Below are 112,277 nucleotides of genomic sequence, written 5' to 3'. Positions count from 1 at the left end.
CGGTACGTGCCTTCGCAGACAACACGGCCGGGGCGGAGGATAACATCTACATGCTCCGTGGCGCAGCCGCCTGTGCCGCTTTGGTCCGGGGGGAAGGGTCGTATAAGAGCGCTGCCGAGCGCGCGGGCGGTGGAGTGACGGTGTCGTTCATCCGAAAGTGGGCCCGGGTACATGATCTTCCACGACCGGTACGAAAGTACGTCGCTACGGGGCGGATCGCGCCTACGGCAGCCAAACACATCGCTCGTGTTCACGGAGAAACCCGATACCAACTCGCGTGGACCGTACTTGACCACGATCTGACCGTCCGGGAGGTCCGGGCGATCGCAAGCGACGTGAACGATGGCCAATCGCTCGACAGCGCGCTCGAAAAACGAGGGATCGAACTCGGTCGGCTCACACTATCGCTTCCACCGGAGACGTATCTCGAACTCCGGCGGGTTGCTGCCATCAACGATACGGATCCAGAAACGATCGTCACTGACGCGCTCGAACGGATTACCGACCAGAGACGGTAGCTACGTTCAGTCCTGTCTTCGCCCGCCGATACGGCCTCGGTTGGAGGAGCATTCCGTAACCGTTTAGCCGGGGGACGGTAAACGTGCAGGTGAGGGCTGGTAGCTCAGTCTGGCAGAGCGTCTGGCTTTTAACCAGATGGCCGGGGGTTCAAGTCCCTCCCAGCCCGTTTTCAGTGCTCCTATCCACGGACGGGAAGATACGACAGTCCGATCACGAGGATCCCAGCGAGCAGGCTCATTACCGCTACAGCCCCGAGTCCCCCAGCCCGGCCCGAAGGAACGTTGGCCATCGTTCTGATCGCGTACGCGCCGATTCCGATCACCAGAAAGAACAGAAAATACGCCGCGGCTGCTCGTCGTTGCATATCTGATCCTTGGAATACGTCCATAAAACGGTTGCTTTTCAGCTCACACCCCACTTACGCCCTGTCGATACTCTCGGAGCCGTTCGTAGGCGCGCTCGATATCGGGATCATTCGTCTCGTCGTGGAGTTCTCTGAGAACGTTCATGTGGCGATCCAACCGGCCGTGATCGGGATCGTGTTCCCGTTCGGCCAGCTGCTCAAGTTGCTCGGCTTGTTCTTCGATTCGCTCGCGGTGGCGTTCGTCCGCGCCCGTCGTAGCCTGATCGAGTGCCTTGCTCGCCGTCACGAGTTTCTCTCTCGTCATACGTCATCCATCGAGAAGCACCCGCAAAAACGTACGCATCGATCACCGACCGGGATGGGCGACACCGTTGTCCGTGAGTCTGGTAGTGAGCTGTTGCCCATCGAGTAGTTCGATGGCACCGTTGTCGGTGGCAGCTCTCCGAATCTCGTCTCTGAACGGCTTCGGTCGCACGAGTATACCCACCTTGGCCCCGTTTATTCCTCGACCGCGCTCTAACTGCTTGACTGTCGGTAATGACACCGTCCCACCGGGGGGGATAATGGAGATGACGACCGTCTTCGACCGTATGAATCCTGATTTCTTCGCAATGAGATCGATTCCTCCTTCGACAGTGGGACCTGCCCGCTCGACTTCATACCCCTCAGCAATGTACAGAGCGCCCACCACCCGCTCGAACGCTGATGGTGATAGGTCGTACAGTGCCCTGACACCCCACTCATACCTGCCCCCAGATGTATCACCTCCAAGTAACGAGCTGAAACGATTCCCATCATCTCCCATATGTATTTATATGTGGCAGTAGAACAAACAGCTTTCGCAAGAGGGAAATGGTCTTTTATTTTCCCTATCGCGCGCCTTCTACACCAGACAACTTTGTCAATAATTGTAGTATTTATCTTCTGAAGAATCGTGCAAAATAATATGACTAATGTATTATATGACCTGGAACGTTCTGGGAGATCGGGACGTTCAAGTCTGTTTGGACTAATTCCACGGGAGTGGTAGTATCGTTCGATTGCTTTGGCACGCTTCTCGAAGTTCAGCCCCCCACTGATCCCGCCAGCGCCGTGGCCACGGCGCTGGCGGATCGAGGGGTGTCGGTACCACCGGATTGGTCGGTTGCGTACGGTGAATCCCATACGACCGTTCCGAGCGGTGTGGAGATTTCACTCACTGAGCACGTGGTTCACGCGCTGGAAAGCCGCGGTATCGATCCGGACCGTGATCAGTGTGCCCGCGCCGTTACAACGGCGTTTGCTCCTGATGTACGGATCCGGCCGGGTGCACGGACAGCCCTTGCGGCGGCGGCCCACCGAGGGCAGATCGGTGTCTGTTCGAACTGTAGCGTGACCGGACTCGTACACCGGGCGCTCGCCCGCTCGGCGGTGGATCGGTCATTCGACGCTGTCGTCACGAGCGTCGGCTGTGGCTGGCGAAAGCCACACCCACGCGCGTTCGAAGCCGTTGCCGAACAGCTTGAGGCGAGCGGTGACACGCTCGTTCACGTCGGTGACGATCCCGACGCAGACGGTGGCGTCGAAGCGGTCGGTGGAACGTTCATCGAGGTGGGTGACGGTTCACTTGAAACGGTTCCGGAACGATTGCGGGAGTTGGATCGATGACTGCCACCGGGACGCTGGCACCGCTGGCGTCGATCGCGCTCGCACTGGTGCTCGACACCGCCGTCGGGGAGCCTCCCGAGCGTGTTCATCCGGTGTCGTGGTTGGGCCAGGTGATCGCTCCGTTCGACCGGGACTGGGATCGACCGTTGGTAGTCGGTGGGATCGTCGGAGGCATCGTTTCACTCCTTGCAGCCGGTAGCGGTGGTGTAGTGGTCGTTCTCGCCGACTCGATCCATCCGGGAGGCGGCGTTCTCGCTACCGGTCTCGTGTTGTTCGTGACGACGAGCCGCCGGTTGTTGCTCGACACTGCTCGGACGGTCATCACGCACACGACCACGGACTTGCCGGATGCACGCACACGGCTTCGGGCATTGGCTGGCCGTGACGCTACCGCCTTGTCGGCAGGGCAGGTCCGCAGTGGGGCCGTCGAGAGCGCCGCAGAGAACCTTTCCGACGGACTGGTTGCGCCGCTGTGCGCGTTCGTCGTACTCGCTCCCGTGTCGCTGGCACTGGGCGCGGCGGGTGCCACGGCGGTGAAGGCGGTGAACACGTTGGATTCGATGCTGGGATACGAGCACAAGCCAGTCGGAACGATCAGCGCTCGCCTTGACGATCTCGTGATGTGGGTTCCTGCCCGGGTGAGCGCCCTGCTGTTGGCCACTGGGTCGGTGTCTGCGCTCGCGACACAACGGGCGTGGTTGGCCACTGTGCCCTCGCCCAACGCTGGCTGGCCGATGGGAACGCTCGCCGCCGTCGTGGGCTGTCGGCTGGAGAAACCAGGTGTGTACACGCTCAATCCCGATTGTCCGCTCCCATCGGTTACAGTCGCACACGAAGCCATCCAGCATGTCAGTCGTGTGAGTCTGCTCGTGTTCGTGCTCGGGGCGATTCTTGTAACCGGATTTCGGATCGCCATGACGGGAGGGGTACAACCATGGTTCTGAAGGCCATCCGTGGCGCGCTTGGTTTTCTGACGCGACTACCGATCGGTACGGACGAGGCGGCGTGGACAGCATTCTGTCGGACTCCATCCGCGTTCGTGCTCGCCGCCTATCCGATCGGTGCGCTCATCGCGCTCCCTGTCGGCGTCGGCTTGTGGCTCGTCCCCGATGTCGAGGCGTCAGTGGCGGCGCTACTGGTTGGTGGCGTGATCGGTCTTACCGGCGTCAATCACGCCGACGGCATCGCGGACCTCGGCGATGCGGTGGTCGTCCACGGCGACCGTGAGCGTCGACGGTCGGTGATGAAAGACACGACTGTCGGTGTCGGAGCTGTACTCGCGCTCACAAGCACGCTAGTTGGACTGGCGCTTGCGGGAATGGCACTCACAAACTGTCCCCCTCTCGTTGCCGTCGGGCTTGTGATCGCTGCGGAGGTCGGCACGAAACTCGGACTGGCTGCGATCGCCTGTCTCGGCACCGCGACTCACGAGGGGCTGGGATCGGCGTTTACGACAGCCACGACACCGCGAGCGTTGTTCGGTCCGACAGTCGTAGCGCTGTTCGCCTGCGGACTGACTGGTCGATCACTGGGTGGGACAACCGCTGTGGTGGTCGGGCTGTGTACCGGACTCGCCGTATCGGTGTGGGCCTACCGAACGCTCGGGGGCGTGAGCGGGGACGTATTCGGTGGTGCAAACGAGCTTGGGCGCGTTTTCGCGCTGCACGCGGGGGTGATCGCATGGACGCTCTCGTGATGTGCGGTGGCACCGGGACCCGACTCGACCGTGGCGAAAAACCCCTCTTGCCGATCGATGGTCGACCGATGATCGACCGCGTGATCGATGCGCTCGCCGCTGCTCGAATCGACACTGTGTACGCCGGCGTCTCTCCGAACGCACCACGGACGACCGCCCGGATCGAGGGAATGCTCGATGTATCGACGATCGAGACGCCGGGTTCGGGGTATGTTCCCGATCTCGAACGGGCACTTGATCGCGTCGTTCCACCGGTGATGACCGTCGCGGCCGATCTCCCGTTGCTCGACGGACAGACGATCGACGCCGTGCTCGATCGATACAGTACCGGTTCGCTCACTGTCTGTGTCCCGGTCGAACGAAAACGCGCGCTGGGAATGAGCGTCGACACCACTGTCGTGGGAACTGAATCGCTCGCTCCCACCGGCGTGAACGTGGTTGGAGACACTGACACCGAAGAATACATGATCAGGGATGACGACCGACTCGCGGTGAACGTGAACCGACCGAGAGACGCATGGATCGCTCAAACGCTGCTGGAGGAGGCGAACGATGGAGCCTGACGCCGTCGATTCGGTCGATCGCGTCGAACACGGCAGCGATCCAGCCGTCGAGTACGACTTTAGCGCGAACTGCAACCCACGCATTCCCGATGGGACGCGCGAGGTGTATCGAGCGGCCTTGGAGCGGGCGCGCTCTTATCCCGACGGATACGACGCGTTTCGGCGGGCGGCAGCTGCGTTCGTCGGCTGTGCTCCACAGCAGGTGATACCCACCGCTGGCGGTATGGCTGCCATTCGACTCACGATCGAAACGGTCGTGACCGCTTCGTCGTCGGTGCTCGTTCCGACGCCGTCGTTCGGTGAGTACGCCCGCGAGGTGCGTCTTCAGGGCGCAACTCCCGCGTTCGTTCCGTTCGAAGAGCTACTCGCTGTCGATCCCGAAGACCACGCGCTCGTCGTCCTCCCCACGCCGAACAATCCTACTGGGGAACTGCCGGATCGTGACGATCTGCTCGCGTTCGTGGATCGTTGTCGATCCGTCGACACTGTGGTGCTCGTCGACGAGGCGTTTCTCGGATTCACCGATCAGCCCTCGCTCGCTGGCACTCCCGGCGTCGTCGTCGCGCGCTCTTTGACGAAGCTGTTCGGGCTGCCCGGTCTCCGGATGGGATACGCCGTGGCGACCGACGAGGTGGGCGAACGGCTTCACAACGCCGTCAAACCGTGGGCAATGGGTGTTCCGAGCGCTGCTGTCGGCTCCCACTGTTTGGCGGCCTCCGAGTTCGTGGCTCGGACGCGCGAGCGCGTCCGACGCGAGCGAGACCGGCTGACTGAGGCCCTTTCCGATCGTTTTGAGGTGGCTTCCTCTCGTGCTCCGTTTGTGCTGGTCGACGTCGGGACCGATCCCGGACCGATCCGTCGCTCACTCCGTGCGGCGGGCATCGCTGTCCGAGATGCGACGACGTTTCGTAGGCTCGATACGCACATCCGGATCGCGGTGCGAACGCCCGAAGAAAACGAGCTGCTCATCGATGCGCTCCTCGATGTCTGATATCACTATCGAAGACGGCGTGCTCCAGTACCGCCGGTCGGGCACGCGCTGGCTTTCGAGTGGGTGGCGAGGCGGCTACCGCACCGATCCGGTCGTGTACAACGTCTCCGTTCCCGAGGAGTGGGACCACGTCGATCTGGATGCGTACGGGAAACGCCGGTGTAAGCGGGCAGGATTCGATGCGGCCGGTCCGACACTGTTCACCGGAGTCGATCTCCAACACACACGGGGAGCGCGCTGTGGTTCCGTCGAAGCCGTCACGACCGCTGGAATCTCGAATCCAGCAACGCTTCCGATAGTCCCGACACGATCGACGGCCACGTCCGAGTCCTCGAGGGGATTTCGTCCCGGCACCGTCAATATCATCCTCTCTACCTCCGAACCGCTCACCGACGGCGCACTTGCGACACTACTCGGAACCGCCGTTGAGGCCAAAACCGCAACGCTACTCGCCGAGTCCGACATTACTGGCACCACGTCGGACGCGATCGTCGTCGGCTGTGAGAGACTCCGTTCCTCGGACAACCGGACGCAGCCCGATGACAGCGATCGAGACCGCGAAAAGCAGCCCTTCGCTGGCAGCGCGACCGCAGTCGGTACTGCGGCTCGGGCCTGTGTCAGAGAAAGTGTCCGTGCGAGTCTTTCCTCCCGATACGCAGAGACGCCGTCACCCGAGGAAACTGAACACGGCGTCACGACGACCCGACGAGCGACCGTCTTCGAACTCTAGGAAAGATCCGGAACAAGCGGATCGATGGTGTAACGCTCCTCTGCCGGCAATACGTCCGGGCCCCGACGATCGTTCCTAAGCACTCCACCGTCCGGCCGGACACGGGACTGTGGCATCACCGGCACCAGCGGTTCGATCTCGTCTGTGGGTCGGTCGTCGATCATGGTACATCCCTGTATTCATCATGGAAGATCATAAAGGTACATGGTTTATCATTTCTTGCCTGGGTCAGTTTCCTACCAATCGCGTCCCGTAGAGACACCTGAAGTATCAGACATATAACCATCTTAATCAACTAACATTAGGTGTTCAAACACCGATAGCTATATTTCCTGTCGTAAAGAGATCCCTCTATGCATATACAGACCGTATTCGACGTGCTTCGTCAACCGGAGTACACTGGTGATAACCGATGTATCCCGTGTACGATAAACAATCTCGCGATCGCTGCCGTCGTGTGTATCTGGCTGTGGGTCATGTGGTGGCCAGGTGCGATGGCCTTCGGATCTTTGGCGCTCCTGAGCATCGTTTTTCGGGGATATCTCGTGCCTGGTACACCGACGTTGACGAAGCGGTACCTTCCCGATCGTGTGCTCTCGGTGTTCGATACCGTGGGGACCGATCCGATGACGACCGAGGAGACGGTTGCGGCCAACACCGAACGGTTGCTCGTCGAATCGGGACCGCTCAAACCGTGTGAAGAGTTCGACGATCTCTGTCTCACCTCCCAGTTCCGGGAGTCGTGGTATGGACGGATGGATCGGATCACCACTTCCGAGACCGAACGCCAAGCGCTGGCGGAGACGCTTGATACGGACGGTGAGATCGCCTTCGTCGATCACGGGGAAGCGTTTACTGCCCACATCAACGGCCAATCGATCGGTCAGTGGGAATCACACGCCGCGTTCGTTGCGGATCTCGCAGCCGCTCGGGAGCTACCCCAGTGGATCGATCAGTGGGACCGTCTTGATGTGGCCGAGCAAGGGACGCTCATCCGGGGACTCCGCGTGTTCATCGATCTGTGTCCGAGCTGTGATGGACCTGTTACTCCGGTATCGGAAACCGTCGAATCGTGCTGTCGAGAACACACCGTGCTCGCCATCTCGTGTGATGGCTGTGACGCGCGGCTGTTCGAATCCGTCGCTGATTCGATCGAACGAGATCCAGAGACGGTGTGAATGCGTCGTTGGTCGCGCTGTGGGTCGATTGGGTACGTTCTGTGTCGTCGATCAGTGCCGGAGTAGAATGTTCGTGAGCTAGTTCGGTATGTACGTGTGATGAGTGATTTTTGAGACTGACGTTTTCCACGTAGTATTTGACGTCGTCTTTCGGGAGCCCTTGGTCAGCTCGTTTTTGGGCTTGAGTAAGGATCCCCTTGTTATTGACATAGGATTTTTTGCTTTGTTTCACGAGATGACTGACCTCGGCAGGTGAGTAGTCTCGACGCTTAAGATCACTGGCTGCTTTGATATTGACACCGCTCCCGGATGGCGCGTCCTCGCCTTCGAGTGCGCCGTTCAACTGGAGTTGGAGTTCCCCGTTCTGGTTGGTGTACTCCCCGTTCTCACCGGGCGTGAGTACGAGATAGCCCGCATTATCACCAACCACGTCCACGCTCGCCTCACGTGATGTCGTCAAATTCGAAAACGCGCCCGTCGCGTAGATGGCGCTCCTCACGAGACCGATGACAACACGATCGCAAGACGACGTATCCGACGCATTGATGACTGACTCTACACCACCCCATGGCCCTCGGGTACTTTGTATTGGTGTGCTTGAAGATTTTCAAGCTCAGCTTGAAGCCATCATTCACACTGCTCACCACCGTTTAACAATCAGTTAATACCATACACGCTGTAATACTCAAACAGAACTACCTGAACATTCTAGTTATTCCTAATATTTCGTAATTTACCACTGAGTTCGATACGACGTCCCAATTGGAACCGGATTCATCGCCCGGACCACACGAACTCGATCGACCGAACGCGACTACTCGCCAGCGTTGTACTTTATCTCTGTACTCCCACTTTCGATAAAGCACTGACCGCCCCCATATCGACTGCCGAGAATACTTACCCCGTTTCAGCGGAATTCGGACGGAAAGCGACCGAAATCCGTCGGTAGATTTATAATGGTCGACTCAATTGTTTACCAGTAGATCAGAATCATGGATAAACAAATCGAATGGGAGTCGTTCACTCCCACAGAGGGGACGAGATGACTGAAACGTACGTCGGTGCGATCGATCAGGGGACGACCGGCACCCGGTTCATGGTGTTCGATCAGGGTGGTCGGGTGGTCGCCAGCGCATACGAAAAACACGAACAGCTCTATCCCGAGCCGGGCTGGGTTGAGCACGATCCGACCGAGATCTGGGAGAACACGAAAGCGGTTATCACGCAGGCGTTGGCTGACGCAGGAGTAGACGCGGAGCAGTTGGCGGCGCTCGGGGTGACAAACCAACGCGAAACCACAGTGCTGTGGGACCGGGATACGGGAGCACCGATCCACAACGCCATCGTGTGGCAGGATCGTCGGACGACTGGTCGTATCGAGGCACTAGAGGAAGCAGGAAAGACCGACGAGATCCGTGCCAAGACGGGACTACAGGCGGACGCGTACTTTTCGGCCACGAAAGCGGAATGGATGTTGGACAACGCCGAACCAATCAAAACCCAGCGTGCCCGGCCGGCTGATCTTCGCGAGCGCGCAGCGGATGGCGAGATCCGGTTTGGAACGATCGATTCGTGGCTCATCCACAACCTCACTGGCAACCACATCACGGAGGTGACCAACGCCTCCCGAACGATGTTGTACAACATCCACGATCTCGCGTGGGACGAGGATCTCCTCGAGGAGTTCGGAATTCCACGGGCGATGTTGCCGGAGGTTCGGCCATCGAGCGACGACGACTACTACGGCTACACTGATCCATCGGGCTTTCTGGGCGCAGAGATACCGGTCGCAGGAGCGTTTGGCGATCAGCAGGCGGCACTGTTCGGACAAACCTGCTTCGATCCGGGGGAGGCGAAAAACACCTACGGTACGGGGTCGTTCTTCCTCGCCAACACCGGTGAGGAGGCCGTCGAGAGCGATCACGGGCTGCTGACGACGATCGGTTTCCAGCGCTCCGGCGAGCCGGTTCAGTACGCGCTCGAAGGCTCGATCTTCATCACGGGTGCGGCGATCGAGTGGCTCGAAGACGTTGATCTGATCGACAATGCGCTTGACACCGAGGAGATCGCTCGCAGCGTCGAGTCGACTGGCGGCGTGTATCTGGTGCCCGCGTTCACAGGTCTCGGTGCTCCCCACTGGGACGGCCGCGCACGCGGGACGATCGTCGGGATGACCCGCGGAACCAACCGCGCTCATATCGTTCGGGCGGCGCTCGAATCGATCGCCTTCCAAACGCGGGACGTTGCAGAAGCGATGGAAGCCGACGCCGACATCGAGATTACCGACTTGAAAGTCGACGGTGGGGCGGTGAAAAACAACTTCCTCTGTCAACAGCAGGCCGACATCATCGAGGCGACTATCGTCCGTCCGGAAGTCGACGAGACGACCGCCTTGGGGTCTGCGTACGCGGCCGGGCTTGCCGTGGATTACTGGGACGATCTCGACGAACTCCGGAACAACTGGCAGGCCGACCGGGAGTTCACTCCGAAGATGGATAACGAGAAGGCCGACGCGATGTACAGCCGCTGGAACGACGCCGTTGAGCGCTCGCTCGATTGGGCTCGGGAGGGGGACGTCTGATCATGGGCATCGGAGCAGTCATCAACGCGCTCAGCGATCCGGGATTGTGGCTCGCTGCCTTTGCGGGCGGCGCGTTCGGAGCAGCGCTCGGCGCGCTGCCAGCGTTCGCGTTCATGGGTATCATCGTTGTCGCTGGCGAGACGGCGAACATTATTACGGAAGCGATCGGGATAGAGGCTCAGATCGCCATTACTGACAGCATCGCGTTCGGTCCCGTGTTCGGTCCGCACATCTCGTTCGCTGGTGGCGCTGCTGCGGCCGCGTATGCGGCACGGAAGGGCTATATGGACACGGGCTTCGATTATCACGAGGCGAAAAACATCTCCCACGCACTCGGGACGAAATACGACGTACTCGCCGTCGGCGGCGCGTTCGGCGTGTTCGGGATGATCGCTCGACAGACGTCGGAAGGATTAGGAATGCCGTGGGATCCGATCGCGATGGGTGTCGTCGTCTCCGCGGTCGCCCACCGGCTGGTCTTTGGCTACTCGCTGATCGGTTCTGTCCACGGTGACAGCCTCTGGGATATGACGCCGTTCGAGCACGAGGAAATGCACACGACCGCCGAAGGTGGAGAGATCGTTGCCGACGGAGGGAACGAGGAGACCACCACTGACACCGATACTGACGTGAGTTCACAGCGGTTTCTCGTCGAGCCGTGGCTCCCTCATCAGTACCGGTGGGCTAACGTGGCGATGCTCGGAGTTGTCGTCGGTCTATTGGGGGGGTATCTCATCGTCGTTACCGGGAGTGTGTTCCTTGGGTTCGGCATCAGCGCGGCCACACTCCTCTTTTTGGCCTGTGGCATAGAACAGATCCCCGTGACCCACCACATCACGTTGCCGGCGTCGACTGCAGCAATGGCGTTGGCCGGTGGAACCACGGACATGGCTATGCTGCCAGCATTGGCGATCGCAGCGGTGTTCGGCGTCAGCGGTGCGCTGTCCGGAGAGGTCATCCAACGCATCTTCTACGCCCACGGTGACACCCACTTCGATCCACCTGCAGCCGCGATCGCACTCAACACGTTCTTCGTCGCCGTGTTGTACTACGTCGGTCTCTTCCCAGGCTTTGCGTGGTTGCCGCTGTGATCGAATGCTAACGACCGTCTTCGCGCTCAGAGACGAAGCGGTTTTCCCGTCCCCTTGCCGTAGTTACAACTACCACTCACGTATCGATAGAATGAGATACATATCGCCGCCGCACGTTTTCCGACGATGGATCTAACAGCTCGCATCCGCCGTCGCCAGCGCTCTGGGACCACCACACAGCTCATTCTCGATTACGACGCCATCAGTCCGGCAGTTCATACCGAGGAGCCGATCGGTCGAGGACCCACATTAGAGCGGCTGCTGGACTATATGGATCCGGCATTCGATGGTGAGCTACCGCCGAATGCTTACGTTTGGGGTGCACCTGGATCGGGTAAATCGGCGATCGTTACCGCCCTGTTCGCCCATCTCGAACGGCTTCTTCACCGCTCGCGGGAGGCGATTCACACGGCCACGCGTACACATCCGGACGGTACGCCGTCGTTCGTCTACGTGGACGCACGCCGGTCTACGAGCGAGTTCGGGCTACACCAGACGGTTCTCGACAGCGTTGTCGTGGAGTCGGTGCCCGAACACGGTATCGGAATCGATTCGATCCGGTCGTGGCTCGATGAGTATCTCAGTGATAACCAGATCCTCGTCGCCGTCGATCACGTCGATGAAGCCGATACGTACTCCGTCTCGCAGCTTGCTTCGGTGTTGGATCCGTTCGACGATCTCTCGTGGATTGCTGTCGGTCGTCAACCACCGACTGAACTGGCGCACGTTCCACCGGAGCACATCGAAATTCCAGCGTACGACGATCACGTCCTCGTGGACGTTCTCACCGAACGGGCGTCGAACGGACTCGCCCAACGCGCCGTTTCCCACGAGCAGCTACGCCGCCTCGTCGGGTGGGCCGACGGAAACGCTCACGACGCGATCGCGGCGCTGTTCGGTGGAGCGATCGACGCGATCGAACAGGATCGATCGCAGATCAGCGAACAGAACCTCCAGACGGGAATGGCAGTCGTTCCGCGTCCGTCGGTGTCGCTCGCTCGCGTGCTGTCACTGGCCGAGAGCCGTCAATCCGTGCTCCGCGAACTTGTCGATCTCGGGGAGTCACAACGGGCGTCTGTCGATGCGACTACGGAGGCGATCGCAGCATCGTCCGATATCGAACTGTCCGCGGCGACGGTCAAACGGTTCCTGTACGAGCTCGCCGAAACCGGCGTCATCGAGCGAGTTACCAACGACACCGGCGAACGCTCCATCGGACGACCGCCGAGTCGGATCGAACCGCGGTTTCCCACGCGGGTGTTTAGCCACTCGTACGATCTCACGAACGAGTGAACGGGGGTTCACGCCGCGAACACGACGTACGGAAGGACGAACAACGCGACGAACAGCACAAACAGGATGATACCATACCCCGCAAGGGTTCCGAACGCGGTCAGCCACGATGGATGTTTGAATTCGGAGTCACCCAGCGACACAAACTGACTCATTATCCATGGATCGATCGCTCGACCAATAGACCTGTCGGTGTCGACGCCTCTATCGTGTCCTCGATCAGCTATCTCATCGAATGATGTCCTGGATCCGGCGAGGCTCACCCTCTAGCGCTGGGTTTTCCTCGATGATCTTCAACACCTCGTGATCGGTGACGTTCGGATACGACTTTTCGGTCGCGTCCTCGATGAGTTGGCGTTCGAGCCGAAACTCGGTTCCCTGATAGACGACATCGACGCCGTGCTCGTCGAACGAAAGAACGGTCATACGATGGATTATTCGTGGCGAAATAAAAATCTCGCCGCTCGCGTCACTCTCGTCTGCCACGCGTCAGACGGTCCCAAGAGATTATAGCCCCGTCGTGGTAACGGTACGACGTGTCGATTCGCGGCGAAGCGCTTGACCGGCTCGTCATTCCCGATGGAACGACGGTCGAGGAACGCGACCTCGTGGCCGATGGCGACGTGATCATCGGTGGACAGAGCACGGTCGAGTTCGGGGTGCGAGGACGAACTGTTATCGCCGGTGAGCGCACCGTCTTTGGTGGATCGATCGAGTCCAGAGCGGACTGTCGACTCGACATGTGGTGTGAGATTCAGGGCAACGTCCTGGTCGGAGCCGACGCCTACATCGGCGAACGGGCCTACGTCGGCGGCCAGTTGATGGTGTCCGGCGATCTCGACATCGGTGATGAAGTGACTATCGAAGAGGGATTCGAAGCCAGCGGATGGATCGTCATCCGGAATCCGATGCCCTCGATCGTCTTTCTGTTCATCTATCTCTCTCATTTGCTCCGGATCGGAGAGGAGGATGCCGCCCAAACGGTTGCCTCCGAGCTACTGAGCGAAGACGAGGACGCACCGGATCCGCTCGTCATTCCGAAGGGATCGCGCGTGAACGATGATACGTGGCGCGTTTCGACCCGCGGCGAGATCGGGGACGACTGTCGATTACACGGCAACATCCGTGCGACGGCGCTCGATATCGGTGCAAACAACGAGGTGTTCGGAAGCCTCCGAACGAAACGGTGTATCACGATCGGGAAAGGCACCTGCATCCACGGCGACGTGACCACCCGCCATGGGACGGTCACCGTCGCCGAAGGGGCGGAGATACGGGGCGATGTGAGCTGTGGCGATCTCGACCTCCACGAAAACGCCCACATCGACGGCTCGATCCGCGCCAGCGGTGAAATGTCGATCACGAACGAGCCGCTGGTCGACGTTGATGTTCCCGAGCTTGATCCCGCGTAGGGATAGAGGCCTGTTCAGCCACGGGACGGTAGCCGAACCGAAAGGCACACTCCGCTCGGTCACCCTGTAGGCGTATGACCGCCGGCTCTCTTTCGCTCGCGCTTGCCGGAAAGCCCAATGCGGGAAAATCGACCTTTTTCCGTGCGGCGACGCTGGCCGACGTCGAGATCGGGAACTATCCGTTCACGACGATCGATGCCAACCGCGGCGTCACTCATGTCCGCACCGATTGCCCGTGTCTCGACCGCGAACAACGGTGTGATAGCGAGAACTGCCACAACGGGATCCGTTTCGTGCCAGTGGAACTGCTCGATGTGGCCGGGTTGGTCCCCGGCGCACACGAAGGACGTGGTCTCGGCAACCAGTTTCTAGACGCGCTCTCGAACGCCGATGCCGTCCTCAACGTCGTTGACGCCAGTGGCGGAACGAACGCCGAAGGCGAACCCGTCGAAGTCGGCGCGTACGATCCCGTTCGAGACGTGGATTTCGTTCGGGAGGAGATGGATCTCTGGCTGGCAGGGATCGTCGATCGGAACTGGGAAACCGTCGAACGACAGTCTCGGTCCCCTGATTTCAACCTCGAGGACGCGCTCACGGAGCTGTTGACCGGCTTCGGTGCGAGCGAGCCATCGGTTGCGGCCACCCTCCGAAACGTGACGTATCCTGATGATCCTCGGTCATGGACCGACGAGGACCGCGAACGACTCGCTCGCGAGCTTCGAGCGCGCACGAAACCGATCCTCGTCGTCGGAAACAAAGCCGACATCGCGGACACTGAGGCTATCGACCGACTCCGGGACGTAGCGAGCGATGTCGTTCCCACGACGGCAGAGGGCGAGCTAGCCCTCCGACAAGCCAGCGACGCAGGTGCTATCGAGTACGAACCCGGTAATCCCGACTTTGCTGTCGTCGGGGATCTCACTGCCGAACAACAGGAGGGGCTCGAACGCATTCGATCAGTCATGAACGATTGGGACGGGACGGGCGTCCAACGCGCGCTAAACACGGCCGTGTACGACCATCTCGACTACATCACCGTCTATCCCGTCCAAAACGAGACCAACTGGACCGACGGACAGGATACGGTCCTTCCAGACGCTGTGCTCCTCCCACAGGGCGCTACGCCGGTAGATCTCGCGTACGCCGTCCACTCCGACATCGGTGATGGCTATCTTCACGCGGTTGACGCACGGGACGGCCGCCGCGTGAGCGACGACCACGAGCTTTCTGAGGGTGACGTGATCAAGGTCGTCAGCACGAACTAGGTTATCGAGCCGTTGTATGTTAACGATTGTAGGTGTTGTGCCAACTGCGCCCTATTTTCCGACAGTGCCACAACGTCCCGTTCCTGATCGTAATGCACAACGCTCGCATCTTTTAGCTTCGGGATGTGGTCGTGATAGAGGGACATGTAAATTCGCTTCACCTCCTCGGCAGAAATCTCAGTAATAGGCGTATCGTGCTCTCGGACGGCAACTTCCTCGGCCAAGTCGGCTAGTGCCAGCGGGACATCGAATTGGTGCAGACAATGAAGCGCACAGTGCCGACGCCGATCAGCCTGTATCTTGCAGTGAGGATCGAATGAGTCGAAGTCGTTTTCATAACGCTTTTTCATGGTACTCTGTACTTGCTCTACCAGCAATCTATCCGCTGCGTGAATATTCACCCATTTAAGTCAGCTCCGCTCACAATGCTGTATCAATCAATGTGGCTGTTCCTCTGCGGAGCCGTTCTGAGAGCGCCTGTGAAGAGATTCCACAATGGTCCGCAACAGTTGCCAAGGGGACCCGTCGTGGAACTTGGAAGTAGCCAAGCTCACGCGCAGCGATCAACGCTTCTCGTTGGCTGCTCGTGAGCTGAGTGTCGGCCTCGGTGGCGTTTTCCCTCGCCTTATACACCGTCTTGAGGCAAAATTCGAGGTCGTTCTCCGCACATATCTCCCGGAACCGTTGAAGCGTCTCTCGGCTGGACATCTGCATCCGGAGGATCCATCCCTCGTGCGTTGTCGCTGTTGTTGCATCGAGCACAGTAATATTCAATTCAGGCCAAGTCGGGTAGGTAGCAACGTTCTCTCCGTATTCAGTAAACGTCACTCGATACAACCGTCGCGTCTGGGTTTCAGCCAGCTGCGTCGGATTCGCCACGGTTGGGTCAGCATCGAGACCGTCTTCAAACGCCGTCAAATCGCCTTCTGTTGCCCAAAACAGGAACAGAATCCCTTCGTCAGTTTGGTACATCTCTTCATAACTGATAGTCATCTCAGGGGCGTGAGTGAGGCTCTCCTGAAGGATCGGTGAATTCATTCGGAATTCAACAACTATCATACGACGACTATGGTCTGGCGCGATAAATCAGTGTTACCTATTCACACGACATACACATGGCGTGATGATAGACTGGTGTCGACGTATCAGAGTTAGTTCATTTCTTTCCCTGCATTTCAACTGGAACCTCGGGATCACGATACCGTGTACTGCTCCCCGATCCAGTAGAGTTGGCAACACAGCAACGTAACGCCTCACGTTTCCCATGTACACGCCTTTTCAATCCTTCTTTTCTCTTCTAACCGTCCAGTTCCGATGGAGATGACTGCCGACATCCACAACAGACCGTAGCTGTGATGGTAGTGATCCTATAATCGCGATCTCAGTTATTTCGAGCAACCTTACATTGAATTCTATCTCCTAACACGTGAATACAATTGTGGTGGATATAAAATATGTCTAATTCTGCATATGAACTTATGGGGCACAAGACTCATACCTGTGTGGCACTGAATATCATGTGGACGTCGGATATACCACAACGTGACGTGAAGGTTTCATCCAATCGAAGCAATCCCCCGGCGTCCCATCTGGCATAGTCCGACCAGCGTTGTCACATACCCGTGGTCACCGATTCAACCACGGGTTTCGTACAGACCAGCGGCGTCCCAGCCGTTATCGTCAGACCGTACACCAGTGTCGTCTCATTTGTCCCTCTGGGTCACCGATTGGTCTGGCTGGTTGGCTCGTTTTTTCTTAACCGTCTAACGGACACAGCACAGAGCCGTTCGTGGTTCGGCACGAACCCTTTCATCTTCGATCTGTCTTTCCGTGCCTGAAATGGCCAGAAAACATTTGTAATGTACTATCTTTTTTGTATTTGAAATGAAAGAGCGAGTACCGATGTCCGGTCGTCGTTCGTTTCTCAAGAGTGTTGTCGTCGGCTCGGTTGGGTTCGGTGTCGTCGGGTACGGATCGGATCGGGTGACAGCGGCTTCGAGTCAGCATTCGGAGGGCGTGTGGTCGCAGTTCAAGGCCGATGCGGGCCAATCGGCTCGTCTCCCGGCTGGCGCGGGTCCTACCGGTGATATCCAAGAGGCGTGGACGGTGTCTCACGATCGCATTCACGACGGTGTGGCGGTCGTCGACCAAACGGTGTACGTCGGTGGAAAGACTCTCGTTGCACTGAACACACAGGACGGTACTGTTCAGTGGTCGTTCGAGCCGGACCTTCCGGATATCGACGATCCCGGCGAGCCGCTGATACCCGATGTCGGTTCCCCGGCCGTGGTCGACGGCACCGTCTACGCAAACGTTTGGTTCGGTCCCTACGATGGCGGAACGTACGACACGGCGTTCATCGCGGTCGATGCGGACACGGGTGAGCGCCGTTGGCGAATTGATACCGGCGGGGCTTCCTCTCGAGCGTTTGCTTCGCCGACGGTCACTGACGACACCGTTCTGACGACGATGCCCCAAGGTGAGGGGTACGGCAGTAGTCGGATGGTCACCGCTCTCGGTCTCGATGGCACCCTGCGCTGGCAGACGTGGATCGAGGAGATGTACTCGGGATCGCTCCCGGTCTCTGAGAACCGTGTGTACGTGCCGACAGCGAGCGGTGTCCGAACGCTCGATCTAGAGACCGGGAGTACCGTCTGGACGGCACTCCCACAGGTACAGTTCCAGCCTGCTGCCGCGCCACTCGTTTCGGACGGAACGTTGTTCGTTGCCGAGACGGCCGATCCGGGGGTGACGTTCATCGCACTCGACGCAGCGACCGGTAACGAACACTGGCGTACCGCATACGCACCGGATGCTCGCTACTCGACGGGAATCGGGACGGTCGACGACGAACGGGTGTATCTCCAGCTGGGGGCGATCGACGACGACGTCATCGCGCTTGATCGAGCGGACGGCAGCGAGCGCTGGCGGGCAGCGATCGACCAGCCCGACACAAAGCGCGTCCCAACCGATGGCGTGGCACGGGTTGGTGATCTCCTGTACGTCGGCGGAGCAGCGATCGATCCGACCGACGGATCCACCGTGTGGAAACACCCCCTCCCGGTCGCTGGCTACGGTCGGGAACTGAGTGCCGTCGCTGGCGGACGTGTGTACGTCGGCGGACAGGGACTCACCGCGCTTACGGGAACCACCGAGTAATCATCCGGATCTAACGGCCCTGACTCATAACATATCGAGACCGAGCAGTTCCTGTTGGACACCGTCACCGGCTTCGATGTGACAGTCTGAACGAGGGTATGAACTACACAGTAGGGCATACCCGTCTTCTTTCTGGTCGGCTTCGAGCGCCAGTCCGTCACTCTGGTCGACATCGCCATCGAGCAGCTTTCCGACACAGCTCGTACAGTTCCCGTTACGACAGGAAAAGGGAAGATCGAGACCCGCCTCGTGACCCGCGTCGAGGATGTACTCGTCGTCTGGAACCGTCACTGTGGTCGTGTCCCCCTCGAACTCGAAGGTGACCTCGTAGTCGGTGCTCACGTTTCGTTAGATCCGCTGTCGGAGCTTGTACATTTCGAGCGCTTCGAGGCGCGGGTCGCCGGTGCTCGAAACATCATCCTCGAGGCTCGTACCGCTCACCATCTCGTTGAACGAGGTGCTCACGCCTTCCTCTTCGAACGTCGAATCCATGATGTATGCGACGTTCTCACGGACTTGCTCGGGAGGTTCGCCCAACTCCTCGGCAGCGTCCTCGATCGCCTGATCGACCTCCTCGTCGGTCGCAGTGAACTCCGCGCCGCGAGCGAGCTCCCTGAGCTCCCTGTCGAGTGCCATCTCAGATCCCCCCGTCGGCGGCGACGCCGCGCTTTCGTTGGTAATGCTGTTCCTGTTCGTGGACCCGCTGTTTGATATCCCACTCGTTGATCTCCAGATATCGGTCGCGGACCACGTTGAGAACCTCCATGTAGTCGACGTCGAGTCCGAGCGTCTCGTTGTACATGCCGTCGATGAGGTTTCCTCCGCGCATCAACACCTCGTTGAAATCGAGTTCGAGCGGATCGTCTAGTGCGTCGGTGAACATGTAGCCGAAATCGGCCATGTACGGCACGTCTTGGTACAGCGTTTCGATGATACCTTGTTTTACCCCTTGGAACTGTGGGTCGCCAGCCTCCTCTTTCTCGATGAGTTCTTTTAGCAGTTCGATCCCGTGGGTGATGTGGCGTCCCTCATCCGTGCTGACAAACTTGAACGCGTAGTTCAACAGCGGGAAATCGGCCCGTTCGGGGAACCGACTGATCGCGCTTGCCCCCACACGGGCGAGGATCCCCTCTACGTTCAGGTGGTAGTTCGTCGCGGCCTTGGCGATGTCCACGGGATCTAGAGTGTTCGCGGCTTTTGCCGTCAACAGACCTTGATGTTCGAACACCTCTCCGAGTCCCGTCGCCTGCACGACCGGAATCCGCGCGCCACGACGGGGATCGAGATCGTTGTAATTGTCTCGGTCGTCCATCACCTCCTGCATGTACACGTCGAGAAACTGGGTGTGTTTGTGCTCGGTCAGCGTGAGCATCGTCATGTACATCTCCTTTTCCGTGTTTCCATCCAAACACGGCGCGCCCATGATGCGCTGGAGGTTCGTCGCTGCGTCGCCCGCGACCTCGCGCTCACCGTCTAAAAATCCCGAAATCAAATACCGAATCTGATCTCGCTCGTTTTGAGACAACCGTTGCCAGGATTCTCGATCTTGTTCGAACCCGATCTCCTCGAACAGCTTTTCGACGTTCCACGTCCCAAGTTCGACCCCCTTCTGAAACAGTGTGTACCACTTGCTCCCGGTGTCCACCCGTTGGCCCGAGTATTGTGATTGGAGCACCTGTGACATACACTCCACTATTCGTCGTCAAATCCGTATCAGGGTTCGGCCGCGCATACGGGGTAATTTAAACTGTTATGGATGCACTTCTATTATTAATTTAGAAAAACATTAGATACCATATCGAGGGAATCGGTTTCTCAAATAACAATTCATTTTCCAAATATTTTCAAAACAGGAACGTCGTTTCCATTCTGCCGGCGGTGTCGCCCATCTCCTGTGCGGCTTCGGGATAAATAATGACGCTGGTGATATCCCCGTCGAGATTCATATCCTGTGACATGACCGCCTCGATCACATCTGCTCCTTCGATGAGTTCGGTCCACTTGCTGTATGGAGCGGTGAGGACGAACCCGGTACCCCCCTCGGGAGGCGTTTCGAGCACTTCTGCTGTGCGGCACTCGCCATCGTGGAGGTCGAGCGAGGCATACACAGTATCCTCATGGACGTACCGTTCCAGCTGATCGAGGAGATTTTCGAGATCGTCGGGCATCTCCGTATTGAGGTCGGGCCACGTTACGGTCGGTGCATTCTCGATTTCGGTCTCGAACAACGCGGTCACGAATCGCTCTCGTTGGCTATCGGTCGTCACGTCGCTCATCCGTTCGGTGAGTTCGTGAGGTGCCGCCTCGATGAGTTCCTCGATCCGGGATTCGGAGACGGATTCGAGCCGCTCACGGAACGCATCCGACAGCTCCGGTGGCAACTCACCGATGGTGGTCTCCGCGACCGGGAGTTCAGTGATCTCGAAGACGAAGCCGCCGTCGAAATCGACACCCCATCCTTCGCTTTGTTCCTCGTACGTTTCGTTTTCGTTCAGTCGATCCCGGTAGGCTGCTAGCCATTCGCGCGATGGAAACCAGTTCGTCATGGGCGTGCTCTGTGAGCGACTCGCATGAGGATACGGGCTTGGATGGCTGGTGATTTATTTGGGTTCCGTTCTTCGGTGCATGCGATCGGCGGTGAGACGAACACGGTTTAGTTTCAGTGGTTCGAACACTGTTGGTATGACCAAGAAAGAAAACCGCGTCGTGCAAGGACGGATGGTGACACCGGAATCGCTCGCCGAACGCATCGAGGACGACTCAGTGATGGATGCCGAATCCATTTCGGATACTGACCGGGAGTGCCCGGACTGTGGCGGTCCCGTCGTTTCGGTTGGATACATGCCGTCTGTGATGGAGTTCGTGACTGGCTACAAATGCCAGGACTGCGATTGGAAAGCGACCGACCGGGAGTGACGACGTTCGAGCCGAGATCGAACGCTCACCTACTGAACCGAAACCGCTTTAGGGAAGATGGCCTTTCTTGGGGGTACGGGGACGTGGCCAAGCCAGGCATGGCGACTGACTCCAGAGGTCACACGCCCGGTGACAGAGAGGCACTCCGTGCCTCAAGCAATCGGACGTAGTCCGGTGATAGAGCGGAACAACGTTCCGCAAGCAACCGGCCGAAGGCCGGTGACGACACTCCAGAACTGATATACCGAGCGGGGGGCTGATCACCGCCCGCGATGACGACCCTCTGGAGTACCGAGGCGAAACCGGAGATATCAGTCGATCGGGGGTTCAAATCCCTCCGTCCCCATTTTGTTGTACTCGAACGTGAGTGGGTGTACTGAGATCTGAGGAGGGTTTGAACCCTACCAGTCGCAGCCCGCACAGCGCAGCGAGCAGGACCGTCTGGTTCCAGTTCAAATCCCTCCGTCCCCATTTTGTTGTACTCGAACGTGAGTGGGTGTACTGAGATCTCGACTATCCCATAAACCGAGCTGTGCTTATCCACGCTTCGATACCGTTTTCCCACCGCTCAGTCAACGCCCACCAATGAGCGCGACGTATTCCCGAATCACCGAGCAGCTCGACGATCACGAAGCGGCCGTCGAGTCCGGACGCCAGAAGATCGACTGGGCGAGTCAGCACATGCCCATCTGTTCGACGCTTCGAGAGGAGTTCGAAGCCTCCCAGCCCTTCGAGGACCAGCGCATCGGGATGGCGATGCACGTCGAGGCAAAAACGGCCGTACTCGTCGAAACGCTCGCTGCGGGCGGTGCGGAGATCGCCATCACGGGGTGTAACCCGCTGTCGACCCACGACGACGTGAGTGCCGCGCTTGATGCCCAACAAAACATTACTTCCTACGCGAAACGCGATCTCCCCGAGGAGGACTATTATGCAGCCATCGAGGCCGTCATCGACATCGAACCAACGATCACCGTCGACGACGGCGGCGATCTGGTGTTCCGCATCCATGAGGAGCATCCGGAACTGATCGATGGAATCATCGGTGGTTGTGAGGAGACGACGACGGGTGTCAATCGGCTGCGCGCGATGGATGAGGATGGCGCGCTCGACTATCCAGTGTTCGCGGTGAACGACACGCCGATGAAACGGCTGTTCGACAACGTTCACGGCACAGGAGAGTCCTCGCTGGCGAACATCGCCATGACTACTAACCTCTCGTTTGCCGGGAAAACCGTCGTCGTCGCGGGATACGGCGACTGTGGCCGAGGAGTTGCCAAAAAAGCTTCGGGACAGAACGCACACGTCATCGTCTGTGAGGTCGATCCTCGCCGCGCACTCGAAGCGCACATGGAAGGATACGACGTCATGTCGATGCGTGACGCTGCACCCAAAGGCGACGTGTTCCTCACTGCAACAGGCAACACGGACGTCATCACGCGCGAGCACTTCGAACGGATGAGTGACGGCGTCGTGCTCGCCAATGCGGGCCATTTCGACGTGGAAGTGAACCTCGAGGATCTTTCCGAGCTGTCCACCTCGGTAACCGAAGTCCGAGATGGGGTTCAGGAGTACGAGCTACCGGACGGCCGCCGGTTGAACGTGCTCGCGGAGGGTCGGCTCGTCAATCTCGCTGGTCCCCGCGCGCTCGGTCATCCGGCCGAGGTGATGGATCAGAGTTTCGGTGTGCAAGCGGTTTGTGTCCGAGAACTCGTCGGTGCACACGAAACCGGGCTTCCAGACCGGCTGTTGACGGCGATCCGGGATCGGTTCGGACGCGCTAACGGCTCGCGGGCCGTCGCCAACCACGGCTACGAAGACGGCGTTCACGAGGTGCCCGACGTGCTCGACCGAGAGGTCGCCAGCATCAAACTCGACGCCGAAAACATCACCATCGACGAGCTCACCGAGGAGCAACAGGAGTACGTGAGTAGCTGGCAACACGGGACGTGACTTCGGATCGCTTGTCAAATATTCGCTGTCGTTACTATTGGTATCCGCAAGAGCCGTTGAAGCGTGGTGGGTGGCGGAACGTTTAGTAATGATAGCGTCTTTAGATACAACTATGGATGGCCTGTAATACAAACGATCCAACTGTTGTACGAGTATCCCAAAAAGGGCAGGCGACGATTCCAAAGCCATTGCGGGAAAAGTTCGGAATCGAGACGCCGGGCGAGGTGTTCGTCTACGAGGAGGGCAATCGCATCATCCTTGAGCCAGTTCCAACGCCCAACGATCTTCACGGTATTCACGCCAGTGATCATTCCTCCGGTGATGTCCTCGATCGGGTGCGTGAGATAACCGACGAAGAACAACGCCACGAAGAGGAGCGGGCCGAGCGATTGCATCCTTCTGGGGACGAATGAGTACGAGCTACGTCTTCGACACCGAAGCGATCATCGCATACTTGTACAAGGAACCTGGTCACGAAACGATCTCCTCCCTTCTCGATACCGTCTTTACTGGGAACGGGGAGGGTGTACTTAGTGAGACGAATGCGAGCGAGGTCTTTTATCTCGTTGCTCGCTTTGAGGGCACGGCCGAGGAGACACCGACAACGGACTCGCTCCGGCTGGCCGACCGGGATATTCGTGCTCTCAACCGGCGTGGACTCGCTATCGAGTCGGCTGATTGGCGGCTCACAGGTGAAATCAAAGCCGATGGAAGCCTTTCGATCGCTGATGCCACCGCTGTCGCGCTTGCTCATGAACAGAACGCGACGCTCGTCATCGGCGCGGACGACGATTTCGATGCACTCCCGGTTGATGTGGCGTGCAAGCGATTTCGGACTGAGGGTGTTTGATACTGTTCGGTTGTCGGCCCCGGCTCAGAGCCACCTGTGAGTATGCCGGCCACGGGCTTATCCGACACCCAAGAGACGTATCGTGTATGACGACAACCGCGGAACTCGCTGATTTTGCGTTGTCAGTCAGCTACGAGGAGCTGTCTGAAGACGTGTGCGAGGAGCTGAAAAAGCGCGTGCTCGATTCGATCGGGATCGCGGTTGGTGCGTTGGGGGCCGACGCAACCGACAGCGTGCGGGCGACCTGCACCGAACTGGAATCGGATGGGCCGTGCCGGCTGTGGGGAAGTGACCGTACTGCCTCCCCGGTCGGGGCCGCGATGTACAACACCGCGCTCACTCGGTATCTCGATTACATGGATTCGTTTCTCGCGCCGGGAGAAACACCCCATCCCAGCGACAACATCGGGAGCGTGATCGCGTGCGCCGAAGCTGGCGATCGAACCGGCCGTGAACTGCTCGCGGGCATCGGTGTTGCCTACGAGGTGCAGGGCGAACTGGCGTGGAACGCCCCTGTCCGGGACCGTGGCTACGACCATGTGACCCACACGGTGGTGTCGGCGGCCACGGGTGCGGGCGTGGTTCGCGGTCTCGACCGGGAACAGCTGCGCAACGCCATCGGAATCGCTGGTACTGCACACAACGCGCTTCGGGTCACCAGAACCGGCGGCATCAACGAATGGAAAGGGATCGCCAGCGCGAACGCCGCTCGGAACGCGGTGTATTCGGTGATGCTCGCGGATCACGGGATGGAGGGTCCGACGAACCTGTTCGAGGGCCAAAAGGGGTGGAAGCAGATCATTAGCGGCGAATTCGACGTATCTCTCGACTCGAACTGCGAACGCGTCTTCGACACCATGACCAAACGCTACGTGGCGGAAACGTACGCTCAATCCGCCGTCGAAGCGATCATCGAACTCGCTGAGATCCACGACATCGACCCGGAAACGGTCGAGTCAATCCACCTCGACACGTTCGCTGGCGCGAAGCTCATCATTGGCGGCGGTGAAGGTTCGCGCTATGAGGTCGAATCGAAAGCCCAAGCCGACCACTCGCTGCCGTACATGCTCGCCGCAGCGCTCATCGATCGGCAGCTGACCAACGACGCCTACGATCCCGAGCGAATCAACCGTGACGACGTCCAAACGCTGTTGCGAACCGTGACGGTCGAGGAAGACGAGGAGTTCACAGAGCGCTTCGAGCGCGGGGAGATGCCTGCCCGAGTCACCGTAGAATTCGATGATGGCACCACGCACCGGGCCGAAACGGATGATTTCAGCGGCCATCCGAACAACCCCATGTCGTGGAACCAGATCGAAGACAAATTCACCACCATGACCGACGATCGGTACGACCGATCTCGCCAGCAGGAGATCATCGACACCGTGCGTACGCTCGACGAACACGACGTGGACGATCTCACCCGGTTGTTGGACGTATCGTGATGGCCCTTGTGGGCGACGTATCGACCATCCACATACTGACTCACGGCTGGTGGGCGTCCTGAAACCGCTGTAGCTCCGGCGGCAGTGATTCGAGTTCTGTTGTCAGCTCTTCGATTTTATTCTCTGCGAACTCGGGGCCATATTCCGGCGCGATCGCCATCGCGTACAACCGGCTGACCAGCCCTCGGAAGAGGAGATCGATCTCCTCTTCACCGCAGTTTGCTTGGTATCCGAGTTGATTGATGATATGATGAAGACACAGCTCCCAGCCGATCGATCGTCCCTCGGTGTCGAGTTCATGAACGGATTCAGGGAGCGGATCGAACGTCCCGAAAAATTCGAGACTCATTCGGCTTGCTGCGGTTCGTAGACGGTACCGGAACCGTTCCTGTTCGTCGAGCGTATCGGTCTCGACACCTGTCGTTTCTAATTGCCAGTCGAGTAGTACACCATCGTCGACGAGATCGATCCATCGGGGGCGTTCGTCACCGACGATCGATTCGACAGCTCCGAAAACGATCAGTACTACTTCGCCCGTCTCGACGGAGGGATCTTGGGCGTACCGATTAAACATCGGCCAGTGGGCATCATCGCGCTGTTCCAGCCGGGAGAACGCGGGAGAGATGTACTCCCGTATCAGCCGTTCTTCACCAGCGGCGGAAGCGACTTCGAAGATGATTTTTAGTTGTTCAGTCATGTTTCTATTCGAGTAGTAGCACACACGGGAGCGCCTCGGGATCACGGAGCCGAAGTATGGTGTAGGCAGCCCCGCTACTCCCGTGGAAAAAGGTCGGATTGTGAACTGGTTCGCCGTTTCCTAACATCGACAATGCTCCTGTCTGTTGTTCGCGTGCAAGACACTGACCAGCGATGACGCGTGCATCGGTCTCGGCTCGGTCGGTGTGACGTGCCGCCTCCAGTAGTGTTACCGTCCGTCCGAGATTGCCACAGCAGAGCTGATCGTACTGGCTGAACTCGGCCTCGACGGTCGCCGATAACAGTTCGTTTGCCTCTGTAACCAGCTCGTCGTCTCCGAGTTGCACGCCGATACCGAGTCGAGCAAGCGCACAGCCAGTCCGCCCGTGACACCACTGGTCTTGAAATCGGTCCGGTTCGGAGGAGATCGCGTAGTTCGATCGCTTGGGAACATACAGCGTTGATTCGTACGCGAGTGCCTCGCGTGCTGCACTCCCATAGCGGTCGTCGCCGACCACTGCAGCCAGCCGTGCAAGGGCGTATGCGATCCCGCTGACGCCATGGGCAAACCCGGCCATCGCATCACCGTCGTTTGTCGTCCACACGCGATGGCCGTCGACCGAAACGCGCCCATCGAGGAGTCGTTGTCCACAGTCGATCGCTCGATCACGGATCGCAGTCCCCCCGTACCGTTCGTAGTGGGCAAGCAGCGCGAGTAACATTCCCGCAGTTCCATCGACCAGATCGAACGGTCGACCTTCCAGTTGTGTGCTCGTCATGGCACGAGCGTACTCCGCAGCACGATCCCGGTATTCCGGCCGATCGAGGAGACTGGCAGCGACCGAAAGCGTGTACACGATTGAGCCGGTTCCCTTGATCCCGCCGAACTCCGTCGGCGATTCACCGTGATCTGCGGCAACTAAATCCAACGCCTCGATCGCCACATCGCGGAATCGATCGTGACCGGTGCGATCGTATATCGCCGCTGCAGCGAGTCCAATTCCGCCCCGTCCATCGTACAGCGTGTTGTCTGCTGGTGAGACACAGAGCTGTGGCAGTTCCCCGCCGATAAATGATACCCATCTGTGACCGACCGTCGTTTCCATCGCCGCATCGATCACCTGATCGCCGTATCTGATCGCTTCTTCTTGAAGCCGTTCGTCGGTCAACTCGAGGGGAGATGACGGGGTCTCTCGTGCCGGGAACGAATCGTCGATACACCGTCGGATGAGCCACGTTTGTGTTTGTAGGTCGGCGCTACCCATGGCATCGAGCCGCTGTTGACACCGCTCATACCCCGACAGATCGGCATCGAGACCCGTGGGTGTTCCGTCGTGATACAACGCCGTCCCACCGGGCCGGCCGGTGAACCGGGGCACATCCCGCTGGCGAAGCGACCGACGTTCGGCGTCGTACAGCCCCCAATACCGATCGGATTCGATCCGGTCGTTGAAAAACCATGCCGCAAGTCGCTCGAACTCGACTGAGAGACGTCCTCCATCCCGGAGCGGATCTCGTGCAACGCTCAAGCGGAGGATCGAATAGTAGATGTCTGTCGATCGAAAGACAAGTCGGTTTTCGACCCCAGCGATCAGCTCCGGATCGACGATCTCCGAACGGAATCGTCCGTTCTCGTGGAGTTCCCGGATCACGTCGTACGTCCGCTGAAATCCATCGACGATCGTGTCGATGTGCTCTTCTGGAGGGTGGTCCGTGCCGTCTTTGCTCAGCGTGTTCGTGGTCCGATCGACGGTTGGCGCTTCGCCCGTTATCGTCATTACGTCCGTATTGACTGCCGTAACGGTCGGTTTCGATATCTCCGATACTTCTATCGTCTCGCTGCTACTCCCAACGCCTGCGGCCAAAAGTGGTTTTTTGAGATCGTTGTCCTCATCGCCGATATCACCGATTGCCCACGGTAGTAGCCCTGTACGGAGGATCGAGTCCGAGATGGCTGCGTCAACCTCTGTCGTGTAAGCGGCCGCAACGGGATCGATGTAGGGGTGGAAAATCGTCTCCGCGTCGACGATCGTCGGCTGATCGCCACTCACCATCAGATTTTCGAACTGACAATCTGGGAGATCGAGAACGTATGCCACACAGAGTAACATCCCGACACGTTTGTAATAGCTGTCAACAGCGGCTGTGTCCGACGGTTCACGGTAGTCGATCGTTTCCATCCACCCATATCCATCGCGTGATAGATATGTGGGTGCGGTCATTTCGAGGGTTGAGAGGTGTGAACCGAGTCGGTCGAGAACAGTGTACAGGAGACGTCCAGCGTCGACCGATCGTGGCTTGTAAATGACCGACCCGGATTCGAACGAGACGCGAACGGGGACTTGACCCCCTGCGTGTGCATCATCGGCCAACGGATCGATGGCCGTTATCTCACCATCGATCGCAAAGCGGTCGTCGAGCATCCCACGATCGGCTCGAAGCCGTCGACAGATCGCCGTAACGGTCGTCACCCACTGCTCGATCTGCCGAACGATAAACCGGGCAAGAACCGGATATTCGAGACAGAGTTTCCGAAACCCGTCGTCAAACATCGCCTCGATGAACCGATCGTAGTACGCTGTCCCCGGCTCGGCAACGTCCTCGGGATCGGTTGCCGCGAGTTCCGGATCGTGATACTCGATGAAGGCTTTGAACTCGACGTACAGGGCTCGAACGCAGAGCCGCCCGAGACGGGCGAGCAGCCATTCTTCCAGCTTCGGTACCCCGTTTGGTGGTCGAATCTCATCGGCGAGTTGTGCCCAGCCGTAGTCAGCAACTGCGATCAACAGATCCACGAACGGGATCTCACTGGAAATAGCGCGTCGACCGTCGGGATCGAACTGTTTGATGTGATCGATGAGCGATTCGAGTTCGTCGATCCACTCCGGAGTCGGTGTCTCTTCTGGCCACCGAGTCGCCGACAGCTGCTCGTATACAGCCGCTTCGGTGAGTCCCTCGTGTTCGAGGCGCTCGGTAAACGACTCCTCGTCTGGAAACAGTTCGGTCCACTCCGCCACGATCTCGTCGGGGTCGATCGGTGGCTCTCCTCCCGGCTCGTTCGAGGGTCCGTTCAATCGTTCGTGTATCGTGCGGGCCCGTCCAGCGATCGTCCGCCGGTCCTCGGATGAAAGATGTTCCACCATGCTTATCGGTCTCTTCCATCGAAATCGGTACCGTGCTGCCTGTGCTCTTGCTGCCTGTGCTCTTGCTGACTCGTGCGATGTCCTCTTACTATGTCAATATATACTAACATATCCTCCAATCCTATCCCTTATTATTAAATGTTCTGGTAAAATTTACAGAGAAAAAGGAAAGCTGCCCTGCCACTGGGGTAAAATTTGGTCGTAGTGGTCGAGTCCAATCTATTTCTCGTCCTCTGATTTTACCCTATCATAGCCGAAAATCAATATATTTATTATTTTTGCATCATGCAAATATAGCAGAAGGTTTAATACATTATCCCATAATGTATCATGTATGTCGGTCGCAATCGACACTGAGGTTGACGTTGACAAGGACGCGTACGACGAACAGTTCGATGACAACCACACTGTTCACGATCAGAAAGTGAGTACCTGTACCTACCTCCCTAACGGGGTCGGTATGTGTCACACATGTGGATAATTCAGTGATTCTATGAGAGTGATCGGGTTCTCGTCGATGGGATCCAGGATCACGTTGTCGGACGTTCGCCGGGGATCACTGTGGTTCTCGCTGAGTGCCACATCGAACACGTCTCCGTTCTCGTCGTCCAACAACGTCGAGCGGCTTCGGATCGTTTGTGGCTTGTGTTTGCCAAGACGATTTCGTTCGAGTTATGCAGAGGAGGTTTCTTGCTTGCGTACTCCCGGTTAACCGATAAGTGGATGGGAACTGTGTCTACTGCTGGCATGCCAGTAGACAACCGAGCGTTCGAATTTCTCCGGGTGAACGACCGTCCTGACAAGCCCCGGGAGAAAGGCATCACGGAGATCCGTGGTCCCTACTACGATCCGATGGGACCGCGCGAACTACGCGACATTCTCGAAACGATGGGGCACTACGTGGACATCTACAAGTTCTCTGGTGGGTCGTTCGCGTTGATGCCCGAAGAGGCGGTGGTCGAGCTGATCGAAACGTGCCACGAGTTCGACGTCGAAGTCTCGACAGGTGGGTTTATCGAGCACGTACTCGTCGCGGACAACGCCCATGTCGAAGACTATGTTGCGAAAGCAGGGGAGCTAGGCTTTGACATCGTGGAAATCTCCTCGGGTTTCCTCGCCATCGACGTCGACGACGTGGTCGCACTCACCGAACTGGTCGTCGATCACGGACTGAAGGCCAAACCTGAGATCAACGTTCAGTTCGGTGCTGGCGGTGCGTCTAGCGAGGAAGAGCTGTTAGAAGAGACCCAGCAGGATCCCGCGCTGGCGATCGAAGAAGGGCGTCGTCACCTCGATGCAGGCGCGTACAAGCTGATGGTCGAAGCCGAAGGCATCACTGAGAACGTGACCGATTGGCGGACCGATGTCGCCTATCAGATCGCCACCGAACTAGGACTCGAAAACTGCGTGTTCGAAGCGCCCGGTCCCGAGATGTTCGAATGGTACATCAAAAACTTCGGCCCGAACGTGAACATGTTCATCGACAACTCCCAGATCGTCGAGTGTGAGTGTCTTCGATCCGGACTGTGGGGCAAAAAATCGACGTGGGGACGCGTCACGTCCTACGACAGAGAGGAGTAACCATCGAGAGCCAGACCGAGTTCACGTTTTATTCCCGTTACCACCCAACATTCACTATGAACGTCCGCAACGCAACCGAGGCAGACGCCACGAGGATTTACGATATCGCGCGCCAGTCGATACAGGCGTCGTACGCGGTCAGTCCCACCGCAATCGACGTCATCATTGAGGAATGGTTCGGTGTAGAAACCATAGAGGATCGACTCGATGAGAGCGTGATCGGCGTTGCCGAGACCGATGACTCCGTCGTCGGGTTTGCGGAGGGGACCCTCGCGGACGATACGGGGGAACTGCGGTGGCTCCACGTTCATCCCGAAGAGCGCGGGCAGAAAGCGGGGACGGAGCTGTTCGAATGGATGCGCGAAACGCTCCACGATCGAGGAGCGACCGCTGTACACGTTCGAATTCTCGCCAGCAACTCCGAGGGCGACAGCTTTGCCGAACGATTCGGCTACGAACGAATCGACCAGCAAGACACCGAATTCGGTGGCGATGACTGGCGAGAGCACATCTACGCACCGACCGCCAAAGAGGCGGAGGAGACGGATCCAGCCGAACCTCAGAATGTGCCTTCGACGATCGACGCAGAGGGCGACGAACGATTCGTCGCAGACGACACGATCCCGGGCGATGCTGCACCCTTCCATCCGGTGTACAACGACGATACCTACGACGAACAGTACGGCTTCTACTGTTCGAACTGTGGTTCGGCAGTCGAAGCGGCCGATGAGCTGGATCGGATCAAATGTACGGAATGTGGAAACGTCCACCGACCGGACGACTGGGACGGTGCGTATCTGTAGTCGTTAACACACTGCCGTTCCACCCTCAGGTAGGAAGGCCGAGCGGTTCGAGATCGACGTGCTCGCGGATGAGATCTGCTGCCCGGTCGTAAGCCGCCTCCAGATCTACTCTTCTCGCCGATTCATCGGCTTCGGGCCGAACGAGTCCGGCGTGGGCGAACACGCTGTCGAGAAACGCCTCCCGTACCGGCCGGTTCTCGAACAGTCCGTGCACGTACGTTCCAAGCACCCGATCGGTCGCTGCTCCTGTTCCGTCGAACGGCTGATCGACGGGGGAAAGCAGCTTCGTCTCTCCCATGTGGATCTCGTACCCGGTGACAGTCCCGGTGGCTCCGTCGAGCGGGCCACAGCCGTGGATCGTCCGACTCACTGGCTCGACGTGTTTCTCGGTCGAAAAGCGTGTTTCGGTGGGAAGCACCCCGACACCTTCGACCACGTCGACGGAACCGGTCGCTTCGACCGCGGCGTTCGTGAGCCGCTCGCCGAGTAGCTGATATCCGCCACAAATCCCGACGATCGGCCCATCGAACGCGCGCAGCGACGCGTCGAACCCGTTCGACCGGAGCGCGAGACAGTCATCGACTGTATTTTTGGTCCCCGGAACGACGACCGCGTCGGCATCTGTGAGCTGTTTGCCCGCCGAGAGCGGAAGGTACATCACCCGAACGCCCGGTGTGCGCTCTAACGGTGTAAGGTCGGTGAAGTTCGAGATCCGTGGGAGGCGGGGAACGGCGATCGTGACCGATTCCGTCTCCGGGACGCCGTCGTCACCCCCGATCGTAGCGCGCTCGGTTTCTGGGGGTAAGGCCACGCTGTCCTCCTCGGGAAGCCCCGGATCGTCGTAGGGAAGCACGCCGAGAACGGGAACTCCCGTTCGTCGTTCGAACGCTTCGATACCGGGGGTGAGCAGCGAGCGATCCCCACGGAACTTCGTGATAAGACAGCCAACGACACGTGCTCGAAGATCGTCGGGCAACAGCGACAGCGTTCCGAGGAGACTTCCGAAGACGCCACCGCGTTCGATATCCCCGACGAGCAGGATGTCGGCGTCCGCGAACCGAGCGGTTTCGACGTTCGCGAGATCACGGTGATGGAGGTTGATCTCCGCGATCGATCCCGCTCCTTCCGCGATAACGTACTCGTACTCTTCAGCCAACCGTTCCCACGACGCTCGTGCCATCGAACGAGCACGGTCCCAGTGCTCGGCGTAATACTCGCGCGCCTCATAATGACCGACTGCCTGTCCGTTGATCACTACCTGCGAATCACCGTCTCCGCGTGGCTTTAACAACACGGGATTCACGTCAGTCGTCGGGTGTACGTCGCCTGCGCGCGCTTGAATATACTGAGAAACGCCGATCTCTCCCGTCTCTCCCGACGGTGTCGGGACTACACGGGCATTGTTCGACATGTTTTGGGCTTTGTACGGAGCGACAGGGGTGTCGAGGGATGCGAACAGGCGACAAAGCCCTGCCACGACAGTCGTTTTTCCGACGTGGCTCGCTGTTCCCGCGACGAGGAGCGTGTGAGTCATGGGGTTGAGCGTGTGTCGCTCCGTACCCTAGCCGGGCGCGAGAGGAACAAAGGGAGCGTGCGCCGCCTTGTCCTCCACCGCAATTCGTTAACGCTGCCACAATTAATGTTTCGTTTTCTATCCAATCGTTATGTGTAGTATATAAATTTGGGACTGTATTATACAAATTTATTTATTAGTATTCAGTTCCTTGTCTGGATCTTTGTCCTGAATCAAATGGGTGGATGTCTTTATCGACGTGGGTGATCAGGTCCGCGTGGGCTTCGAGGAACTCGGGTCGCTCGTGGCCACCGGTGAGCACGAGCTCGAGATCGTCGGGTTTGGTTTCGATGAGATCTACTACGTCTGTTGGCGGGATGAGCCCTCGTTCTGTGGCGTACAGCAGTTCGTCGAGCACGAGCATGTGGACGCCCTGTTCCGGTGGAGCGTCGAGTTCGAGCGGTTCGGTGAGGTTGGCTTCGTGGATCGCCTCGATCAGCTGCGTTGCGCGTTCGTAGCCAGCGATGGCCTTTTTCTCGTGATCGTGGTCATCGGTACCGTCGTTCAGCGCGTGCCAGCCGTAATGGCCGAGGTTTTCGTAGCTAAACCCCGGCAGTGTTGCGATAGCGTTGTACTCGCCACGAACGGACTCGACGCTGGACGCGCCGCCTTTCATGAACTGGAGAAGGTGAACTCGGTAGCCGTGGCCGACGGCGCGCAGTCCCATCCCGAGCGCGGCAGTCGTTTTGCCTTTTCCATCTCCCCACCACGCTTGAACGAACCCGAACGCCTCGGGACTCCCGGCTTCGATCGGCTGTGCCGTCGGTGTTTTTCCTTTCCCAGGGGTGTGTGACGCTGGATCGTCGGCCATGGTCGTAGTCAGTAGTGATCAAAGAAATGTGTACCGCACACCAGTACATCCATTGGATGGGCGGTAATACGGAGAACATGGACACAGCCCTCATCATCGGTGGGACGCGATTCATCGGTCGGCACACTGTCCGTGAGTTTCGGAACCACGGATACGATGTTGCGATCTTCAACCGGGGACGCCACGACAGTTCGTTTGCTCGGGATGACGTCGTTCACGTCACCGGCGATCGGATGGACGACGACGCGCTCGACCGCGCACGCAGACAGATCGATCCCGATGTCGTTGCCGACTGTGTGGCCTATCATCCCGCAAACGTTCAGTCCGCGACGGAGATCTTCGCCGACACCGACGCGTACGTGTACGTTTCCAGCGGCGCGGCCTACGGAACGGAAGTGATCCCAAAACGGGAAGAAGAAACCCCTTTGTGTGCGTGCAGCCCCGAACAGGCGACTGACGACTCCTGGGAAACGTACGGTCCGCGGAAGGCAGACGGGGATCGGGCCGTCTTTGCCGCTGGCGACCGGGGCGTCCGTGCGATGAGCGTCCGGCCGCCGATCGTGTACGGTCCACACGACTACACCGACCGCTTTGCGTACTGGATCGATCGGGTCCATGCGTACGACCGCATCATCGTTCCCCACAGCGCACTGCGTCATCTCGTGTACGTAGGCGATGTGGCCAGCGCCATCAGAACGATCGCCGAACGCGGCGATGCTGGTACCGCGTACAACGTTGGAACCCACACGCTCCCTGTGCTCACGGAGTGGATCGAACTGATCGCTGACGCGCTCGGGACGAGCGCAGAACCGATCGAAATGAGCGAGCGCGAACTCGCCACTACCCCCCTCGATCCCTCTGATTTCCCGCTGTATCGCGACTACCCTCACGTTCTCGACACTCACAAACTCGAATCGATCGGCTGGGAGGCGACACCGATTCCAGAGACGGTCACAACCACTGTCGATCACGTTGTCTCCACTGTACAGACGGTCGAACGAGGTCCCGACCGAGCCGAGGAGCGCAGTGTACTCGAAACGATCTCTTCCTAACGTGGACTGGTCTGGGTAGCCCCCGGGTGAGGTGGATCGTTGACTGTCGGGACGTCGGTCAGCCACCCTGAATTGGATGAATGAATCGTTTTTTAACCCGTCGAGGAGAATCGCCATCCATGTTCACGGCTATCGTGAGTTCGGGGACGCTGTTGGCAGCACTCGACTCGGTGAGCGTGTTGGTTGATGAGTGTAAGATCCGACTCGACGAGGAGGGCGCTACCATTCGGGCGGTCGATCCCGCCAACGCTGGGATGGTAAACCTCCGGCTCGATACGAGTGCGTTCGAATCCTACGAGACGGATGGAGAGACGATCGGGGTCAACCTCACCCGACTCGAGGACATCGCTGGCATGGCCAACGCGGATGATCTGATCCACTTGGAACTCGATGAGACGACGCGAAAGCTTCACATCCAGATCGATGGACTGGAGTACACGCTGGCGCTCATCGATCCCGACTCCATCCGACAGGAGCCAGATCTTCCAGACCTCGATCTGTCTGCTACGATCGGCATCGAAGGACGGGACATCGACCGGGCGGTAACAGCCGCCGATATGGTGTCCGACCACATCGCGCTCGGCGTTGACGCCGATGAGGAGTACTTCTATGTCGATGCGGAAGGCGACACTGACGACGTGCATTTCGAACTCGACCGTGATGAACTCATCATGCTCTCTGCCGGGGACGCCCACTCGTTGTTCAGCCTCGATTACCTCAAAGAGATGAACAAGGCGATCCCGAACGACGCCGAAGTGAGCGTCGAGCTCGGCGAGGAGTTCCCTGTCAATCTCCATTTCGATATCGCTGCCGGAGACGGGTCTGTCACCTTCGTGCTCGCGCCCCGCATCCAAGGCAATTGAAGACGCTGTCGTAGGATTACGGCAGCAAACGGCGATTGAACTCACGGTCTCACGGTGTTTGGGGCCTGCGAGAACGAGTATAACAGCTGTGCCTACGGATCGATAACGCTCTTCCGGCGATCACCAGCGCCCGAGAATGTTGGTGCTACCACATTCGGGGCAGCGCATGAGATCACCGAGTGGGGGTACCTGGGCGGAGTTCCATTCTCCACCATCGTGTGGGGCTTCAAAGCCGCAGTTGAGACATCGCGGCATCCCTTTCAGCATGGGTTCCTCCACCATGTTTTCCTATACCACAGCAATCGTCATAATCGTTTCCACCGCTCATGGCCGAATCCGATACCCGACCGGACGATAGGATCGAACCGGCGGGAAGCGATCATTTATTTTGAATATGCTCCGACCAATCGACGCGTTCGATCGCGTAGCCCCCACACTCGGGACAAACCTGGTATTGAAGTGAAAACCGACGATCGCAGCTCTGACAGGCGTAGGGACCCTGATCGTGCTCTTTGTCAAAAAAAGCATCACTGATCCGGTTGATAACGCTCATAGTGGATCCCCTTGATCCGATCACGTGATAGTTCGTTTACTGTAAATACTATCCCGATGACCGTACCTAACGATAGGAATGGTGGTGGTATAAGCCTTCTGCCGAGCGACTCGCAGCCAATCCGGAGGAATCTGGTGGTATTCGTTGTCAACACCCGCCATGTGATGCGTTCAAGGCCCTCGATGAACTCTCCAAGCCGCATCGGGAAATCGACGGGATACTGTTGAATCCAACGACAATGACCGCGACGGCTCTGTTGGACCCGGAGCTGTTACCGCTCGTAAACCGATTCATTGATACGATGAATGGTCAACAGGACGTGTACGGGACTCAGACCGATGACAGTGCCATCGTCGGAATCGGACTCGCTGCTCACGGATCGTGGACGAGCACTGTGCGATCGCCTCACCGAGGAGCTGTACACCACGGACGACAGTCCGTACGCGGAGTGGAAGCAGCTCACGGCGCTCCACGGGTTCGGATGGAGCGTCGGCTCGGGCAACCGGGTTGCTGGGCGGCTGCCGGCTCGGTTGGACGGTGAGCCGATCGTTCGTGGACCTCACGACTACGTCCTCAAGATCGAATTCGACGTGAACCCCGACACTCCTCGCACGGAGATGGGAAACTGGGTCGAAGCGATGATCTGGGAACAGGCCGAAGAACGGGGTGTATCGGGGCTGTTCGCGCCCGTTATCGATCACGCCGAAGACTATCGGTGGCTCGTGATGGAGGAGGTCGAAACGATCGGTTATGATTACCCGGAGAGAGCAGTGGATCACTCCCAGACGCGCCAACAGGAGGAGTACGAACGCCGCGTTTCGACGTTCGAGAAACGACTCGACGACGCTGGATTAGGACTCGGACTCGATGGAGCGGGACAGATCGGCGTTTCGCGGTCGGGATCCATCGTAGCACTCGATTATGAACACGTCACCGACGAGAGCGACGTCGATCAGCCCGCGTGGATCGGCAGCTACAACCGCTACCGAGGGGAGCGTCTCACCGCCGAGGACGTCGCCCAACTCGGGAGCCGACGAGAGCGGTTGCGACGGATCACGACCGGGGCCAACGGATCGGTCACGGGATACGAAATCCGAGCGCGACTCAACGAGTGGCGGTGAACCTGTCGTTCGATTCGACGTCACAACCTCTTACTTCGAGTCCGTCGTTGTTCAGGGTATGGCTGATACCACTCCAACGACGTTCGACATCGGTGGGGAACTGACTGTCAACCGGCTCGGTTTCGGTGCGATGCGACTCACCGGGGAGGCGATCATCGGGCCGCCAACGGACGAAAACGCCGCCAAGGCGGTGCTTCGGCGCGCGATCGATCTCGGCATCGACCTCATCGATACGGCTGATTCGTATGGGCCGGGCGTGAGTGAGCGGCTCATCCGCGAGACGCTCCATCCCTTCCCCGAGGAGCTTGTGATCGCCACGAAGGGCGGTCTCCTCCGGAACCGAGACGGCGACTGGCGTCCCTGTGGTGATCCGGACTACCTCCGAAACGCGGTGTTGTGTAGCCGTGACCGTCTCGGCGTCGAGACGATCGACCTGTATCAGTACCACCGACCGGATCCGGAGGTACCTTTTGAGGATTCGATCACGGCACTCGCTGAACTACGCGATGACGGCGTGATCGACCATCTCGGATTGAGCAACGTCACTGTCGAACAGATCGACCGAGCGAGAGACATCACGGAGATCGCAACCGTCCAAAACAAGTACAACGTTACGACGCGCGACGACGAAGACGTACTCGAAGCCTGTGAGGAGGCGGACATCGGATTCATTCCGTGGGCACCCATGGACGCTGGATCGATCGGCGAGAACGCCGACGCGCTCCGAACGGTGGCCGATGAACACGACGCGACACCACAACAGATCGCGCTCGCGTGGTTACTCCATCATTCGCCGGTGATCCTTCCGATCCCCGGCACTGCGAGCGTCGATCATCTCGAAGAGAACGTTGCCGCTGCGGAGATCGATCTGACGGACGCACAACTGCGACAGTTGCGTGAGTGACACCCGCGCGCCACATACATACCGTTCGGTGCCGTACGTGAAGTATGACCGACGATGCAACGTTCGGTGGCGGCTGTTTTTGGTGTACTGAGGCCGCGATGAAAGTCCTTGACGGCGTCGAGTCGGTCACGTCGGGTTACGCCGGCGGACACGTGGACGATCCCACCTACGAGGCAGTCTGTTCCGGCGAGACTGGCCACGCCGAGGTCGTACAGGTCGAATACGATCCGAGCGTACGGTCGTATGACGAGCTGCTTGAGGCGTTCTTTCGGACGCACGATCCGACCCAGCGCAACCGGCAGGGACCGGATGTCGGCACCCAGTATCGATCGATCGTACTGTATCACGACGAACAACAGCGGACGACGGCGTCGGCGTACATCGATGCGCTCGACGCCGAGTACGACGACGACGTAGTGACCGAACTGGAACCACTCGAACAGTTCTGGCCGGCTGAAGAGTACCATCAGGACTATTTCGAGAAGAATCCCACCGACGCCTACTGTCAGGCGCACGCACAGCCGAAAGTGGAGAAAGTCAGACGACAGTTCGAGACGAACGTACAACACTGATCGTTCCGTTTTCGATCCGTCCCCCGTTGTCTGCGGACGAGCGTGGTGTTTCGAGAGATAAATACCCTGCACAGGTCCGGAGATCGGCTCGGGCGCGCCCACGGTGTGACTGATCCGGTGTGCATTGACCATGCAGACGGGCCAGCCGTTCGGGACCAAGGGGATCGTCCGGGGCGTACAGGGCGTTTGTACGTGGGAGTGACAGCCTGATAACTATCATGGCCAACCTCTCGAAACCGCGATGGTCGATCACCGCTCACGCCATACGTTCGACCGGATAGCCTCGGTCTTCGATGGCCTCGATGATGTTTTGCGCGTGTCCAGTGCCGTTGGTGGTGATCTGGAACACGAGATACGCCTCTCCCACGTGGAGATCGTCGACCGCCCGGTCGTGGCGCACGGATCTGATGTTCGCACCGAGGTTTCCGATGACCGAGGACAGCTCCCCCATCTTCCCCGGCTGGTCGTCGATCCGCACGCGAAACCGGAGGAGCTGTGACCGGTCGGTCAGCGCGTGGGTGAGCACCGTCTGGAGCAGGGAGATGTCGATGTTGCCCCCGCCCAGCACCGGAACGACGGTCTCATCGGCCACGTCGAGATCGTCCGAGAGCAGCGCTGCTACCGAGGCCGCTGCGGCCCCTTCGACGAGCTGCTTGGTCCGTTCGAGGAGGATGAGCGTGGCGTTTGCGATCTGTTCGTCATCGACGAGCACGATCTCATCGACGTGGGCCTTGATGAGCGACAGCGTCAGTTCTGATACCCCACCGGTTGCGATCCCGTCGGCGATCGTTTGAGGATGGTCGATGTCGACCGGTATTCCCTTATCGAGACTCTCAGGAACGGTGGCCGCTTCCTCGGCTTGGACACCGACGACACGGATGTCCGGATCGAGCGTCTTCAGTGCCGTTGCGACCCCTCCGATCAGTCCACCCCCACCGATCGGCACGATGACAGTGTCGACCGTTGCAAGCGCCTCGTGGATCTCCAGCCCGAGCGTTCCTTGGCCAGCGACGATAGCCGGATCGTCGTAGGCGTGGATGAACGCCGCATCGGCTTCCTCGGTGAGGGTCTGAGCGTGTTCCAGTGCTGCCTGGAAATCCCGACCTTCGAGCGCCACTTCTGCCCCGTATCCTCGTGTGGCGTTGATCTTCGTCTGGGGCGCGTTTTCGGGCATCACGATCGTGGAATCCAGTCCGACCGTCGTCGCTGCCAGTGCGACACCTTGGGCGTGATTGCCGGCGCTCGCCGCGACCACTCCGTCGTAACTGTCGGCGATCTGTACGAGCTTGTTGTACGCGCCGCGCGTTTTGAACGATCCCGTCCGTTGGAGATGTTCCATCTTCAGATGGACATCCGCCCCGGACTGCTCGCTCAACGAACGGCTCCGGTCGAGGGGCGTCTCACGAACGACCGACTCATCACGACACCGTTTGCGGGCTGCACGAACGTCAGAGAGCGTCACTGTCGGCATGGGAGTAGCACACGAAACACACTGCCGTCCACTAACAAATATTGCTCGAAACGAAACGCATTGCCTGTATCTCAAACGATGAATCGAACTCGGTGCGGACAGAATACCGATGATTGATACGTCTGCTCGTCACGTTTCAATCTGTGGTCGATACAGACGTATGCTACAGTCGCTCCGTGAGCTGTTGATCCGCGCGAAACGTCGGGTTGTCGATGATATTCAGTCGGATCCGTATCTCCCATACATTTTGGGGGTGGCAGTGGTTTTAGCCGGATTCTGGTTTTGGCACCGCGTTCCGAACTTCGCTACTCGGGACGAACGCGATCGGATCTTTGACGTGTTGGTGGCGTACGGCACGTTTCTCAGCGATCCCGGTATCGAGTCGCTTCAGGATGGTATCAGGTGGGGTCGGGCTCCGTTCGGGGCGACGTTTTATCTGTACGCTGTCGTTCTCCTACCGGTCGTGGTGGTGGCGATACTCGTCGGTGGTCCCGACACGATCACGGCGTTCGAATACCCCGATCCGACGTTCGGTTTCTGGCGGGTCTGGAACGGGACCCCCGAATGGTTTTGGACGTTAGTGTTGGCCGTCGTTCGGCTGACATCGGTCGCTTTAGCGGTCGGATCGGTGTATCTCACCTACCGGATCGGAACGGTGCTCTCCGATCGACGGGCTGGTCACCTGTCGGCGACAGTGTTGACGATCACGTACGGCTTTCTCGTCGTCGCTCACGAGGGCGGCGAAGACATGCCTGCGCTGTTTTTCGTGTTGCTCGCGCTCTATCTCGCGCTCCGATACGTGGAACGCGGTGACGCTGTGTCGTTTCTGGCCGGCTGTGTGTCCGGTGGAGTCGCTCTCGCGTTCAAGTTCACGGCTGCACCGGTCGTTCCCATTCTCGGTATCGCGTACGTTCTTCGGGCGCGTCACGTGAACGACTGGAGCGTGCTCGCACGGCTGGGGCTGCTTGTGAGCGGCGCGGCGTTGGGAGCGGTGACGGTGATCGCTGGCTTCCCGACTGTACTCGTTTCGGGCGTCGATCCGCTCATCAACCGGCTGCTTCACGGGGCGTCAGTGGGGCCACAGCGCTACTACGGACCGGACGCGCCGATCTGGTGGTGGTATCTTCGGAACTATCTCAACGGTCTCGGCGTGCCGTTGTTCCTTGCCGGTGTCGGCAGTGTCGCGGCTGGCGTCTTCCGTCTGCGCGGGCGATCGATACAATCTAACGCCACCATCCTCGTACTGTTCGGACTCGGTGCGTATCTCCTGTTGTTCTCCTCGTGGCACGATCTCCGCGTTCATCACCTGCTCCCGACGTTTCCGCTGCTGGCGGTCCTGATCGGAGCGATGCTCTCTTGTCTGTCCGATCGGTCTCCGAGGCTCGCTCGCCCCGTAATCGCCGTTCTCCTCGTGACTGGCGGTGCGTACGGTGTCGTCGGTGATCTCGGGTACGCTACCCAGCCCAGAGACGAGGCGACAGCGTGGGTAGAACAGAACGCACCGGAGAACGCGACGATGGAAACGTACCGCCTCGATATGCAGGACGTGGCCGTCCCGCACGGCATGACGATCCACCATCCTATCGCTGCAAATCACCCCCTTAACGCCAGAGAAAGCCGGTGTCCGACGTACATCCAACTGGGCTATCGGGACTTATTTTATCTCAACTCTGAAACGTTTCTACGGAACGATCCAGCGCGAAAACAGTACGTTCGCGCGTTGCTCTCGAACGACCCGAACTACGAGATCGTCGCTGAATTCGGTCCACGGCCGGATAACTACGTGGCACAACCCTCCGATCCGGGATCGGTGATGGACGCACTCTACAGCGGCGTGGTACCTCAAAATCCTCAGTACGGTGACGAGCAGGAGGTCGGTCCCGACCAGTACACCGTCATTTTGCGACGGACTGAGCCGTGTCTCATTCGGGATGGATATCAGTCGTCGGATTCGTCGGATGAATCGGGCGTCTGATCGGTGTCCGTGGATTCCTCCTCGGATTCGGGCTGGTCGTCTGTCGTCGGGTCCGGTTGTTCTGGGTTGGGAATGGGATCTCTTCCGACGGCAGACGGAGAGAGCGGTTCCCCGTGGATGAGTTCTGGTAGCACGATTCGGGCGAGATGAACGATCAACACGAGAATGAGCGGACCGAAAAACAGCCCGTACCAGCCGAACATGAGTGGGCCGAGGATGTAGGCGAACAACACCAGTCCGACGTGGAGGTTTCGCCCGGAGATGTACGGTCGGAGTATCAGCTCCGTGAGTCCATCGAGGAGAAGCACCGAGACAAGCAAGAACACGACCGGAAACCACAGGAGTCGGAGTTCGGTCGCCCCCGCAACGACGCCGAGGTATACTGCGACGGGGACGTAGACGATTTTCATGCCGATCACGGGGATCAAACTCGCCGCACCGGTTAACAGGCCGAGTAGCGTCGGGGAGGGGATCGCTCCACCGGATGGGGCGATGAGGTTGAGCGCGTTGTACGCGAACAGCGCCGTCACGGCGACTACGAACGCGTTCAGGATGTTACCGAAAAAGACGATCTTCAGATCCTGATCGACGGCCCGACCGTATGCGATCAACGTATCGTCGTTTCGTCCGAGTGCGGATTGAACCCATCCGGCGAGCTTGTGGTCGTCCCGAAGGAGATAAAACGCGACGGCAAGCGCGATGAACGCCTTGAACAGTCCGGAAGCGATCATTTCGAGATACATCCCGACCGATCCGAGAAGCTGATCGATCGTTCCGATCGAAACGATCTCCTTGAGCCGTTGGGGGTTGTTAGCGATGAGAGTGATCACGTCTTGTGGTGAGTGTACCGGTGGGAAATTGAGATACGGTGACAACAGGTCACGGTACGGTCCGATATCCGGCGCAACCCCGACGAACTGACTGATCGCAACTGCGATGGTGTAGCCGACCAACACGAGCACCGGTAGCGAGATCGTCAGCAGTGCGATCGTTACCCCGATGTTTGGGTATGGGATCCGATCGGCGAACTGCTCGTAGATCGGTCGAGTTGCGTAGTAGATGAACACCCCGAGTACGAACGCACCGAGATAGGTGAGGATGATGTGGGCGAGAATCGCGCCTAGTAAGAGTGTGAAACCCCACCACGCCAACCGAGATCGTCGCTCGATGCACAGTGGTCGATAATCCATACGTCTACTTACTTCGAATAATACAAATTCCTTCCGGCCTGATACGGCTGCCGTCTCCGATTGAGAAACGATGTGATTCGATAAGTGTCTGAGTAGTGTCTGTATGACTCGAAGTTATTCCTCGTCGAACATCGTTTCGCCTTCGACGAGATGGTCCTCAACAACGTCGAGATCGAGCGTCACGCCGAGACCGGGCCGTTCGTTGAGTTCGATCTCACCGTTCTCGATCACAGTTTCCTCGACCATCTCCGACCACCACGGGAGTTCATACGAGTGGTACTCGATGGCGAGTGCGTTCGGGATGGCCGTGCCGACGTGTGCAGCGGCCATCGTCGCAACCGGTGAGGCGACGTTGTGCAGGGCGATCGGGACGTAGTACGTGTCGGCCAGATCCGCGATCTTCCGCGTTTCCCGCATTCCACCGACCTTAGGGAGGTCCGGCGCGAGGATGTCGACTGCCTGCTCTTCAATGAGCCGGCGTTGTCCGTGCTTTCGGTAGACGTTTTCTCCAGCAGTGATCGGAACTGTCGTGTCCTGTGTCACGGTTCGTTGGACGTCGTGGTTCTCGGGTGGGACCGGATCTTCGAGCCACCACACGTCACAGTCCTCGATGGCGCGCGCAAGCCGCTTGGCGCTTCCTGCCGAAAACGACCAGTGACAATCGAAGGCAACGTCCGCTCGGTCACCCACACGTTCGGTGACCGTCCGAACGATCTCGGCTTTATGCTCGATTTCTGGATCGCTGAGATGCCGATTGGCGCGGTCTTTTTCGTTGCCACTCGGAACGTCGAGATCGAACTTCAATGCGTCGTACCCTAGCTCTTCGACTACGCGTTCTGCTTCTTGGGCACAGGACTCCGGCTCGGATTCATCTCCTGCGTGACAGTCACAGTACACTCGAACCGCGTCTCGGTATTTCCCGCCCAATAGCTGGTAAGCGGGCAGGTCTACCACTTTACCGGCGAGATCATGGAGCGCAATCTCGATACCGGAGATCGCCGTCACTGTCACGCCGGCGATCGATCCTTCGCCGGACATCTTCTGAACCAGATGCTCGTACAGTCGGTCGATGTCCAACGGATTCTCACCGATCAGAAACGGTTTCATTCGCTCGATCAGCTCGGGGACGCCCGCTCCCCAGTACGCTTCGCCCGTCCCAACGATCCCCGCATCGGTGTAAACACGCACGAGCGTCCACGGGAAATTGCCGTCGACCATCGCTGTCTGCACGTCGGTTATCTCCACGTCGCGCGATCCACCGCGCGAACGCGTTACGCCCATCGTTTCCGCCGACAGATCCCGCATCGTATACTCCGCATTTGGATCTCGGAGCGCGTCGTACTTACGACCCATATTCCCCGTTCACTCGTACCGTAGTAAATGATTAGCGGTTCAGGAGTTCTAGCCGCTCTAGCTCCTCGGCCAGTGCCGTCTCCTCGTCGTCGCTCATCCGGTGGAGCGGGCTACGCAGCGGGCCGCTGTCGAAACCGCGAAGCGAGAGCGCGCTTTTGACGCCAGCGAGATACGGTCCGCGTTTGAACGCCCGCCGAACTTCGTACACGGTTTTTTGGATCGCCTGCGCTCGCTCCTCATCACCGTCGTCGTAGGCGTCGTACAACTCGACGACGAGTTCCGGGAAGGCGTTCGCCACGGCGCTGACGAGACCGCAACAGCCCAGATCAAGCCCCGGAACGAGCAGGGAATCCGATCCGGCGAAGAAGCTCGCATTCGGCGCGTCGGCGACGACTTGACCGAGCAACGGTACGTCTTTGCTTGAATCTTTCAAGCCTGCGATCCCATCGAGTTTGGCGATCTCGACGAGTGTCTCCCGCGATAGGGCGTTTCCAGTTTTGCTCGGAATGTGGTAGACGTACACCGGCAGTGACGTCGACTGTGCCACCCGTCGGTAATGTTCGACGGCTCCGTCGTCGTCGATCGGATAGTAGTAAGGCGTGACGACGACCAGCCCGTCTGCACCCGCGTTTGCAGCTCGTTTTACGTGATCGATAGTCTCGTACGTGCTCGGTGCACCAACCCCCGCGATCACTGGGACCTCTCCATCGATCTCGGTGGCGACTGCTTCGATCACCCGCGTGCGTTCTTCGGGCGTCAACAGGGTGAACTCCCCGTTGGTACCGAGCGGAAAGACGCCGTGTACGCCACGATCGACGACGAATCGAGCGTGCGCAGCTGTCGTTTCAAGGTCGACCGATTCGTCCGCGGAAAACGCCGTTATCGTCGGTGGAATGACACCCTGAAGCGAGAGTGGGTCGTTCGCTCCGGGCGTCGGTGCGTGTGCTGACATCGTGTGTTCCCTCTCTGGGAAGGCATGTAAGCCCTCCCGTCTTCACACAAAGCTTTAACTCGAAATAGAATAAGTATTTTCAAGGTGGACGGACAGATGGATGCCATTGCAGTGTACGACGACGGGGATGATCCCGAGTTGATCGACGTTCCGCGGCCGACGCCGGCGTCGGGTGAGGTGCTCGTACGCGTGTCACGCGTCGGGATCGACGGAACGGATCACGAGGTCATTGCCGGTGAGCACGGTGTCTCACCCGACGACGATGACTATCTCGTGTTGGGACACGAAGCGGTTGGCGTGATCGAGGATGCGAACGGGACTGCGTTCACAGAGGGTGAGGTGGTCGTACCGATGGTTCGACGCCCACCGGGGACCGAAAACGAATATTTCCAGCGCGACGAGCCGGACATGGCACCGGCAGGGCAGTATCACGAACGGGGTATCGTCGGCGCACACGGGTATCTGTGTGAGTATTTCACGAGTCAGCCGGAGTATCTCGTCTCGGTTCCGGAATCGGTGGCGCAGTACGGGTTTTTGATCGAGCCGGTGAGCATCGCGGAGAAGGCCCTCGAACACGCGATCGCCTCGCGGGCTGCGTTCGAGTGGACTCCCGAGAGCGCGCTCGTGTTGGGTAACGGCTCGCTCGGACTGTTGACGCTTGCTATGTTAGACCGGAGGGGGTTCGATCGCACGTACTGCCTCGGTCGACGGGACCGGCCCGACCCGACGATCGACATTATCGAGTCGCTCGGCGCGACGTACGTCGACTCCCGCGACACGCCCCTCAGCCGCGTTTCAGCCGCGTATGAGCCGATGGATCTGGTGTTTGAGGCAACGGGCCACGCGCCCCACGCCTTCGAGACCGTCGAGGCCCTCGCACCCAACGGTGTGGGCGCGCTCGTTGGCGTTCCCGGTTCCCATCAGTTCGAGATCGACGGTGGAACCCTCCACGAGGAACTCGTGTTACACAACAAGGCGCTCGTCGGAACCGTCAACTCCGGTCGGCCACACTTCGAGCGCGCCGTCGAAACGCTTGATTCGCTTCCGGAGTGGCTCCTCGACGACCTCGTGACCGACGTGGTCGGCGTCGATACCTTCGAACGGGCCTTCTCCGACGACGATCACACCATCAAAACGGCTGTTGAGTTCTAGCCACTTTTTTTGCGTTCGGGTGGCCTCCGGCCACCGCTCACGCAAAAAACCTGGACTAAAAAAGGCCGCGAGCGAAGCTCGCGGTGACTACACCTGCATCTCCCGCCTCCGCGACCGTCCCCGCTCCGCCTCCGCGACCGCTCCGCGATCGTGAACGATGTGCTCGTGGAAGTGACCCCTCGGTGTTGCACAAGCTCAACTGGCGGACTGATAAATAATATGAGTTAATGACGTACTGGTAACACCTACTGTCGGTGCCTCAGTGTCATCCTAAGAGCACCTACTGACGAACGAGTTGTCCGTGTGACACGACATTATTCATTACATCAGTACCTTTATGTGTGATAGAGCAGGGAACGATAGATGAGAACGCTTGCGTGCGCCGCGGGGCGTGTGCGTTCGTATATGAACGCGCCGGGTGAGGAAGGCACCCGACGCAGGGTTCTCACGACAGAGAAACCCATGACTGGGAACGAAGCAGAGACATGTAACGGTGTCGAATCGTATCAGAAACGTGACCAGCCACCTTTTTTCCGCTCGGGTGGCTGCGCCACCCTCACGCAAAAAACGTGGGCGAAAAAAGGCCGCTCACTTCGTTCGCGGGGGGAAGAAGATGACGCTACCGGTGTTTCAGTTCTGGAATCGGCTGGGCGAGTCGGTAAACCTCTCAACGGTCGATGATCGATCGACGATCTCGAAAGCGGAGCTGTACTACGTCGTGGATGTAGGGCAAGGCGTCTGGTGCAGGCCCTGTCGGAGTACGGGCTGTCCCCATGCGACGCAGATCGAGGAGATACTAGCGACGGCCGGGCTTGGTCGGTCACAAATGGACTACGACGATCTGCCCGGCATTACGAACGTCACGCGCTACAACGCGGCAGAGGAGCTGGTCGTCGCTGGCTGGTTCGAGAACGGTGGTCGGGTGCGCTACCACGAGCAGCGCGATGGGACCGTCGCCCAGTCGGTGTTCACACCCGAAAACGATCGAGAGCCTGCCGAGGTAACCGAACAGTCCGAGGCGAAGAGTGCGCCTGCCGCGTTGGTCGCAACGCTGGCGGGGTACTATCACTATCGACAGCGTGGGGATCTCGATGGACTACGGGCCTGTTACCCCGACGTAGCTCGTATTGTGGACAAAGCTCCAGTCGTCCACGCTGACGGTTGAGAATAACAGAGTCGACGGTCGCGGAAGCGGTCGCTGAGCGGTGCGGACAGGTCACTCACCTTTTTACTCCCCGTCGGGGGTGTCGCCGTTCTGTACCGTATGTGATCCTGTCCGGTCCTCCATGAACCCGCCACGGAACGCGAGCCACCCGAGCACCGACATGAACAAGATGGGAGGGAGGATCATGATCGCCCACAGTAGGTTCAGTCCCCACTGTAACAGAAAGACGACGCACATGAGCCCTAACGCCAAAAACGGAACGATGGCGAGCAACGCTCGTTTCCCCGAGATCCCTCGCTCGTTGTCATCCATACTGTTGATCTGACGAGGACGGACAAAAACACCCCGCTCACAGCATATTATTAATCTATGCCCTACACATTAATAGGGATTATTTCTAAAACCGGGGTTCATAACAGGTGAATTAATAACTCTACGTCGATTTTCAGTAGATAATGACTGATGGAGCGATGGATGACAGCGCCTCCTCCAGCGAGATGGAAAACGAGGCGGATGGCGTAGGGCAGTTTCACGTGCCGGACATGGACTGTCCATCGTGTGCCCAAACGGTCGGGTCCGCACTCGACGACGTGCCGTCGGTAGCGGAGTACGAACTCCGTCCGACAACCGGGCAGGTCTCTGTTACTTTCGACGGATCACCGTCGCCGGAGTCGGCCGTTAGCGCGATCGAGCGCGCAGGGTACACTGTCAACGATACTAGCCAAGATCTTCGGAGTGAGCCTGTTTGGCGCAGCTCTCGAGCAATCAAAACCGGCATCAGTGCCGTGCTCGCTGCGATCGCGCTCATCGGGTTCGTCGTTCCAGCGTTCGACACGACGTTGGTAGCCGTTGCTGGACAGTCGTTTTCCGTCTCTGACGTGCTGTTTCTCGGGTCGGTCGCGGTCGGTGGTGAGGTCATCCTGTCTGGCGGCTACCGATCGCTTCGGACGGTGTCGTTGGATATGGATCTCCTGATGAGCACTGCTATCCTCGGTGCACTGCTCATCACGGTGCTTACACCTCGTGAGCTGTACATCGAGGCGGCGTCGTTGGCAGTGCTCTTCAACGTCGCGGAGCTGCTCGAACGCCACTCCGTCGACCGAGCGCGCAACTCGTTGGCCGAGCTGCTCGAACTGTCGCCGGAAACCGCAGTCGTCGATCGTACTGATCGAGCTGCCGGTCCAGACGAGCCGACCGAGGTTCCTGTCGAAGCGGTCGATGTGGGCGAGACGGTGATCGTCGAGCCGGGCGAGAAGATTCCACTAGACGGTGTGGTCGTGGCGGGAGAAAGCGCTGTCGATCAATCGCCCGTCACGGGCGAAAGCGTTCCCGTCGACAAAACCGACGGCGACACCGTGTACGCGGGGACGGTGAACACCAACGGCTATCTCGAATTCGAAACGACGGCGACGAGCGAGGACTCGACGATCACGCGCGTCATCGATCTGGTCGAGAGCGCACAGGAGCGCCAAACTGACCACGAGCAGTTCATCGAACGGTTTGCGGGCTATTACACCCCAGTCGTGGTTATCGCGGCGCTGCTGGTCAGTGCGGTGCCCCCGCTGGTGTTCGGACACGCAACGGTGCCATGGCTCGTTCGGGGGATCGAACTGCTGGTGATCGCCTGTCCGTGTGCATTCGTGATCAGCACGCCCGTGACGGTCGTCTCGGGGTTGACGAGCGCGGCGAACAACGGTGTGCTCGTGAAAGGTGGCGATCATCTCGAAGCGATGGGTGACGTCGATGTGGTCGCGTTCGACAAGACGGGGACGCTCACGGAAGGCGAACTGGAGGTGACGGACGTGGTGCCCTTCAACGGACACACGGAGTCGGACGTGCTTCGCTGTGCACGAGGGGTCGAACGGCGCAGCGAACACCCGATCGCCACCGCTATCACGGCGCACGCTGCGACCGAACCCGCCGGCACCGATCATGGTGAGGGAATCGCAGCGTTCGAAACGCTCACGGGGCGGGGTGTCCGCGCCGATATCGGCGGCCATACCCATTATGCGGGCGCACCGACGCTGTTCGAGGATCTCGGCTTCGATCTCGAACGCATTCGAGCCATCGATGCCGACGCGCTCCCCGAGCAACTTCAGGACGAACGGGCTGGAGGGGTCGCCATCGAGGATATCGTTGCACATCTCCAATCGGACGGAAAAACAGTCGTTCTCGTCGGTACAGCCGAGCAATCTACGGTAGACGGACAGACCAGTGATGGCGAACTGGAGGGACTCCTCGCTGTCGCGGACACCGTCCGTCCCGGTGCTGCCGAAACCGTCCAGACGCTTTCCGAACGCGGACTCCGAACCATCATGCTCACCGGCGACAACGAGGGCACCGCGCGCGCCGTGGCCGAAACGATCGGCGTCGACGACTACCGCGCGGGGCTGCTCCCCGAGGAGAAAGTCGACGCGGTCGAAGCGCTCGGCGCTACCGACAGTGTCGCAATGATCGGCGATGGGATCAACGACGCGCCCGCGCTTGCGACGGCCGATGTAGGTATCGCAATGGGGGCAGCCGGCTCCGACACCGCCATCGAAACCGCCGACATCGCGTTGCTCGGTGACGACATCGAACGGCTGCCGTATCTCGCGGCGCTCGCCGACCGCGGCAGTAGCGTCATCAAACAGAACGTTTACGCGAGCCTCGCCGTGAAAGCGGTGCTCGCGGTGCTCATCCCCGTGCTGTTCATCCCCGTCTACCTCGTCATTCTCCTCGGAGACGTCGGAATGACGCTGCTCGTCACCGGTAACGCGATGCGGCTGTCGCGGCTCACCGCCTAAATGTCCTCAACGAGCTGCCCGAACTCGTCGGTCGGGACGATCTCCATCGTCTGCATATCTAGTCCCCGGCGCTCGATGATGAGCGAAATCCGAAACGCGTGATTGCGATCTTCTGCCTCGAACAACACCAGAAAATCGTACTCGCCGAGGATCGCGTACGATTCGAGCAGATGACCACCGTGGTCGTTGATCTCGTTACGGAGGTCACCCCAGACCGTCGCCAGCGACTGAACGTTCTGGATGCGGGCTTCGTTCACCGTGACCAACGACATGTACACGCCCATACTGTGATTATTGTTAACAAATATTAAAACAGTTCCGGCGATCGGTGGTCACTCATCCAAACCGTCTTACCGGGCGGATATCGGGTTAGCTTTTCATAGTTCCTTGCTGAATGTATGGTATGGTACAGACCGCCACCGTTCATGGGGTCGGTGTGAGCATGTCCGACGAGGGTCAGGAGGTCCCCGTGGTGTTACTCGATGCAAACGAGCAGATCGTTCCGATCTACATCAGCCCGGATCAGGCGCGATCGATACAGCTCGCTCTCAACGGTGAGTCGTTCGACCGACCGCTGACCCAGGATCTTCTCGTCGAGATGGTGACGGAGTTCGGTGCCGCCATCGACAACATCTGTATCGACGATCTCGCTGGACAGACGTTCTACGCGAAAATACACACCGAACAGTACCGTGATGGTGAACGACGAACGCGAACGTTCGATGCCCGGCCAAGCGACGGTATCGCCATCGCGCTGCGCGTGGACTGTCCGATCGAACTCGAAGACAGCGTGATCGAAGAAGCCGGACAACCGCCCTCTTCCTACGAATCCTCGATGTGAACCGTGCAGAATCTCTCGTTCGTTTTCGAGGTCGTTATGAAGACGACACGGTGATCTCACGCCGATCGTCGATGGCGCGTTCGAGTTCTTCTGCGATGGCGCTGCCGCGTGAGACCTGCACTTCACCGCCACGGCTCACCGTCGCAGTGAACAGATATTCCCCGTCGGCGTTGACTTCGACTGTCTCCCCGGCGTACTCTTCGAGCGGGATGACGATGTGGCGGGCGGTGATCTCGGGGATGACGATGTCGCCGGTCCGTTGTGTCCCACCACTCCCTGCGTCTTGGCTGGGTCGCTCCTCGAACGACCGCACGTCGATGTCGATTCCGAGGCGGTTTTCGATCTGTGAGATGCGCCCTCCGCCTTTACCGATGACAGCAGAGATGTCGTCGTCCTCGACGTAGACGATGGCGCGGTTTTCCCCTTGGAGTTCGACTTGGACGTGACCCCGGGCAACGGACCGAATCTCGCGCTCGATCTCCTGTTTGGCGAGCTGGCCGACTCCTGATTCCCGGCTTTCGCCCTCCTCGATCGGTACCGTGACGACCTGTCGATTGAACGTGTACATCTCGTAAACGGGGCGTCCGGTTTCGTGATCGCGGACGACAATAACGGGACGGGCGAGATCCTCTTCCATCAGCCCTTCGGGCACTTTGACCTGCGTGGAGACGTCGTACATCGTCGCTATGTCGCCGGACTCGACGTACGCGACCGTATCGACGACTTGAGGAATCAATCCGAGTTCGACCCGACCGACGAGCCGTTGGAGCGCATCGATCGCTCGGGTCGCGTGAACGACACCGACCATTCCGACGCCCGCCAGCCGCATATCGGCGAACGTTTCGAAGTCACTGGTCTTTCTGACCTCGTCGTAGATGGTGTAGTCGGGACGGACCATCAACAGCGAATCCGCCGTCGCATCCATTCGGCCCCCGAGTTCGGTGTACTGGGTGATCTCGGGACCGACCTGTAGATCCCGTGGCTTTTCCATCGTTTTCACCGAGTAATCGCTTCCGGAAAGGAACTCGGCAACTGCTTGGGCCAAGGTCGATTTGCCCGCGCCGGGCGAGCCGGCGATCAACACGCCGCGCTGGCTGTCGAGCAGTCGCTCTTTCATCTCCTCGTCGTAGCTGTAGTCGTCGATCTCCGTTTTGACGAGCGGACGAACCGCCGTGATCTCCAGCCCATCGGAAAAGGGTGGTTGGGCCATCGCGATCCGGTAGTTTCGAAACTGCACGATGGTCATTCCCGGTTCCGAAAGCTCGATGAAACCGTCTTCGGAGCTTTGGGCGGCGTTTCGGATCTCGTTGGCGTGCTCGCGCAGCGCCTCGTCGTCGAGTTCCGTCTCGTCGACCGGTCCGTAGGACACTTCCGTCACGTCGCCACGCTTTGCCATCGGTCGGACGCCGGATTTCAGATGGACGCTGAGCGTCTCCGAATCGAAATACGATTCGATGGCGAGCGTTCCGATCGTCGTCTCGTACGGCTCGAGATAGAGCGTATCGATGTCTTTGGCTTTCGCCACCTCGCTTTGGACGAGATCACTCGTGACCAGCGTCGCGTCGTGTTCGGTGGCCATGTCACGGATGACCGCGTCGATCTCTCCTTGCTCGGCACGTTCGATCTCTTCGGGCGTCGCTCGTCGGCCGACGTAGGTGATCTCGAGATAGCCCTCATTTTCCAGTTCTACGAGCCGCTGTAGTTCCTCGATACCACGCCAGCCGACCGATCGACCGGCGTTTGCTTGCGATTCTAATTCACCGACGACCGCCTCTGGAACGTAGATGTGGACGCCAGTTAAGTCGACGTCGTCCTCGGTTTCGTCGGGGGACTCCGGGCTAACACGCTCGGACAGGCGGCCATCGATGACCACGCTCGTGTCCGGAACGACATTCATAGTTTCGCTACGGCCCCGCGGCGCTATAAGGGTGTCCACACGTTTTCTCACGAGCCGTATATTCTATACTTTCTAAGCCGAGGGAGACACTATTGTGCTGTCGACTGTTGGTGTCGACATGAACTGTTCGTTCCTGTTGACTGCACGCACGTCTGGGGTGAGTGTTCGATGACCGTTCGTGGGTTGGCTCGACAGCTCGTTTCCATTCCGAGCCACGACGATCCGACGGCGGCGGAGAGTGCCATCACGGAATGGCTCCAGTCGGAGACGGATGCCGTCGTCGAACGGACCGAGGCCGGTGTGATCGCCCGGCGCGACGGTGGCGGTCGGTGTGCACTTGTCGGTCACCACGACGTGGTCCCGCCCGCCGACGAACAGACCGACGACGGTGCGTATGTGGTTTCCGAACGCGGCGATCGGTTGTACGGTCGCGGCAGCGCTGACATGAAAGGGTCGCTTGCGGCCGCGTTGTGTGCGTTCCGAGACGCGGACAGTCCATGCACCATCGCCAGTTTCCGGGGGGAAGAACGGGGTGGAGTGGGTGCTCGACGCGCCATCGATGCGGGCTTTGCTCCCGACTACGCCGTCGTCGTCGAAGGATCGACCGGCTACTCCGCCACCGGCGTGACCGACGTGGCAATCGCCCACAAGGGGCGTCGAGCGAGCACGATTCACGCCCACGGAGCGGCGGCCCACGCGAGCGAACCCGAGAGCGGGACGAACGCGGTGTACCGGGCGGCAGACGCCATCGATGTGCTACAGGAGCTGTCACCGCCCGAGAGCGGAGTGCTCGGGCACGATCTGCGTGGCCGCCTCTGTGTGGCGGAGATCGAGGGCGGCAGCGCGTGGAACGTCGTTCCCGACTCCTGTACGATCACCGTCGACGAGCGGACTGTGCCCGGCGAGCGCGCCGATATCGGACGCGTGACGGAGATCGACGGCGTCGAGTGGGATGTCGAGCAGGATCTCCCGCCGATGGCGTGTGACGACGACGCGTTCGCTCAGGCCGTGCTCGATGCCGCCACCGAAGCTCAAACGGGTACCCCGGCGCTGGTAACGAAGCCCCACGCGACTGACGCCGGGTGGCTCGCCCAAGCCGGGACGACGTGCGTCGTCTGTGGCGCAGCCGAACCCGGCGAGGCCCACACCGACGACGAAAGCGTTTCCCTGCCGGTACTCGAACGCTGCTATCGGCTCTATCGGGATCTCCTCTCGCAGATTGAGGGTGGGGATTGATAGCCCCGGATGTCCTGTCATCGGTATGGCAGCCCAGTCCTACGACGAGTTCATCGACCATGTCAAACGCTTCTCGAACGTCGAACACGCGGTTCATATCCTCAACTGGGATCAGCAGGTGATGATGCCTGAGGGAGGAACGCCCGCCCGCTCCCAGCAGGTTTCGACGCTTTCGACGCTCCACCACGAGTTGCTCACCAGCGAGGAGACCGAAACGTATCTCTCGGCGTTGGAATCGTCGTCGCTGACCGACGAGCAATCGGCAGTCGTCAGGGAGATCAGACGCCAGTACGAACGCGCCGACCGGGTTCCGAGCGAACTGGTCGAGGAGATCGCCCACACCACGAGTTCGGCGCTTCCGGTGTGGAAAGAAGCCAAAGAGAACGACGATTTCGAGGCGTTCGCACCGACGCTCTCGAAGCTCGTCGATCTTAAGCGGGAGTACGCCGAACAGATCGATCCGGACGCGGATCCCTACGCCGTGCTGTTCGCGGAGTACGAGCCGTATCTCGGGTTGGACACCGCAGAGCGCGTTCTCGAACGGCTGCGAAATCGCCTTGTCGATCTCATCGAGTCGATCGAACAGAGCGATGTTGCACTCGAAACGGACGCCTTCTCGGGGACGTACCCCGCCGACGAACAGGAGGCGCTCTGTCGGTCGGCGCTGGATCGCCTCGGCTATCCATGGGAGCACGGACGGCTCGACACCGCACCCCATCCGTTCTCTACTGGATCACAGTTCGACGCGCGAGTGACGACGCGATTCACCGAGGACGACCCGATCGACGCACTCACCTCGACCATCCACGAGTTCGGCCACGCGATGTACACGCTCGGACTCCCCCGCGAACAGTACGGCACGCCGCTCGGACAGAACCGTAACCTTTCGGTTCACGAGTCCCAATCGCGGCTGTGGGAGAATCACGTCGGGCGCTCGCGTTCCTTCTGGGAGCAGTTCCTCCCAGCCGTCACGGAACGGTTCCCCGAAACGAGCGGTGTTTCTCCGCGTGCAGCCTATGAAGCCGCGAACCAAGTGTATCCTGACAATCTGATCCGCGTCGAGGCGGACGAGTTGACGTACCATCTCCACATCGTGCTCCGGTTTGAGATCGAACAGCAACTCATCCACGGAGAGATCGACGTCGAGGAGGTGCCGCACGTGTGGAACGAGAAGATGGAGGAGTATCTAGGCGTTCGACCCGACACTGACAGCGCTGGCTGTCTTCAGGACATTCATTGGACGCACGGCAGCTTCGGTTATTTCCCGACGTATTCGCTGGGAAGCGTGCTTGCAGCGCAGCTGTACGCCACAGCCACTCAGGAGATCGAAGCCCTAGACGAGCAGATCCAAAACGGCGAGTTCAGCGCGCTCCAGGAGTGGCTCACTGACAACGTGCATCAACACGGCCAGCGCTACACCACGCCCGATCTCATCGAACACGCGACCGGTGAACCGCTCACCGCTGACTACTTCCTCGACTACGCCGAGCGGAAATACGGTGCGCTGTACGAGTTGTAGGCCTGCCTCCCGAACGACGGCTGATCACACAGTAGCGCCTTGACAATACATGCCGTATGCTCAACGGGGCTTGTCCCGTTGTGGTGACTATGGATCGATTCGGAGACGATTCGGCGTGTCCTGTCTGTAAGCGATCGACCCCCACGAAGCGAACGTGGCACCCGACGTACCACCACGTGTGTGGGAGCTGTGGCGTGTTGTTCAACACGTTCGACAGCGGTGTCGAGCTTGCGACCAACACCACCCATTCACAGCAGCGCTTGAAGCACGATGTAGACACCATAGCTCCCAGCGATAGCGATCACTAACGACCCTATCCACGCTACCACGGTGTTGCGCATCTTCGCTTGGCTGACGCTGCTCGCTCCTCCAGCAGCGAATCCGCTTCCGATGATCGCACTGAGGATGATCTCGTTGAACGACACGGGGATTCCGTACAACACCGCGGTCTGTGCGAGCGCGAACGACGGCACGAGTGCGGCGATCGAACGCCGGGGACCGAGCGAGGAGTAATCCTGCGCGAGCGCTTTGATCATCCTGGGCGCACCCATCCACGAGCCGGCGAGCAATCCGATCCCTCCACCGATGAGCAACGTTACGAGCGTGATCGGAAGCACCTCGAGCAACGGAATCAGCGGTCCGACGGCCAGACCGACTTGGCTTGCACCTGCGGAGAACGCAACGAGTCCTCCGAGCACCAACAGGAAATGACGCAGGCCGCGGTCCGCATCGGTCATGTCCCACGCGAGCAACGCGGCGACGACCGCGCCGATCCCGACCGTGATCACCACCGAGGCGACTCCCTCACTCAGCCTCGACAGCACTGGCCAGTGCGTGCCCGCTGTGGCGAACGATCGTCCACCCAAAAAGACGAACGACATGTTCGCGATGATCGCTCCAACCACCCCCCCGAGCACCGGCACGCTCACGCGTTCGGGAATGCGTTCGTGGCGCAACAGTCGAGCCGTCACGTACGCGATGGCGCTTCCCACGAACGGCACGAGCACCCACATGGCTCCGATCTCTCGGTAGGTCTCCCACGCGGGGAGTCCACCCATCGCCAATCCGACGCCGATCACCGCACCCGTCGCCGTAAATCCCGTCGGAATCGGATACCCCGTGAAGATCCCGATCGAAACGAGCAGCGCCGCCACGAACAACCCGACCGCGATCGCGCCGGGAGACAGCGTTACCCCCCGGATCAGTCCCGTACCGACCGTCCCCGCAACGTTCGCCCCCTGAAATACCGCCCCCGCGAATCCGAGGATCCCGACGAGAAATCCAGCTCTCATCACGGAGATGACGTTTGCCCCTGCTGCCGGGGCAAAGGGTGTCGACCCGCTCGACCCAGCTCCGATCGTCCACGCCATGAACAGGCTGGCGACCGACGCGACCACGATGATCCCCAGAAACCCCACAGTAACCATTGTCGCCTCTTCCGGGTGATCCGTTAAATAAACCACGGCGTTGTCTCATCGACCGTTACCCGTATTACGTTCCCGTCCCAACTACTACCGATGACAGCCACTTTCCGAGCGGTCTGCCTGCTGTCACAACTGGGCTGGCGGTGGCAGTGGCATCGCTCGGAAAGTGGATAGTGTCGGATTGACCCTCGTGGGAGACCCCCACCCGGGACGGTCGCGATGCTCCCTCGCTTTCTCGTCTGTATCGATCGCCGAGTGACAACACAGATACATCATCGTATGACAGACGACGGATTCACTGTGACACCGTACACGGTGTCCGGTGAGATCGACTACGAGAACGTACTTGAACAGTTCGGAGCCGACCGGCTCACGGACGAACAGATCGCACGGTTTCCCACACCAGTCCATCCGCTCGTGCGACGGCGGGTGTTTTACGCCGGGCGCGACGTGGATCGGTTTCTGAGCGCAGCCACCGCCGGTGAACGCCACTCGATCGTCACCGGACGGGGTCCTTCTGGAGCGATGCATCTGGGACACATCATCCCGTTGTACTTCGCCAAACACCTCCAACAGCAGACGAACGCACTGGTGTACCTCCCGTTTTCCGACGACGAAAAGTATTTCGTCACGGACAACTCTCTCGAGGAGATCGGCGCCCAAACCCGCGAGAACCTCCGTGATCTGCTTGCGGTCGGCTTCGATCCAGACCGGACGCGCATCATCGTCGACACGGCCGACGCCGATGTCATCTATCCGCTCGCCGCCGCGTTCGCTCCGTCGGTGACCGGATCGACGTTCGAGGCGGCGTACGGTCAGCCGAAAAACATCGGCCACGCCTTCTATCCCGCGGTTCAGGCCGCTCACCTCTTGCTTCCGCAACTCGTCGAAGGTCGCCATCCGACGCTCGTTCCGATCGGCGTCGATCAGGACCCCCACGTGAGAGTGTGCCGGGACATCGCGGCCAAACGGCGCTACGACGTCGACAAGCCCGGCGCGTTGCTCTCGAAATTCCTCCCGAGTCTCGACGGTCCCGGGAAGATGAGTTCGAGTAGTAACTCCGGGACCACTCCCACCATCTACCTCTCCGACGACCGCGAGACCGTCTTCGAGAAGATCCACACCCACGCCTACTCCGGTGGCCAACCCACCGTCGACGAACACCGAAAACACGGCGGCGATCCCCAAGCGGACGTTTCCTACCAACTCTTGCATTCGTTTTTCGAAGCGGATGACGACCGGCTAGATCGGATCGAACGCGAGTACCGGAATGGAGCACTACTGAGCGGCGAACTCAAAGAGATGGCCGCTGATGCGATCGCGTCGTTTCTGGATGCACACCAACGCCGCCGCCGACGGTTGGACTCCCTCGAAACCGAACTCCGACGGTACCGACTCACCGAGCACGAACGGGAGCACGCCCGCCGTCGAGTAGGACACTCTACATTTAAAACCATGATTTGACAAGCACCACACACAGGGTGATCCCCTCCCAACGCATAAATGCCGGATCGAAGACGAACGCTTGGCTTGTGTTGAAGCAGTGTCGCACGTGGTTGTTCGACATCGTGTGTTCCGGTATCCGTCTCCCGCCTCCGTGTCGATCCCGGATCTCCCCCGTTCCGGGATCGAAACCGGTCTGCGGCCATTTCCAACCCCCCATTCTTGTACACCCCCAATTTCTGTCTTGCCACATTACCTTCGAGTTCGAGCCACTGGAGCGGAAGATTTACCAGAATCAGTGGCACATATTCCCGTAATGGCTTTCGAGGAGCTACTAAACGATCCCGTCATCCAAAAATATCTGCACGAGCTTGTTGGCCCGACAGGGATGCCGGTTGCTGCTGCCCCTCCTGACGGCGAAGTGACCGACGAGGAGCTAGCAGAGGAACTCGGATTGGAACTGAACGATGTACGACGGGCGTTGTTCATCTTGTATGAGAACGATCTAGCGAGCTATCGTCGGCTTCGGGACGAAGACTCGGGTTGGCTTACGTATCTCTGGACGTTTCATTACGAAAACGTGCCCGAGCAGCTCGAAGACGAGATGTATCGACTCCTCGACGCGCTCGAAGAACGGCGTGAGTACGAGACCAACCACGAGTTCTATCTCTGTCCGGAAGAATCACTTCGCTTCGAGTTCGAGGAAGCGATCGAGTTCGGATTCGAATGTCCCCAATGTGGGGCTGAACTGGAGCCGATGAACAACGACGCCCTCGTTACTTCCATGGACGAACGTATTACACAGCTCCGTTCGGAACTCAACGTGGAAGCATAAGGGATGGTCGTTCTCGCAACCAAACTGTACGTTGATGGAACTGCCCGGGATCGAGCTATCGACTCGTTGCGCTCGCTGATCGAAAACGACATCGGAGGCGTTGATGTGGAGTGGTCGGTGGGTGTCCGTTCCGATGGGTTCCCCTCCGTCACGGTTGATGGACCTGATGCGGTCATTGCGCGCAACATCTTACGCGATCAGTGGGGGACGATCACACCGTCGTTCGAAGCCGGCACCGAGTACGTCGGAACGCTCACTGCGTGGGATGAGGACGGGCTCACGCTTGATGTCGGCGACAGTGCTGGCGCGGACTCGGAGCTGGCAATCGATGCGGACGGGCACGTACGGATCCCGACCGACCAGCTCGGTCTCGGTCCTGGAACGGCCGCTGAGATCCGCACCCGGTTCGGGTTGGTCCAGCATCTTCCCCTCCGATTCATCCCCGGCGATCCGCCTCGCTTGGCCGATACAGAACGCGATCGACTGTACGACTGGACCCGAGGGGCGGGGCGCGTGAACGTCAACAGTGCGACGCGGGCGGAAGTGCGCGCCACGGTGAACCGCGCAGGCCACGCCGACGACATCGTCACCGTCGAACGGCTCGGACTCCTCGAACAGAGCATCGTCTGTCAGGAGCACACCGATCCGCCGGGGTTGCTCGCGGCCATCGGTCGCCATCTCCCCGCGGAACTGTTATGTGTTTTACCATGAAACGCCATCTCGCTATCGTTTCTCTGGTGGTGCTGAGCATGGGTGCGGGCTGTATGGGGATGACCTCTCCAGATCTCGGGTTCGGGCTGGGAGTCGGTGATCAGGACCAGACGAACACCACGTACGACTGGAACACGAGCACCAACGCGACACTCACCTTACAATCCGACAAGTATCAGTCAGTGTATGAGCTCGGGAACGATAAGCTCGAACTGTACACACACGGTCCTGTCGGTAGTGAACGGGCGCTTGACGTTCGAGCCGTCAAATATCGCTATCCCAACGAGACAGTCGTTACGACCGACCACTCCGACTTATCGGTCGACAAATCGAACAGTCGGACCGTCATTCAGGCACCTAGTGACGACGGTCAGATCGCTTTTGTCACCGACAAACGCCCCAAATCGGTCACGACACCGGTGTTCTTAGAATCGGACGATCCCTCCTATGAGATCGTTCTCCCGCCGAACATGGATATCGACGTGCCCATCCTTGGCACCGCAAGCCCCGGAGGATACGAGACAAACACCGAGGACGGCCGCGTTCACATCGTCTGGGACGCTGTCAGTGGCAGTTCCGTTTCAGTCCAGTACTATCTCGTCCGTGATCTGTACATCTTCGGTGCAGTTCTCGGAATCGGACTCCTCGGTGGTCTGGCTGGCGTCGGCTACTACCTCCTCCAGATCCGGCAGCTCAAGCAGCTACGACAACGGATCGAGGTCGATGCGGATATCGACACCGGGAACGACCAGCAGTGATCTAACTCTGATTTACATATCGTGTTTGATAGACTACAAAAAGTCATATGTGGACGAATCAGTCGACTACCGCCGCTCTTCGAAAAGCAACAAACCGAACCCGTTCAGAAAAGCCTAGGCCGGGATTTGAACCCGGGCTCTCGTCCTTACCAAGGACGCGCTTTACCGCTAAGCTACCCAGGCCCGTCGGGTGTATATTCATTTATTCGTGATCTATCTTTAGGCGTTTCGATTCACGAGTCAACATAGGCACTGGCGACGGATTGGGTGAGTCGATCGGCGACGGACGGTGAAAGGAACGCTTCCGGGGCTGGAAAGCCTGCCCCATCGCAGGTCTCTACGAGATCCTTGGCAACGGTTTGGAGATCACCGGTCGTCTCCTCGCTGTCGGCCACGACTGTGCCGGTGGTCAACGCGAGTTCGAGGACGTCACGTTTGAGCTGTTGCTCTGCGGTCGACGTGTTTGGTTCGAACTCCCCCTCGGTCTCGGGATCGTGTCTGTGTTCGTCGGCCTGGTGTTGCCCGAACGACCGCACCACGTCGACGGCGGTCGACGCTGCGTTGGTGTGAGCGAGGAGGTAAAACCCCCGTGCGACGAGCACGTCGGCGACGAGGATGTGCATGTTCGCGTTTTCACGCTCCTCTTCGCCGTCGTTCCACGGCTCGTTGTGGGCCAGTTGGCGGGTGAGGCGGAGACCGTTGTAGATGAGCTGTACACCGGCGGCAGGCTGTTTGAGTCCATCGTGGGAGTCAGAACGAATCCGTGCAGTGAGCAGTGTCAATACTCCCGGAGTCAACGACGTGGAATCGATGAACGCTAACAGGGCATTCCGTAGGCGCGCAGGCTCGATGTCCTCGACGGTCGCCCGCGCGGCTCGGCGCACGGCAGCGGCTTCGTCCATCACTCGGTTGTTAACTCGCAACTGGCAAAGACCTTTGGAAACCGCCCCCCACTTGAACTCGTGATACGGACGACCGACGACGAGACCGTTCGAACTGTCACCATCGATCGACCGGAACGACGCAATGCTCTCACTCCGGCAGCGCTTGAGGCGCTCGAAACGGCTGTGACCGAAGTTGATGCCCACGTCATCGAGCTTCGAGGAGCTGGCTCCGCGTTCTGTGCTGGCGCGGATCTCGACGTCGTCGCCGATCTCGCTGCCGACGCCGCGGCGGGCACCACCGATCCGGCAGCAGCGTTTGCACGTCTCGGACAACGGGTCGCACGAGCCATCGAAACGAGTGATGCGGTCGTCGTCGCCGGAATCGATGGTGCTGTTCGAGGCGGTGGGCTAGAGCTCGCGCTCGCCTGTGACGTTCGGGTCGCAACGCCTGCTGCGTCGTTCGCAGAGCCAGGTGTGACGTTCGGGCTGTTCGGGGCGTGGGGAGGAACGCACCGGCTCACGGCGACTGTCGGTCGGAGCCACGCGCGTGACATTGCTCTCTCTGGACGGGTCCTCGACGCCGAGCAAGCGCTCGAAATGGGGCTGGTCTCGCGTATCGTCGACACCCCTCGGTCGGTCGTCGAGGAAATCGCTGACTGCGACCGTGAGACACTCATACGCCTCAAATCACTCATGGGCACCGCAGGCATTGCCGATCGGACGACCCAAGAAGACCGGGAAGCCCACGCGTTCGCGGCGCTCGTCGATGCCCACGCTAATACCCTCCGATCGTGACCGTGTCAGATCAGAGATCCAATTCCTCAGGCACGGGTGGTAGCCGTCGCTTGTGGGCGCTCTGTTCGTACAGCTCTACGACGCGATCGATCGCGCTTTGATCGACGCCGAGTGTCTCGGCGGTCGCTCGCCCCGACAACGGACCGTCGACGTGTAAGATGAGCACTGCGTCGAGCAGGTCGTAGGTGATGCCCATCTCCTCGGCGTCTGTTTGGCCCTGCCACATCTCCGCGCTCGGGGGCTTCTCGATGATCGAATCATGCACGCCAACGTGGCGCGAGAGCTGTCGTACTTGGTGTTTATAGAGGTTTCCGATCGGGTTGCAATCGACGGCCTGATCGCCGTATTTAGTGAAATAGCCCGTAAGCGACTCGCTCCTGTTGCCAGTTCCGAGCACGATGGCGTTTTCGGTGTTCGCCACGAAGTAGTTGAGGACCGCACGCGTTCGAACGCGGACGTTGCCGGCTGCTGTCTGCGTGTCGGCCCCGTCGGGATAGGCGTCGAAAAACGCCGAGACGATCGGCTCGATCTCGATCACGTCGTACTCGATCCCGAGCCGTTGGGCCGCTTTTTCGGCGGTGCTCATGCTCTCTTCTGGATTTGTCGTACTCGGTAGAATCAGCCCATGGACCTTGTCCGCACCGAGCGCTTCGACAGCGAGCCGAGCAGTGAGCGTACTGTCGATGCCGCCCGACAGTCCGATCACGGCGCTCTCAGCACCGGCGTCGTCGACGATCGACGCGATGAACGACGTGATCCGCTCGCGGTGGGCCTCTAGCTCTGCATCGGTGAGCTGTACTTCCATCGGGATCTCTTCGGGAAGCGCCGTTACGTCTTGCATATCGGAACGATGGCAGCCGACGACTAATAGCTGCCCGGCCGGGGTCCGAGGGCGAACGGTTGTCCGGTTATCACCGTTCGATTACCGATTCACGGAATTCCACACATATGCCTGCCCGATCTCCGTTACGTCCCCGGCCTCGATGAACTCATCGTCTGTGAAGCTCCGTCTCATTAGATAACCATCCCGACGGTATCGATGAGTCGCTACGTTCAAGTAGAGCGGGAAAGAACCCAAACATAGACGACGCGCGCCGGTGGTCTAGTGGTAGGACATGAGCTTCCCAAGCTCATAGCCCGGGTTCAATTCCCGGTCGGCGCAGTGCGCGAATTTCGATCGAATGAGCAGTTGGGAATTGAATGACAGCAGTCGCAGCGCGAACGGATGTTAACAACTGTCTGGTGGTGGTTCGATTCCTATCGGTCCAATGGCCACACATCTCCCTATCTGTCAATGAATATTGCTTTCATTATATAAAACAAGTTTCCCTGTGTCAATTTCAGCGTGTCTTTCATCTATTCCGCTCGTAACCGTGGCACTTCGGGAACAGGAGTTTTCTATAGGTTCATTTTTGCAGTTGGACTTGACTATTTGATACAGCAAATCTGCCCACACTCCTAGCAGCTCACTTCTGATAAATAAAATCATATGAGGTAAATAATAACAGACATATAAGTGTGTGGGGGGTATTCTGCGTAGTGTGATCGATTAACGAAACACGATCGTCGATACGGTATGTAGCACCGGCGTCTTGGAATGGGTTGGTGGTGTTTTCACTCCCGACCCGATCGACAACGCTGCTGGCAAACGTGATAACATCATCACATAAAACCGAAAGTCCTCTTGTGGGGCTGACTTGGACGACGAACGGGTGGGACACGTCGGGGCCTATGAATCGGCTCGGCCGACAGCGTTCGTGATGGTGGACAGCCGGTGCAGTGTACGCCACCAACGGATAGCGATACAGAGGCATCTCCAACGAACTGACGAAATGAGACAGCACCAATGAAGCAGAAGGGCAAACGTGAGCGGACGACACGAACAGCGTTCAAACTACACAGCGGCTCCATCATACGATCGGGTGATTAGAATGAGTGACAGAATGCAGCTTGGCGGTGAGAATTACGGTGATCGACGTGTGCAGTGTCCTCACTGCGATCGTGGATTCGATCCCCAGCAAGCATATCGGATTACCGTTCATGAGTCTACTGCCGACTACACCTGTCCGTGGTGCCAACAGACGGTGTCTGCTGATCCGCCGCTCGGAATGATCGAGCGGCCACCGGGGATCGTCAGCAAATCCTGTACGACCGACGACGCGGGACTGCTCACTGCTCGGTTGTTCTTCGAGGGCGGTGCATGGCTCCAGTTTCGAGAGACGGACGATGGGTGGGTCCGTGAGGAAATGTTCACGCCCGAGGGTAAGGAGTACGAATCCTTCGCCACGGAGTTCGATCGAGAGAAGTGTGAGCATCCTACCGACTACCTCCACGAAGAAGCGAACCGATACGTCACCTACACGAAAGCAGGACTACGAATTCAACGTCCTCACATCGCAGCAGTCCTCTTGGATGGCTAGTCCACTGAAACGAACTGCCGACAGCCAACCAGTTTGGTGATATCAGCCACACGTATGAAATAATATTATATGAAATTGAAATTCAAAACCATTTTAAAATATGACTTCGATTGTTCGATTGAGCATGGGTGTCTACCCATCTCATGTTTGCGGACGTCCCCCATCCATTTCAGTGTCCGTGATGGGGTGTTCGTCCTCCGGTAGGATAGCTGCCGTTTTCGGTTTCAGCCTTGGTGATCTCCGCCGTTCAGGTGACAGTTCTCAATCATATTGTCTTTTCGGTACGTTTCGATAGTCAGACAGAACGGAGTTTGAGTATCTTGTCGTCGCCTGAGTTCGGCGTGCCACGTCCATCTCGGTTGCTCGTCGTCACGTACAGGTGGTCCTCGGGTCCAGTGAAGGTGGTTCGGAGTCGACCGTATTTGCCGTCATAGAACTTCTCGTCCTCGGTAACGGTGCCGTTTTGGATCCGTATTCGCCGGAGATGTGTTCCAGCGAGCGTTCCGACGAAGAGATCACCTTGCCAGTGTTCGATCGGTCCATCGTAGAACACGCCGCCACCAGGAGCGATGATTTCCTCATACGTGGTAACGGGATCGGTGAACTCCTCGGTATCGCTGGGGCCTGTGACCTCGGGCCAGCCGTAGTTTGCTCCCGGTTCTAGCTGATTGATTTCGTCGTCGCTGTCCGGTCCGTGTTCGATCGCGTACATCGTCCCATTCCGGGCGGCAAGTCCCTCGGGATTCCGGTGCCCGTAGGTGAACACGGCGTTTCCAAAGGGGTTGTCCGGATGTGGTCGTCCGTCGAGCGTCAGCCGAAGAACCTTACCGTTCAACAGCTGCGGATTCTGTGCGTCCTCGGCGTGGGAAGCATCCCCGGTCGTGGCGAATAGGGCTTCGTCGTGCACGAACAGTCGGCCCCCATCGTGGATCCTTCCACCGGGAATACCGTCGAGCACGGGCTCGCGGTCCCATCCGTTTGCAACGTCGTGTCGAACGATTCGGTTTTTCCGTTCGTTTGCCCCGTAGGTCTGGTAGGTGAACGCCACATCGGAATTCGTAGGATGAAAGGCGAGTCCCAGCAGTCCTCCCTCGCCACCGGTCGTCGTGTTTCCGGTAAAATCCGCGACGACCTCGCTTTCACCGCTGTTTACGCGCACGACTCGTCCCGGTCGTTCGGTCACGTACAGCGTATCTCCGCGGTAGGCAACACCCCACGGTACTTCGAGGTTCTCGACGACGGTTTCGACACTGACGGTCTCTGTGGAATTCCGGGTACCGTTTCCCTTCGTCGATGTGGACGGCTCGGAGGTGTCGTCGTGTCCCATACATCCCGCCGCCGCGACGGCGATCGCCACCCCATGGAGATACGTCCGGCGTTTCATCGACTGACGATTACTCGGACTGGTGGTAAAGGTTCGGACCGTTCGACTCGTACAGCAAGTGCTACGCGTACTTCACAGGAAATTGGGAATCACCGCATCCAGCAATGATCATCTGTAGAGATTCGTTGTCTGATCGGTTTTCGAGCGCCTGCATTCAGCTAACGTCGACAGAACAATCGCTAAGCGGCGACATCGGTGCATCGGCTGGGTTTCTGCACCCGAGAAGGTCATGTCCCGGACTACTCTCCGGGCGGTTGTAAATCACGTTCGAACTCGTCAAAGACGGTGATGTCATCCGGAACTTCCGTGGGTATGGTTCGTTCTTCGCGGTTGTCCGGTGTTTCACCGACCGGTTTGGCGACATCCTCCCAACCGGATTTGACGCCGATGCTCTTTGCAGGCGTTCCCGCCGCAATGTGGTGGTCAGGGATGTCACGCTGTGCGATGCTTTTCGCCGCAAGTATGGCGTTCTCGCCGACCCGAACCCCCGCCCGAACCAACGAGTCGTAGGTGATGCGGGCGTCGTCTTCGATGATCGTGTGGTAGTTCGAGACCTCGGTCTGGTCGGCTACATCGTGATCGTGTGAGTAAACGTGAGCGTCATCGGAGATGCTCACTCGCTCACCGATACTGAGCTTACCCCGGTCGTCGAGGTGGACGTCGTCGTGAATGACTGTGTTGTTTCCCATCGAAATGTTGTGCCCATAGGAAAATGTAACCCCTTTAAATATTCTGAGGTTATCCCCCGCCTCTTCAAAGAGGTGGTTTGCGAGCATCTGCCGGAACCGAAGCGCGAATTCGATGTTGTCAGCCATCGGCGTGGCGTCGAACTGTCGCCAGAGCCATTGGAGATGTTTCGACCGCTCGAACGCCTTTTCGTCTTTTTCCGCGTAGTATTCGCTTTCAAGCGTCGAGTTACACGGGTCGTACCCCTGTAACCGAACGCGGGTCGCAGGAGAGACCGATTCGCCCGACTGCCAGCGTTCGTAGGCCTGCCGATCCCCATACAGATCAATAAGAACGTCTTTGACGACATCACAGGTGTCTTCCGGGCCTGCTAATCGTTCGTCGACTTCGTTGATGAACTCCCGCAACCCCTCTTCGGCTCCCATCGGAAGCGACACGTGACGTTTCGTCATGGCCCGCTCTTTGGGTGGCTGGGACATAGGAGTTTCCGTCGTGGTACCATTTTCATATGACTATCATATCGTCGTACCGTTCCGTCGTCATCGGTCGTTTTGGCAGGTTATCGCACGGATCGCGTTCGATAAGTGAGCGCACGCGTTAGTTGAGGTATGCACTACCGAACGCTCGGTACCAGCGGTATCGAGGTCAGCGAGGTCGGGTTTGGCGCATGGGTCATCGGCACCGACTGGTGGGGCGACCGGTCCGAGGAGCAGGCGATCGAGATGGTTACCCACGCCGTCGACCAGGGGATCACGTTTTTCGACACGGGGGACGTGTACGGTCACGGTGACAGCGAGCGGTTGATCGGGCGTGCACTCGCGGATGTTCGTGATGAGATCACGCTCGGGACGAAAGTCGGCTACGACTTCTATAATAATCCCCAAGCCGGCCACGGCGAACTCCCAAAGGATCTCTCGCCGGAGTATCTCCGTACTGCCGTCGATCGGTCGCTTGATCGCTTGGGTGTCGACCACGTCGAGTTGCTCCAGCTTCACAACGCGAACGTGGGCGAGATCACGCCCGACGTGCTCGAAACGCTCGATGAACTCCGGGAGGAAGGACGGGTCAGTGCTGTCGGCTTGGCGCTCGGTCCCTCGATCGGATGGCTCGCGGAAGGCGAACGCGCGGTCGAAGCGGAGTTCGACGCCGTCCAAACCGTGTTCAACGTTTTCGAGCAGGTTCCGGGACAGCATTTCATCGATACGATCCGTGACCAGCACGCGGACACGAGCCTCATCCCTCGTGTTCCCCACTCCTCGGGGCTACTCAACGAACAGGTCACACCCGACACCGAACTCGCCGAGGGCGACCACCGCGCGTACCGCCCCGACGAATGGTACGAAACTGGCTGGGAGAAGGTCGACGCGCTCCGGTTCCTCGAACGCGATGGGGAACGAACGATGGGCCAAGCCGCCATCCAGTGGCTTCTCAGCCACGACGAGGTCGCCACGGTCACGCCCACGTTCCGTACCACCGCGGACATCGACGAGTGGGCTGCCGCATCCGAGACGCCCCCGCTCTCTCCCGAAGAAACCGAACGGGTCCGTGGGCTTGCAGAAACCAACTTCAACGTTTCGCGCGACGACGGTATGGACAGCCTCCGATCGTCCGTCGGTGGGGAGGATCTCGAAGACATCGAGAAAGGGTACGCCGGGAGCTAGGTGCTTTGGTTCATGGATCGCTCGAGTATGCACCGACGAACCGTATTGAGCGGAACGGAGTGGGAAGAGCAAGTCGGCTACTCGCGGGCTACGCGCGTCGGAACCGTCGTCCACGTGGCTGGGACGACCGCGACGGACGAAGACGGTACCCCGATCGATGGTACCCATACGAGCAGACCGTTCACGTCCTCGACCAGATAGCGGAGACGCTTGCAGAGGCGGGCGCGAGCATCGAGGACGTGACCCGGACCCGACTGTTCGTCATCGATATTGATGACTGGGAAGAGATCGGTCGGGCACACCGGGCGGTGTGCGCGGAAATCCGGCCGGCCACGTCGATGGTCCAGTCCAGCGGCTCATCGATCCGCGCCTGTGCGTCGAGATCGAAGCGGACGCGGTCGTTCCCGAGTCGTCAGGTCCGCAGTAGTGGGTCAGGATTTCGTCAGCGCGGCCTGATAATGCGGGTCGTCCAAATCCGACGATCCTCCGAGTTCGGCGATACGCCACCCGGTGCCGACGACAGCTTCTCGCAACCGATCGGGACTGAACAGGCGGAACAGCAGTGGCTCGTCCCTCTGCCCCTCGTACTCGAACTGTATCACGCGGTAGGCGAGACCGGGCGTCGGATCCGACCGGTAGCCCAACAGCTCCGATGGTTCCACCCGGTCGGGATCGATGCCGTGGAGTACGACGGTCCCACCGCCGTCCGTAACGTACGCGAGATCGCCGAGAAACCGCCGAAGGCCCTGCATCGACCGCGCTAATCCGATCTGAGTGCCGTAGACGAGCACGGACTCGAATCGATCCCTATCGAACGTTTCTCGCAAGGTGAACATATCGACCGTTCGGGCGTCGGTCACGCCGCGCTCGCGCATCGTCTCCACGAGATAGTTGCTCACGTCGATCGCAACCGTCTCGAACTGCTGTTGGAAATACAGGCTGTCACGTCCAGCACCGGCTCCGATATCGAGAAGCGGTCCCGAAAGCCACGAGTCCAGAAACACACCCCGAGCGCTGTCTGGATCGTACGGCTCGAAGTAGAACGACTCGATCGGATGCTCTCGCGTCTCGTTCCCACCATGCTGGAGCAACGGCTCCGCCCGCTCTCCCCGGTGGTAGTCATAGATCGCACGACCGAACTGATCCGAATCATCACACATACTCTCATATCACCAGTGGAATCATAAATATTCCATCTATGTGTGATGTTAACGATGAATAATCGATCGATCGTCCGGTTCGAATGAACAGCTATGTCGGAAATAACGGCTCACATTTCTCGGATCATGACTGCGTTACGTTGAGATGTGATGATGACACGACCTCGAATTTTCATCGCACTTTAAACTCGTAGTGAGTTGACGAGCGATGAGCGGCGCGTAATCGATGAATACAAACGCTGAACCGATTGTTCCTCATCGTTCATCCAAGTTAGTGGGGTAATAACGGCAGAATTTTTAGCCTGACGACGGAAGTTTTGGTATGGCTTCCGTTTACGATAGCGTTGAAGTGCCAGAGGATGGTGCGGCTATCGAGGTGGTAGACGCCGAATCGGACGACCTCGAGGTCCCTGACAATCCGATCATCCCGATCATTTACGGGGATGGAATCGGAACGGACGTCGGTCCGGCTGCCCAGACCGTACTCCAGGCCGCTGCGGAGGCGACGGGACGAGAGATCAACTGGATGCGTGTGTTCGCTGGCGAGTCCGCCCGCGAAAAATACGACGAAAACCTGCCGGAAGATACGATCAACGCGATGAAGGAGTTCAAGGTCTCGATCAAGGGACCGCTGACGACGCCGGTCGGTGCGGGCTTTCGAAGCCTGAACGTCGCGTTGCGCAAGCGCCTCGATCTGTACACGAACATGCGTCCCACGTTCCATCTCGACGGCGTTCCCTCCCCAGTGTCTAGACCGGATCAGATGGACATGGTGACGTTCCGGGAGAACACCGAAGACGTGTACGCGGGCATCGAGTGGGAGGCCGGAACCGAGGAGGTCGAACAGGTTCGAGAGTTCATCGAACAGGAGATGGGGTACGACGAAACCATTCACGACGGACCGGTCGGGATCGGGATCAAACCGATCTCGGAGTTCGGCACCAAACGACTGGTCCGCAAGGCGATCGACTACGCCCTCGAACACGATCGGGACTCGGTGACGCTCGTCCACAAGGGCAACATCATGAAGTTCACCGAAGGAACGTTCCGCGACTGGGGGTATGAGGTCGCAGAAGAGTACGGCGAGGAGGTCATCACTGAAGACACGCTCTGGGAGGAGCGCGACGGCGAGCCACCGGAGGATGCGGTCGTGGTCAACGATCGCATCGCAGACAACATGCTTCAGCAGATCCTCACCCGCACCCCACAGTACGACGTGCTCGCCATGCCGAACCTCAATGGGGACTACCTCTCGGACGCGTGTGGCGCACAGATCGGCGGTCTCGGCATCGCTCCCGGGGCGAACATCGGTGACGGCCTGTTCCTCGCTGAACCCGTTCACGGGTCGGCACCCAAATACGCTGGGCAGGACAAGGTCAACCCCACAGCCATGATCCTCTCGGGGCGCATCATGCTCGAATACATGGGTTGGGACGACGCTGCCGACCTCATCCGTAACGCGCTCGAAGAAACGATCACCTCGAAACAAGTCACCTACGACATCGAACGGCAGATCAGCGGCGGCACCAAACTCTCTACTAGCGACTTCGCTGGCAAAGTCGCGGACACGATCTACGACCTCGCCTAACGCTATCGCTCACGATCCGATCGAGAAAGCGCTGCCGGAAAAACCAAGCTGCCCGTTTTCAAAATCGTTCGTCGGCAACTTCCCTGTTCTACCACCGGTTACGTACTTATGCCCCGATCTCGAAGGGGATCGTATCGTTCGACTCGGATTGTGATTTGGCCTCTTCGATCCATTCCGGCTCGTTGACGGTCGTCGAACCGATATCAGTGGTACGAATCTCAGCCGACATCTCCTGTGTTTCTCCGAACGAAGTTGCCGTTATATCGAACGAGAACGATCGGAGGATTCCTTCCTTATCGACCAGAAGCGTGGCGTTAAACGATTCGACGGAGTCGATCGTAGTACTTCCCGAAACGTTAGTGAACGCTTTTGCATTATCAACGCCGGTCGCGTTGTACTTGTACAGCGTTTCATCGTTGCGAGTGACTGTGTCTGCCTCCTCGAAGCTGACATTAGAGAACCACTTTTCGGTATCGGTCGTGTTCGTCTGATTCGCTTTGAACGACGAGAACGACTGTTCAGTCGTGTTGTAGACAGTACCGAGCAAGGGCATCTGTGTTTTTTCGTATGTTGTATTGTTCTTCTGATACATTTCCATCCGCATGACTTCCTGTCCCTCCCTGTTAGCCTTGATGTCAGCACCGGACTGTTTGTTGGCCTCATCGACCCGAACGGTGAGATTCATCGTGACTTGCCGGTTCGGATTCGTGATGTTCATCGTCTGGGTGTACGAATCGTACTCGGACAACGCGTTGCTGTGCTGGTTGGCCGCGGTCTCAGGATCGGTGATCCCGGATTCGTTGTATCCGTCCGGGTAGGCAGTGCCGGAACCGAACGGGGACAACCCCGAACAGCCTGCCAATCCGATCACCAGAACGACAGCGAGGACCAACTGCGAACGTGAGTTCATACATTCAAAAGATCATCGAGTGATAGTATGATTCTTGTGATTTTCTACCTGTGATTAATCAGTATCGTGATCGTTCTCTTCTGTGTAGGTAGCTTCGTCGATCCACGGTGGCTTCTCGACGGTCGTCGAGCCGAAGTCGGTAAACCGACATTCCGTGTACGCGAAAGCCAAGGGATTTTGCTAGTTTTTCGTCTCACGCGATTTCGAGTCGTTTGTTTCCACTGTGGTGTTGAGTTTCTGGATCCAGTCGGGTTCGTCGACTGTCGTGGCGTCGATGTCGGTGACGCGGTAGCGGACTGTTCCCGTCTCGGTCGTCCCGTCCGAACTGTACGTCACTGTCACCTCGAACGCACGGATGAGTCCTTCCTTGTCGACGAGGAGCGTGCTGTCGACCGACCCGATAGCGTCGATCGTGATAAACTCAGTAGTGTAAAAGAACGCTTCTGGATCGTCCACGTCGGTCGCGTTGTACTGAAGCAGCGTTTCACCGTTACGCGTCACCGTCCCTGTGGCTTCGAAACTGATGTTCGCGAGCCAGTTGTCGATTTCCGACGTGTTCATCAAGCCTTCCTGGAACGACGACAGCGATTCGTTCCCTGTCGCATACGTATCGCTGTACACGTCCATCTGAGAGTTCGTATACCGCTTCGTGCCGTCGTGGTACATCTTCGAGTCCATGAACGTCTCTCCGGAGTTGTTGATCTCCAACGCCGCTGAAGATCGGTTCTCGACGGTGTCGGTTCGGATCGTCGTCGCTACGAACCCTTCGAGTATCGGACTCGTGATATTTATTCGTTCGGTGTAACTGTCATGCTTGGACAACGCGGTCGCGTGCTGGTCAGCAGCCAGCTCGGGATCGACGATTCCGGACTCGTTGTAGCCGGTCGGGTGGGAGATCGTAGACTCGGTCGGAGAGTGCCCTGAACAACCTGCAAGCCCGACTACGACGATGAGAAGCACTGCACACCCAAATGGTCTCATTTCCATATGCTTTATAACCATAGCGGCTGCATGGATTTTTTGGTATTTGAAACTATGAAATAAAATATCTCGGATGTATGTTGGTTATCTCATCAACCGATCGATCAATAGTCGTACACTGTGCCCTGTCCGGGCTGAGACGGATTCAATTCGCTTGTTTCCGTGCGGTTTCGACCCAGTCCGGTTTCTCGACGGAGGTCGAATCAACGTTGGTGATGCGGTAGCTGATCGTTCCCGTCTGCGTCTTGCCGTCAGATCGGTACGTTGTCATGATAGTAAACTGTCTGATGATTCCTTCTTCGTCAATGAGAAGCGTGCTGTTGACCGACTCGATGGAGTCCATCGTCGAAAACCCAACCGTATGGAAGAATGTCTTTGGATCGACTATGTCGGTCGAATTGTACCGGAGCAACGTTTCACCGTTACGAGTGACCGTTCCCGTCGCCTCGAAGCTGATGTTAGCGAACCATTTATCAAACTCTGATGGATTTACCAAGGATTTTCGCGTTGACGACAGCGGTGCCTCATACGTTGTATACGTGTTGCCGTATCCATCTGTTTCTGACTTCGTGTATCCGATATCTCCATTATGATACATCTCTGTCTTTAGTGTATCCTTTCCCGATCTTCTGCTCTTCACCGTTGCACCAGTGTGATTATTGGTGTTGTTGGTTCGAATCGTAGCCGCCGCGTATCCATCGCCACTCGGGCTTGTGAGGTTTGTTATCTTAGTGTAACTATCGTGCTCGGACAACGCTTCGTTGTGTTGCTCGGCTGCCAGCTCGGGATCAGTGATCCCGGTCTCGTTATAGCCCTCCGGGTAGGAGATGTCGGAACCGAACGGGGACAGTCCCAAGCAACCGGTCAACCCGACCATGATAAGGAGACACACAATTGTCAACTGTCTCATGTTCATAATTTTACTATCGGGGGCGGATATGTGATTGTTATTATCTGTTCTGGATCGTTTCGATCCGGAGCGATCTTCTGTGAGTGATCGGTCCAGTGATTTAACTACGATCCCGACGCAAGCATTCGTATGTACAGTGTGGTCGGCTGTCCGGCGTGTTCGGCGCTGAAGATCGTGGAAGACCGTCCGGAAACGACGGAGTGTCCTCGGTGCGGTCGTCGAACCGCCTTCGAGAAGCTGCGGACGATCTATCGGAACGACGATCTCGACGCTGCTCGCGAGGTCCGTGCCCGGCTACTCGCCGAGCGAAGCGGTCATAGTGATGCGTACGCTGCGGTGGACAGCTTCGCAGAACTCGATGCGCAAGCCGACGCTGCTGGCATGAGTCCGAAGGAGTATCTCGATCGGATGGGGATCGACACGGACGACACCGCTGCCGCTGAGGAACGCGCCACCACCGGTTCGACACGCGAGGGCAGCCGAAAAGAGATCGTGCTCGGGGCGCTATCGGATCTCGACCGACCAACGCGCGAAGAGATCGTGGATCGTGCTGTTGCCGCGGGTGTTCCTAACGACTACGTTCACGATGCGCTCGACAAACTCGTCCAACGAGGGACTGTCACCGAAACCGACGGTCGGTATCGGCTCCTGTGAGGGACCGACAGGAATTCATGTCTGTTCTTTGGCGGTTGTGACCCACGTCGGTTCCTCGACGGTGGTGGAATCGACATCAGTGATATGATACTTGGCGGATAGCGTCTTGTTCGTTCCATCAGCTATGGTGTAGCCCATCGTGTAGGAGAACGATCGAACGACGCCGTTCTCGGTCACGAACGCCGTCCCGTTGAACGATTTCAACCTCGGATCCCCATCGAAGTCGAGAACGAACGGTTCGGCAGAATCAACGCCAGTGACCTCGTATCGGAACACCTGTTTGCCGTCGTGAGTAACGCGGGACGCCTCTCCGAACGTCGCGTTCGAAAGCCACTCCGAAATAAACCCTTGAACGAAGACAGCCTGACTATCGAACGACTCTTGATACGTCTCGTATCGAACGGGTTCGTCCTCCGTTTTATTCATCTCATATGTATTATTACTCGAGCTATATCTTGATTCCCGTATGAATGTGCTTTCTTCAACACTAAATGACTCAGAAAAGGCCTCACGTTCGGCGGCAGTGTTCTGTTCCAACTGAAAATCCATTGACGTATTAAATATTGATACCTCACCAGTAACGTTCACTGTTAGAGTGTGACTGTCTGCTTTACTGAGAACCGATTCGTGCTGGTCAATCGCTTTTTCGGGATCGGTGATCCCCGATCCCCCGTAGCCGTCAGGGTAGGAAAGATCGTGGGGCTCCGTCGTGGTTCCAGACTGCTTTCCGTCGGACGGAAACAATCCCGAACAGCCTGCCAATCCGACGATGACCACCAGACACACCATTGACCACTGCCGCGTTTTCATACGTTCAATCATCAGGAATGGATATATGATCGTTATTATTTGCAATACCGTTTCGAGTCAGCTCCGATCACTGAGTGTTCAAACTTGCTCTTTTGCGGTTTCAACCCAGTCTGGTTCCTCGACGGTAGTCGCATTGAGGTCAGATATTCGGTAGTCAGCAGATAGCATCTTGTCAGTTCCATCAGCTGTGGTGTAGTTCATCGTGTAAGAGAACGACCGGACGATACCGTTCTCATCCACGAGCATCGTTCCGTTGAGATCGTTCAGCGTTATATTATCATCAATGTCCAGACCAAACGGCTCAGCGGCTGCAGCGTCAGTCACTTCGTATCGGAACACCTGTTCGCCGTTGTGGGTGATCTGGGTCGGCTCTCCAACCGTCGCGTTTGTGAGCCACTCCGACACATAGCCTTCGTCAAAGGTGGGCTGACTACCGAACGACTCCTGATACGCCTCGTATTGGACGGGTTCTTCTTCTGTTTTGTTCATAACATATGTTGTCCCATTAGAGTTATATTCCGATTCTTCCATGAATGTGTTATTTTCCACCATGCCGGCCATTGACAACATCCCTCGTTCGCTAGTGGTGTTCTGTTCTGCGTGGAATCGAAGTGATCCATTAAGAACCGAAAACTGAGCAGTGGCGTTCAGTTTTAGTGTGAGGCTCTCAGAGTCCCTGAGGACCGATTTATGCTGATTGACTGCTGTCTCTGGGTCGGTGATACCTGATTCGTTGTAGCCGTCAGGATAGGAAAGATCGTGGGTATCCGTCACGTTTTCGGATTCTCCAAACGGGGCCATCCCCGAACAGCCAGCCAATCCAACTATGAAGATAAGGCTCAGTACCGACAGTCGTCGCGTTTCCATATCCTAACCAACGGAAATGAATACATAGCTGTTATGATCTAATCAGTTAATATTTAGATAATTTCGGAACATTACGTATTGATCGCTGTCACGTGCCAAACGCCGAAGGAACATCCAATGAATCCAGTGGTCTAGATGTGCTAGTTATTCTCACTCCCTTTAATCCATCCCCACCATTTACACCCTGTAAACCGATTAAAGAATATTATCATTATAAATCATAACAGTTTTTACTGCGGCAAGGACATCGACAAACGCACAGAAGCAACCAGCGATCCCCGTTGATACGGTCTCATCGGCTCGGCGGGGAGGACATACAACAACCATGACCAACGACACAGAGGAAGACAAGGTCGAACAGCTCGTCAACGACAGAGAGGCAAGCATTCGTGACGTGGACAACAGCGCCGCCCGGGAGTTCCGCGAACTCCTCGATTCGCAAGACTTCGTGTTCGCACCGGGAATGTACCACGCGCTCGATGCCCGGCTCGCGGAGATGGCCGGGTTGGACGCGGCGTACATGAGCGGCTACTCGACCGTGCTGGGTCAGTTCGGATTCCCGGATCTGGAAATGGTGACCATGACGGAGATGGTCGAGAACGCAAAGCGCATGGTGGAGGCGACGAACCTGCCGGTTATCGCGGACTGTGATACGGGGTACGGTGGTGTTCACAACGTCCGCCGAGCAGTGCGGGAGTACGAGAAGGCTGGCGTCGCGGCGGTTCACATCGAGGACCAGACCACGCCCAAGCGGTGTGGCCACATCGCTGGCAAGCAGATCGTCTCTCGCGAACAGGCCGAATCCCGGTTTTCCGCAGCAGTCGACGCAAAGCAATCGGATGATACGGTCATCATCGCGCGGACAGACGCGTACGGATCGGCAAACGGCGACTGGGACGAGCATCTCGCTCGTGGTCGACTGTACGCCGATGCGGGCGTGGATCTCGTTTGGCCGGAGATGCCCGACCCCTCGCGGGAAGACGCCGTCAACTACGCCGAGACCATCCACGAGACCCATCCCGATCTGAAGCTCGCCTTCAACTACTCGTCGAGTTTCGCGTGGTCCGAAGAGGAAGACCCGCTCACGTTCGAAGAACTTGGCGATCTGGGGTACAAATACATCTTCATCACGCTGTACGGACTGCACTCGGGCGCTCACTCCGCCTACGAGGACTACGCCAACATCGCCGAAAACGACGAACAGGCCCAGTTCGATCTCGAAGACCGGTATCTCGGGCACGAAACAGAGAGCCACCACGAACTCTCGTTCGTCAGCCGCTACCAGGAGATCGAAGCCGAGTTCGATCCGGAAGCGAAGGCCCGCATGGAAGCCTCAGAAGGATTCAGTGAGGAGAAGTCGGATCCGATCTCATCCGACGACGACTGATCGAGTCGGATTGATTCCGACGACGACTGATCGAGTCGGATTGATTCCGACGACGACTGATCGATCTCACAATCGGGCCAAGAGGGGTAGAACGTGCCTCACTCTGTGGTGCTTCGGGCGGCCCAGCCGCCGCCACGATCGCGGCCGTCTCGTTCGGTGTATTCGATGTCGGTCTCACGGCTCACGGAACCGCTGCCGTCGACGCGTTCGACGACGAACTCGATGTAGTGGGTGTTTCCACAACAACCCGTATCCACGAATTCCTCGAAGCGCTCGCCCTCGCTGAAGGAGTCGCGTGATCGGACGAGCCACGCTCGAAAATGCGTTTGATCGATCTGGAGCCGTCCCCAGTCGCTCAGCTCCGAGGGGTGGGACAGTACGACACGGGAGATCATACCGCGGGTAGGTGCGGCATGGCGGTGTATCTTTCGGCGTCGGCGGTCTCAGGGTGTTTCAGCATCTGTGTCTTCGTCCTCGATGACTTCCAGTCCGCGGTTGTTGACGGCGTAGGGATCGAGACCGACCTCTTCGAGGAACTGTTTGTACTCCCGCTCACAGTGTTCTGCGTCGGTCTGTTTGTCGGAGGCACGGTCACAGAGTTGGATGAGATCGACGGGCACGTCGTTGGTGTAGACGATCCAGTGGTTGATGAGATCCGACAGCCGTCGGATCGGGCTGGTGAAATGGCCGTAGATCTCGAAGTTGAGGGCGTGATGGCCCCCAAACGGATCATTCATGTATTTCGCGCGGGGCATCACCCGCATCACGGCGCGCTGGATCTTGTTGAGCTGGCGGTCGGGGGCCTGTTCGAGGGTGGCGTTGACTGCCTTGCGGGGATCGTCCCAGCTCCCAGCGGGGATCGAGACGCCATTGAGTTCCTGAATCTCTTGTAGGGCTTCGTCCCATTCTTCAGGCGCGGGCTGGGGATGGACGCGATACATCGCCTCGACACCTCGATCCCACATGAGTTCATGAGTGACTGCCTTGTTCGCTTTCAACATGCACTCTTCGATGATGGTGTGTGCACGATCGCGGCTGGGGTTCAACACGAGCGATCCGTCCGCCTTGCGCTGTTCGTGCATCCGTTCCGCCAACTCATACACCAGGGCACACTCTTCGTGAAGCGGCGCGTCGGGATCGTCCAGACGGCGTTCACATTGGGTGTACGTCAGCCGCTCATCGGAGGTAATGACGGATTTGTAGATGTCGATAGACTCATAGGTGAGCGTTTCGGGATCGAGGTGCATTTCGACGGTGTGGGCGAGTCGGTCCTCGTTCGGAACGAGCGAACAAACCGTTTCAGCGAGGACCGGTGGGAGCATATGGATCGTGTAGGCTGGGAGATAGACGGTGTTGCTGCGCTCGATCGCCTCGGTCCACATGGCGCTGTCGGGGTGGACGTAGTGGGTGACGTCTGCGATATGCACCCACAGAACGTACTCCTCGTCGGTACGTTCGATGCTGATGGCGTCGTCGAAGTCTTGGGCATCGATCGGATCGGTCGTCCACGTCGTTCGATCGCGGAGATCGATCCGGTCGTCGATCTCGCTTTCGATCTCCGCTTGGACGTTTGCCGTCCGTTCTTCGGCCTCTTCGATCACTTCGGGTGGAAACTCGTCCCGGATATCGAACTTCTCGAACAGCTCTTGGCGCTTGTTATCGAGATGACGCGCCAGCTCTCGATCGATCGTAACCGGACCCTGCCCTTCGGCGGTTCCGGCCTCCGCTTGATCCTGAGAATCGCTCATAGAAGAGCTACAGGAGTGGGACAGTTAGCCGTATCGGGTATCGACGTGCGTTCTCACTCCACAGAATCTCGCCCGGTGGAGATGGACGGATCTCTCGGCGTTATTCTGAGCGCCCGTATCGTTCCTCAACCAGACGGTGGTATCGGTGGATGAACTCCGCGTGGGTCATGTGCCGCGGCTGCTCGACGTCGAGCAGGAGCCGCTCGAGTTCGCCCCGTGGGTGGTGATCGATGTCGCTGTGACAAGGCTTACACAGATGCTCGAACTCCTTGTCTGTCCGCTCCCACCGATCCCCTTCTTTGTCGTACTCACGTGCGTTCGATCGAGCGACTCGCGTCCCGCAGGCGATACATGTGACGCGCGCCTCGCGCCCGAGTCGCATCCCCCACATCGTTTTTATATACTCTACAGTGGTACTTAGCTCTGTGCCATGCACACCCACGGTGGTAACCGTGGATCAGTCGAGTCGGTCCAGATCGTCGAGGAACGATCGGAGTATCTCTCGTGTGACGTGGGGCATCATCACGATGCGGAGTTCACCGGCTCCGGTTTTCGAGACGCGCCAGTTATGGTCACGGAGTTTCTCGATCGTGGCGCGTGGAATGTCGGCTGCAACGAGCGGGAGTACCGGGGATACGACGTCGTATCCGCGTTCCGTGAGGGCCGCCGTGAGCCATTCGGCGTTGTCCTGTGCGGTTCGTGCGGCCGTCCGATAGCCGTCGGGCCACAGCGCTTCCATCGCGGCTACAGCGCTTGCAACCCCTGCCCCGCTTCGTGTGCCAGTGAGCGTCACTTGTCCGGTCGATTCGAGATACGGAGTATCGATAGCCAGTGGGTCGAGCAGTTCCGAAGACCGCGCAAGCAGCCCACCGGCAGGGACGACTGCTTGGCCCATCTTGTGAGGATCGATCGTCATCGTGTCGATCGGCGCGTGTTCGAAGTTCCAGTCGTAGTCCGTGAACGGAAGCACGAATCCACCCCACGCGGCATCGACGTGGCAGAGTGCATCGTGTGCCTTTGCGAGCGCGGCGATCTCGGGGATCGGATCGACCCGACCGTATTCGGTCGTTCCAGCTACGGCGACCACCAACACCGTCTGTTCGTCGGTGAGTTCGGCCATGGCGTCGACGTCCGTTCGATAGTCCGTAAGCGGTGCACGCCGGAGTTCGACACCGAGCACGTCAGCGGCCTTCGTGAAGCTGAAGTGAGCGCTTTCTGGAACGACGACGTTCGGATCAGTACTACCGTCGCGGTTCCGGGCACGGTTTCGCGCGATTCGAACGGCCTGGATGTTGGCCTCCGTTCCTCCCGACGCGACGTATCCGGCCGCGTCGGAGAGTCCAGCAATCCGTCCGAGCATCTCGATCGCCTCCTCTTCGAGCGCCGCAACGGTCTCGTACGTTCCCGGATCGCCGGGATTTGTCGCCAGAAACCGTTGTGCTGCGGCGCGGGCCTCCGGATGAGGGATCGTACACATCGACGAGAGAACGCGAGCGAAATCCTGCGGGTCGGCCCGCTGCATGGCTACCCTATCGAACTCTCGGGTTTAGCCATTGCGTTCTCGTTGCCCGAATGGTGACTCGGCCGTCGTCCGTTCGATGGTGTACGTGATCGTGAGAAACCGCCGTCCGAACAGCCACAGCCGGTGTTCTGCCACGAGATCGTCGTCAGAGCGGGCCTTGGACTTCGCGGGCCAAACGCGAAAATCCTCGTGCATCGGGAGCCGGACGGGACCGATGGGCGTTCGGAGATAGATACCTTCGTCGCCTGAATCGTCCCGTTGCCGCGAGGAGAGACGGATTCCGTGCTTATCAGTATCGATGTCGACGGAATCGATCCACAGAACGGCGGACAAGTTGCACCACGGTAGTGGTAGTCCGATGTTCATGTACGTTTCTCCCTTGTGTTCGTGTGTGGCGTACACGGCGACGAACACCGCGTTTTCCGTCTCCAGATCGGTTCTGATCCACGCACGGGTGCCCGTTCGTCCATCGGCAACGTCGTCGACATCGACGATTCGGCTGTCGGTTCGTTTCGTCTGAGCGCCCGGAGCGGGAAGATTGCACTGTTCGATCCGCGCTGTCACCCAGCTCCCGAGCCGTGCCCCACTCCGGAATCCGGAGTGGTACTGCACGTCGTACTGCAGCTCATAGGCGTTGGTCTCCTCGTAGAACGTCCGAACCGACGGGTGGACGGCTTCCGGATCGAACCCCGGCCGGGCGTACGCCGACAGCTGATCCATCTGTCCGGAGGGCGCATCCGAACCGCGGAGACCGTTCCGTTCGAGGAACTCTTTGCCCACCCGACGGTTGGCCGTGAGTGAACTAAGCGGAGGAACCCGATGAGAGATAGCAGATGGCACAGAGATGGACCACCCGAGCGCGCCCAGCAGCGCAAACCCGACCGCGTTCAAATGCCCGTGTACCATCACCATCGTATCGATCCGAAGTCCGGCGATCGTTCGGCCGATGAACTGAGAAAGGCCGTAGCCGAACGCAAAGAGCATCGACACACCGACCGCGACCGAAGAGATCACGAGCGCCACCTGCTGGATCCGATTTCCCCGTTCGGGAACGACGACGACCAGCGTCACCAACGCGAACGCGATCACTCCGCTGGCGAGCGCGGTCACAGCGACTATCTCGATCAGCGGTGACAGCGTGATCCCAGCGGCGATCAACCCCGGACCGACTATGATCGTCGTGGCCGCACCACTGTAGACGTATCGTCCAACGGTCCCCCCGTTCGCCTCAACCACGCGCCCGGTCATGCCGGCGAGTATCGGAAGGGCGAATCCGGCGTAATGGAAGTGCACCGCGGTGAAAAACACGATCGAATCACTGAACCCCATCGGCTGTAGCCCGAGACGGCTGCACATCAACCATCCACTCCCGACGATGACGTACAACAGTCCGGCGTCGACGGCGAGTGCAGACAGCGGTTCGAGACCCCGGGATAACAGCCGTTCGAGTCCCCACAATGCCACTATCACTGTCACCACGACCCACGGAACGATCGCCACCCCGGCCGCTATCCCACGATCAACTGTGAATGAGACCACAACGAGAACTGCCCCGATCGGTTGACCGAGCACCGCATAGCGATACCAGCGTGATCGAACCTCCCAACCGACGAGACCGAGCAACAACGGCACGATCATCAGTGGTGCCAGTAAAAAGAGCACCTCAAGCTGATCAAACAACGAATTGCCCACGAGCACGAGCCAGATTCCACAGCCCATGAACGCGCTCACACCCGTCGCTCGACGTCCAAGCGACTGCGTGAACGAACGAACTGAGTTGTTCACTGACACTCACCAATCCAGGAATTCCTTTCCATAAACACATTAGTATGATACACTAATCAACCATCTATCTCTCGATGGATGTCAGTTCGTGACCGGATGGAGGTAAGTTCCGTATGAACCGAGCGAGTGGGGAGGGTAGTTTACGGGTATAGACACGCGATGAGGCTGCCGCCTTCCACGCTCAACACCGATCCGAATAAGACTGGGAGGATCGCTGCACCGATCGATAACATCGGATCGGTCAGTTCGTTTTCAGCTTGGGAGATCGATATCATTAGTCGCAGGAGTCCTTTGAGCACGAACAGCGCAACCAAGGCCTCGAAGATCGTCGTCACCAACAGCGCAGGGATCCCTATCTCCCCGGTCGTACAGAGCACGCTGTTGTTCGCACCGATCATCGCCATTCCGCCGAACGCGAGCCATACCGGACCGAGCAGTCCGATCGAGGTGATAGTCGCCGTGAGGAGATCTTCCCGACCGGACTGGAAGAGAACGCCTTTGAGCGTTACTCCACACACGACGACAGCCCCACCCAGCCACTGAATCCCGCTCCCTGCCGGACCCAACAACGATGACATCCCATTTTTCAGTCGATCAGGAATGGTTACCATACTGTGTTATTACGGATGCACACAGGTAAAAAATTATTTGTAACGGGACTATCGTCCTTCGATCGGTTACTCGCGGACGGATTCGAGCAGCAACTTCTGCTCGACGCGTTTGACTTCGTGTTGGACGTCCCTGACGGCGTCGATGTTGGCGCTGATAGAGCTGATGCCGGTGTTGACGAGATACCGGACCATTTGTGGTTTCGAACCGGCTTGGCCACAGATGCTCGTATCCACGTCGTTTTCACGACACGTTTCGATGGTATCACCGATGAGCTTTAACACCGCGGGGTGAAGTTCATCGAACCGAGACGCGACGTTTTCGTTGTTCCGGTCGACTGCCAGCGTGTACTGGGTGAGATCGTTCGTACCGAAGGAGGCAAAGGAGATCCCAGCGTCGGCCATCTCCTCGACACACAGTGCGCTCGCCGGCGTTTCGATCATCACACCCCACGTCCGGATGCTCGGATCGATACCGACGTCTTTCATGAGTGATTTTGCACGGTGGACGTCTTCGACGTCGTTCACGAGCGGAAGCATGATCTCGACGTTGTCGTATCCCATGTCGAACAGCCGTCGGAACGCTTCGAGTTCGTGTTCGAACACGTTGGGCCGGTCGAGACTCCGTCGAATACCCCGATACCCAAGCATCGGATTGTGTTCGTTCGGTTCGTCCTTGCCGCCCTCCAGTTGGCGGAACTCGTCGGTGGGCGCATCGAGCGTACGGACCCGCACGGGTCGAGGATAGAACTCGTCGGCGACTCCTCGAACGCCGCTGACGATCTCCTCGATGTACGCATCGGCCCCGTGATCACGGATGTACCGTTCGGGCGTTTTGTCGGTCGAAAGGATCATGTGCTCCAGTCGGAGCAGCCCAACGCCGTCGGCTCCCGTGGCAGCGGCGCGATTGGCAGCCTCCGGAATGGAAACGTTCACTTTCACCTCCGTCGCCGTCATCGGTTTTACGGGACTCTGGGGTCTGACGTCTTCGTGTGGCTCGCGCTCACCGGCGTCCGTTTCGGTCGTGCCTTCCTCGACGGTTCCTTTGTCGCCGTCGATCGTGATGACCTGTCCGTCATCGATCTGGGTGGTCGCGCTGCTAGACCCAACGACGGCGGGCACACCCAGCTCTCTGGAAACGATGGCAGCGTGGGAGGTCATCCCGCCCTCGTCGGTGATGATCCCCGCCGCGCGCTTCATCGCCGGTACCATATCCGGCGTCGTCATCTCGGTCACGATGATATCTCCCTCCGCGACCTTGTCGAGCTGATCGAGTTTCGTTACGATCTGTGCCGGTCCCGAAACGACGCCTGGACTCGCGCCGAGACCCTTCAGCAGCATCTCGCTGTGTTGTTCCGCTTCGAGACCGCTTCCGTCCGTCGCCTCGGCCTGTGGCGTCGTGGTCTCCTCGGTGATCGTCGTGATCGGCCGCGATTGGAGCATGAACACTCCGTCTCCAGATTCGTCTTCCGCGGCGTCGACGATCGCCCACTCGACGTCTTGAGGTGTGCCGTAGTGATCTTCGACCCGCTGGCCGAGTTCGGTGAGTCGAGCGATCTCCTCGTCAGTCAACACGCGCTCGGTGCGCTTCTCGTCGGGCACCTCCGTTTCGACGGTTTCGCCCGTTTCTGGATCCTTGATGTGCATCGCTTTCTTATCAGCGATGGTAACGGTCGTCGGCTCGGCGGTCGCGGGGTCGATGACGTAGTTGTCCGGTGAGACTGATCCGGAGACGACGGCCTCGCCCAGTCCCCACGCGGCTTCGACGATGATCTCGTCGTCGCCGGTCGATGGGTGGCTGGTGAACATGACGCCGCTTTTCTCTGCGTCGACCATCGTCTGCACGACGACGGCGATGTCCACCATATCGTGGTCGAACCCCTGTTCTTCGCGGTAGTAGATCGCCCGCTTCGTGAACAGCGACGCCCAACACTGTTTCACCCGGTCGAGCAGCGCCTCGCGGGTGATGTTCAAGAACGTCTCCTGTTGGCCCGCAAAGCTCGCATCCGGAAGGTCCTCCGCTGTCGCCGAGGACCGAACCGCAACGAACGCCTCACCATCATCGAGATCGTCGTACGCCTCGAGGATTCCGGATGCGATCTCCTCGGGCAGTTCCGTGTCGAGAATGAGTTCCTCGGCCGTTTCCTCGGCGTCGGCCAGAGCCGAGGAGTCGTCCGGATCGATATCGACCGCCTCGAACAACTCTTCGTCGATCCCCGTCTGCTCGATGAACGATCGATACGTCCCCGCCGTTACCACGAAGCCCGGCGGTACAGGAAGCTCTGCCCCTGTAAGCTCACCGAGCGACGCCCCTTTTCCGCCGACGGAATCGAGGTCATCCGACCCGATCGTATCCAGCCAGAGTACAGCCATTGCGTATTCGAAGGGTCGCCAAGGCCAATAAAGAACCTTCCGACCGACGCGAATAGAATTAACTCGAACTTAAGTTGTTGATTATAGCGTACAGGAGGGACAGTGTAACACAACTACTCACTCGTTTGCTTCCACTTCATTTTTAATAGTACGGGATGGTCTCACGCATTTTCGAGGGGCGTGATTGCTTCATCCGTCTGTAGCCGTTCCGTTCGAACGAACACTGAGAGTAGTGTCGGCGTCGTTACGAACCGTGTATTGGCTAGAGAGGCGTGAATCAGCCCGAGTCGATTGAATTCATCACACAGACAGAGGGTTGCGTTGATTTCGTTGGCGAGAGTGACTGCTGCGTTCTCACCATCATCAAGTGGGAACGTGGTATCGAGATCTACGGCTTGTACGGTCAGGTCTCCGGTTCGGTCAATCAGTCTGTAAGGGGCGCGAAACTGGACGCGTTTCTTATCGGCACTCCTCATGTGTACATTGTGAGCCAATGGACTTCGCTACTGTCGTGTGTACAGCATGAGCGACGTTCGGGGCACAGCCGGGTGTGTGCTCGTATCGCGTGTACAGTCGTCTCTGGCAATTCTTATCCGTACCCCGTTGTGAGTCATCCGATATGAGCGATCTTCCCGAGGAGTTCAAATGTACGATCACGACGTGGGAGTACATCTACGATCTCTGTCGAGACGTTTCCCATCAGATCAGGGAAACGTCGTTCGAGCCGGACGTGATCGTCGCGCTGGCGCGTGGTGGCTGGTTCGCGGGTCGGTGTCTCTGTGATTTCATCGGGTTGGACGACCTTGCGAGTCTCAAGATGGAACATTACGTTGGAACGGCCGAGAAGATCGACGAGCCACAGGTCCGGTATCCGATGCCCGAGGGCAGCGTCGAGGGAAAAGACGTCCTCATCATCGATGACATCGCCGACACGGGCGGCTCGATCCGTCACGCCGAGAAGTACGTCGCCGACCGTGATCCCGGCGAGGTCCGGACGGCGACGCTCCAACTGTTAGGAACGAGCGAATTCGAACCGGATTTCGTCGGTGAGCGCCTCGATGAATGGGCGTGGGTGGTCTACCCATGGAACTTCATCGAAGACATGATCGATCTCATCGACGGCGTGATGGGGAAAGCAGACGCAACGACGTTCACTCGCCATGACGTCCGCCGCCTCCTCCGTGAGTACCACCGACTCGACCGGATCGAGATGGAGATCGCACAGCCCAACCGCCTCGAAGAGGTGCTTCAGGAGATGGTACGCCGGGATTTCCTCGAACGAACTGACGATGGGTGGCGACAGCTACACTGATCAACGTCGGGTGTGCCACCAGGCAGAACAGGCCCGAGTCTTGCACATCGCTTCGTGATCTGCTGGAGACCGGAAAGCTCGACTTTCTTGACAATATTCTGGAAGATCAACGACGAAATGAATCATCCGTGGAGGGTATTTATAAACTACGCTGTCGATCCGGGTTGTCCGAGACCGAATCACGCCCCGTCTTCACGGACGTACATGAGCGCCTGGGCCAACTCCTGCGGATCGACACGCCCCTCCGTTTCCGCTAACCGTTCTTGGAGCCTGTCGGGTGTCATACTATGACATAGATAGCCACAGAATATAAATCTTACTCCGAAGAATGTGGCGTAATTTTTGGTGTGTGGTTCGAATATTAATCCGCGACAGCTTCGTCGGTCGCCGATCCGGCGGTCTGGTCGTGTATCCAGAGATCTCCGAACAGTTCGTCTTGTTCGAGGCGGATCTGGCCTCGGTGAGCGAGAAACAACAGCGCGAGAAACGTTTCGACGCGTGAGCCACCGACCGTATCGACCTCGGCGTACAGTACTTCGTCCCGTCCTCGGTCGTACTGTTCACAGAGCGCATGATAGACGGCTTGAATGGTCGTTTCGATATCTTCGGTGTGGGTCGTGCCAGTGACTTCGCTTTCCGACGGCTCCTCGTCCATCCGAAGGGCGTCGTCGTCGCGGTAATCGAGCGTTTGAGTGCCGCGGGTGAATCCGCGCGGTGAGTCGCTGGTGTCGTAGGTCCGTGATTCCTTCCAGTGTGTGTTGCGTTCGCGCTCTCTGAGCTCTCGAACGAGCTCGTCGAGCGTTTGAGGAGTGCCGCGTGCGCGTTTCCGATCGAGCCGTCGATCCATCTCCCGTTCGAGCGCATCGAACGGATCCATTCCGTTTTCGGGGGCTGTTCCCAGCGTCTCGGGTGCTGTCGGCTCCGTCCACTGGTGTTCTTCCTCGTCCGCCGAATCGTCCGGCTCGTTCGCCTGTGTCAACGCCTCGCTTTTCATGCGCAACAGGACACTGGCGTAAAACAGCGCTCGACCACCCGCTCGGAGATCGGCCGCATCGAGCGCACCGAGGAACTTGTCGGTGACAGCCACGATGTCGATGTTCCACGGGTCGATTTCCTCGTCTTCTGCGAGTTGAACGAGCAGTTCGACTGGTTCGACTTCCTCGTCCGTCGCCTCTGCTTCTGTGGTCGGTTCGGTCGTGTCCTCGGGATCACCGCCGGTGAGATCGATCGTAACGCCGTCGACGTGTTCAGTCATCCGCCGGTACCTCACTGTCCGCATCGGAATCGCTCAGGTGGATCCCCGTGACTGCGCTGATGTTGTTGCCCTGCATGGTGACGCCGATGGCCCGTTCGGACCGTTCGAGCAGCGCCGACCGGTGTGAGACGACGACGAACTGAGCGTCACCGGCGAGTTCGTCGATGAGTTCGCCGACGGCGTCGGCGTTGGCCGCGTCCAAAAACGCGTCGACCTCGTCGAGTGCGTAAAACGGCGCGGGGTTGTACCGCTGGATCGCAAAGATGAACGCGAGCGCAGTTAGGGATTTTTCACCACCGGACATCGCCGCGAGCCGCTGAACCGGTTTGTCGCCGGGCTGGGCCTTCATCGTTAGACCGCCCGCGAACGGATCCTCTTCATCTTCGAGAAACAGCGTGCCTGATCCGTCGGACAACCGCGCAAAGATCCCCTCGAACTGTTCGTTGATCCCTTCATACGCGTCCATAAACGTCGATCTCTTTCTGGTCTCGAACTCCTCGATGCGGGTCTGGATGGCATCACGCTCCTCTGTGAGCGTCTCCCGGCGCGTTTCGAGATCGGTCAGCTCCTCTGAGACGCGATCGTACTCCTCGATGGCGAGCATGTTGACCGGTTCGAGCGCCACCATCTCCTCTTGGAGTCGATCGATCTCGCGTTCGAGTGTCTCGTGGGAGGGAATCGCATCGGGATCGTACGAACCGACCTGTTCGGACAGCTCCTCGATCTCCTCTTGGAGCCGCGTTTCCCGCTCCCGAAGCGATTCGAGCCGGCTTTCTGCACGATCGACCGCGTCGTTTGCCGTCTCGTAGCTCTCACGGGCCTCCTGCAGCTCCGTTTTGAGTTCCGTTCGCTCGGCTTTGAGATCAGCTAGTTCTTCTTCTAGCTCTGCCACCTGCTCGTGTTTGCGTTCGAGACGTGCGTTCTCGTCTTCGATCTCCGCTTCGAGTTCCTCGATACGCTCGATCGCGGCGGCGTTACGTTCTTTTGCAGTTTCGATCTCGTCTTCGAGATCATCGATCGTCTCCTCCGCGTACTCCCGCTCAAGCTTCAACTCGTTGAGGTCTTCGTCGATCTTCCGCATATCGTCTTCGAGATCGGCGATCGTTTCTCGGAGGGTTTCCGCGCGGTCGGTAAGCTCTGCGACGGCCGAGGATCGGAGTTCGGCTTCGAGATCGGTGATCTCGTCTTCGATCGCAGCGATCGTCTCGTCTTTCTCCGTGATCTCGTCTTCGATCGCTGCCATCTGCTCGTCGGTCTCCTCACGGGCGCGTTCGATCTCCGTGATCTCCGTTTCTTTTTCTTCGATCGCTTTCTTCGTGGATTCGATGCGTTCGTCGATCTCCGTGCGCTCAGCCCTGATATCGCGCACTTGATCGGTGGCAGCGGACTGGCGCTCCCGGGCGTCGTCGAGACGGGACTCGACCGATCGAAGATCTTCTCGGAGCGATCGACGCCGGTCTTCGAGTTCGGTGATGCGCTCTGCGACCTGTTCGAGCCGGCTGGTATCGGAAGAAAACGAGTACCGGGTGCCGTTGTTCGAACCGCCGGTCATCGCACCGCTTTTCTCGATCAAATCCCCCCCAAGCGTAGCCATCCGGAACTCTCCCATCAGCTCGCGGCCGGTGTCGATGTCTTCGACAACGAGGGTGTCACCCAGTACGTACGCGAAGACGCCGGCGTACTGGCGATCGAACTCCACCAAGTTGTACGCGAAATCGACCACGCCCGCGTGTCCCGGAAGCGAGGGCAGCGAGCGGCGCTGCATCTCCGATATCGGGAGAAACGTCGCCCGGCCTGCGTTGCGGGACTGGAGGTGTTCGATACAGCGCTGTCCGACCCCATCGTCCTCGACGACCACGTGGGCGAGCCGTCCTCCTGCCGCCGTTTCACACGCGACCGCATACCGCCCGGAGATGCTTCCGAGTTGGCTCACCGTTCCGTGAACGCCGTCGATCCCGCTGTTGAGAACCGTCGACACCGCGCGACCGTAGGACGTGTTCGTACCGTCGTCGGTGTTCGCTTCGAGTTCGGCGTACTCCTGTTGGGTCGCGTTCAGCTCGTCTTCGATCTCGTCGAGTTCCGATTGAAGCTCATATTTCTCGTCTCTGAGGTCGTTGACCGCTGATTGGATCGTGGCTTTGTTTTCTTTGGCAGCTTCGAGTTCCGTTTCGGTGTCCGTTCGCTTTGCTTTGAGTTCGGGGATCGTTTCTTCGAGCGATTCGATTTCTTCTTCAAGCTCACGTCGTTCGTTCGACCGGCGTCGGGCCGCGTCGAGCAGCCGATCCTGTTCGCGTTGGCTGTCGTTTCGCTCCGATTTCGCCGTTTCGAGTCGGTCGCGCGCGTCAGCCAGTTCCGTTTTCAACCGTTCGTACTCCGTGTCGACCGCTTCGATCTCTGTTTCGACGCTTGCCAGTTCTGACTCGTGGTCTTGGATCTCGGCTTTGATCGACGCCTTTTCGACCTTTTGAGTCTTGATCTGGCCAGACAGCTCCTCGACTGTTTCCTGTTTCCCATCGAGCTTCACGAACGCTTGACTTCGCTTTCGTTCTGCCTCTTTTGCGCGTTCGGTGGCGGTTTCGATGGCGTTCTCCTTGCGGGCGATCTCGCCTTTGATCTCCTCGATCTCCTGTTTGACGCGCAGCTGTTCGTCCTCACCAGTTCGCTCGATCTCGGCGTTCAGCTCCGATACGTCGGCTTCCAGTTGGGTAACCGTCTCTTCCCGTTTCGAACGTGTCGTTTGACGTTCGGTGAGCGTTGCCTCCGTGTCGGCGATCGTCTCTTTGGTCCGTTGGAGGCGGTCGCGTTTTTCTTCGAGCTCTGCGGCCGTGAGATACCCCTCATACTCGGCTTTCTCCTCTTTGAGCGTCTGATATTCGAGCGCGATCTCCCGTTCGTCTTCCAACTGATCCAGTCGCTCGCGTTTCTCCTCAATTCGGAGATCGGCCTCTTCGAGTCGTTCTCGAACCACCTCCAGCTCCTCAGCGGCGTCCTCTTTGCGAGCGTCGAACTCCGCCACACCCGCGATCTCGTCGATGATCCGGCGACGATCGCCCGCCGACATATTGATGATCTCGGTCACGTCGCCCTGCATCACCACGTTGTACCCTTCCGGAGCGACTCCGACCTGCGCTAGCAGGTCCTGGATATCCGAAAGGTTCACTGACCGATCGTTGAGATAGTAGTACGAATAGTAGTTATCTTCGGTCTGTTTGATCCGTCGTTTGACGGTGATCTCGTCGGTATCACCGATGTTGTCCGTGCCAGCCGCGTTGACAATCTGTGAGCGCGACACTACCCCCGAGCTGTTGTCGAGAATCACTTCGACACTCGCCTCACGCGTGCCGGATGGAGCTTCGTCGGTGTCGTCGGGGTTGTAAATGAGATCTGTGAGTTTCTCCGCGCGGATACCCGAGGTACGCGCAAGCCCGAGTGCAAACAGAATCGAATCGATGATGTTCGATTTTCCAGACCCGTTCGGACCGCTGATCGTGGTGAAATCCTCATAGAAAGGGATCCGCGTCTTTCGACCAAAGCTCTTGAAATCGTCCAAAACGAGTTCTTTGATGTGCATCGTGTGGCTGAGACGGACCGACCTATGCGACGATGATCCCGTCGCCGTCCCCCTCGGTCTCCGTTTCTGACTGGGATTCATCCCCCTCCGTCGTATACGTGTCGACTTCGTCCAGAATCGACATCGAATCAGTGACCGATGAATCAGTCGATGACGACGACTCCGAAGACGAGGTAGATGTCATCGACCACGATTCCTCCCCGTCGGTTTCCTCGGTGGCATCCTCGAGTTCTCCGAGCCGCTGTTTGCATTCCAACAGTTCCTCGGTCAGTCCGGTAACAGTGGCTTCTAGCTCCCGAACTTGCGTTTCGAGTTCTTCGACGCGGTCACTACGACTCATATCCGCTAGGGGTTGCCCAAACCGTATAAAATTGCGTCAGACATGTATATTCCTTTTGGTATTTGTTGGAGACCATCAGAATGACGTCACTATCGCCGTGAGCGAGCACTGCGGCGAAGACGATGGTGCATCGACCGTCTCAAAGCATGGCGTCCACGACTGAGATGATGGTGATAACGACGGCAGCTGTGAGCAGAATCGCTCCGGCCATGAAAAGCGTCGTGTGCAAGAGACGGTAACGACGTGTCTCTGTCGAAGAACGACGCTGACGAGTGTGTTGCTGGCGTTTCTCTCGCGGTGGTCGGCCACCGGATTCGTTCGCCATACTCCTACCTAGGCAGTTACTGGGTAAAACGAACCGGTCGAATGTTACTGTATCAACACCGTAACGAGCTATGCGAACAATGCCTCGGATCTGATGTTTTATTCATATTGTGTTTATTTGATTCTATACTCTATGAAGAGTCACGAAGATACATTACAGTGGGCAGCGAACATCACCGTGTCTATGAGCGCCAGTAGTTCTACTTACGCTAATGACGTACTGGTATCGGCCGACTGGGTCGAGGATCATCTCGAGGAGTTCCAAACAGATGCGCCGGATCTGCGATTGGTCGAGGTGAACAGTCCGGAGTCGCCCGAAGAGGACTTTCCTTCACGGTACGAGGACGGCCACATTCCCGGTGCGATCGGCTTCCAGTGGGACGAGGATCTCTCTGATGCGGTCGAGCGGGACATCCTCGACAAAACGGCGTTCGAAGAGACGGTCGGTTCGGCCGGGATCACTGAAGATTCGACCGTCGTCTTCTATGGGGACGGCTGGATCGCAAACTGGTTTGCGCTGTTTGCGTACTGGGAGTTCAAATACTACGGCCACAAGGACGTTCGCGTCCTCGACGGAGGAAAGGATTACTGGGTGAACAATGATTACCAACTCACTGAGGAGTCCAATGACTTCTCTTCGCAGGAGTACACTGCTCGCGGTCCGTTCGAAGGTATCCGTGCCTATCGGGAGGATGTCGAACAGGCTATGGAAAGTGGACTACCGATGGTGGACGTTCGTTCACCCGAGGAGTTTACTGGGGAAATCATTGCACCGGAAGGACTCCAAGAAACCGCCCAGCGCGGGGGCCATATCCCCGGGGCGAGCAATGTTCCAACCGCATCGGTACTCAACGACGACGGTACGTTCAAAAGTGCCGAGGAACTTCGTGACCTCTACGAAGAGCACGGCGTGACCGAAGATCAGGCCGTCGTGACGTACTGTCGCGTCGGGGAACGCTCTTCGATCGCGTGGTTCGTACTAACCGAACTGCTCGGCTTTGGCGACGTGGAAAACTACGATGGATCGTGGACCGAGTGGGGTAACTCCATCCGCGCACCGATCGAACAAGGTGAGTAATTACCAATAATTCCGCTAATACACTTGGTTGATCATCTACTAATAAATAACTATTAAACCATAAAACAGATTATTGATGGTATATGCATCTAATTAATATAATTCATCACGTATACAGATGGTAGATAATAAATTAGTATCGGTTTACCACAGCAAAAGTCATAAAACACAACCCGGCAATACTACTAGTAGAACGGAATGATGTCCGCGACGAACACGGAGATGAGTCAATCCTTTAATATGAATAAAGCAGTAACATGAGTTTGAAAGGAACGTTAGCGAGCCGTCGAGGATTCCTTGTGAGCGTGGGTGTCGGCGCCCTTGGAGGACTTGCGGGGTGTTTAGGTGATGGTAACGACACAGGGGATCCCGCTACCACACGAGACGAAAACGGGCAACAGGAGACGAATACGCCGGATCAGGTGGTGAAGACTGCCCCCTCAGATAGCACACCAAGGGATACGCCGACGCAGACCGCCACTCCCTCGGGATCGCTCTCGCCCCCGTTCCGGTCGGAGTCAGGAACGACGAACTACGGGATCGAACTGGCGGGCAATCCAGTAATCGCCAACACGTCGGATCCGGCGGTCGACATCTACTACTGGTCTGATTACCAGTGTGCATATTGCAAACAGTTCGAGGTAAGCGATCACGGAGGATTCCCGAAGCTCATTCGAAACGACGTGGCTGACGGGACGGTTCGGATCGTTTTGCTTCACTACCCGAACTACGGACAACATTCCTGGACAGCCGATGTGATGGCCACCTGTCTCTGGAATCGGGTCAAAGACGATCGTCCAGACCGTTTCTGGGAGTGGCACCGGACCGTCTTCGAGAATCAACAACTCGATGGTGAAGAGTGGTCATCCCGGAGTAGCCTCCTAGGATACGCCCGTGACATCGATGGTATCGACGCCGATGCTCTCGATCAGTGTATGAAACAGAACCGCAAGCAACACGAAACGGAGATCAAACAGGAACGAAAGCGTGCCCGAAACGAAGGGTTCTCCGACACGCCCGGATTCGTACTGTACCATCCGAAATCGGAGCAAACAACCTCCTTTTTCGGCGCACAGCCGTACTCCACGTTCAAACAACAGATCGATGCCTACCGCAACCTATAACCCATGAGTAGCGATTTCAGGACGTACACACGAACCGGTACAAATCGACTTCAACGATTCGGTGAAGAGTTGTTCGCGGCGCTTTCCTATCCGTTTCTCTCAGTGGGCCGGGTGTTGCTCACCGCTGCCGTAGCTGGACTCACGTTTTTCGTGCTTATCCTGTTTGCACAGTCGATGGGTGTGATCAACATGGTTCTCAACAACACCCAGCTCGTTACCGTCGAGTATTTCAGAAGCATCTTCATGATAAACATCGAACAGATAGGAACCATGTCGATAGCGATGAACGTCGCCTATGCGGTGCTGACGGGGATCGCAATCACGAACATGGTTGCACAGCTACGGATGTTGCAGCTCGGTAGTGTTGCTAATCTCAGTGCCGTTGTTCCTGGGCTGTTCGCTGCAGGCTGTGCGAGCTGTGGTCCCGGTCTCTTTGCCATTTTCGGTCTCACGGGTGCCGTTTCGTTCATTCCGTTCCAGCAGACAGTGCTCCGTGTCGCCGGAATCGGCCTGTTCCTCCTGTTCCTCGGGTATGCTGGCGATCCACGTGAATGTCGGATCGATTGACGCCACCCTCTTTCACTCCGTTTCTCGACTGTGATTCCGACGAGAATCCGTTCCTGTCCCTATTCCATGATCGGGTGATACTCATCATATTACTATTCCATATATGATTATACTATGTCCATTTCTGAATTGACACCATAATTTTCGAAAATATTTACCAATATTATCCAACTATCACCCACATAATTATGATCCACGGAGTTCTTGATCCCATTACCCGTATGAAAAACTCTTCAGATAGACGTAAATTCATTACGACGATCGGATCCATTGGCGCAGTATCACTTGCTGGTTGTTCATCGATCTTGGGTGGAAGTGACGGATCGAATCCGTTCGATCCCACCAACAGTTCCAATTCCACCAACGATACTAACACGACCGATGGAGCCGACATCACTGGTCAATCAGTGGATAGCTTCAAAGATGTATCGTCACAATGGGAGGTTAGCTACGGTAAGCTGACAACCACCACTCAAGACGTGTTTCAGGGTGACCAGTCCATCGTGCTCCAACCGAAGAAAAACGGAAAACAGACCATCGCCAAGGTCTCCCGCACGTTCTACCCGGAGGCGTTGGATCTCAGCGGCCACGATCTCTCGTTGGCTGCGAAAGTGAACAAGCCGGATACCGTCAAAATACGGGCAGAGATCATTGCTCCCGCCCAAAGTTCCATGCTCACTGCGACCCGCCATATCCCAAAAGAGTTAGACGAGTGGGTTCGGTTCGATATCGGCTATACGGACAAACAAGGCAATCCAGTGATGGACAACGTGGCGAAGATCAACCTCCAGATCGGGCCGATGAAAAAACCGTTCGAAGTGCTAATCGATGATCTGCGGAAAGTGCCCAAGGCCAACACCGGGAAGGTGATGTTCCAGTTCGACGACGGACACGTGAGTGCCTACGAAACGGTGTATCCCTTGTTCAAGGAGAAAGATTGGACGGGTTCGGTCGCCGTCATCCCGAACGCGGTCGGCGGAGACGATCGTATCTCCGAAGCCAATATGCGCGAAATGGGCAAGAACGGGTGGGATATGGTTGGTCATGCTAGCGAACTCCTCCCGAAATACTCCTCTGAAAAACAACGACAGATCCTCCAAGAGACGAAACGGTATCTCGACGTGAAGGGATTCAAACGAGGCTCGGAGCATTTCATCGTTCCGTACCACCGAGTGAACGGTACGAGTCTCAAGCATATCAGCGAGCTGTTTAAAACAGCTTATCTTCAGGGTGGAGGACCGAACAACGCCCGCCGACCCAGCAATCCCGCTTTCATCTCCCGGGTAAACGGGGAATCCATCCGAGGGACCCGTCGGATCGTCAACATGGCTGCCGAATTCAACCAGCTGGCTGTTATCTACTACCACGAGATCGGTGGTGAGGGCGTGCCCGTAAACGCCCTCAAGAAGATCATCGATCACGTCGACAATGCGGATGTCGACGTCATCACGCCCTCTCAGCTCGTCGACAGCAGCAACTGGTAGCTGAACGATCCCACACGAGTGTGGTATTATACACCACACCATCGGAAAAGCTAATATAATTGCGATTATACGAAGAGACACATCGTGGGCTGGTGATACGAATGATGAGCACGCTTTCCACACACCGACTGTTCGCTGTTGCCACTGAGGGATTCGAGAACGGGGGCGGACTGTTCTCGAATACATCTCTTGGCAGTGTGGACGCGCATCGTTCATCGCTTCCCTGTCCACACGCCCGTTGTGCCACCGCTTCCCCAGCCAGGAAGTGAGTGTCACCTCGGGTTCGTTCCTCGTTCATCTCACCCTAGAGATGATCGTCTCGGTGACGGTATCGGGGGCGGACTGTTCTGTGATCGGTGACGCGTCGTGGGAACTTCACGCTTCGCTCTGAGTGAATCGACCATTCGACCGAAATTCCCGTGGTGTATCAGGTACGCACGCGGCCGGACGGCCGAGGACCGAGTTCGAGCCTCGGCGGGAATGTATGACAATGGAGGATCCGGTTCTCGTTGTCACGGCGAGCACCGACATCACCCTCTGGGTGTCTCGGGGAGCAGCGGGCGATCTCACTGCTGGCGCAATGGATGTCCTCACAAGCGCTACCCCCGTCGTTACCGTCGAGGAGATCGACGTAGTGGGCTGTCGTCCCACGGCAACGGATATCCGTGTCGATCTCGTCGTCGAGGTGCAGGTCCGCACAGCAGCGACGGAGCCGAGAGCCGTCGAAACGGCGCTCTGTGATGGCTTTGGCATCATCGCGGCTGACGTATCTGCGATCAGTAGTTGACACCTCGGTGGAGCCAGAGCGTAGCGTGCTCTCGGGGCGAGCCAGCGAAAACACGGTGCCCGTTGATGGGGTGAACGACGAACGATACCGCCCGAACTGTCGTCGCTCCGGGTCGTTTTTCCGTCTCCTATTCGTTCGGTTCGGTGAGGCAGTAGCGTGATCGAGAGCCAGACGATCCATCGATATCAACGACCGTGAATCCGACTCGCATCGAATCCGAATTTCCCGCCGACACGTACCGTGGTGCGCAACGTCAGGCCCTCACGGACATCCGGGCAGCGTTCGAAGCGGGCAACGACATCGTGCTCGTTCGTGCGCCCACCGGCAGCGGGAAATCGTTGCTCGCCCGGGCCATCGCTGGCTGTGCCCGACGGGCCGGAGAAGCCGACGCCGGCCAGCCCATCGGTGCGTACTACACCACTCCACAAGTCTCCCAATTGGATGACGTGGCAGCCGATCCGTTGCTCGACGATCTGAACGTCATCCGGGGCAAAGGAAACTATTCATGCGTCCTGCCGGGTGAAACGACGACGCCTGTCGACCGCGCGCCGTGTGTCCGCGAAACGGGATTCGACTGTCCCGTCAAACACCGGTGTCCGTACTTTTCTGACCGGGATCTCGCGGCAAACCGTCCGATCGCCGCGATGACGCTGGCGTATTTCATGCAAACGGCCGGCTCTACGGTGTTCGACCAGCGCGACGTGCTCGTCATCGACGAAGCCCACGGTCTGGTCGACTGGGCGGAGATGTACGCCACGATCAAACTCGGTCCTGAAACGGTTCCCGTCTGGGATCGCACGCCGGCCCCGGAGATCACGAGCGTAGATGGGGCCGTCGAGTACGCCGATACTCTCGCTTCGGTCTGTGACCGCAAGCGTCAAGAACTCCAACGCGAACCCGAACTCAGCGCCACGGAGGTGGCTACACGCGATCGGCTGGCCGAACTCCTCAGGGAGCTACAGTGGTTCGTCACTGACGCCCGCGATGCTGAGAGCGCAACGACGTGGGTCACAGACCAGCACGGGGGCGAGGGATCACCACTCACGATCAAACCGATGAACCCCGAACGATACCTCGTTCACACCGTCTGGGACCGCGCCACGTCCTTCGTGTTGTTGTCGGCGACCATCCTGAACAAGACAGCATTCTGTCACCAGACGGGACTCGATCCGTCCCGTGTCAGCCTCGTGGACGTCGATCACACGTTTCCCGTCGAGAACCGACCGCTGTTCGACGTGACACAAGGGAAAATGACCCACGAACACCGCGACGAGACGCTCCCGAAGCTCGCACGCCTCCTGGTTCGTCTCATGCAACGTCATTCCGATCGGAAGGGTATCGTCCACTGTCATTCGTACGCGATCGCCGAACGACTCGCAACGCTGCTGTCCGAATTCGGGGTCGAAGAACGTGTTCGATCGCACGATCGGGAGAATCGAAACGCCGTGCTTTCCTCGTGGAAACGCGACGAATCGACCGTGCTGCTCTCCGTGAAGATGGAAGAAGCCCTCGATCTGGAGGGGGATCTCGCCCGGTGGCAAGTGCTGTGTAAGGCACCGTTTCCGAACACGCGCGACTCTCGTGTCGCCAGCCGACTCGAAGACGGACAGTGGGGATGGTACTACCGCAGCGCGTTACGAACCGTGATCCAAGCGTGTGGACGTGTCGTCAGATCTCCCACCGACGAGGGAGCAACCTACCTCGCCGACGAAAGCCTCCTCGATCTGTTCGAACGGGCGCACTCGGACATTCCACCGTGGTTCCAAGCACAGATCGACCGTATGCGTTCTCCCTCGCTCCCGGCGTTCGATCCGAGCGAAGCGTGTACGGAGACCTCCACGGATCGACGCCGATCGACCGCTTCTTCGACCGCTTCCTCGATCGAAGATCATCCACTTGATGATGTTTGGCAGTGATTTTATTTCACGGTCGGTACGGACCCCGGTCGAAGACCCCGTTCGGTCTTGATCCCAAACCGAAGATCAGAATGATTATATTTGATATCCTCATGGAAGATAGTATGGGCGGTGAGACCCTCCGGCGCGCAGGTATTCGACTTGAGGAGGCAAGCGAAACAGTGGAGAACGGACTGATCAGTAAGCGATTGGCGCGGCTCGCGGATCAGTGTCGGTCTCTCGCTGATCGTGATCCGGACGCCGATCAACTCGCCCGATTGGAGACCACTATCCGGTCAGCAAGCCGACGACTCGATGGGGATGTCGCCGTCACCGTTCGCCGGGCCGGGCAGGATGTCGTCGTGTACCGAGATCAACGCGAGTGAGCCGTACTGACCGCTCGGTTTCCGATCGGTTATATCTATATTTGCAGTAAGAGACGTCAAAAAAACGTGATCTCTGTCTCACCGGCTCGCAGTCGCGTCCTCGGGTAGCACGTGTAACCCTTCTCTGTGTTTTATGACGGGCACGGTGTCGGTGTCGGGATCTAGATATGACGGTCGGGGGATGGTTTTCGCTTCGTAGGTGTCGGGATCGAGCACTTGCACAGCGTGGTCGTCTTCGACAGCGACGAGCGTCGTTTCCTGGGCGTCGGTGGTGTCACCGAGTCGGCGTGCATCAGGAGCGATCCCGTCCTCGGCGTCTGCCTCGTACTGCTTTCCGGTCGTGAGCCGTCGTCCTTTCAGATTGCCGTGGGCGCTGTGAACGAGCACCGGGTCCTCACCAGCAGGTTCGATGACCGTTCCGGCGGGAAACGGCGGCAGTCGGACGGCGTAAGTGACCCGGTACACCTCGTTTCCATCCTCGTCCTCGGTGATGAGTGTCTGGGAATCCGTTACCGTTCCGCCGAGTTCCCGCTGGATGTGGGTGGCGACGGTTCGACCGAGCTGTGTGGTCGAGAGACGGACGTTGATCCCCTCGTTGCTTTCGCTGATCTCCGTAATGAAGGCGTTACGATCGCCCTCGCGTTCGTCGACGCGTTCGTTGGCGATCTCAGCCGCACGCGTTCGCTCGGTTTCGGTCGGCGTGCGGTCCATGGCGCGGACCTGAACCGTACTCGCGTAGTACTCCCCAGCGATTCGCGAACAGCGCGTACACGTCGTTCGGTTGAACCGCACGCGAACGTCGTGTTCCGCTTCGATCACGGTATCACGTACCACGCCCGTGAAATAACAGTGCATCTCGATCGTGTTCCGATCGATCTGCTCGGGTTCGACCATCCACTCCACGTCATCGGCCTCAACGTGGATCCCGAGGGTTTCGGTGGTCTCCTCGATGGCGACATCCGTGTAATCATCTGCTCCGACATCGACCCACTGTTCGCCGCGCTTGACGGCTCCACACCCGCTACAGATCTCGACGACCAGTTCCTCAGGAGCATCGACGAGGTCGAACTCCTCGAAGTAACAGTCGTCACAAAGGCGTGCCCGGTGTCCGCTGGGATTGCCGGGACGTGGCTCCGATCGCGGCTCGACAGGATCACCACACCGAGGACAGAATTCGCCGGAACCCATTGGTGACGGTAGTGTCCCAGCGCGTTTAAACTCGTCTGCTCCGATCGTTATAAAAATCTGACCTGTCGGTGCCGTCCACCGATGAAGATGTTCACAGGTAACCTATGTGTGCACTCGCTCGCTCCGTCCCGTCGTGAGCACGGACCGGACGTACGTCGAAACGGTCATGTAGTCCCTCTGTTTCGTTCTAGACGGTCCCGCTTTCGTCTACCACAGCGGGCGGGACCGGGCCGGGCGCGCCCTTTACTCCGTGTATCTTGCTGACACAGTACGTATAGCGGAGGGGCTATATGTTCCAGACCGTGTATTCTGGATATGGAGTGGAAATCGGATTGGAACCTCCGGGGGCGGATGGCCTTCACGATGTTCCTGTTGTTCGCCCTCTACATCGTGTTCATTGCCATTCTGGCAGAAGCGAACATGTGGATCATCATGCCCGTTGTGGGTGTGTTTTTGCTGGGCCAGTTGTTTTTCAGCGACAAGCTCGCGTTGTATACGATGGGCGCGCGCGAGGTGAGCAAAGACGAGTATCCCGAACTACACGCCTCGATCTCGCGGCTCTCCCAGCAGGCTGACCTGCCCAAACCGACGGTTGCGGTCACGGATTCCCGGGTCCCGAACGCGTTTGCTACCGGCCGGTCACAGGACAGTGCCACGGTCTGTGTCACCACTGGTATCCTGAACACGTTGAACCAAGAGGAACTCGAAGGGGTGTTGGCTCACGAGCTTGCCCACGTCAAAAACCGGGACGTGATGGTGATGACGATCGCTTCGTTCCTCTCGACGATCGCGTTCATGGTCGTCCGATGGGGGTGGTTGTTCACCGGTGGCGGCGACGACGACAGCCCCGGCGCACTCGTCGCCATCCTCGCCTCGCTGGTCGTCTGGATCGTCTCGTTTTTCCTCATCCGGGCGCTCTCGCGGTACCGCGAGTTCGCCGCCGATCGGGGCGGAGCCATGATCACCGGCAACCCGAGCGCACTCGCGTCCGCACTCATGAAGATTTCCGGCCGCATGGACAAGGTTCCCGACCGTGATATGCGCGAACAATCGGAAATGAACGCCTTTTTCATCATCCCGATGAAGGGAAGTTCCATCATGCGGCTGTTCAGCACCCATCCGAGCACTGAACGCCGGATCGAGCGGCTTCAGGACATGGAACGCGAAATCCAGTTCGCGTGAATCGTTTCTGACCGATCGACTGGCTGTTTCCATTGTTTTTCTCCTCTCACAGCATGGAAAACCCCAAGCAGTCACACGCCCGTGAGTGACACATGGGCATCTTTGATTCGATCCGACAGGTACTCGGTCTCAGCGCCGAGGCAGACGCCACTCGCGCGGCCGAACCGGAGGACCTGTTCGGGATGAGCACTGCGTATATTACGATGGAGGCCGACCTCGGTTACACACCGACGGGGGAAGCCGCGCTCTGCTTTTCGAACGTCGATAGCGCGGCGTTCGAAGAAGCAGAACGGGAGGTCGAACGCATCCTCGAAGCCGGTCGTCAGGAAACGGGTACCGAAGCCCGGTTCAACACTGATTCACACGGCTATGAGTGGGTCATCCTTGATGATCCGGATTTTGAGGATTTGATCACGAGCATGCATTTCGCAGCAGACACGTTCGTCGAGGAAGGATTTGGGAGCCGGTTGCTCGCCGCCGTCTTCGCCTTCCAGAAGGAGTCTGACACCGTCTACTGGGTGTACTCGTTCCGCCGTGGCGCGTACTATCCCTTTGCGCCGCTTCCCGGCAATGAACGCGACTCCAGTGCCGAGTTCAAACTCCAAAGCGCCCTTGAGGGGGAACTGGAAGTAGAAGACGACACCGAATACTGGTATCCGCTCTGGCCCGACGGCTCCGGCGACCCGTGGGAATGAACTGACCTCGGCGTTTTCGATGTGCTTTTTCTGGTGATCGTGGTGGCCGTAGCCCCACGGTTTCACTTTCACTGGGGTGTTAACGAGTTTTTATGAAGGGTGGGGAACAACGAAGAACCATGGCAACGGATTTGGAGAACCTTCCAGGCGTCGGTCCAGCAACGGCGGAGAAGCTGCAAGACAATGGGTACGATTCCTTTCAGGGTATCGCCGTCGCAAGTCCGGCGGAGCTTTCGAACACCGCCGACGTGGGTGAGAGCACGGCTCACGACATCATTCAGGCGGCACGGGAGCAGGCGGACATCGGTGGGTTCGAAACGGGGGCGTCGGTGCTTCAGCGCCGCGAGCGGATCGGCAAGCTCGAAACGCAGGTAGCGGAGATCGACGAAATGCTCGGTGGCGGCGTCGAAACCCAGTCGATCACGGAGGTGTACGGCGAGTTCGGTGCGGGCAAATCACAGATCACTCACCAGCTGTCGGTGAACGTCCAGCTGCCGCCCGAAGTGGGTGGATTGGGTGGTAGCGCCATCTTCGTGGATTCCGAAGATACGTTTCGTCCCGAGCGCATCGATGAGATGGTCCGTGGGCTGGACGATTCACTCATCGCTGCTGCCATGGATGACCGGGAGATCGACGGCGATCCGGATGACGAGGAGGCGCTGTCCGAGTTAGTGGAGACGTTTCTCGACTACATTCACGTCGCAAAGGCGTTCAACTCCAACCACCAGATCTTGCTCGCGGAAAAGGCCCAAGAGATCGCAAGCGAACACGAAGATAGCGAGTATCCAGTGCGACTGTTGTGTGTCGATTCACTCACTGCCCACTTCCGCGCGGAGTACGTCGGTCGTGGCGAGTTGGCCAACCGCCAGCAGAAGCTCAACAAGCATCTCCACGATATCGATCGACTCGGAAACCTGTACAACGCTGCCGTCGTCGTGACCAATCAGGTCCAGTCGAACCCGGACGCCTTCTTCGGCGATCCAACGAAACCCATCGGTGGCAACATCCTTGGCCACAAATCCACTTTCCGCATCTATCTCCGCAAGTCAAAGGCGAACAAACGCATCGTCAAACTCGTCGACGCACCGAACCTTCCCGATGGCGAGTCCGTCATGCGCGTCGAAAATGAGGGACTGAAACCCGAGTGAGCCACAGTTCTTACCACCTTGCATCGAACGCCAGCGTCTCGGTCCCTTCGGTTGCGGTGGTGTACTCGCTGCGCACAACGGTGAACCGGTGTTGATCGGTGACGGTGCCGTCCGGACGCGAGGAATGCTGCCGTAACTACCCTTCGTGGCGTCCCCCATACTTCTCTATCATGCGTTGAGATCCGTTGAACCGAACGTCACGTTCTCATTCCGGCTTCCTCGGGATGATCCTCGTTGAACGTCTCGGATATCTCTTTGAAGTACGGATCACCGGTGATCCGATGGAGCTTCCGGAGCTGGAGGATGTGCATTGCGTGGTAGAACTCGTTGCCCCGGTAGCCGCGGTTGAGCGCGTACCAGCTCACTTCGCCCGGCTCTCGGAACTGCTCGACGTACTGCTTGATCGTGGTGATCGCCGCTTCCAGCAGTGGTCGGCTCTTCTCGTCCTCGGTGACTAGCCAGTACTCATAGACACCCCACAGCCCGGTGAGAAAGCCGTTGAGAACGTGCGTCGGCGGATCGTGAGGATACTCCTCGAACCAGAGATACCCCTCGTCGTCGACCATCGCGGTCCACGGCCCATCGGTCGAACGCGTGAGCCGCCGGAAACTCTCATACACCGCGTCGGCCGTTTCCCGATACTGTTTTTTCCCCGTCGCTTCGTGCAGCCTGAGATACGCCGACAACGATGTACCCTGCGCCAACGCCGAGTACCACGGTGGAGTGAGTGTCACGCCAGCACCGCCTTTTTTCATCGTGTAGGGAAAGTACAACGCCCCGTCGTTGCGTGCGGCTGTGTCCAGATACGCCTCGGAGATTTCGATCGCCTTTTCGAGATAGGAATCCCGGTCGAGCTGGCGGTAGCAGTAGAGCAACTTCATCATCGTTCGAGACGTGCGAACCGGCATGTGCCCCCGCTCACCGTTGATCGTCGCCATCTGCAGGTTGGGGATGGAATCGACCTCCGAAGCGTTAAACCGACACGATGGCTCGTTCCACCGATTGACGAAGATCGTCGGCCGTTCGTCGTAGGACACTTCCTGAAGCGAGTACTGCTCTCGCTGGATTTCGACTCCGTCGATTTCCATCGTCGAACTGCTGTCTGAGGGCGTGTCTGTGGTGTTCCCTGCTGTGGTTGGTGTCGGTGATCCACCTCCCAGCGTCGAGGTCTGTTCTGGCTTCGTCGCTTGCTCTGTCGTCGTGGGTGGCTCGTCGTTACCTTGGGTGTTACAGCCCGCGAGACCGGACGCCAACAGGAGCGCAAACGTTCGGCGCTTCATCGATCCGTCCTCCCTTCCCATCGCTGCGCTGTCGTGCCATCGACCGTACCGTGAATATAGAGATACATATCTGTCATAGAATTCACTCGACGATTCGATCTACCATGCTTGGATATGATCTGTGGTGTCTGTATAGCTTTTCTGGCCGGTGATCGATTTCGGCTACAGCTGCTTTCTTCCTCCAAGGAGAGAATTCCGCCGTTTACGGCGAGGAGAATGTCACTCGGTTTGTGTCGTGTCGATCTCGATGTCACCGCTGTGGATCTTCGCACCGTCCTGTGCGACTTTCTCGGCGAGTACGGCGCATTTGACGCGCATCGGGCTGATCTCGACGCCCAGCATATCGATCACGTCGTCGCGGTCGAGTTCGTGGAGTTCGGCAACAGTCATGCCCTGAAGCTGTTGGGTGAGCAGCGAGGCGCTGGCCTGACTGATCGCACAGCCGTCTCCGGAGAAGGCGATGCGTTCGATCGTTTCCTCGTCGTCGGCGAGCACGACATCGATCTGGATCGTGTCGCCACAGGTCGGATTCTCGCCAGTGTGTGAGAACGTCGGCTCCTCGAGTTCCCCGTAGTTTCGGGGGTTCTTGTAGTGATCGAGGATCTGCTGGCGATACATATCGGAGCCCAGTCCCATCGTTGTCTTCGATAGCAGGTAAAGCCGGAAAAACGTATCGTGAGTGACGGCATGGCACGGCGCGTCAAGCTTAGGCGAACAACGCGCGCGCGTCGTCGATACCCTCGATGAGCGCGTCGATCTCCTTGCGGGTGTTGTAGAGGTAAAAGGAAGCCCGTGCGGAGGCTGCGGTGTCCAAGGTGTCGTGCAGCGGTTGCGTGCAGTGGTCACCTGCCCGGATGGCGACCGCGTGATCGTTGAGGATGCTCGAAAGGTCGTGTGCGTGGACGGAGTCGAGATTGAACGAAACGAGTCCCACTCGATCGTCGCCGGGGGGTCCGTACACCGTGATGTCCTCGAACTCGGTGAGCCTGTCGTAGGCGTATTCGGCCAATTCGTGCTCGTGGCGCTGGATGCGTTCCAATCCGATCTCGTCGAGGTAGTCACACGCGGCCGCGAGCGCGATGCCCTGACCGATGACCGGCGTGCCAGCCTCGAACTTCCACGGCAGCTCCTCGAACGTCGTCTCCTCGTAGGTGACTTTCCGAACCATCGAGCCACCGTAGAGGTAGGGCTGCATCGATTCGAGCAGCTCGCGCTTGCCGTACAACACGCCGATTCCCGTCGGACCACACATCTTGTGGCCGGAGAAGGCAAAGAAGTCCGCATCGATCGCTTCGACGTCGACCGGTTGGTGGGGCACCGATTGGGCACCGTCGACGAAGATGTACGCCCCGTGGTCGTGAGCGAGCTCTGCGAGCTCCGAGACGGGGTTGATGGTTCCCAGCGTGTTCGAGACGTGGGCGACGCTCACCATCGCCGTGTCGTCGGTGATCAGCTCTTTCGCGTGGTCCATGTCGAGGTAGCCCTCCTCATCGATCCGGATGTATTTCACCTCTGCGCCCGTTTTTTTACCGATCTGCTGCCACGTCACGAGCGAGGAGTGGTGTTCCATCTGGGTGGTTACCACCTCGTCTTCGGGACCGAGCTCTGCAAGCCCCCACGCGTAGGCCACGAGGTTCATCGATTCCGTTGTGTTTTTCGTGAAAACGATCTCCTCGCGTCCACCCGACGCGCCGATGAACTCCGCCACCCGGTCGTGGGCCTCCTCGTAGGCGATCGACGCCTCCTGACTCAGTTGGTGAAGCCCGCGGTGGACGTTCGCGTTGTACGTGCGGTAGTACTCCGCAATGGTATCGATGACTGGCTCGGGTGTCTGACTGGTCGCGGCATTGTCGAGATACACGAGCTGCGTGCCGTCGAACTCCCGCTGGAGGATCGGAAAGTCCGCCCTGATGTGCTCGGTGTCCAGCGGGTCGGTAGTGCTCGCTTTCATTACCTCAACCGAAGACCCCCAGACAAAACACTTCTTCGGTCGAGCCACATTTCTTTTCGCTTTTCACAACCGAACCCGGCGATCGTGTTACTCGTCTGTGATCTGGTTCCGGTCGAGTTCGACGCCGAGTCCGGGTCCCTCGGGTGCGGTGATGATGCCGTCCTCGTGGTCGATCGTTTCGGTCAGGAAGCAATCCCGGACTGCTGGTGTCCACGGGGGATCGATCGAGAACTCACACCATGGACTTCCGGCAGCGGTCATCACGTGGAGGTTTGCGACGAAGCCGAGCCCGTTGGTCCACGTGTGTGGCACGAACGTTACGCCGTGTTGGCGCGCCATCGCCGCGATCTCGGTGGCGCGTTTGATGCCGGTTGCGAGTGCGGCGTCAGGTTGGAGCACGTCGAGCGAGTCGTGGGTGAGGTGCTCCCGAAGCTGCCACGCGCCGTTGTTGAACTCCCCACCGGCGATCGGGACGTCGGTTGCCTCTCGGAGCCGGGCGTACCCCTCGAAATCGTGGCGGGGGAGCGGCTCCTCCAGCCATCCAATCCCGCCGATCTCCTCCAGCTCGCGGGCGACCGTGAGCGCCTCGGCGAACGACCACTGGCGTTCCTCGTCCATCACCCGGACGGCCCACCCTTTGTTCGCGTCGACCATCAGCGTCAGCTCCGGGAACGCATCGCGTACTGCGCGGACGATCTCGGTGTGTTCGGGTTCGGTGATCCGCAGCTTCACCGCCTCGTACCCCTCGCTCACGCGCTCTTGGACGTAGTCGACGCGTTCGTCCGCGTCGATCACTTGCCCGGTGCTCGCGTACACCGGAATCTCACGGCTTTCTGCGCCCAACAGCTCGTACACTGGTTTACCTGCATCCTTGCCGATGATGTCCCACAACGCGTGTTCGACGTGCCACGGGCGTGGTCCGACGAGGTTGAACCCCTCCAGCTTGCGCAAAATCCCCTCGACGTTGTGCGGATCCTCGCCGAGCAGGAAGTATGATAGTTGGTCCTCGTAGTCCAGTCCGCCTGCAAAGCTCGGACTGGCTGCCAGCCCCGTGATTCCCGCGTCGGTCTCGATCTCGAACAGCTCGGCCTCGTGTGTCGCTTGGGGGTAGCCCGGAATCCACGTCGGGTGAAACGGCTCGTCCATCGCGTGTTCGACGTGGTGTTGGGTAACGCCAGTTATTTTCATGCCAACAGGCGACGGGGGCACCGAGAAATAGGTTCGGCCTCGGATACGAGGTGTCTGTGGTGTTTCTGTCTGCTGGAGTTGAAATAAGGTAAAGGCGAACATGACTATCACGCGTTTGCTGTATACCAGTCTCGGAGCCTCGTGAGGAACTGCTTCGCATCGATGTACTCCGACCGTTCGTAGCCAGCGTCGGTGAGCACGCTGTCGAAGCAGGTGCCGGCCGCGATGTCGTTGGTAATGACGCCGATATCAGTATCGATACCGCGTTCAAGCCGGTCGGTAGCCAGCACGACGAGTTGGATATCCGTGCTTCGATCACAGATGGTGGTCGGTTCGTCTTTGCGGCGATACATGTTCTTGCCCGCTTCTCGAGGGATGCCATCAGATCATCGGGAACAGTCGCCATCCTCGTCATCCTTCCTCGATCGCCTGTTGAAGGGTTCGATGTCACGGGTACTTCGTGTCTCGTGGGTCAGCTCGGTGGCGACGGAAGGATGGATCACCAGCGTCCACGGCTCGCGCACGAAAAACGCGCGCAGTGCCCTGTGCAGCCGGTCGATTCGGCGTTCCAGCCCGGATGAATAGATTCGCATCGGCGAGGTACGTCGTTATCGAAGATAGATCGACCATCGCTATTCGGATTCGTTCTGCTCGAACACGACACGGGTGTTATCGTCGAACTGGATCTCGTGGGATGGCTGTCGTCCGTCGTCTTCGGTTGCATCCCGGAGATCGCCGAAAAACGGATCGAGCTCTTGCATCTCTCGAACTGTGTCTTCGAGCGCGATCAGTATCGTCGTCCCGACGATCGTCGGAAGATCGAGTTCGCGGGTCGCAAGCCGTTCGGTCATCCGTCCGTCGATGTACGGCTTGACATACGCGACCACGTTGATTAACCGTTCGACACCGTATTCTTCGACGAATTGCGAGACATCGTCGTCGGCGACTTGCTGACCGATGGCGGCGATGATCGTGGGGATGATCATCGTCAACTGTGGCTCACCAGCCGTGATGATCCCCACTTTGAACGGTTCCGTCCGGTAGTGCCGCTCGCGCCCTTCCTCGCGGACTTCCACGAGCGCGGTCTGGCGCAAGGAATGCGTCGTACACCGTCGATTGGGAAAAACACGCTCGTCTCGCTGAGCGATCGTGTGGCCGTCCACTCGTCCCGCTTCAGAAGCTCCGTATAGAGATGTGCGCTTGCTCTCGAACATCACGTAAAACGTATCCTGCAAGCGAACGGAATCTGATCATATCGATGATATTTCAATCGAGCGTACTGTTCATGGTTCTCTCGGTTCTGGTTTTGTGTTGGTTCGTGGCTGTATCGGTCCTCTTGGGCTACTGGATTCACGCCGACGCGACCGCCCGCGGGAGCGATTCAGCGCTGTCGTGGGCGATCGGTAGTGTCGCCACCCTGCTCGGCACCGTCGCGTATTTCCTTTACCGGCACAAGATCGGCGGTCGGAGCGAACCCGCCTCCCGCCGGGAACGCATCGCCGGGACGGTGGTGTTTGCGCAGCTGTTCGCTCTCGTGCTCGGGGCTAAACTGTCTCCTCCTGATCCATTCACACAGCTGCTACAGCTCCCGCCCCTCGTTGTCGTTGGACTTCTCCCCGCTTACTGGCTGGTTTGGCGGGGTGGCTACGCCCGCCTCCGTCGCCGGATCGGATTGGTCCACGACGACGAACAGCGCCACTGAACCTCACCATTCTCAGTCTCAAAGTTTCGACGGTCACCACTCCTCGCGTAGCAGGCCGTACAAGCGCATATCGTGATACTCGCCGCGAAACCACGCCGCCTGACGCCGGGTTCCCTCGTGTTCGAACCCCAACGATTCGAGCAGTCCGATCGAGGCGTCGTTGAAGCTCCCGGCGCGAGCGCTGATCCGCCGGAGATTCCGGTCCTCGAAGGCGTACTGCACCATTCGGGCAGCGGCGTCCGACCCATACCCCTCGCCGTGGTGGTCGGGCGCGAACCAGTAGGCGAGTTCTGCGTCCCGCGACCGAACGGTTTCGTCCGGCCCGTACTGGGTCCCCGTCAACGAGACGACGCCCAGCGGCTCCTCCCCATCGCAGGCAAGACAGTGAATGCTATCGGAGTCGGAAATCACTGTTTCGAAGAATTCGGCTCCCTGCTCGTGGTTCATCGGATCGATGTCGAGGGCGGACCGCCACACCCTCGGGTCGTTCATGGCGCGCTGGAGAAAGTCGATGTCTTCCCGTTCGATCGGTCGGAGGGTCACGGTGTCTCCCTCCAGAAAGCATGGACCGGGCATGGCCGGTTTTCATATCAATCGAGCAAAGGTCTTGTGTAGCCGTGCGCCTCGGTGTCGTCACCCAAGAGACGGCGCGT

114 protein-coding genes, 4 tRNA genes and 2 pseudogenes (2 of these 120 only partly in view) are annotated in these 112,277 nt (G+C 58.5%); 62 read left to right on the top strand and 58 right to left on the bottom strand.

Annotated features, from left to right (window positions below; translation table 11 throughout):
* Positions 1–518 carry the 3' portion of a DUF7119 family protein gene (locus MW046_RS07610; protein ID WP_247992531.1) on the top strand. The gene continues 148 nt to the left of window position 1, outside the view, so 518 of the gene's 666 nt are visible here — the last part of the coding sequence; its start codon lies beyond the left edge, outside the window; it ends in the stop codon at positions 516–518.
* A gap of 93 nt (positions 519–611) precedes the next feature.
* Positions 612–685: transfer RNA gene (locus MW046_RS07605), tRNA-Lys, on the top strand.
* 12 nt (positions 686–697) lie between these two features.
* On the opposite strand, the gene MW046_RS07600 is transcribed toward MW046_RS07605, so the two are convergent.
* Genes MW046_RS07600 through MW046_RS07590 form a run of 3 tightly spaced genes read right to left on the bottom strand, consistent with a single transcriptional unit; the run spans position 698 to position 1,688 of the window.
* Positions 698–883, bottom strand: a complete 186-nt coding sequence (locus MW046_RS07600; protein WP_247992530.1) for a DUF8231 family protein — start codon at positions 881–883, stop codon at positions 698–700.
* Between the two features lie 43 nt (positions 884–926).
* Positions 927–1,187, bottom strand: coding sequence for a DUF7553 family protein (locus tag MW046_RS07595; protein WP_247992529.1), 261 nt, complete (start codon positions 1,185–1,187; stop codon positions 927–929).
* A gap of 42 nt (positions 1,188–1,229) precedes the next feature.
* Positions 1,230–1,688, bottom strand: a complete 459-nt coding sequence (locus MW046_RS07590; RefSeq protein WP_247992528.1) for a restriction endonuclease — start codon at positions 1,686–1,688, stop codon at positions 1,230–1,232.
* 218 nt (positions 1,689–1,906) lie between these two features.
* Between MW046_RS07590 and MW046_RS07585 the strand changes: the two genes are divergently transcribed.
* Genes MW046_RS07585 through MW046_RS07560 form a run of 6 tightly spaced genes read left to right on the top strand, consistent with a single transcriptional unit; the run spans position 1,907 to position 6,510 of the window.
* Positions 1,907–2,530: an HAD family hydrolase gene (locus tag MW046_RS07585; RefSeq protein WP_247992527.1), complete on the top strand. Its 624-nt coding sequence runs from the start codon at positions 1,907–1,909 to the stop codon at positions 2,528–2,530.
* Entirely contained in the window at positions 2,527–3,474 is a 948-nt protein-coding gene (gene cbiB, locus MW046_RS07580) for an adenosylcobinamide-phosphate synthase CbiB (protein WP_247992526.1), read from the top strand. Before MW046_RS07585 ends, cbiB begins: the two co-directional genes overlap by 4 nt.
* Positions 3,465–4,226, top strand: coding sequence for an adenosylcobinamide-GDP ribazoletransferase (gene cobS / locus MW046_RS07575; RefSeq protein WP_247992525.1), 762 nt, complete (start codon positions 3,465–3,467; stop codon positions 4,224–4,226). The genes cbiB and cobS overlap by 10 nt, the downstream gene beginning before the upstream one ends.
* Positions 4,211–4,789 carry an NTP transferase domain-containing protein gene (locus MW046_RS07570; RefSeq protein ID WP_368411315.1) on the top strand — a complete coding sequence of 193 codons (579 nt, stop codon included), beginning with the start codon at positions 4,211–4,213 and terminating at the stop codon, positions 4,787–4,789. Before cobS ends, MW046_RS07570 begins: the two co-directional genes overlap by 16 nt.
* On the top strand, positions 4,779–5,780 hold the full coding sequence (locus MW046_RS07565; RefSeq protein WP_247992524.1) for a pyridoxal phosphate-dependent aminotransferase: 1,002 nt from the start codon (positions 4,779–4,781) through the stop codon (positions 5,778–5,780). Before MW046_RS07570 ends, MW046_RS07565 begins: the two co-directional genes overlap by 11 nt.
* Positions 5,773–6,510, top strand: a complete 738-nt coding sequence (locus MW046_RS07560; RefSeq protein WP_247992523.1) for an adenosylcobinamide amidohydrolase — start codon at positions 5,773–5,775, stop codon at positions 6,508–6,510. Before MW046_RS07565 ends, MW046_RS07560 begins: the two co-directional genes overlap by 8 nt.
* On the opposite strand, the gene MW046_RS07555 is transcribed toward MW046_RS07560, so the two are convergent.
* The gene (locus MW046_RS07555; RefSeq protein ID WP_247992522.1) at positions 6,507–6,674 is read right to left on the bottom strand and encodes a hypothetical protein; all 168 of its coding nucleotides are present in this window, start codon (positions 6,672–6,674) and stop codon (positions 6,507–6,509) included. The two genes, MW046_RS07560 and MW046_RS07555, sit on opposite strands and share 4 nt — an antisense overlap.
* Positions 6,675–6,863: 189 nt before the next feature.
* Between MW046_RS07555 and MW046_RS07550 the strand changes: the two genes are divergently transcribed.
* From MW046_RS07550 to MW046_RS07535, 4 genes are all read left to right on the top strand, one after another.
* Positions 6,864–7,688, top strand: a complete 825-nt coding sequence (locus MW046_RS07550; RefSeq protein ID WP_247992521.1) for a DUF8054 domain-containing protein — start codon at positions 6,864–6,866, stop codon at positions 7,686–7,688.
* A 1,042-nt stretch (positions 7,689–8,730) separates the two neighbouring features.
* Positions 8,731–10,269 (top strand): glycerol kinase GlpK, encoded by a 1,539-nt coding sequence (gene glpK, locus MW046_RS07545; RefSeq protein WP_247992520.1) that lies wholly within the window; start codon positions 8,731–8,733, stop codon positions 10,267–10,269.
* A gap of 2 nt (positions 10,270–10,271) precedes the next feature.
* Positions 10,272–11,360 (top strand): DUF7973 family transport facilitator, encoded by a 1,089-nt coding sequence (locus tag MW046_RS07540; protein WP_247992519.1) that lies wholly within the window; start codon positions 10,272–10,274, stop codon positions 11,358–11,360.
* Between the two features lie 126 nt (positions 11,361–11,486).
* On the top strand, positions 11,487–12,653 hold the full coding sequence (locus MW046_RS07535; RefSeq protein ID WP_247992518.1) for a Cdc6/Cdc18 family protein: 1,167 nt from the start codon (positions 11,487–11,489) through the stop codon (positions 12,651–12,653).
* A gap of 8 nt (positions 12,654–12,661) precedes the next feature.
* Here the strand turns inward: MW046_RS07535 and MW046_RS07530 are convergent, their stop codons facing one another.
* On the bottom strand, positions 12,662–12,808 hold the full coding sequence (locus MW046_RS07530) for a hypothetical protein (RefSeq protein ID WP_247992517.1): 147 nt from the start codon (positions 12,806–12,808) through the stop codon (positions 12,662–12,664).
* Positions 12,809–12,881: 73 nt separating this feature from the next.
* A complete protein-coding gene (locus tag MW046_RS07525) occupies positions 12,882–13,079 on the bottom strand; it encodes a DUF5800 family protein (protein ID WP_247992516.1) in 198 nt (65 codons plus the stop codon).
* Between the two features lie 110 nt (positions 13,080–13,189).
* On the opposite strand from MW046_RS07525, the gene MW046_RS07520 reads away from it, so the two are divergent.
* Both MW046_RS07520 and MW046_RS07515 read left to right on the top strand, forming a co-directional pair.
* A complete protein-coding gene (locus MW046_RS07520) occupies positions 13,190–14,065 on the top strand; it encodes a polymer-forming cytoskeletal protein (RefSeq protein ID WP_368411314.1) in 876 nt (291 codons plus the stop codon).
* Between the two features lie 74 nt (positions 14,066–14,139).
* A complete protein-coding gene (locus MW046_RS07515) occupies positions 14,140–15,330 on the top strand; it encodes a redox-regulated ATPase YchF (protein WP_247992515.1) in 1,191 nt (396 codons plus the stop codon).
* On the opposite strand, the gene MW046_RS19715 is transcribed toward MW046_RS07515, so the two are convergent.
* Together MW046_RS19715 and MW046_RS07510 are read right to left on the bottom strand one after the other, a co-directional pair.
* On the bottom strand, positions 15,327–15,680 hold the full coding sequence (locus MW046_RS19715; protein WP_438268169.1) for a DUF7344 domain-containing protein: 354 nt from the start codon (positions 15,678–15,680) through the stop codon (positions 15,327–15,329). The two genes, MW046_RS07515 and MW046_RS19715, sit on opposite strands and share 4 nt — an antisense overlap.
* A gap of 70 nt (positions 15,681–15,750) precedes the next feature.
* Positions 15,751–16,389 (bottom strand): helix-turn-helix domain-containing protein, encoded by a 639-nt coding sequence (locus MW046_RS07510; RefSeq protein WP_247992514.1) that lies wholly within the window; start codon positions 16,387–16,389, stop codon positions 15,751–15,753.
* Positions 16,390–17,214: 825 nt separating this feature from the next.
* Between MW046_RS07510 and MW046_RS07505 the strand changes: the two genes are divergently transcribed.
* On the top strand, positions 17,215–18,489 hold the full coding sequence (locus tag MW046_RS07505) for an outer membrane protein assembly factor BamB family protein (protein ID WP_247992513.1): 1,275 nt from the start codon (positions 17,215–17,217) through the stop codon (positions 18,487–18,489).
* A 24-nt stretch (positions 18,490–18,513) separates the two neighbouring features.
* Here the strand turns inward: MW046_RS07505 and MW046_RS07500 are convergent, their stop codons facing one another.
* From MW046_RS07500 to MW046_RS07485, 4 genes are all read right to left on the bottom strand, one after another.
* A complete protein-coding gene (locus MW046_RS07500; protein ID WP_247992512.1) occupies positions 18,514–18,831 on the bottom strand; it encodes a 2Fe-2S iron-sulfur cluster-binding protein in 318 nt (105 codons plus the stop codon).
* A gap of 6 nt (positions 18,832–18,837) precedes the next feature.
* The gene (locus tag MW046_RS07495) at positions 18,838–19,125 is read right to left on the bottom strand and encodes a hypothetical protein (protein ID WP_247992511.1); all 288 of its coding nucleotides are present in this window, start codon (positions 19,123–19,125) and stop codon (positions 18,838–18,840) included.
* Between the two features lies 1 nt (position 19,126).
* On the bottom strand, positions 19,127–20,173 hold the full coding sequence (locus MW046_RS07490; RefSeq protein ID WP_247992510.1) for a ferritin family protein: 1,047 nt from the start codon (positions 20,171–20,173) through the stop codon (positions 19,127–19,129).
* Between the two features lie 160 nt (positions 20,174–20,333).
* Positions 20,334–21,035, bottom strand: coding sequence for a hypothetical protein (locus MW046_RS07485; protein ID WP_247992509.1), 702 nt, complete (start codon positions 21,033–21,035; stop codon positions 20,334–20,336).
* 136 nt (positions 21,036–21,171) lie between these two features.
* Here MW046_RS07485 and MW046_RS07480 point away from each other — a divergent pair, with 136 nt between their 5' ends.
* The 6 genes from MW046_RS07480 (at position 21,172) to MW046_RS07455 (ending at position 25,653) form a co-directional block, all read left to right on the top strand.
* Positions 21,172–21,405: a DUF5795 family protein gene (locus tag MW046_RS07480; RefSeq protein WP_247992508.1), complete on the top strand. Its 234-nt coding sequence runs from the start codon at positions 21,172–21,174 to the stop codon at positions 21,403–21,405.
* 77 nt (positions 21,406–21,482) lie between these two features.
* Positions 21,483–21,751: transfer RNA gene (locus MW046_RS07475), tRNA-Trp, on the top strand.
* A gap of 239 nt (positions 21,752–21,990) precedes the next feature.
* A complete protein-coding gene (locus MW046_RS07470) occupies positions 21,991–23,358 on the top strand; it encodes an adenosylhomocysteinase (RefSeq protein ID WP_247992507.1) in 1,368 nt (455 codons plus the stop codon).
* A gap of 116 nt (positions 23,359–23,474) precedes the next feature.
* Complete coding sequence (locus MW046_RS07465) at positions 23,475–23,771, top strand: AbrB/MazE/SpoVT family DNA-binding domain-containing protein (protein WP_247992506.1); 297 nt, start codon at positions 23,475–23,477, stop codon at positions 23,769–23,771.
* Positions 23,768–24,208, top strand: coding sequence for a PIN domain-containing protein (locus MW046_RS07460; protein ID WP_247992505.1), 441 nt, complete (start codon positions 23,768–23,770; stop codon positions 24,206–24,208). The genes MW046_RS07465 and MW046_RS07460 overlap by 4 nt, the downstream gene beginning before the upstream one ends.
* Before the next feature lie 86 nt (positions 24,209–24,294).
* Entirely contained in the window at positions 24,295–25,653 is a 1,359-nt protein-coding gene (locus MW046_RS07455) for an MmgE/PrpD family protein (protein WP_247992504.1), read from the top strand.
* Between the two features lie 40 nt (positions 25,654–25,693).
* Here the strand turns inward: MW046_RS07455 and MW046_RS07450 are convergent, their stop codons facing one another.
* Both MW046_RS07450 and MW046_RS07445 read right to left on the bottom strand, forming a co-directional pair.
* On the bottom strand, positions 25,694–26,350 hold the full coding sequence (locus MW046_RS07450; protein ID WP_247992503.1) for a hypothetical protein: 657 nt from the start codon (positions 26,348–26,350) through the stop codon (positions 25,694–25,696).
* 4 nt (positions 26,351–26,354) lie between these two features.
* Entirely contained in the window at positions 26,355–29,492 is a 3,138-nt protein-coding gene (locus MW046_RS07445) for a type 2 lanthipeptide synthetase LanM family protein (RefSeq protein ID WP_368411313.1), read from the bottom strand.
* A 334-nt stretch (positions 29,493–29,826) separates the two neighbouring features.
* On the opposite strand from MW046_RS07445, the gene MW046_RS07440 reads away from it, so the two are divergent.
* The 3 genes from MW046_RS07440 to MW046_RS07430 all read left to right on the top strand — a co-directional run bounded on the left by MW046_RS07440 (position 29,827) and on the right by MW046_RS07430 (position 31,876).
* Entirely contained in the window at positions 29,827–29,973 is a 147-nt protein-coding gene (locus tag MW046_RS07440; protein WP_247992501.1) for a hypothetical protein, read from the top strand.
* Between the two features lie 266 nt (positions 29,974–30,239).
* Complete coding sequence (locus MW046_RS07435) at positions 30,240–31,073, top strand: phosphosulfolactate synthase (protein WP_247992500.1); 834 nt, start codon at positions 30,240–30,242, stop codon at positions 31,071–31,073.
* A 56-nt stretch (positions 31,074–31,129) separates the two neighbouring features.
* Positions 31,130–31,876 (top strand): GNAT family N-acetyltransferase, encoded by a 747-nt coding sequence (locus MW046_RS07430; protein WP_247992499.1) that lies wholly within the window; start codon positions 31,130–31,132, stop codon positions 31,874–31,876.
* Between the two features lie 25 nt (positions 31,877–31,901).
* On the opposite strand, the gene MW046_RS07425 is transcribed toward MW046_RS07430, so the two are convergent.
* Together MW046_RS07425 and MW046_RS07420 are read right to left on the bottom strand one after the other, a co-directional pair.
* Entirely contained in the window at positions 31,902–33,410 is a 1,509-nt protein-coding gene (locus tag MW046_RS07425) for a cobyric acid synthase (protein WP_247992498.1), read from the bottom strand.
* 175 nt (positions 33,411–33,585) lie between these two features.
* Positions 33,586–34,260 (bottom strand): cob(I)yrinic acid a,c-diamide adenosyltransferase, encoded by a 675-nt coding sequence (locus tag MW046_RS07420; RefSeq protein WP_247992497.1) that lies wholly within the window; start codon positions 34,258–34,260, stop codon positions 33,586–33,588.
* Between the two features lie 77 nt (positions 34,261–34,337).
* Here MW046_RS07420 and MW046_RS07415 point away from each other — a divergent pair, with 77 nt between their 5' ends.
* Positions 34,338–35,312 (top strand): NAD-dependent epimerase/dehydratase family protein, encoded by a 975-nt coding sequence (locus MW046_RS07415; RefSeq protein ID WP_247994741.1) that lies wholly within the window; start codon positions 34,338–34,340, stop codon positions 35,310–35,312.
* Positions 35,313–35,431: 119 nt separating this feature from the next.
* Positions 35,432–36,175 (top strand): DNA polymerase sliding clamp, encoded by a 744-nt coding sequence (locus tag MW046_RS07410; protein WP_247992496.1) that lies wholly within the window; start codon positions 35,432–35,434, stop codon positions 36,173–36,175.
* Between the two features lie 120 nt (positions 36,176–36,295).
* Here the strand turns inward: MW046_RS07410 and MW046_RS07405 are convergent, their stop codons facing one another.
* Positions 36,296–36,457 carry a hypothetical protein gene (locus MW046_RS07405; protein ID WP_247992495.1) on the bottom strand — a complete coding sequence of 54 codons (162 nt, stop codon included), beginning with the start codon at positions 36,455–36,457 and terminating at the stop codon, positions 36,296–36,298.
* Positions 36,458–37,066: 609 nt separating this feature from the next.
* On the opposite strand from MW046_RS07405, the gene MW046_RS07400 reads away from it, so the two are divergent.
* From MW046_RS07400 to msrA, 3 genes are read left to right on the top strand one after another with little or no spacing between them, the layout of a single operon-like run.
* Positions 37,067–37,849 carry a cupin domain-containing protein gene (locus MW046_RS07400; protein ID WP_247992494.1) on the top strand — a complete coding sequence of 261 codons (783 nt, stop codon included), beginning with the start codon at positions 37,067–37,069 and terminating at the stop codon, positions 37,847–37,849.
* 58 nt (positions 37,850–37,907) lie between these two features.
* The gene (locus MW046_RS07395; protein ID WP_247992493.1) at positions 37,908–38,753 is read left to right on the top strand and encodes an aldo/keto reductase; all 846 of its coding nucleotides are present in this window, start codon (positions 37,908–37,910) and stop codon (positions 38,751–38,753) included.
* Positions 38,754–38,797: 44 nt separating this feature from the next.
* Entirely contained in the window at positions 38,798–39,325 is a 528-nt protein-coding gene (gene msrA / locus MW046_RS07390; protein WP_247992492.1) for a peptide-methionine (S)-S-oxide reductase MsrA, read from the top strand.
* Between the two features lie 256 nt (positions 39,326–39,581).
* Here the strand turns inward: msrA and ilvA are convergent, their stop codons facing one another.
* Positions 39,582–40,796 carry a threonine ammonia-lyase gene (gene ilvA, locus MW046_RS07385; RefSeq protein WP_247992491.1) on the bottom strand — a complete coding sequence of 405 codons (1,215 nt, stop codon included), beginning with the start codon at positions 40,794–40,796 and terminating at the stop codon, positions 39,582–39,584.
* Positions 40,797–40,956: 160 nt separating this feature from the next.
* On the opposite strand from ilvA, the gene MW046_RS07380 reads away from it, so the two are divergent.
* Positions 40,957–42,771 carry an ArnT family glycosyltransferase gene (locus tag MW046_RS07380; protein ID WP_247992490.1) on the top strand — a complete coding sequence of 605 codons (1,815 nt, stop codon included), beginning with the start codon at positions 40,957–40,959 and terminating at the stop codon, positions 42,769–42,771.
* On the opposite strand, the gene MW046_RS07375 is transcribed toward MW046_RS07380, so the two are convergent.
* From MW046_RS07375 to MW046_RS07365, 3 genes are all read right to left on the bottom strand, one after another.
* Positions 42,735–43,961 carry an AI-2E family transporter gene (locus MW046_RS07375; protein WP_247992489.1) on the bottom strand — a complete coding sequence of 409 codons (1,227 nt, stop codon included), beginning with the start codon at positions 43,959–43,961 and terminating at the stop codon, positions 42,735–42,737. The two genes, MW046_RS07380 and MW046_RS07375, sit on opposite strands and share 37 nt — an antisense overlap.
* Before the next feature lie 114 nt (positions 43,962–44,075).
* Positions 44,076–45,314, bottom strand: coding sequence for a mandelate racemase/muconate lactonizing enzyme family protein (locus MW046_RS07370; protein WP_247992488.1), 1,239 nt, complete (start codon positions 45,312–45,314; stop codon positions 44,076–44,078).
* 31 nt (positions 45,315–45,345) lie between these two features.
* Positions 45,346–46,266: a dihydrodipicolinate synthase family protein gene (locus MW046_RS07365; protein WP_247992487.1), complete on the bottom strand. Its 921-nt coding sequence runs from the start codon at positions 46,264–46,266 to the stop codon at positions 45,346–45,348.
* A 96-nt stretch (positions 46,267–46,362) separates the two neighbouring features.
* Between MW046_RS07365 and MW046_RS07360 the strand changes: the two genes are divergently transcribed.
* Both MW046_RS07360 and MW046_RS07355 read left to right on the top strand, forming a co-directional pair.
* Entirely contained in the window at positions 46,363–47,418 is a 1,056-nt protein-coding gene (locus MW046_RS07360; RefSeq protein WP_247994740.1) for a glucose 1-dehydrogenase, read from the top strand.
* Between the two features lie 514 nt (positions 47,419–47,932).
* Positions 47,933–48,583: a hypothetical protein gene (locus tag MW046_RS07355; protein WP_247992486.1), complete on the top strand. Its 651-nt coding sequence runs from the start codon at positions 47,933–47,935 to the stop codon at positions 48,581–48,583.
* Positions 48,584–48,646: 63 nt separating this feature from the next.
* Here the strand turns inward: MW046_RS07355 and MW046_RS07350 are convergent, their stop codons facing one another.
* Complete coding sequence (locus tag MW046_RS07350) at positions 48,647–48,895, bottom strand: DUF8142 family protein (protein WP_247992485.1); 249 nt, start codon at positions 48,893–48,895, stop codon at positions 48,647–48,649.
* Between the two features lie 143 nt (positions 48,896–49,038).
* On the opposite strand from MW046_RS07350, the gene MW046_RS07345 reads away from it, so the two are divergent.
* Complete coding sequence (locus MW046_RS07345; protein ID WP_247992484.1) at positions 49,039–51,369, top strand: heavy metal translocating P-type ATPase; 2,331 nt, start codon at positions 49,039–49,041, stop codon at positions 51,367–51,369.
* On the opposite strand, the gene MW046_RS07340 is transcribed toward MW046_RS07345, so the two are convergent.
* Complete coding sequence (locus MW046_RS07340; protein WP_247992483.1) at positions 51,366–51,653, bottom strand: GYD domain-containing protein; 288 nt, start codon at positions 51,651–51,653, stop codon at positions 51,366–51,368. The genes MW046_RS07345 and MW046_RS07340 overlap by 4 nt on opposite strands.
* A gap of 119 nt (positions 51,654–51,772) precedes the next feature.
* Here MW046_RS07340 and MW046_RS07335 point away from each other — a divergent pair, with 119 nt between their 5' ends.
* A complete protein-coding gene (locus tag MW046_RS07335; protein ID WP_247992482.1) occupies positions 51,773–52,210 on the top strand; it encodes a bifunctional nuclease family protein in 438 nt (145 codons plus the stop codon).
* A 34-nt stretch (positions 52,211–52,244) separates the two neighbouring features.
* Here the strand turns inward: MW046_RS07335 and MW046_RS07330 are convergent, their stop codons facing one another.
* The gene (locus tag MW046_RS07330) at positions 52,245–54,107 is read right to left on the bottom strand and encodes a PINc/VapC family ATPase (RefSeq protein ID WP_247992481.1); all 1,863 of its coding nucleotides are present in this window, start codon (positions 54,105–54,107) and stop codon (positions 52,245–52,247) included.
* A 168-nt stretch (positions 54,108–54,275) separates the two neighbouring features.
* Here MW046_RS07330 and MW046_RS07325 point away from each other — a divergent pair, with 168 nt between their 5' ends.
* Positions 54,276–55,343, top strand: coding sequence for a M20 family metallopeptidase (locus tag MW046_RS07325; protein ID WP_247992480.1), 1,068 nt, complete (start codon positions 54,276–54,278; stop codon positions 55,341–55,343).
* Between the two features lie 25 nt (positions 55,344–55,368).
* Positions 55,369–56,862, top strand: coding sequence for a carboxypeptidase M32 (locus MW046_RS07320; protein WP_247992479.1), 1,494 nt, complete (start codon positions 55,369–55,371; stop codon positions 56,860–56,862).
* Positions 56,863–57,110: 248 nt separating this feature from the next.
* Here the strand turns inward: MW046_RS07320 and MW046_RS07315 are convergent, their stop codons facing one another.
* Positions 57,111–58,289, bottom strand: a complete 1,179-nt coding sequence (locus tag MW046_RS07315; RefSeq protein WP_247992478.1) for an inorganic phosphate transporter — start codon at positions 58,287–58,289, stop codon at positions 57,111–57,113.
* A 276-nt stretch (positions 58,290–58,565) separates the two neighbouring features.
* Here MW046_RS07315 and MW046_RS07310 point away from each other — a divergent pair, with 276 nt between their 5' ends.
* The 4 genes from MW046_RS07310 to MW046_RS07295 all read left to right on the top strand — a co-directional run bounded on the left by MW046_RS07310 (position 58,566) and on the right by MW046_RS07295 (position 62,033).
* The gene (locus MW046_RS07310; protein ID WP_247992477.1) at positions 58,566–59,750 is read left to right on the top strand and encodes a tryptophan--tRNA ligase; all 1,185 of its coding nucleotides are present in this window, start codon (positions 58,566–58,568) and stop codon (positions 59,748–59,750) included.
* A 295-nt stretch (positions 59,751–60,045) separates the two neighbouring features.
* Positions 60,046–60,564, top strand: coding sequence for a transcription factor (locus MW046_RS07305; RefSeq protein ID WP_247992476.1), 519 nt, complete (start codon positions 60,046–60,048; stop codon positions 60,562–60,564).
* 3 nt (positions 60,565–60,567) lie between these two features.
* Positions 60,568–61,275, top strand: coding sequence for a DUF2110 family protein (locus MW046_RS07300; protein WP_247992475.1), 708 nt, complete (start codon positions 60,568–60,570; stop codon positions 61,273–61,275).
* Positions 61,272–62,033 carry a DUF5803 family protein gene (locus tag MW046_RS07295; RefSeq protein ID WP_247992474.1) on the top strand — a complete coding sequence of 254 codons (762 nt, stop codon included), beginning with the start codon at positions 61,272–61,274 and terminating at the stop codon, positions 62,031–62,033. Before MW046_RS07300 ends, MW046_RS07295 begins: the two co-directional genes overlap by 4 nt.
* Positions 62,034–62,144: 111 nt before the next feature.
* Here the strand turns inward: MW046_RS07295 and MW046_RS07290 are convergent.
* Together MW046_RS07290 and MW046_RS07285 are read right to left on the bottom strand one after the other, a co-directional pair.
* Positions 62,145–62,216, bottom strand: a tRNA-Thr gene (locus MW046_RS07290).
* A 50-nt stretch (positions 62,217–62,266) separates the two neighbouring features.
* On the bottom strand, positions 62,267–62,935 hold the full coding sequence (locus MW046_RS07285; RefSeq protein ID WP_247992473.1) for a DUF7114 family protein: 669 nt from the start codon (positions 62,933–62,935) through the stop codon (positions 62,267–62,269).
* A 60-nt stretch (positions 62,936–62,995) separates the two neighbouring features.
* Here MW046_RS07285 and MW046_RS07280 point away from each other — a divergent pair, with 60 nt between their 5' ends.
* Positions 62,996–63,712, top strand: a complete 717-nt coding sequence (locus tag MW046_RS07280; RefSeq protein WP_247992472.1) for an enoyl-CoA hydratase/isomerase family protein — start codon at positions 62,996–62,998, stop codon at positions 63,710–63,712.
* 10 nt (positions 63,713–63,722) lie between these two features.
* On the opposite strand, the gene MW046_RS07275 is transcribed toward MW046_RS07280, so the two are convergent.
* Positions 63,723–64,553, bottom strand: coding sequence for an NAD+ synthase (locus MW046_RS07275; RefSeq protein WP_247992471.1), 831 nt, complete (start codon positions 64,551–64,553; stop codon positions 63,723–63,725).
* A 250-nt stretch (positions 64,554–64,803) separates the two neighbouring features.
* On the opposite strand from MW046_RS07275, the gene MW046_RS07270 reads away from it, so the two are divergent.
* Together MW046_RS07270 and MW046_RS07265 are read left to right on the top strand one after the other, a co-directional pair.
* Positions 64,804–64,874 (top strand) — tRNA-Gly (locus tag MW046_RS07270).
* A gap of 769 nt (positions 64,875–65,643) precedes the next feature.
* Positions 65,644–66,132 (top strand): hypothetical protein, encoded by a 489-nt coding sequence (locus MW046_RS07265; protein WP_247992470.1) that lies wholly within the window; start codon positions 65,644–65,646, stop codon positions 66,130–66,132.
* 295 nt (positions 66,133–66,427) lie between these two features.
* Here the strand turns inward: MW046_RS07265 and MW046_RS07260 are convergent, their stop codons facing one another.
* Both MW046_RS07260 and MW046_RS07255 read right to left on the bottom strand, forming a co-directional pair.
* Positions 66,428–67,516: a PQQ-dependent sugar dehydrogenase gene (locus MW046_RS07260; protein WP_247992469.1), complete on the bottom strand. Its 1,089-nt coding sequence runs from the start codon at positions 67,514–67,516 to the stop codon at positions 66,428–66,430.
* A 239-nt stretch (positions 67,517–67,755) separates the two neighbouring features.
* On the bottom strand, positions 67,756–68,655 hold the full coding sequence (locus MW046_RS07255) for an acyltransferase (protein ID WP_247992468.1): 900 nt from the start codon (positions 68,653–68,655) through the stop codon (positions 67,756–67,758).
* A gap of 156 nt (positions 68,656–68,811) precedes the next feature.
* On the opposite strand from MW046_RS07255, the gene MW046_RS07250 reads away from it, so the two are divergent.
* Both MW046_RS07250 and MW046_RS19560 read left to right on the top strand, forming a co-directional pair.
* The gene (locus MW046_RS07250) at positions 68,812–69,864 is read left to right on the top strand and encodes an aldo/keto reductase (protein WP_247992467.1); all 1,053 of its coding nucleotides are present in this window, start codon (positions 68,812–68,814) and stop codon (positions 69,862–69,864) included.
* Between the two features lie 27 nt (positions 69,865–69,891).
* Positions 69,892–70,291: pseudogene (locus MW046_RS19560) on the top strand (RidA family protein).
* 4 nt (positions 70,292–70,295) lie between these two features.
* Here the strand turns inward: MW046_RS19560 and MW046_RS07235 are convergent.
* The gene (locus tag MW046_RS07235; protein WP_247992466.1) at positions 70,296–71,024 is read right to left on the bottom strand and encodes a class I SAM-dependent methyltransferase; all 729 of its coding nucleotides are present in this window, start codon (positions 71,022–71,024) and stop codon (positions 70,296–70,298) included.
* Positions 71,025–71,346: 322 nt separating this feature from the next.
* Between MW046_RS07235 and icd the strand changes: the two genes are divergently transcribed.
* Positions 71,347–72,612: an isocitrate dehydrogenase (NADP(+)) gene (icd, locus tag MW046_RS07230; RefSeq protein ID WP_247992465.1), complete on the top strand. Its 1,266-nt coding sequence runs from the start codon at positions 71,347–71,349 to the stop codon at positions 72,610–72,612.
* 106 nt (positions 72,613–72,718) lie between these two features.
* On the opposite strand, the gene MW046_RS07225 is transcribed toward icd, so the two are convergent.
* The 3 genes from MW046_RS07225 to MW046_RS07215 all read right to left on the bottom strand — a co-directional run bounded on the left by MW046_RS07225 (position 72,719) and on the right by MW046_RS07215 (position 75,413).
* Positions 72,719–73,522: a DUF7537 family lipoprotein gene (locus tag MW046_RS07225; protein ID WP_247992464.1), complete on the bottom strand. Its 804-nt coding sequence runs from the start codon at positions 73,520–73,522 to the stop codon at positions 72,719–72,721.
* A 180-nt stretch (positions 73,523–73,702) separates the two neighbouring features.
* The gene (locus MW046_RS07220; protein WP_247992463.1) at positions 73,703–74,509 is read right to left on the bottom strand and encodes a DUF7537 family lipoprotein; all 807 of its coding nucleotides are present in this window, start codon (positions 74,507–74,509) and stop codon (positions 73,703–73,705) included.
* 139 nt (positions 74,510–74,648) lie between these two features.
* On the bottom strand, positions 74,649–75,413 hold the full coding sequence (locus tag MW046_RS07215; protein ID WP_247992462.1) for a DUF7537 family lipoprotein: 765 nt from the start codon (positions 75,411–75,413) through the stop codon (positions 74,649–74,651).
* A gap of 129 nt (positions 75,414–75,542) precedes the next feature.
* Between MW046_RS07215 and MW046_RS07210 the strand changes: the two genes are divergently transcribed.
* Positions 75,543–76,067 carry a DUF5817 domain-containing protein gene (locus tag MW046_RS07210; RefSeq protein WP_247992461.1) on the top strand — a complete coding sequence of 175 codons (525 nt, stop codon included), beginning with the start codon at positions 75,543–75,545 and terminating at the stop codon, positions 76,065–76,067.
* Between the two features lie 15 nt (positions 76,068–76,082).
* Here MW046_RS07210 and MW046_RS07205 read toward each other — a convergent pair whose 3' ends face one another.
* Together MW046_RS07205 and MW046_RS07200 are read right to left on the bottom strand one after the other, a co-directional pair.
* A complete protein-coding gene (locus tag MW046_RS07205) occupies positions 76,083–76,877 on the bottom strand; it encodes a DUF7537 family lipoprotein (protein WP_247992460.1) in 795 nt (264 codons plus the stop codon).
* A 78-nt stretch (positions 76,878–76,955) separates the two neighbouring features.
* Positions 76,956–77,744, bottom strand: coding sequence for a DUF7537 family lipoprotein (locus MW046_RS07200; protein ID WP_247992459.1), 789 nt, complete (start codon positions 77,742–77,744; stop codon positions 76,956–76,958).
* Positions 77,745–78,069: 325 nt separating this feature from the next.
* On the opposite strand from MW046_RS07200, the gene aceA reads away from it, so the two are divergent.
* The gene (aceA, locus tag MW046_RS07195) at positions 78,070–79,131 is read left to right on the top strand and encodes an isocitrate lyase/PEP mutase family protein (protein WP_247992458.1); all 1,062 of its coding nucleotides are present in this window, start codon (positions 78,070–78,072) and stop codon (positions 79,129–79,131) included.
* A gap of 98 nt (positions 79,132–79,229) precedes the next feature.
* Here the strand turns inward: aceA and MW046_RS07190 are convergent, their stop codons facing one another.
* The 8 genes and pseudogenes from MW046_RS07190 to MW046_RS07155 form a co-directional block, all read right to left on the bottom strand.
* Positions 79,230–79,526, bottom strand: a complete 297-nt coding sequence (locus MW046_RS07190; protein ID WP_247992457.1) for a DUF7968 family protein — start codon at positions 79,524–79,526, stop codon at positions 79,230–79,232.
* A gap of 48 nt (positions 79,527–79,574) precedes the next feature.
* The gene (locus MW046_RS07185; protein ID WP_247992456.1) at positions 79,575–80,879 is read right to left on the bottom strand and encodes an RNB domain-containing ribonuclease; all 1,305 of its coding nucleotides are present in this window, start codon (positions 80,877–80,879) and stop codon (positions 79,575–79,577) included.
* 100 nt (positions 80,880–80,979) lie between these two features.
* Positions 80,980–81,270: a DUF7562 family protein gene (locus MW046_RS07180; protein ID WP_247992455.1), complete on the bottom strand. Its 291-nt coding sequence runs from the start codon at positions 81,268–81,270 to the stop codon at positions 80,980–80,982.
* A gap of 66 nt (positions 81,271–81,336) precedes the next feature.
* Entirely contained in the window at positions 81,337–82,401 is a 1,065-nt protein-coding gene (gene mfnA, locus MW046_RS07175) for a tyrosine decarboxylase MfnA (protein WP_247992454.1), read from the bottom strand.
* A gap of 24 nt (positions 82,402–82,425) precedes the next feature.
* Positions 82,426–84,186 (bottom strand): YndJ family protein, encoded by a 1,761-nt coding sequence (locus MW046_RS07170; RefSeq protein ID WP_247992453.1) that lies wholly within the window; start codon positions 84,184–84,186, stop codon positions 82,426–82,428.
* Positions 84,187–84,326: 140 nt separating this feature from the next.
* Entirely contained in the window at positions 84,327–84,797 is a 471-nt protein-coding gene (locus MW046_RS07165) for a hypothetical protein (RefSeq protein ID WP_247992452.1), read from the bottom strand.
* Positions 84,798–84,863: 66 nt separating this feature from the next.
* Positions 84,864–87,167 (bottom strand): phosphoenolpyruvate synthase, encoded by a 2,304-nt coding sequence (ppsA, locus tag MW046_RS07160; protein ID WP_247992451.1) that lies wholly within the window; start codon positions 87,165–87,167, stop codon positions 84,864–84,866.
* 185 nt (positions 87,168–87,352) lie between these two features.
* A pseudogene (locus tag MW046_RS07155) lies at positions 87,353–87,571 on the bottom strand (hypothetical protein); the annotation flags it as partial.
* 215 nt (positions 87,572–87,786) lie between these two features.
* Between MW046_RS07155 and MW046_RS07150 the strand changes: the two are divergent.
* Complete coding sequence (locus tag MW046_RS07150; RefSeq protein ID WP_247992449.1) at positions 87,787–88,479, top strand: phosphoribosyltransferase; 693 nt, start codon at positions 87,787–87,789, stop codon at positions 88,477–88,479.
* 361 nt (positions 88,480–88,840) lie between these two features.
* Here the strand turns inward: MW046_RS07150 and MW046_RS07145 are convergent, their stop codons facing one another.
* From MW046_RS07145 to MW046_RS07130, 4 genes are all read right to left on the bottom strand, one after another.
* On the bottom strand, positions 88,841–89,734 hold the full coding sequence (locus MW046_RS07145) for a segregation and condensation protein A (protein ID WP_247992448.1): 894 nt from the start codon (positions 89,732–89,734) through the stop codon (positions 88,841–88,843).
* Positions 89,727–93,305 (bottom strand): chromosome segregation protein SMC, encoded by a 3,579-nt coding sequence (gene smc, locus MW046_RS07140; protein ID WP_247992447.1) that lies wholly within the window; start codon positions 93,303–93,305, stop codon positions 89,727–89,729. Before smc ends, MW046_RS07145 begins: the two co-directional genes overlap by 8 nt.
* A 22-nt stretch (positions 93,306–93,327) precedes the next feature.
* Positions 93,328–93,645, bottom strand: coding sequence for a DUF7518 family protein (locus tag MW046_RS07135; RefSeq protein ID WP_247992446.1), 318 nt, complete (start codon positions 93,643–93,645; stop codon positions 93,328–93,330).
* Positions 93,646–93,784: 139 nt separating this feature from the next.
* Positions 93,785–93,970 (bottom strand): hypothetical protein, encoded by a 186-nt coding sequence (locus MW046_RS07130; protein ID WP_247992445.1) that lies wholly within the window; start codon positions 93,968–93,970, stop codon positions 93,785–93,787.
* Between the two features lie 183 nt (positions 93,971–94,153).
* Between MW046_RS07130 and MW046_RS07125 the strand changes: the two genes are divergently transcribed.
* The 9 genes from MW046_RS07125 to MW046_RS07090 all read left to right on the top strand — a co-directional run bounded on the left by MW046_RS07125 (position 94,154) and on the right by MW046_RS07090 (position 101,290).
* Positions 94,154–95,047: a sulfurtransferase gene (locus MW046_RS07125; protein WP_247994739.1), complete on the top strand. Its 894-nt coding sequence runs from the start codon at positions 94,154–94,156 to the stop codon at positions 95,045–95,047.
* 257 nt (positions 95,048–95,304) lie between these two features.
* Positions 95,305–96,171, top strand: a complete 867-nt coding sequence (locus tag MW046_RS07120) for a DsbA family protein (RefSeq protein ID WP_247992444.1) — start codon at positions 95,305–95,307, stop codon at positions 96,169–96,171.
* A gap of 3 nt (positions 96,172–96,174) precedes the next feature.
* Complete coding sequence (locus MW046_RS07115) at positions 96,175–96,738, top strand: hypothetical protein (protein WP_247992443.1); 564 nt, start codon at positions 96,175–96,177, stop codon at positions 96,736–96,738.
* 305 nt (positions 96,739–97,043) lie between these two features.
* Positions 97,044–98,222: a polysaccharide deacetylase family protein gene (locus tag MW046_RS07110; RefSeq protein ID WP_247992442.1), complete on the top strand. Its 1,179-nt coding sequence runs from the start codon at positions 97,044–97,046 to the stop codon at positions 98,220–98,222.
* Between the two features lie 265 nt (positions 98,223–98,487).
* Positions 98,488–98,613: a hypothetical protein gene (locus MW046_RS19410; protein WP_282190199.1), complete on the top strand. Its 126-nt coding sequence runs from the start codon at positions 98,488–98,490 to the stop codon at positions 98,611–98,613.
* A gap of 93 nt (positions 98,614–98,706) precedes the next feature.
* Positions 98,707–99,009 carry a hypothetical protein gene (locus tag MW046_RS07105; protein ID WP_247992441.1) on the top strand — a complete coding sequence of 101 codons (303 nt, stop codon included), beginning with the start codon at positions 98,707–98,709 and terminating at the stop codon, positions 99,007–99,009.
* Between the two features lie 7 nt (positions 99,010–99,016).
* Positions 99,017–99,169, top strand: a complete 153-nt coding sequence (locus MW046_RS07100; protein WP_247992440.1) for a hypothetical protein — start codon at positions 99,017–99,019, stop codon at positions 99,167–99,169.
* A 34-nt stretch (positions 99,170–99,203) separates the two neighbouring features.
* The gene (locus tag MW046_RS07095; RefSeq protein WP_247992439.1) at positions 99,204–100,925 is read left to right on the top strand and encodes a helicase C-terminal domain-containing protein; all 1,722 of its coding nucleotides are present in this window, start codon (positions 99,204–99,206) and stop codon (positions 100,923–100,925) included.
* Between the two features lie 104 nt (positions 100,926–101,029).
* Entirely contained in the window at positions 101,030–101,290 is a 261-nt protein-coding gene (locus MW046_RS07090) for a DUF7553 family protein (RefSeq protein WP_247992438.1), read from the top strand.
* A 78-nt stretch (positions 101,291–101,368) separates the two neighbouring features.
* On the opposite strand, the gene MW046_RS07085 is transcribed toward MW046_RS07090, so the two are convergent.
* Complete coding sequence (locus tag MW046_RS07085; protein ID WP_247992437.1) at positions 101,369–102,478, bottom strand: 60S ribosomal export protein NMD3; 1,110 nt, start codon at positions 102,476–102,478, stop codon at positions 101,369–101,371.
* Positions 102,479–102,793: 315 nt separating this feature from the next.
* On the opposite strand from MW046_RS07085, the gene htpX reads away from it, so the two are divergent.
* The 3 genes from htpX to radA all read left to right on the top strand — a co-directional run bounded on the left by htpX (position 102,794) and on the right by radA (position 105,503).
* On the top strand, positions 102,794–103,660 hold the full coding sequence (gene htpX / locus MW046_RS07080) for a zinc metalloprotease HtpX (RefSeq protein ID WP_247992436.1): 867 nt from the start codon (positions 102,794–102,796) through the stop codon (positions 103,658–103,660).
* Positions 103,661–103,752: 92 nt separating this feature from the next.
* Positions 103,753–104,355, top strand: coding sequence for a PspA-associated protein PspAB (pspAB, locus tag MW046_RS07075; RefSeq protein ID WP_247992435.1), 603 nt, complete (start codon positions 103,753–103,755; stop codon positions 104,353–104,355).
* A 119-nt stretch (positions 104,356–104,474) separates the two neighbouring features.
* Positions 104,475–105,503 (top strand): DNA repair and recombination protein RadA, encoded by a 1,029-nt coding sequence (gene radA / locus MW046_RS07070; RefSeq protein ID WP_247992434.1) that lies wholly within the window; start codon positions 104,475–104,477, stop codon positions 105,501–105,503.
* Positions 105,504–105,700: 197 nt separating this feature from the next.
* Here the strand turns inward: radA and MW046_RS07065 are convergent, their stop codons facing one another.
* The 7 genes from MW046_RS07065 to MW046_RS07035 form a co-directional block, all read right to left on the bottom strand.
* Complete coding sequence (locus MW046_RS07065; RefSeq protein ID WP_247992433.1) at positions 105,701–106,783, bottom strand: D-glucuronyl C5-epimerase family protein; 1,083 nt, start codon at positions 106,781–106,783, stop codon at positions 105,701–105,703.
* A gap of 219 nt (positions 106,784–107,002) precedes the next feature.
* The gene (gene sufU, locus MW046_RS07060; RefSeq protein ID WP_247992432.1) at positions 107,003–107,419 is read right to left on the bottom strand and encodes a Fe-S cluster assembly sulfur transfer protein SufU; all 417 of its coding nucleotides are present in this window, start codon (positions 107,417–107,419) and stop codon (positions 107,003–107,005) included.
* Between the two features lie 70 nt (positions 107,420–107,489).
* Positions 107,490–108,734, bottom strand: coding sequence for an aminotransferase class V-fold PLP-dependent enzyme (locus tag MW046_RS07055; RefSeq protein ID WP_247992431.1), 1,245 nt, complete (start codon positions 108,732–108,734; stop codon positions 107,490–107,492).
* Positions 108,735–108,821: 87 nt separating this feature from the next.
* Complete coding sequence (locus MW046_RS07050; RefSeq protein WP_247992430.1) at positions 108,822–109,922, bottom strand: mandelate racemase/muconate lactonizing enzyme family protein; 1,101 nt, start codon at positions 109,920–109,922, stop codon at positions 108,822–108,824.
* 107 nt (positions 109,923–110,029) lie between these two features.
* The gene (locus MW046_RS07045) at positions 110,030–110,275 is read right to left on the bottom strand and encodes a hypothetical protein (RefSeq protein WP_247992429.1); all 246 of its coding nucleotides are present in this window, start codon (positions 110,273–110,275) and stop codon (positions 110,030–110,032) included.
* Between the two features lie 33 nt (positions 110,276–110,308).
* Positions 110,309–110,515, bottom strand: a complete 207-nt coding sequence (locus tag MW046_RS07040; RefSeq protein WP_247992428.1) for a hypothetical protein — start codon at positions 110,513–110,515, stop codon at positions 110,309–110,311.
* 39 nt (positions 110,516–110,554) lie between these two features.
* Positions 110,555–111,085 carry a DUF7437 domain-containing protein gene (locus MW046_RS07035; protein WP_247992427.1) on the bottom strand — a complete coding sequence of 177 codons (531 nt, stop codon included), beginning with the start codon at positions 111,083–111,085 and terminating at the stop codon, positions 110,555–110,557.
* 155 nt (positions 111,086–111,240) lie between these two features.
* On the opposite strand from MW046_RS07035, the gene MW046_RS07030 reads away from it, so the two are divergent.
* Positions 111,241–111,624: a DUF7534 family protein gene (locus tag MW046_RS07030; RefSeq protein ID WP_247992426.1), complete on the top strand. Its 384-nt coding sequence runs from the start codon at positions 111,241–111,243 to the stop codon at positions 111,622–111,624.
* A 33-nt stretch (positions 111,625–111,657) separates the two neighbouring features.
* Here MW046_RS07030 and MW046_RS07025 read toward each other — a convergent pair whose 3' ends face one another.
* Positions 111,658–112,200, bottom strand: a complete 543-nt coding sequence (locus MW046_RS07025) for a GNAT family N-acetyltransferase (RefSeq protein WP_247992425.1) — start codon at positions 112,198–112,200, stop codon at positions 111,658–111,660.
* 57 nt (positions 112,201–112,257) lie between these two features.
* A protein-coding gene (locus tag MW046_RS07020; RefSeq protein ID WP_247992424.1) for an esterase/lipase family protein crosses the window boundary here: on the bottom strand, positions 112,258–112,277 show its final stretch. It continues 715 nt past the right edge of the window; the window shows 20 of its 735 coding nt (coding positions 716–735); its start codon lies off the right edge, out of view — the gene reads right to left on this strand; the stop codon is at positions 112,258–112,260.

Origin of the sequence: Halocatena salina (assembly GCF_023115355.1) — an archaeon.
Lineage (GTDB): Archaea > Halobacteriota > Halobacteria > Halobacteriales > Haloarculaceae > Halocatena > Halocatena salina.
Note: the sequence above shows the minus strand (reverse complement) of the source record. Positions and strands in the feature narration are given on the sequence as shown.

What these genes read in the sequence shown, in the direction of transcription:
- MW046_RS07550 (WP_247992521.1), top strand. Translation starts at nt 6,864, where the DNA reads ATGCATATACAGACCGTATTCGACGTGCTTCGTCAACCGGAGTACACT.
- MW046_RS07455 (WP_247992504.1), top strand. Translation starts at nt 24,295, where the DNA reads ATGACGACAACCGCGGAACTCGCTGATTTTGCGTTGTCAGTCAGCTAC.
- MW046_RS07285 (WP_247992473.1), bottom strand. Translation starts at nt 62,935, where the DNA reads ATGGACGAAGCCGCTGCCGTGCGCCGAGCCGCGCGGGCGACCGTCGAG.
- MW046_RS07215 (WP_247992462.1), bottom strand. Translation starts at nt 75,413, where the DNA reads ATGAGACAGTTGACAATTGTGTGTCTCCTTATCATGGTCGGGTTGACC.
- MW046_RS07165 (WP_247992452.1), bottom strand. Translation starts at nt 84,797, where the DNA reads ATGGTAACCATTCCTGATCGACTGAAAAATGGGATGTCATCGTTGTTG.
- MW046_RS07440 (WP_247992501.1), top strand. Translation starts at nt 29,827, where the DNA reads ATGTCGGTCGCAATCGACACTGAGGTTGACGTTGACAAGGACGCGTAC.
- MW046_RS07540 (WP_247992519.1), top strand. Translation starts at nt 10,272, where the DNA reads ATGGGCATCGGAGCAGTCATCAACGCGCTCAGCGATCCGGGATTGTGG.
- MW046_RS07300 (WP_247992475.1), top strand. Translation starts at nt 60,568, where the DNA reads ATGGTCGTTCTCGCAACCAAACTGTACGTTGATGGAACTGCCCGGGAT.
- MW046_RS07430 (WP_247992499.1), top strand. Translation starts at nt 31,130, where the DNA reads ATGAACGTCCGCAACGCAACCGAGGCAGACGCCACGAGGATTTACGAT.
- MW046_RS07380 (WP_247992490.1), top strand. Translation starts at nt 40,957, where the DNA reads ATGCTACAGTCGCTCCGTGAGCTGTTGATCCGCGCGAAACGTCGGGTT.
- ilvA (WP_247992491.1), bottom strand. Translation starts at nt 40,796, where the DNA reads ATGCCGACAGTGACGCTCTCTGACGTTCGTGCAGCCCGCAAACGGTGT.
- MW046_RS07525 (WP_247992516.1), bottom strand. Translation starts at nt 13,079, where the DNA reads ATGACCGTTCTTTCGTTCGACGAGCACGGCGTCGATGTCGTCTATCAG.
- MW046_RS07180 (WP_247992455.1), bottom strand. Translation starts at nt 81,270, where the DNA reads ATGTGGGGGATGCGACTCGGGCGCGAGGCGCGCGTCACATGTATCGCC.
- MW046_RS07135 (WP_247992446.1), bottom strand. Translation starts at nt 93,645, where the DNA reads ATGAGTCGTAGTGACCGCGTCGAAGAACTCGAAACGCAAGTTCGGGAG.
- MW046_RS07145 (WP_247992448.1), bottom strand. Translation starts at nt 89,734, where the DNA reads ATGACTGAACACGTCGACGGCGTTACGATCGATCTCACCGGCGGTGAT.
- MW046_RS07055 (WP_247992431.1), bottom strand. Translation starts at nt 108,734, where the DNA reads ATGAAAGCGAGCACTACCGACCCGCTGGACACCGAGCACATCAGGGCG.
- MW046_RS07450 (WP_247992503.1), bottom strand. Translation starts at nt 26,350, where the DNA reads ATGACTGAACAACTAAAAATCATCTTCGAAGTCGCTTCCGCCGCTGGT.
- MW046_RS07350 (WP_247992485.1), bottom strand. Translation starts at nt 48,895, where the DNA reads ATGGATGACAACGAGCGAGGGATCTCGGGGAAACGAGCGTTGCTCGCC.
- icd (WP_247992465.1), top strand. Translation starts at nt 71,347, where the DNA reads ATGGCTTCCGTTTACGATAGCGTTGAAGTGCCAGAGGATGGTGCGGCT.
- MW046_RS07405 (WP_247992495.1), bottom strand. Translation starts at nt 36,457, where the DNA reads ATGGTGGAGGAACCCATGCTGAAAGGGATGCCGCGATGTCTCAACTGC.
- MW046_RS07295 (WP_247992474.1), top strand. Translation starts at nt 61,272, where the DNA reads ATGAAACGCCATCTCGCTATCGTTTCTCTGGTGGTGCTGAGCATGGGT.
- MW046_RS07235 (WP_247992466.1), bottom strand. Translation starts at nt 71,024, where the DNA reads ATGTGTGATGATTCGGATCAGTTCGGTCGTGCGATCTATGACTACCAC.
- MW046_RS07200 (WP_247992459.1), bottom strand. Translation starts at nt 77,744, where the DNA reads ATGGAAACGCGACGACTGTCGGTACTGAGCCTTATCTTCATAGTTGGA.
- MW046_RS07485 (WP_247992509.1), bottom strand. Translation starts at nt 21,035, where the DNA reads ATGACGAACTGGTTTCCATCGCGCGAATGGCTAGCAGCCTACCGGGAT.
- glpK (WP_247992520.1), top strand. Translation starts at nt 8,731, where the DNA reads ATGACTGAAACGTACGTCGGTGCGATCGATCAGGGGACGACCGGCACC.
- MW046_RS07045 (WP_247992429.1), bottom strand. Translation starts at nt 110,275, where the DNA reads ATGTATCGCCGCAAAGACGAACCGACCACCATCTGTGATCGAAGCACG.
- MW046_RS07560 (WP_247992523.1), top strand. Translation starts at nt 5,773, where the DNA reads ATGTCTGATATCACTATCGAAGACGGCGTGCTCCAGTACCGCCGGTCG.
- MW046_RS07325 (WP_247992480.1), top strand. Translation starts at nt 54,276, where the DNA reads ATGACCGTTCGTGGGTTGGCTCGACAGCTCGTTTCCATTCCGAGCCAC.
- MW046_RS07510 (WP_247992514.1), bottom strand. Translation starts at nt 16,389, where the DNA reads ATGATAGTTGTTGAATTCCGAATGAATTCACCGATCCTTCAGGAGAGC.
- MW046_RS07250 (WP_247992467.1), top strand. Translation starts at nt 68,812, where the DNA reads ATGCACTACCGAACGCTCGGTACCAGCGGTATCGAGGTCAGCGAGGTC.
- MW046_RS07490 (WP_247992510.1), bottom strand. Translation starts at nt 20,173, where the DNA reads ATGTCACAGGTGCTCCAATCACAATACTCGGGCCAACGGGTGGACACC.
- MW046_RS07320 (WP_247992479.1), top strand. Translation starts at nt 55,369, where the DNA reads ATGGCAGCCCAGTCCTACGACGAGTTCATCGACCATGTCAAACGCTTC.
- MW046_RS07570 (WP_368411315.1), top strand. Translation starts at nt 4,211, where the DNA reads ATGGACGCTCTCGTGATGTGCGGTGGCACCGGGACCCGACTCGACCGT.
- MW046_RS07435 (WP_247992500.1), top strand. Translation starts at nt 30,240, where the DNA reads ATGCCAGTAGACAACCGAGCGTTCGAATTTCTCCGGGTGAACGACCGT.
- MW046_RS07050 (WP_247992430.1), bottom strand. Translation starts at nt 109,922, where the DNA reads ATGAAAATAACTGGCGTTACCCAACACCACGTCGAACACGCGATGGAC.
- MW046_RS07530 (WP_247992517.1), bottom strand. Translation starts at nt 12,808, where the DNA reads ATGAGTCAGTTTGTGTCGCTGGGTGACTCCGAATTCAAACATCCATCG.
- MW046_RS07335 (WP_247992482.1), top strand. Translation starts at nt 51,773, where the DNA reads ATGGTACAGACCGCCACCGTTCATGGGGTCGGTGTGAGCATGTCCGAC.
- MW046_RS07375 (WP_247992489.1), bottom strand. Translation starts at nt 43,961, where the DNA reads ATGGATTATCGACCACTGTGCATCGAGCGACGATCTCGGTTGGCGTGG.
- MW046_RS07125 (WP_247994739.1), top strand. Translation starts at nt 94,154, where the DNA reads ATGAGCGCCAGTAGTTCTACTTACGCTAATGACGTACTGGTATCGGCC.
- MW046_RS07470 (WP_247992507.1), top strand. Translation starts at nt 21,991, where the DNA reads ATGAGCGCGACGTATTCCCGAATCACCGAGCAGCTCGACGATCACGAA.
- MW046_RS07090 (WP_247992438.1), top strand. Translation starts at nt 101,030, where the DNA reads ATGGGCGGTGAGACCCTCCGGCGCGCAGGTATTCGACTTGAGGAGGCA.
- MW046_RS07185 (WP_247992456.1), bottom strand. Translation starts at nt 80,879, where the DNA reads ATGAGCGATTCTCAGGATCAAGCGGAGGCCGGAACCGCCGAAGGGCAG.
- MW046_RS07365 (WP_247992487.1), bottom strand. Translation starts at nt 46,266, where the DNA reads ATGTCAGCACACGCACCGACGCCCGGAGCGAACGACCCACTCTCGCTT.
- cbiB (WP_247992526.1), top strand. Translation starts at nt 2,527, where the DNA reads ATGACTGCCACCGGGACGCTGGCACCGCTGGCGTCGATCGCGCTCGCA.
- MW046_RS07480 (WP_247992508.1), top strand. Translation starts at nt 21,172, where the DNA reads ATGACCAAGAAAGAAAACCGCGTCGTGCAAGGACGGATGGTGACACCG.
- MW046_RS07360 (WP_247994740.1), top strand. Translation starts at nt 46,363, where the DNA reads ATGGATGCCATTGCAGTGTACGACGACGGGGATGATCCCGAGTTGATC.
- MW046_RS07555 (WP_247992522.1), bottom strand. Translation starts at nt 6,674, where the DNA reads ATGATCGACGACCGACCCACAGACGAGATCGAACCGCTGGTGCCGGTG.
- MW046_RS07225 (WP_247992464.1), bottom strand. Translation starts at nt 73,522, where the DNA reads ATGAACTCACGTTCGCAGTTGGTCCTCGCTGTCGTTCTGGTGATCGGA.
- MW046_RS07040 (WP_247992428.1), bottom strand. Translation starts at nt 110,515, where the DNA reads ATGCGAATCTATTCATCCGGGCTGGAACGCCGAATCGACCGGCTGCAC.
- MW046_RS07400 (WP_247992494.1), top strand. Translation starts at nt 37,067, where the DNA reads ATGACAGTGCCATCGTCGGAATCGGACTCGCTGCTCACGGATCGTGGA.
- MW046_RS07465 (WP_247992506.1), top strand. Translation starts at nt 23,475, where the DNA reads ATGGCCTGTAATACAAACGATCCAACTGTTGTACGAGTATCCCAAAAA.
- MW046_RS07220 (WP_247992463.1), bottom strand. Translation starts at nt 74,509, where the DNA reads ATGGAAATGAGACCATTTGGGTGTGCAGTGCTTCTCATCGTCGTAGTC.
- MW046_RS07265 (WP_247992470.1), top strand. Translation starts at nt 65,644, where the DNA reads ATGAGTGACAGAATGCAGCTTGGCGGTGAGAATTACGGTGATCGACGT.
- MW046_RS07445 (WP_368411313.1), bottom strand. Translation starts at nt 29,492, where the DNA reads ATGGTGGAACATCTTTCATCCGAGGACCGGCGGACGATCGCTGGACGG.
- pspAB (WP_247992435.1), top strand. Translation starts at nt 103,753, where the DNA reads ATGGGCATCTTTGATTCGATCCGACAGGTACTCGGTCTCAGCGCCGAG.
- ppsA (WP_247992451.1), bottom strand. Translation starts at nt 87,167, where the DNA reads ATGGCTGTACTCTGGCTGGATACGATCGGGTCGGATGACCTCGATTCC.
- sufU (WP_247992432.1), bottom strand. Translation starts at nt 107,419, where the DNA reads ATGGGACTGGGCTCCGATATGTATCGCCAGCAGATCCTCGATCACTAC.
- MW046_RS07315 (WP_247992478.1), bottom strand. Translation starts at nt 58,289, where the DNA reads ATGGTTACTGTGGGGTTTCTGGGGATCATCGTGGTCGCGTCGGTCGCC.
- MW046_RS07275 (WP_247992471.1), bottom strand. Translation starts at nt 64,553, where the DNA reads ATGCAAGACGTAACGGCGCTTCCCGAAGAGATCCCGATGGAAGTACAG.
- MW046_RS07495 (WP_247992511.1), bottom strand. Translation starts at nt 19,125, where the DNA reads ATGGCACTCGACAGGGAGCTCAGGGAGCTCGCTCGCGGCGCGGAGTTC.
- MW046_RS07115 (WP_247992443.1), top strand. Translation starts at nt 96,175, where the DNA reads ATGAGTAGCGATTTCAGGACGTACACACGAACCGGTACAAATCGACTT.
- MW046_RS07415 (WP_247994741.1), top strand. Translation starts at nt 34,338, where the DNA reads ATGGACACAGCCCTCATCATCGGTGGGACGCGATTCATCGGTCGGCAC.
- MW046_RS19715 (WP_438268169.1), bottom strand. Translation starts at nt 15,680, where the DNA reads ATGAAAAAGCGTTATGAAAACGACTTCGACTCATTCGATCCTCACTGC.
- MW046_RS07105 (WP_247992441.1), top strand. Translation starts at nt 98,707, where the DNA reads ATGACAATGGAGGATCCGGTTCTCGTTGTCACGGCGAGCACCGACATC.
- mfnA (WP_247992454.1), bottom strand. Translation starts at nt 82,401, where the DNA reads ATGCAGCGGGCCGACCCGCAGGATTTCGCTCGCGTTCTCTCGTCGATG.
- msrA (WP_247992492.1), top strand. Translation starts at nt 38,798, where the DNA reads ATGACCGACGATGCAACGTTCGGTGGCGGCTGTTTTTGGTGTACTGAG.
- MW046_RS07565 (WP_247992524.1), top strand. Translation starts at nt 4,779, where the DNA reads ATGGAGCCTGACGCCGTCGATTCGGTCGATCGCGTCGAACACGGCAGC.
- MW046_RS07190 (WP_247992457.1), bottom strand. Translation starts at nt 79,526, where the DNA reads ATGATCTCCCGTGTCGTACTGTCCCACCCCTCGGAGCTGAGCGACTGG.
- MW046_RS07515 (WP_247992515.1), top strand. Translation starts at nt 14,140, where the DNA reads ATGACCGCCGGCTCTCTTTCGCTCGCGCTTGCCGGAAAGCCCAATGCG.
- MW046_RS07505 (WP_247992513.1), top strand. Translation starts at nt 17,215, where the DNA reads ATGAAAGAGCGAGTACCGATGTCCGGTCGTCGTTCGTTTCTCAAGAGT.
- htpX (WP_247992436.1), top strand. Translation starts at nt 102,794, where the DNA reads ATGGAGTGGAAATCGGATTGGAACCTCCGGGGGCGGATGGCCTTCACG.
- MW046_RS07065 (WP_247992433.1), bottom strand. Translation starts at nt 106,783, where the DNA reads ATGAAGCGCCGAACGTTTGCGCTCCTGTTGGCGTCCGGTCTCGCGGGC.
- MW046_RS07120 (WP_247992444.1), top strand. Translation starts at nt 95,305, where the DNA reads ATGAGTTTGAAAGGAACGTTAGCGAGCCGTCGAGGATTCCTTGTGAGC.
- MW046_RS07310 (WP_247992477.1), top strand. Translation starts at nt 58,566, where the DNA reads ATGACAGACGACGGATTCACTGTGACACCGTACACGGTGTCCGGTGAG.
- MW046_RS07425 (WP_247992498.1), bottom strand. Translation starts at nt 33,410, where the DNA reads ATGACTCACACGCTCCTCGTCGCGGGAACAGCGAGCCACGTCGGAAAA.
- MW046_RS07255 (WP_247992468.1), bottom strand. Translation starts at nt 68,655, where the DNA reads ATGACGAAACGTCACGTGTCGCTTCCGATGGGAGCCGAAGAGGGGTTG.
- MW046_RS07260 (WP_247992469.1), bottom strand. Translation starts at nt 67,516, where the DNA reads ATGAAACGCCGGACGTATCTCCATGGGGTGGCGATCGCCGTCGCGGCG.
- MW046_RS07025 (WP_247992425.1), bottom strand. Translation starts at nt 112,200, where the DNA reads ATGCCCGGTCCATGCTTTCTGGAGGGAGACACCGTGACCCTCCGACCG.
- MW046_RS07130 (WP_247992445.1), bottom strand. Translation starts at nt 93,970, where the DNA reads ATGGCGAACGAATCCGGTGGCCGACCACCGCGAGAGAAACGCCAGCAA.
- MW046_RS07210 (WP_247992461.1), top strand. Translation starts at nt 75,543, where the DNA reads ATGTACAGTGTGGTCGGCTGTCCGGCGTGTTCGGCGCTGAAGATCGTG.
- MW046_RS07085 (WP_247992437.1), bottom strand. Translation starts at nt 102,478, where the DNA reads ATGGGTTCCGGCGAATTCTGTCCTCGGTGTGGTGATCCTGTCGAGCCG.
- MW046_RS07150 (WP_247992449.1), top strand. Translation starts at nt 87,787, where the DNA reads ATGAGCGATCTTCCCGAGGAGTTCAAATGTACGATCACGACGTGGGAG.
- MW046_RS07600 (WP_247992530.1), bottom strand. Translation starts at nt 883, where the DNA reads ATGCAACGACGAGCAGCCGCGGCGTATTTTCTGTTCTTTCTGGTGATC.
- MW046_RS07595 (WP_247992529.1), bottom strand. Translation starts at nt 1,187, where the DNA reads ATGACGAGAGAGAAACTCGTGACGGCGAGCAAGGCACTCGATCAGGCT.
- MW046_RS07460 (WP_247992505.1), top strand. Translation starts at nt 23,768, where the DNA reads ATGAGTACGAGCTACGTCTTCGACACCGAAGCGATCATCGCATACTTG.
- aceA (WP_247992458.1), top strand. Translation starts at nt 78,070, where the DNA reads ATGACCAACGACACAGAGGAAGACAAGGTCGAACAGCTCGTCAACGAC.
- MW046_RS07590 (WP_247992528.1), bottom strand. Translation starts at nt 1,688, where the DNA reads ATGGGAGATGATGGGAATCGTTTCAGCTCGTTACTTGGAGGTGATACA.
- MW046_RS07330 (WP_247992481.1), bottom strand. Translation starts at nt 54,107, where the DNA reads ATGAATGTCGTTCCGGACACGAGCGTGGTCATCGATGGCCGCCTGTCC.
- MW046_RS07420 (WP_247992497.1), bottom strand. Translation starts at nt 34,260, where the DNA reads ATGGCCGACGATCCAGCGTCACACACCCCTGGGAAAGGAAAAACACCG.
- MW046_RS07345 (WP_247992484.1), top strand. Translation starts at nt 49,039, where the DNA reads ATGACTGATGGAGCGATGGATGACAGCGCCTCCTCCAGCGAGATGGAA.
- MW046_RS07410 (WP_247992496.1), top strand. Translation starts at nt 35,432, where the DNA reads ATGTTCACGGCTATCGTGAGTTCGGGGACGCTGTTGGCAGCACTCGAC.
- MW046_RS07340 (WP_247992483.1), bottom strand. Translation starts at nt 51,653, where the DNA reads ATGGGCGTGTACATGTCGTTGGTCACGGTGAACGAAGCCCGCATCCAG.
- MW046_RS07305 (WP_247992476.1), top strand. Translation starts at nt 60,046, where the DNA reads ATGGCTTTCGAGGAGCTACTAAACGATCCCGTCATCCAAAAATATCTG.
- MW046_RS07395 (WP_247992493.1), top strand. Translation starts at nt 37,908, where the DNA reads ATGGCTGATACCACTCCAACGACGTTCGACATCGGTGGGGAACTGACT.
- MW046_RS07370 (WP_247992488.1), bottom strand. Translation starts at nt 45,314, where the DNA reads ATGGGTCGTAAGTACGACGCGCTCCGAGATCCAAATGCGGAGTATACG.
- MW046_RS07205 (WP_247992460.1), bottom strand. Translation starts at nt 76,877, where the DNA reads ATGAAAACGCGGCAGTGGTCAATGGTGTGTCTGGTGGTCATCGTCGGA.
- smc (WP_247992447.1), bottom strand. Translation starts at nt 93,305, where the DNA reads ATGCACATCAAAGAACTCGTTTTGGACGATTTCAAGAGCTTTGGTCGA.
- MW046_RS07535 (WP_247992518.1), top strand. Translation starts at nt 11,487, where the DNA reads ATGGATCTAACAGCTCGCATCCGCCGTCGCCAGCGCTCTGGGACCACC.
- radA (WP_247992434.1), top strand. Translation starts at nt 104,475, where the DNA reads ATGGCAACGGATTTGGAGAACCTTCCAGGCGTCGGTCCAGCAACGGCG.
- cobS (WP_247992525.1), top strand. Translation starts at nt 3,465, where the DNA reads ATGGTTCTGAAGGCCATCCGTGGCGCGCTTGGTTTTCTGACGCGACTA.